Raw genomic sequence first — 91,816 nt, forward strand, 5'->3', positions numbered from 1 at the left:
GTGGCTGCTGCGCAGATGGACGGCGTGGTTATTGTTATGGCGGGGTGCGGCGGGCGGCGTGTATTGCGCATACGAGGTGCGGGGGGCATCGCGTCCACAACCTAATTGATAAGGCGGGCTGCTGAACGTTTTGGTCGGTATTGCGCTGATGTGTTTGTCGGCATGGGGGGGCAGGTTATTGCTAAAACCGTTATCCATCATCGCTGTCATCAGTTGGTAGCGTTGCGGGCTGGTCATGCCGCCCATGATAACGCCGATCAGGCGTTTGCCGTTCTGTTGCGCGGTGGAGATCAGGTTGTAACCGGAACCGCAGGTAAAGCCGGTTTTCATGCCTTCTGCACCTGGATAGCTGGCGGTGAACTTATTAATGGCCGGCCATTCACGACCCCGAAAAAACAGGCTATGGGAGGCAAAATACGGGTAAAAATTAGGGAAGTCCTGCATTGTCCGATAGGCCAGCAAGCCTAAGTCGCGGGGGGTAGTTACTTGCCATTGGTGGGGCAGTCCGGTCGCGTTCATGAAATGGGTGTCGTACATGCCTAAAGAGTGGGCTTTGGCGGTCATGCGGGTGGCAAAATTTTCTTCGTTACCGCCCAAATGTTCCGCCAGCACCACGGCGGCATCGTTAGCGGAACGGGTAATCAACGCTAAGATAGCCTCTTCGACGGTAATGTTTTCACCTGGCCTCAAGCCTAATTTGCTGTTCGGCTGCCGCGCCGCATAAACGGAGGCGGTCATCGTGTCGGTAAGCTGGACTTGTCCTTGCGACAACGCGGTAAACGTCATGTATAAGGTCATCACTTTGGTTAGCGAGGCCGGGAACCAAGCGTGGTTTGCGTCTTGCTCATAGACAATAGTGCCGTTGTCGGCATCGATCAGAATGGCGGCATGGTCGCTGTAACTGGCAGGTGACACCAAGGACAGGCACAGTGACATTAAAAGAAGCAGGGTCAGTTTTACATTCGTCATGTTGGAAAAGTTCAATTAAGCTGATAGCCCAACTCCGCCGTGCCTGCCGGGTGTGCTAAGCCCGTTATTGGCAGTGGCGGCGGATGTGGGCTGTCAGAGAATAGGCGGATGGGTGAAGGTCGGCTAATTTAAGATTGTACGATGGGAGGTAATTTCGCACAATTTTGCCATTCTACCAAACGAAACCCAATCATAAAATGCTAATATTTTTTAAAGCCGCCATCCGGTCAGGGATGGGCTAGTTTTTTGCTGCATGCAAACGGCGGCTCGCCTTGGCAGATTCCCCAGTATTTACCAAAATCGCCTTCATTACTGGGTTTCCAGTTTTCCGAAAAAGCTTCGAACACGGTGCCGGACAGGTGTTCCTGGGCGAGTTTTTTAAACGTCGATTGCACCACTAAGGCTTGGTTTTCGGCACTGGCGACACCGCAGCGCTGGCCGGTTTTGACATTGACCGACTCGGCTTTAGCGGGGCCGTTAGGCCAACCGAATTCGGTGATCATGACGGCTTTGTTAGGATTGGCGGTGTGGACTTCATGCAGTCTGGCAAGGTGGAAATCGGCGGCTTGCCCAGCAGGGGTGCAGGAATGCAAGGGGGAAAAGGTATTTTCCCACCAAGGGAAGATGTTGATGCCTATCCAGTCGACTTGGTCTGAAAACAAGGTCTTTTCGCAGTGTAAGGAGCGGTTGCACCATTCCCACCAAGTATCAATAGTCGTGATAGGTTGTGTTACTTTGGCCTCGCGCAGGGCTTGCAGGCAGCGGCTAATTTCGCCGTCAAACTGATAGCCGTGGCGGGTGCGCACTTCCGAACCGCAACTGAGCTTAATGATGGTATCGGCAAAGGTTTTGGCCAGGTGAATGCCCGTGGAGATGGATTGCGAATTGACTTTGCTGTCCTTATCTAGCCATAAAATGGCAATAACCTTAAGATGCCGGGCTTGTGCGGCGGTAAAGGTATAGTCTAAGCCGTTCAGTACGCCATAGGTCATAATACAGCGGAACGGTGTCTCTTTGACGATTTTGTCGAGTAGGGTGTCAATCAGCTCTTTAGGGGGCGACGGGCCATAATCTGGGTTGATCGTGCCGACATAAGGGCTGAACGCCACGCATTGTAATGGCGGTGGCGCATGGTGGGCGGTTTTTTTGTCGGCGGCATCGGCTGTGCCTACCGTCATTAACAGCAAAGATAGCAACAGTAAAAAGAATCTTATCATGATAATGCCCTGCGGCAGGCCAAAGTAAACCAATATAATAGGGGATTTTTCGCCCGTGTAGGAATTTATTGCTTGGCCTTGCCGGAAGTGCCGAGTTTTTAATCTTGGGGGCATTGCCATCATCTTACACAATCATTGCATATTGCTTTCTTAATATGGGGTTATAGTATGCAGTAAGAACGGCATTAAGCCGCTTCTGTTTCCAATCTAACTAGGAGATGATTATGAAGAAAACGTTGATTAGCCTGTTATTTGCGCTGGGCTTACCGCTGGTGGCCGTGGCTGGCGGCATGGGAGGGCCAGGAAGTCCTGAAGGCGATCAGAATTTTAAACAACACCACGCCGAAAAAATAGCGGCGATGGCGAAAGAGCTAGGCTTGACTACCGAGCAACAAAGTAAAGTCGATGCGATTTTTGAGCAACAACATACCAAGTTCCAAGCTATCCACGAAGAGACCAAAACCCGTTTGCAAGCGGTGCTGACCCCTGAGCAACTGAAAAAGTTTGACAACATGCACCCGCCCCGCCACATGATGCCCCCACCACCGCCACCTAAGCCTGAATAAGCGCTAAACGCTTAGCGTGTCACCCATCTGCCGTGCAACGCGGCAGGTGGGGTTAGACCGAATTATAGGGGCCTAAAAATCGCACACCGTTAAAATGGATTAAATGGGATGGAGCATCTGCTACCCATACTTCTGTTTCCCATGCGATTTCACCAAGATACCTCCCCATGACGGCACGGTTTGGGAAGGCTGTCACATAGACCAGTCCTGCGCTTGCGGTAGCAAAAAGGCTGGCGAGTTCATTATGCCGTTTGCCGTCCACGGGGCCGTGGCTGGTGACGGATTCAACGAGCAGTAACCAGTTTTTCGCACTAAAATACAGCACGACATCGGGCATTTTGCCATGCGAATCGACATTGACACCCAACTTGGACAGTAAAGCCGCGTTAAAGTAACGCCATTTGTCACCTGTATCCCCGACATACACTAACAGGCTGTCCGGTGCGAAACGCGGGGCAAATTCTTCAATAATGGCCCGAATCAGTTCACTGTGCCCACCTGGGCTTAAATTTATGCTCTTCCCTGGGGCAATGTTTACCGGAATGCGGTTTTGCATCCGCTCTTGCGTGTAACGGGCGAGTAGCGTTTCGGTTTCGGACAAGTAAGCCGCTAATTTGTCAGGCCATGCTGGTGTTCCGAAAGTGCGTAGCAATGCCAGCGCATTAGGTTCGATTTGATAGACGGCCTTCGGACTGTTGACGGGACGGTCAGGCCGGTCTGGGTTGTAAAGCGCGATACCAGCATCACAGAATTGGTGCATTGTTTGGCGGCGGAACGTTTCCCGTGTGTTCGGCGCATAGTCTTTGTGATAATGTTCCCGCACCCAATCCATTATTGGGGTAATGCCTAGCAACGGGTTTTCTGCTTCGTGCCATGATGTGTTTGGGGTCATATTCAGCAAAGCCAACAAGCAAAGTGCGGAACGCTCATTGTGTTGCTTGCGCGACAACCCCAGCGTGATAATGATTTGCCGGGCGGATTCGATAAGAGGATGGGCATTACTCATGAATTTAGCTCCCTTAGTTTTTCATCTATCATCATCTGCGTAAGAGTGCCGCCGGCAGCCATAGCCCATTTGCCCATTTCTATGAGCATACTGCGGCTTGGATACTTCATTATCTTTAGGTCGGTTGCGTTAACCTGTGTGTGTCCGCTAAAGCGCCGGAAACTTTCATCAAACGCGGTCGTGTTGAGAAATAAGCATAAACCGTGTGCCAATGTTGCCGATAATCCCTGTTTGTTTTCATGAAATAGATTTAAGTGGTTCTCAAAGCCCAATAATGGGGCATCCTGAAATGCCGTTGGTTCAACGACACTGGCGACGATGCGGCGGCGCTCTTCTTTAGCTGAGAAACGGCGCACTACACAATAAAAGCTATTGGGATAAAGCCACTTTTCTGTTTCAAGGTTACGGTGGATCGCATTGGGTTTTTTACTGCCCACTTTTGGCCATTCGAGGCCCCCGCGACTAAAATGGCCTGGATACAATAACGGTGCTGTACCGGACTCCGGCATAGCGCATAAATGTTTTTTTAACCGAAAATCTACTACTGGGCCGGTTGAAACAGTGATACCTAAATCCGCTAACGAATAGCGGATAGCGGGCGACAATTCTATGGTGTTTTTTTCACATGATGTAGGTATATGGATAAATTGGTTGGGGTCATCAGCAAAGACAATATTATCGAATGGGTGTTCGTAGCTGGCAAAATCGCTAAAGCTGTCATCGGTAGAGGTTGACACCGTCACCGACTCTTGTGGTCGGCCTCGTTCTAGCCTGATGATAATGTTCTCTTGTAGCACAGCATCGGCTTTGAAGGCTTTACGGCGCGATGCGAAAAGATGTATGTGGCGAATGGCCGCGTGTTTTAGTACGAAGTCACGGAAAGGCCGATAATAAGAGCCGTTGCAGAAGCTGCGGGGGATGATGGCGACGACTTGCCCTTCCGGTGCCATTAATAAAAGCGTTAGTGCAACAAAAGCCGAATAAAGGTTGACTGTCTCAATGCCTACTTGGCGAAGCAACAAACGGTGGCGGGAATTGCTGCTTATTTTTTTATAGGGTGGGTTGAGGATGGCGTGGGTGAAAACCTGTTGGCCGGATTGAATAGTGTTAACGGCGGCCTCAATGAAATCGCCGCCGATAATGGTAAACAAAAGCGGCGTTTTATTTTTATGCTGGGATAGGGAGCGGTGCAATTGCGCATGAACGGAGTTATCCAATTCAAATGCGCTTAGCCGAATATTTTGGGCATTCAACTGGCCGGATGCGCATCTTTCTAAAAATGCGCTGGCAAGGGAGCCGGTGCCTGCACCTGCATCAAGTAAGGTGCAGGTGTCGCTTAAGGGGGCGGGAAATAAGCTAGCCATGAATTTTGCTATGTTTGCAGGGGTGAAAAACTGCCCTAACAGCGATTTTTTGTCCGCACTGGTTGGTTCTGATAGCTGTAACGTAGTCTGTTCAAGAGCCGTTAACACGGTTGATATTCCTTGGTTAAGTCCCAATAAAGAAAACGATATAAGTCTTAGGCGATTTAAAGGGCGATTTAAAGCCTATGATTCATCATTGGATAGGAGTGGAAGTAGGCGGTATATGTCGTCACAATAATTAACACCCCCATCATCACCGCTGCAATGACGCGTATCCGCACTGATGCACATTGGGTAGCCACACGGTGGCAACGTTCACTGGCGGATAAAGTGCCTAAGCAGGTCAAAATAATGCCGGCAATGCGCCAATCGAACCAAAAGCAACAGGTTGCAGGTAGCCAAAACACTAACAGCACAGCGGCAAGCATACGGAATTCCTGTTTAGGGTTTACTGGCATGACAGGCCTTCTATTCTAAGCAGTATCCGTCGCATCCACCCATTTTTGCAACAAATCTTCCGGTTGGGCGGTAAAAAAGCCCTCAGGCGGCTCGCCGCAGTCGGGGACGTGTTTTTGTGTCCACTTGACCAATTGCTGTAATACCGGCAACAAATCTGCGCCTTTGGGCGTTAAAAAATATTCATAACGCACAGGTTTGGCCTGATAGGGGCGTTTGATCAACAGGCCGTTTTCTTCCAATTCGCGCAGGCGGCTGGCGAGGATATTGGTGGGTATGCCTTCCGGTGAGGCCTGAAAATCACAGTATTTGCTTTTTCCCAAACACATGTCGCGGATCACGATAAGGCTCCATTTATCGCCGATAAATTCCAAGGCGATAGAAAGAGGGCATTTTGAGCGGTAGTTGGGTGTTTCTGTTTTCATGGCCGGTCTTAAGACATCAGATATAAATAGATACTTGCAAAAAGCAAGTTTGTGTGTCAGAATCTTATCACTTGCAAAAGGCAAGTGACAAAAATATTTTTCTTCTTTTAGGGGTAGCCGCATGAAACTGTATCATTTTCCAATTTCACCCAACTCTCGCCGTGTCATTGCCGTTTTACATCATTTAGGATTGGCTTGCGACTTACACGCTTTGGATTTGGTTAAAGGTGAGCATTTGCAAGCAGATTTTCTGGCTCTTAACCCTAACCACATGATCCCGACGCTTGTCGACGGCGATTTTGTCCTGTGGGAATCTAATGCCATTATGCAGTACCTGTGTTCTAAAGTGCCAGATAATTCGTTGCTGCCCGCTGACCCTAAGGTACATGCCGACATCACCCGTTGGCAGTTTTGGCAAACCGCCCATTTTGGCCGTGCTTGCGGCGTTTTTATTTTTGAAAATATTCTCAGAAACGCCTTCAACCTGGGCGAACCCGATGCCCAAGAATTGGCGAAAGCCACCGAAAACTTCCATCGCTTCGCTAAGGTGTTGGATGGGCATTTGGCGGGCCGTGCTTGGCTGGTTGGCGATACGTTTACCTTGGCGGATTTCTCCATCGCCTCCTTCTTGGAGTTGACGGCATTGGCTAAATATCCTGTCGAAGGGTATACGGAAATTGCCCGCTGGTACAGTGCCATTGAGCAAATCCCGGCTTGGCAAAGTTCCGCTCCGGCAAAAATTTCTTAACAAACGCCGCTAAAGCCAGTCCGTCACGAAGGCCTTTCGGGTTGCTAAAACCTGAAAGGCCAGGCGGCTGACGCTGATGCCGTTAAGTTCCGCCCCTCTGCATTACCTCTCCTAAGCGATAGTTTGAGAAAAAGCCTTGCCACGGCGTTATAATGGTGTGATCAACATCCCGGTCGCCTGGCAAAAGTATCAAACCATGAAAATACTTTCACTCTATTTTAAAAACATCAATTCCTTAATGGGCGAAAGCCGTATCAGTTTCAGTAAAGGCCCGATAGCCAATACGGGCGTTTTTGCAATTACTGGCGCGAACGGTTCGGGAAAATCCAGCATTTTAGATGCCATCACCTTAGCCCTGTATGGGGAAACCGCCCGTTTTGACCGCCCGGCTGCGACGGTCATTAGCCAAAACGCGAATGAAGCTTATGCTGAGGTCGAGTTTAAACTGGGGGATGACAAGTATCAGTCCACTTGGCAAGCCCAACGTGCACCCCATGACGGTGAAGAGCAAACTGTTGCTATGCAGTTGACCCGTTTGTCTGACGGTGCGGTACTGGCGGATGGCTCTGTTGCGGTATGCTCGGCTATCAGGGATTTGACGGGGATGAGTTTCCGCGGCTTTACCCGCTCCATGCTGTTGGCACAAAATGAGTTTACGGCTTTTTTACACGCGCTCGACAACGAACGCATGGATATTTTAGAGACGTTAATCGGCACCGACATTTATGCCGATTACCGTAATGAAATCATCGGCAACGCCGACAAGGCGCAACAGGCCGTCGATGCCCTGAAACAAGAATTGGCTGGCTTAAAACCGCTCACCTCCGCCGAGCAAGAAGCATCGGAACAGGATCTGCAAGATTATCAGGAACAAATCCAAGAGCTTAAAGAAGCCCAAAAACAGCTGGAGCAGCAACAGCACGCTTTGAAGAACACCGCCAATCTGCAAACCCAAGTCGTCGAACAGAAAAAACGCCTGAAAGACCTGCAAACCCAATTGGCGGCCAACGGGCAAACCTTAGCCGAGATTGCGGTCGCCAAACAGGCGTTAAACTTTCAGGATGACCTAAAGGCGCTGGAGAGCCAACAACAGACTTTACAACAACATAAAGCCGCTTGGGAAGCCCTGCAAAACGAGCAGCACTTTCTGCGCGAGCAAGTGGGCGATAATTCCGACTTGGCCGCCAAAGCTGCTGGCCTGTCTTTTGCCGAGCAGCATCAGACCCTAGACGGGATTAAGTTCGCTATTAACCAAGCCCGTTTGGATAAGCAAGAGGCGTCGGCGCAATTACAGGCTTTAGAAACTCAATTGGGCGAAAAAAACGCCGCTTTAGCCGAGGTGCAGGCTTGGCTGGCTGACCATGCAGGTGATGGGATATTGCTGGATAACTTTCCCGAAACCGCGCCACTGAAAATACTCCGTGCCGAACTGAATGTGCTGAGCGATGCGTATAAGCAATCAGGGAATGCGGTCAAAGCCCACTCTACGGCAATAAAAAACACCCAAACTGCCCTGAGCCAAACCCAAGCGGATATTGCCGCACTCCAGCAAGAACTTGCCGATGAAGAGCAAGCCCGTGCCGCCTTGCTGCAAGGCCATCATGCTGATGAAATTGACAGCCTGAAAGCCGAACAAGAAGGACGGCTGAAACAATTTCAGCAAGTGTTGGACGTGGCAAACCAGTATCAAAAAATCAGCCAACCGGGCGGTGGTCTGTTAAGCCTGTTTGGCCGCAAACCGCCGTTAATCGAAGACCCGGATGCTTTAAAAGCCGAATTGGCACAATTGCGCGATATTATAAAACGCGAAGAGAATATTAAATTGGCGCTTGAAAGTGCCGTCAGCCGCGAAGCCTTGGTGAAAAAGCTGCTGGGCGAGCGTGTCCATTTGGTCGACGGCAAGCCGTGCCCCTTATGCGGGGCGAAAGAACACCCTTATTTGAAACATGCTCCGGTCTTGGGCAATTCGGTACAGGCGTTGACCGACCAGCAAATGAAGTTGCGCCAACTGGCGGCACAAACCGACCAGCTCAATAAGCGCATTGTCGCCGCGCAAAAGTATGCCGAGCAGAACCGCGCCACCCAAGCACAATTGCAAAGCATTAAAGATGCTTGGTTAAGCCAGTGCAACCGCCTGAACAAGGCCACTGCCGATGCCGATATCGGGCAATTGGCGGTGATGGAACAATGGTTGAAAGAAGAGCGTGATGAATTAAAAAACATCATCGCTTTAGGAGAGCAGTACCGCAAAAAAACCGCTACTATTGATAAGATCAATGCGGCAATTGCCAAAAATGAAGCCACGTTGAGCCAATTGCACAGCGAGGCCGAGCAACTGGCGGCGGCTACCGCCGACATTAACGAAGCCCATCTGGTCAACGAAGCCGCTTTAATTCCCTGCCGCGAACAAGAACAGGCTTTAGCCGTACAGGTGCAGGCGCAATTGACCGCTTTGGGCGAAACCATGCCCGGCAAAGGCAAAGAAGACGCGTTTTTTGACCGACTTAACAGCCGCCGCCAAGATTACCAGACCCATCAATTCCACAGCAGCCATTTTATTGAGGAGGTGGCCGGACTGGAGAGCCGATACGCGGCTAACCAAGCCACGCTCCAGCAAGCCGATGCCGACATCGACCGCTTGATGGCTAGCCTGCAAAGTGAAGAACTGATCGGCGTACACCTTGCTTTGATCGAAAAGCAACAGTTGATCGCCGAAAAAGAGCGCGTCCTGAGCGAGCAGGAGGGCGTAGTGGGCGCTTGCCTGCAAGCGTTGCAAATCCGCTTGCAAAGTTCACCGTTCGCCGGCTTGGCCGAATTGCGCCAAGCCCTGCAATTTGCCGCCCAAGAACCGGTATACCTGAAACACCAGGGCGATATTGAAGTTCAGCTTACCGCCAAGCAACAGCAATTGGAGAATCTGTCCGCCGAACTGGATACGGATTTTATGCTGGCGGAAACCGCACCGGACCCGGACGACATTTATCGGCAATTGACCCAACTGGCGGAAAAGACCGACATTGCCCAACTGGAGATTCAACGGTTGCAAAAACGTTTGGCACAACACCAACAAACCCAGCAACGTTACACACAACTGACCGCCCAACTACAACAGCGCGAACAGGAGGCGCAACCGGCTTTGGCAGAACGCGCCATTCTCGACAATGAAAACGGTATGGCCTTCCGCCGCCGGGTGCAAATCCGCATCGCCGCGCAATTGCTGGAAAAGACTAACCGTATTTTAGAGAAAATCAGCCACCGTTATTATCTGCGCCACAATACCGAGCAGCCGGGCTTATCTTTAGAAGTGGAAGACACCGCCCAAAATAACCGCCGACGTGCCCCCAAAACCCTGTCCGGTGGAGAAAGCTTTGTGGTCAGCCTCGCCTTGGCGTTAAGCCTGTCGGAACTTGCCAATAACAATAAATCGGTCGAATCGTTATTTATTGATGAAGGTTTTGGCTGTCTTGATGGCGACTCGCTTACTGTCGTGCTGAGCGCTTTGGAGAAACTCCCTGCTTACGGTAAAACTGTCGGCGTTATCTCGCATCTGGAAGGGGTGCGCAAACGCATAAAGACCCAAGTGCAGGTGGTGAAAAAATCCAATGGCGTGGGGGTTTTGAAAGTGGCTTGAGGGTAGGGCGTGACAACAGTAGCCCAACATGCAGAAGAGCCTTGCAGGTTTTAATGACCCGCAAGGCAGCAAGCATACGATTACACTGTATTTATTTCAAACAAAATAGCTTGTGTTTTTCCAAGATGTGGCGGAAATCGCCTTTATTACGCAAATTTGCCAAATCGGGATCCTTACGCAAGACATCGCAGTCACTGAAGCCTAGTTCCAGTGCCTTATCTAGGGGTTCCAGCGCCAAATCGAGCTTTTTTATGGTGGCGTAGTAAGTGGCCAAATTATAAAAAGCCACCGCATTTTCTTCATCACATTCCGTGGCTTTTATCAGGTCTTTTTCGGCAAGGTTCATTTTGTTGTCTTGCCAATAAGTAATGCCGCGGTTCATGTAGCCCGTGGCGAAGCAACGGCCCGCATCGTCTTCTTGTTTAATCGCCAAATTAAATTCGACTAGCGCATTTTGCAGGTTTTCGCCGCGTGTTTTAGGGGAACCTTTCGCCAAGGCCACAAACATCATGCCCTGTTTGATATGCTGCTGGGTTTCTAAAGTAGGTTCGGTTGATGTCGGCTCGGCAGGTGTGGGTGTGGCGGCAACGGGCTCGGCAGGTGCCGGCTCTGTAATGGTTGCTGTGGTCGGCAAAGGTTCTGGCCCCGTTTTAGGCTGGCTATTCAATGCCCATAGCAAAGCGCCCGTCAGTGACAGCGCTCCTAGGCCACCGCCTGCCATCAGCAAGTTTTTCCGACGTTTACGCGCGTCGTCAATAGCGCTGCTATTGTTCGCTTGCGTTTGCAGCGTTGTCCCACATTCTGGACAACGGCCATCTTCAGGTATCTCTATCCATTCATCCTGCATTGCCAGATCGCAACTGGCCCGATTTCTACATTTCGCGCTTGCCATGATTAGTTTCTCCAAAAGTTATTATAAAGTTATAGGGGATTATCGATAAAAGCCATGGCAGTTTTTGTGCTATCCCGCAATTTACCGTAAAAAATATCTTCAACATTATGGGCGCGATGGCTTAAAGCTGTGCTTAGCTGTAAGCGCAAGATGGCTTTTAAGGCTTCCCGATTAGTGGCTATTTTGTAGTGATCAGACTTCAGTAAGGGGTGAAGCGCTTTTTCCAGATAAAAAACCTGCTCTTCTGTGGCACTGTTCAACACGTCTTGCAAATTGGCGGCTGATAATGTTTCAACTTCCGGGCCGCTATCCAGTAAGGCCACTATCTCGTTAGGATAGAAGTGATATTCGGGTAAGTTGTCGGCATCGCGGGTTTCCAAGCGCCAACGCCGTTTATTGGTGGCAGTATCTTCTTGGGGTTGCAGCAACTCCAAGGCCTTGGCCAATTGATATAACGGCAAGATCGTGTTACCCATTTGATCGGGACGGGGGCGGAATAATTCCGGTAACCGGGTAGCCGGGTGGTCTTCAATATGCACTTCCAAGCGTGCCCTAGCGGGATTTTGCTGTAAGCGCAAATCGTATTTTTCTTTGAGAAATTGCAGCGGCTGTAAAAAACGCATGGGAAAGCCATACTTAAAGCAAATCAGGGAAATTTGGTTAAGGTTACGGCTGCTGTCAACAATGCACAGCGTAATGCCGGGGGTTTGGTTGCTCATAAAGAGGCTGGCAAGCTCATCGCGAAAACTTTTGACTTCATCGCAACGCGGTAAAATAACCGCCATGACGGCATTAGGGGCAGATGTGATTTCGCTTTGGTTAAAACGCATAAAGGTTTGGGTGCTGGCAACAATATCGCGGACATAAGAACGTAACTTTTCTTGGTCTTGAAACTGTCCGGCTAGCCGTGACACAATATTGGCCCCTATCAGGCGGGTACTTATACTGGTGGCCTCGTCATGTGCTTGTTGGGAGTTATCACGCGCCACCTGCTCAATAATATTTTTTAAGCTGCCGTGATAAAGCAAGGCACCAAAATATTTTTCTTTACTACGCACATCCACTTTATTGGTTTCGGCGGCGTTGATAAAGTCGGAGCGTGAGCGTTGCGCCCATTGCTGCTGTTTGTTTTCCGAGCCTAACAAGCTACGGCTAAAATCCCGCACTTTCTCAGGCTCGTAAAATTTCAGCAAATTTTGCTTAATATCCGTCGTCTCTTGCAGCCGACAGGTGGCGGCTCGGCGTTGCTCAAAAAAAACTTGGCCGTCTTCGAGAGTCCTTCTAAGGTCGACAAAAATCGGTTGTAGCTTATCACGCAGCTCAATAACACAGCGTTGCAACAATTGCTCGGCAAAGCCCCAGGCAATATGCCACGTTTTTAGCTCATAATATTCTTTTAAACATTCGCTTTGCGTGTCAAATAAGGCTTCCCGTTTGCCCGCCATTTTGCCGAAAATGCCGACATTGCCCCAAGTTTCTTTGTTTTTGGAAATAATTGTCAGGAGTTCGGTACGGCGGGCTTCCATGCCTTTTAAGCGGTCGGCAATTTTTACGCTACGGCTACGCAAATCTTCGACCAGTTCGCTTAACAAGGTTTGCAAATCGATAAAGCCATAGTCGCCTTCTTGCCATTTGTAGAACATCCAAGCCTGTATGGATTGGGTGACTTCGGCAATATGGGTGTTCTCGCGCCCTAAATCATCTTGCTTGGATTTATAAAAAACTTCCACGCCGATTTTTCTAAAGCGCTTGTCGTAATAGTCCTGAAAAGACTTTTGCAGATTATCCAGCCTGTCATCACGCCCTTTGCTGACGGGTGACAGCCATGCCGTACTTTTTAAATCGTTAGCCGTTTGCGCCCAATCGCCGCTAATATCAGGCCAGTGATTTTCACGCTCCCCTTCCAATAAGCCTTCAGATAACGTAATTTGGTTATTGGTCAGTTTCCAAGGACGGCGGTTAGCGTCTTTTTGGACAAACTCGCCCCATGACAGGTTTTTTATTTCTGCCCGGTAGCGGGTGTCACCTGGCATCCAGTTGTTATACAGCATTTGTAAAAGAGATTGTTCGGCAAAACAAGCCGCCAAATGCTCGCGGATCTCTTCATCTGGAATGACGATTTTTTTAACACCAAATGTTTGTAGGCGCACAGTGCGTAATTTAAACTGCGCGTCACTGGCCTTCGCTTCATCAGGGATATTAAAGTTTTCCAGCGAAATGGCGGACTTAACATTTTGCGGGATTTGTGCGCCGGTATCATCCAGCAGAAAAACGCGCTGATAAATCAGTTGGGCAAATAATTGGGTGACTTCCTGTACGGGAATTTTAATATTGGCTTCGTTGACGTTATCTAAGACAAAGCAGCCTTGTACGCGGTCTTTTAAGGCGGAAACATTATTCTCGCTGACTTTTTCAAAACGTTGTGTTTGTCCCGTCAGGTCAATTGGCGCAAATAGCGGGCCACCTTTATGGCTGGATTCGCTGGCATCGGAGACCAGATAGGCGTTTAACTCTTGCAGTGCCGCGTAGCCATTGGCGTAATAATTGGTTTTTTCGCCATTGCTCGCCCAAGGTGAGTTTTCTTCGGGCAAGAGCACATAGAGATAAATAGGATACGCACTAGAGCTGGCAAATCTGGCGCGCAGTTGCGCCAGTACATGTAAAAAGGCACCGCTTCCCGTGCCGCCCGCCAATCCGCAACAGATATGGAACTGCACCCCTTTTTGTGTGCTGGCGTTTTCCAGTTGGTCGACCAGCGTCAGCACATGGGTGATAAAGTTGTTACATTCCGGTTCAAATAAAGACACACCTAAACGGCGGATTTGCCCGCCTGCGGTTTCATTGATATTCATGGAGGAAAAAATTTCCGACCAATCTTCTTTTCTGCCGATATAACGGTGGGTTATCGGATAATTTTGCGGATCGTTCAGGCGTACGGCCAGATTATTCTGCGAAATAGGTAACAGACTTTCTTTATTTAAGCCAATGTCGCTGCCAATTTCCTCTTGGGTGCGCCATTGTTCACTGGCGGCCAAATCAGGTTTGCTGGAATCGACATAAAGGTATTTGATATAAATCGGCTTTTCGGGCTTTAATTTAGATTGGTTCGGCTCATTGCAACGAAATTCTTCGTAAATGGCCTTCCGCATATTTTTTATGGTCTTACCGCCGGTTCCGCCCAGGCCGATAATTAAATGGTTGTTAGTCATTAGGGTTCCTTATTTATTTAAAATGTGCCGAGTGAATGCGGATTTGTTTTAATGCCGAGAGGCCTATCCATAGCAGGCATAGTAGGTAATTCAGCACAATGAAGCCGGTTATGCCGATGCGCGTAAGCCAAATGAGGCGGATTATTTGCGGAGCCAATTGCGTATACAATTGGGCAGCGGCAAGCTGGATGCCTTGTGCATGCGGATAAATGCCATTTGGGTGTTCTTTGAAATACGCTTGGACATCCTTGCTGACCGCCTCGGCTGACAGGTCGGCAGAGGTATTGATAATGATCGCCAGTAACGGAAAGTTTTGCCGGAAATTTTCTAGCGCGGCTTCGGCAGTCATTTTTGAGGTGCTGACGATGGTTTCCGGGTGAGTGAGCGGCATACTTTTGCCGCCCTGTTCAGGTGGTGGGGAATGGCTGAAATCTTCATGTCCCTGCTTTTTGACCGCATAATATTGGCGGTTAAATTGCTCGTATTGCCAAGTGCGGTCGTTACTTAGCTGATCCCGCCAAACCGAAATAATCGCCTCAAAACTCGGTTTCAGATAAGTGGATGCGGCAAACAGGGGTATGCACAACGTCATCATCATGGCTAATACGCCACAGAGGCAGTGTTGTCCCCACGTCAGGCGATAAGGTTTATAAAATAACTGCCCGAAGACATTGCTGGCAAACCATAACGCCGCGCCAGACACTAAGCCGACGGCGGATAACAGTAGGTACAACCGAGCATTGTTGGCCGCCAGCAAGTGCGTCGCATTGGCTAAGACAGTAAGGAAGTTAATGAAGTAATTCATATTGGCTGCCGCTTAGTAAAACAGACCCAAATTCTCGTAGCGGTGTGGCAAGCTCTCCATTTGCGGTGTTTGGCGCTTATTGCCAAAATAACGCGGATGGGTCAGTACATGATAGGAAGTTCTTTCTTTGGCATAATCGAAGGCCTTGGCGACTTGCCCGTCTTCCCGCTTAAGGCCATCTACCAGATAATAAGTGAATATGGAGTTTTTCATCCGCGACTTCTTTTGGAAGTTGGAGGTTTCATTTCCCGATGTCGCGGTCAAAAAAACCCGACCAAGGTGCTGGGCGGCGACATTTTTCGGTTCGGTCGGCGGTATCGGCAGTTGGGTATAATCAAAGTCTTCCTCGGAACCTTCAACTAAGCCAGTGGGACGGGAGGCCGGAAATGGTCCTGCATTAAGTGGAGGATCAACAATTAAGTCTTTGCTGCCCGCACCAATAAGATTGCCGATTTGTTGGTCCGATAAGCTGTAGGTATATTGGCTTTCACGTTGGACATATTGGTCGCCGCCTAGCGGTTTCATAAACGTGCCCATGGCCGCACCACTGTAACAGGTATCGACAATGGCGATAAACTTGCCCGCATGATTTTCTTTTAGGAAACTTTGCAATTCTTCTTGGGAAATGGCCGTTTGCATAACGTGGTAACGGGAATTGGCTTCGTCGATAATCTCTTGGTCGGACGGCTGCGGATTTGTTGTTGCTAACGGTTTGGCCATATCGTAAGGCACGATTTCTAGCTGCCCCAATTTATCGGGCGGCAAACCATGAGTACTGATATAAAACAACACGGTATCTTGGGCAGAAGCGACCGCCTTGATTTTATTCATGGCGGCAATAATGTTTTGTTTGGTCGCCGCGCTATCGATCAGTTGCTCGGTTTCAAAGCCTTTGTTCCGCAACAGCTTATCCAATGCCAAAACATCATCGTCAGCGGTTTCTATGCCTTTGTCGGGGAAATTCCTAAAAATAGACACCCCTACCAGTAAGGCATATTTATGCCCGGATTGGCTGAGTGAAGCTTGGTCGGCTGGTGGCGTATAAATTTTTTCTAAGGTGATTTCCCGGACATTTCTGGGTGTTATCGGCGAAACGGCCAAGCTGCTTGCACCTACCAAGGTTTGCACTACCAAAAACGCCCGGTCAACTTCCGTTTCGTCCTGATAATCGCCGCGTAACTGCAAGCGTCCGGTGCTGTCATAGCCCACATAGCCGCCCGCCATGCCCGCTTGCTTAATTAATTTGGAGGCACGCTCGCAATCCCCGATTTTAATGTTGCTATTGGCAATATGGGATGCTTGGCAACCTTGGGCTTCTTCCTCGGCGGTGATATTGTAGAGCATTTTAGAGCCAACGGTCGCACAGCCGCTTAACAATAATAGGCTGGCAACTGCAACTAGTCGCCCAGTGCGGATGCAAAAACGGAATTTGACGGTTTGGGACATAATTATTGCCTGGCAGTTACAAATAACGTTTGTGGATAGTACATGCTGTTCGGATAATATCCACAAACGTATAGGTTAATGGGTTAAGGTTACTGGCATCGGTTCACGCCGTCACTGGCGACGGTGTAACAGACATTTAACGTGCCGCCGGCAATTTCTGTATTATCCTGCGCGTTCAGCAATTTGACTTGGCTGTAATGGGGGCCTTGTTCAGTGCTGCTATCGAGCGAGACAGGAAGGTTATAATCGCCGCCACAGCTTTTGGTGTTGGCTTTACTTAGCTGGTTATCAATGCTGATTTTGACGGGGATAGCTTGGGGAGCGCCGTTAATGGTTGGGGTGGCTAAATCCATTTTAAACGTGATTTTGGGTTTTTCACCTGGCTTAACCAACAGCAACGAATTGGCTGCGTCCAGCCGCATAACCGCTTTAGGTTGGGTTGCGTTAGCAGGATAAGCCATGCGTTTTTTTACCGAAGCGCAATCCATAACAGGGACGGATTTTTCTGCCGCTTCATCTAAAGAGGCGGCCAAATAGCCCGCTAATGCCCCGGCCGCCAAACCGGCGGCGATACATTCCATGCTGTTCTTGCCGTTTGTCAGTTTGTCGCATAACACTCCCGCGCCTGCGCCTACTGCCACACCGGCCAGCACACCCGTACCGGTAGAGCCCATTGCCGAACTGGCTTGCTGGATGCTGTTGCAACCGCTGAGTAATAAGGCGCCGGTAACAGCCGTGGCAATAAGTTTACAATGCATTTTTTTCATAATTTTCCTGTGAGTGATAGTTAACGGTGAATCAAATTAAAGTCGACGGATAAAATTCTGCCCGTATCGAGGGTATTGGCGGGAATAACGGCATAACTTGCCGGTTGCGCTGAAACCGGGTCTTCTTCGGCAAATAAATCTTTAGAGCCGCTGCCATAGTTATTTTTGACGCAATCAATGGCCGCTCCGGCATTTTCCTCGTTAAATAAGTCCTTAGAGCCGGAACTGGAACACGCGCTATAAGAGGTTTGGTTGACGTAACTGACAGGTGCTGCCGCTGAACCATTATCTGTTGGTTCATCATAGATAGGCATTTTAGTCAGTAATATGCTGACTTTTTCACTGCCGGGGGTGTTATCAAAACGGATGGCGCTGTTATTGGGGATGGTTTGGACGATGCCGGGCTGAATAAGTTGGCTTAATTGCCCACGGGCCGGATACAGCTTATTGAAACGCCCTGAGCTGCCTGCATTCATCACATAAAGATAGCCTGGGGTATTGCTTTTTACTTTGAGTTGGATGCGGTCACCGCTTTGGAAGGTATGGTTGGTGGTAACCCGTTGGCTAGCACCGCTCTCAGTTTGTAGATCAATCCAATATTGCAAGCCTGCATAGCTTTGTGCGACTTTTGTGGTGTGCTGTTTTACGGTTGGTTTGGTGATAGGTGCTGTTTCCGTATCGCTAGGCGTGTCGCTGCGCATGATGGTTGTGCCTTCGCTTTCAAACAGGGATTTGGCTCCCGCTTCCGCCCATACCGATACCGGAGCTGCTAATGTTACCAATAAGAAGGCGAGAGAAACATTCTCGCTGCTATTAAAATGTTTTTTCATGATTTAAGATCCTGTCAAAATAAATGCCTATAAGAAGAAAAAGGCAGGCGAGCATAAGCTTGCACTGTGGTGCGGTCAGGTAGAAAGTGTACAAATCGGATAAATCCGCTTATTAAGAGGTCAGGGCTATGAGGGTTAGACGGCTGGCTAGGTCGGCAAGCCCTATTAGTGAAGGATAACGGCGGTTGCCAGTGTTGATGGCGTGAAAAAGTCGGCTTTCCAAGCGGATAGCCGCTCATGGCCCGTGCTGTTGAAGCGGGCTTGCCAGAGACGTTCTGCCTAATAAGCTTAAGATGTTTCACGTTACAAATACTTAATATAATGTTGTGCGCTGACGGTGTTTATGAACTTAAAAGCGTGTTATTTAGTCGATATAATATTGACTTATTATTAAGGTTTTCGCAAGAAAAACTAATAATATTTTATAAAGTGAAATAGTGCCTATTTATAGGTTAAATAATACCTTTTGTAGAAATAAAAGCATTTTTTATTTTTATGCAATAAATTGATTTTATTGATTTATATTGTTTTTTTGCGGATTAGAGGTATTTCGCCGTTATTTGGGCTACAAGCCTGTCTGATGGCGGCGACATTGATGATATTGCTATTTATTGCGGAGTAATGATGGGCATTGGGAGTGTGTGTAAACGGCTGAGGCTAAGGCATCAGGTGGTGGTATTGAACAGGCGGTATTTGTCCGCCGCGATTATCATCGGGTGCTGCCTGAGCGCTTCGGCAGGGTTTGCCCGTGATGGCGCTAACCAGGCCGGACTGACGGCTTATCCTGATTTTGCCCAAGCGTGCTTGGCTTTTACGACAGGCTATGGCTTGGCGGCGGGCGATAACACGCCGCGTCCGCCAACGTTGGGGCGGCAGCGGGGGCAATGCGGGTCACAGCACAAGCCGCTGGTTTTTTCGGTGACGCATGAAAATAGCGCCAATAATCACAAGGATTCGGCGAATTACGACCAAAAAATCCGGTCTTACATGGCAGATTACGACTATGATGCCGATATGGGCCGCTGGGTTAGCGCCGATCTGGTCGGCAACCCCAATGCCCCGACACTGGTGCTGGCATTAGATACAGTTAACTTCCGCAAGCAAAATGTCACAGGTTGGCCTTTACAATACGGGCATTTGTTTGCCGGCATTAATGACCCGTCAGTCAGCGCCCCGTTGGCGCAGCCAATAACCGTTGAGTTTGATTTGCGTATCAGTGCCGACGTGAAACCGCGCTTATATAAGGGCTACAGCGGCCAACGTATCCTCTTAGGGGTCTTGGCGGATTGGGCGGAAGCGCCGCCGCGCAGTAACCGCGCCCACTTTATCGAATTTGATTTTAGCCAAGCGGCAGGTTACTCACAATCCTATGGCGACCCTGTGCGCCCGCTCTGCCAAGACATAGCCTACGACCGTTGTTTTTACGACGTTGACGGCAAGTATGCCGAAGGCCGGGAACTGAGTTTTGCCGCCCAACCCTACGCCACGCGGCTAAAAAAACGGGGGTGGACGCATATCCGCATTCCCCTTAGCCAAGCCATCCAAGCTTTACATTGGGTTTCTCCTCCCAAAACGTGGGATGAAGCCGCTCTTAAAGGGCTTTATCTGGCGATTGAATCCGAAGGCGCGACCCGCACCAAGCTTGAAATTAAGGGCTATCGCGTTTATGGTGGCGGGTTGTAAGGCAATAGTGGGGCGGGGGTATTTTGTTCGTGCCAACTCTCCGCTAAAGCCAAGTAGGATAAACAGTTCGTCCTTAACCCTTCAGCAAGGCTTTCTTGGGCTTGTTGTAAACGGATTGTCTAACTTACAGAAAATTTCCCAAACATAATAATCCACGCTTTAATTGCATTTTAGTACGAGGAAAATACGGTGATCCTTTCCCGACAAGAAGCCGAGTTGTTCTATGATTTAACGTCATCATTGCAATATTATATAAACCAAAAACTGAATATTGTTCCTGCAATTGGTTCGCTTGATGAATATAGGGCGTTAACAATGCAGGAGAAGTTTCCGGTCAGAAATGCGTTGTATGAGCATATTGGCTTGATTGATGAATTTGTCCGCGATAACCCCCAGCAATTTTCTCAAGAAGAATTGGCAAATGTGTTAAGTTGGAAAACTTTCGTACGCGGTAAGTTTTATATCGAACGCTATTTAAAAAAATATGCCATTTTTATTGGTCCTGAAGATAAGGTTTATGCTGTCCACGGCTTGATGGAACCCTTAGATAATATTATAGACAGAAGCCATTTACCCCAAATAATCGACACGGTGTTATTGCCTTTTGCCGATAAGGTTATTTATGACGGCATTGTGATAAGGCATCAGGTGTTTTTTGGTCGTGGTCTTAGCGAGGATTTGAAAGAAATATATCTGGCCGCCAAAAGCAGGGGGGAGATTATTGAATCTTTTAGGGCAACGCAAAAAACCACAATTCCGCCTAAAATGCCGAAAAATTGGCAACCTAAATTGCAAAATTTACAGGCGATTGCGGAAACATTGCAAGGTGGGCGCGGACAACCTGCATTGTATAGTCCGGTATTTAGTTTGATTAAGGCGGCAATCGCATTAGGCAATTTAGCTACCGCAGCACCGTCTGATACGGAAGCGTTATGGCAAGCTTTTGATAGGGCTTCAAGGGCGTTGGATAAAACCGCAGAAACTTTGCAACGCAGGGAGTGAAGGGCAGGGGATAACGGGGTTTTGCCGCAACATAAAAAAACCGCCCGGATTTTTACAAGTCCGGGCGGTCTGGTGAAAACTAACAGGGTGCGCGGTAAGCTGCGTCCGGTTAAGTTAACGGCGGATGGTTACATTTTAAAATTAAACAAGCCCATCAAGTCGGTAATGGCGGGTTGGTTGGCAGGGATGTACGCGCCGTTTGAGCCGACAACCGGGTTAGGCAAGTTGTCGCGGCTGCGGTAAGACAGCGGGTTTAGCCCCCAGTTTTTCTCGATGAATTTCAAGATGGACGCATGGTCGCCGTAGCTGTGGTCGATATGGCCTTTTTTCGCCCAAGACGATACGACCAGTAGCGGGATACGGCTACCGTCGCCAAAGAAGTCGATAGGTTGGATGTAGTTGGAGTCATAATAGCCGCCGCCTTCATCAACCGTAACGAAAATGGCGGTGTTTTTCCAGAGCTTTTTATTGGCTTTGACTTGGTTTACCACGCTTAAGACGTACTGCTCAAAGTCAGGTAAAGTCGCATTGGCGGGATGGCCGGCTTTGCTTTCGTAAGGGCGCAAATAGGCAACGGCAGGTAAGCTGCCTTTGCTGATGTCGCTGTCAAAGTTGGCGATAGGTTGCAGATTGTATTTTTGCTCTGTGGTCATAATAGAGGCGAAGCCGGTCAACGGGTCGCAAATGCCGCAATATTCGTTAGGATCGGGATCGCCGTTGCGACCACCGCTGTAATACTTCCAAGAAATGCCGTTGGCCGCCAATTTGTCGGCGATGGTGGGGATAGTTTGCGGTGGCAGGATAGTTTCTGGCGTGGTGGCTTTAGGATGAAAAGGTTTTAGGTTGCCGTATTGGTCGTAAGCCAAGCCGTAGTTGTTGACTAAATAATAGGTGTTGGCCGCGCAGTTGCCGCCGTTAAAAATGTTTTTCTTCCAGATAAACTCAAAAATGGCTTTTACGCCTGGTTGGTTGATGTCACTGCAATTGACATAAGAACCGCCGCTGTAACCGTCTTGCGAATACCAGTTGTTGTTGACGCTGAAAATGGCCGGATTAGTGGTCGGGTTAGGGTTTTCGATTTGTAGGGCGGGCGGTACGGCAGCTTGGCCGTTTTGGGTGTAAAAGCCCACGTCGCCTGTGACCAAGCCGATAAAGTTAGCGCCTGTACCACCCATGATGAATTGGTGGTAGTTGTCGCTTAACGCGTATTGGTCAGCCAAGGCTTTTAAGATGGGGGCATCGCCTTGGCTCATGTTGTAAAAGCCCATGGCTTCGCCGCCTTGTTGGACATCGGTTGGCGTGCTGTGGCCGCCCCAGTTGCTTTGGTTGCCGATGCCTGTAGTGGTGCCTACCCAGGTGAACAGGTCATTTTTACCCATACTGGTCATTTGCCACATTTGGAAAAAACGGTGGACGGGGTCGCCATAATAGGTTTTTGCCGGAGCCGGATCGTAAGGGGCGTTGGCGTTGGTCATTTGGAAAGGGCCGTTGGGCAGATTGGCAGGATAACGGGTATCTTCTTGGTCAAACGGCAAATCGGTTGCGTAAGTGGTGTTCGGTGCAGGTAAGTAGGCGTAAGGTTTTTTATTGCCAAAGCCGATAGCGTAATTGGCGCCAAAAACGTTTCTGGCCGTTTTTTGTGCAGCCATGGCAAAGTTGGGGCCTGGTGTGCCGTCGGCATTAATAATGCCCTTGGACAGCAAGTTAGCCACTTTTTTGCCTGTTGGCGATTGGTACGCGCCGTAAACATTGTCAAACGTGTGGTTCTCGCCAACGATAACAATAACGTGCTCGATGGGGGTAGTTGTCGTCGCCAGTGCGGCAGGGGCGCAAAGTACGCTCGCCACAGCCATTACAGAATGTCTTAATTTAAACATCGAAACCTCGCAATTAACCAAGTTGAATGGAAGAGTGGGTTGTCCGCAGAGCCGGACACCCGCCACATTACCACAAGGAATATGTGAATTTTATGACCGTTAGGTTAGATGTTTATGACAGTTTGAAATCGGCAGGGATGTATTGATAAGTTAAAATACGCAGGATTTTGTTAATTTCTAATTTTATAGCCGGTTTTAAACACCCACCAGACAAAAGTCAGGCAGATAATAAGAAAACCAAACGTCATGCCAATACTTGTGGCGACATTCACATCGGCAATGCCATAGAAGCTCCAGCGGAAGCCGCTGATCAGGTACACCACCGGATTGAATAGGGTAATTTTCTGCCATAAGGGAGGCAACATATTGATCGAATAGAATGCGCCGCCCAAGAAGGTTAGCGGGGTGACAACCAGCATCGGTATCACCTGTAATTTCTGAAAACTATCAGCCCACAGGCCGATAATAAAGCCGAATAGGCTAAAGGTAACAGCGGTCAGTAAAAGAAAAGCGATCATCCACCAGGGATGGGCGATTTCGTAGGGCACGAACAGGCGGGCTGTGCCCAGAATCAGCAGACCCAGCATCACTGATTTGGTCGCCGCTGCACCCACATAACCGAGCAGCGCTTCCGCCCACGAAACCGGCGCCGATAGCAACTCATAAATGGTGCCCGCCCACTTGGGCATGTAAATTCCGAAAGAGGCATTGGAGATGCTTTCGTTCAGTAAACTTAGCATCACCAACCCTGGGATGATGAAGGCGCCGTAACTGACGCTGTCAATGTCGCCCATACGCGAACCGATGGCTTTGCCGAAGACGATGAAGTACAGCGACGTGGTCAGCACGGGTGCGGCGATGCTTTCCCATATAGTGCGGAAGGTGCGTGCCATTTCAAAGCGGTAAATGGCGCGAATGCCATAGATATTCATTCTTGTGTCTCCGTAGGTTTGTGTACCAGGCTGACGAATATGTCTTCCAACGAACTCTCAGTTGAGCGTAAATCTTTGAAATCAATGCCGTGTTCACTCAGTGTGCGCAGCAGTTCGGCAATGCCGGATTCTTCTTTCTGGCTATCGAAGCTATAAATCAGGGTGTGCCCGTTGTCGGAGAGCGTTAACGGCCAAGCGTTTAAACCGGCCGGGAGGCTGGTCATGGGTTTGCGCAATACTAAGGTGAGCTGCTTTTTGCCCAGCTTGCGCATCAGCCGTGCTTTATCTTCAACAACGATCAGTTCACCTTTGTCGATGACCCCGATGCGGTCAGCCATCTCTTCGGCTTCCTCAATATAATGGGTGGTCAGGATGATGGTGGTGCCTTGTGCGCGAAGCTCGCGCACCATGCGCCACATGTCGTGCCGTAACTCCACGTCCACCCCGGCGCTCGGCTCATCAAGGAACAATATCGTCGGCTCATGTGCGAGTGCTTTGGCGATCAGCACCCGACGCTTCATACCACCTGACAGATCCTTGATTTTCTGGTTACGTTTGTCCCAAAGCGACAGATCCCGCAGCACTTTTTCGAGATAGGCGGCGTTGGGGGCTTTGCCGAACAGCCCCCGACTGAATTTGACCGTGGCCCAGACCGACTCGAACGCGTCCGTATGCAGTTCCTGCGGCACTAAACCGATGCTTGCCCGCGCCGCGCGGTAGTCCCGCACGGTATCATGGCCATCGGCGGTAATGGTGCCAGAGGTCGCGTTGACAATACCACAGATGATGCTGATCAGCGTCGTCTTGCCCGCCCCATTGGGGCCAAGCAAGGCGAATATTTCACCGCGTTTGATGTCCAGGTTGATGTTTTTCAGTGCTTGGAAGCCGCCGCTATACGTCTTGTTAATGCCGCGCACGAAGATGATAGGGTTGGTGTTATCGGAGGTCATAGCCGTAGGTGTGCATTTTTAGGGATGAATGTAGGCTCATATTGGGTTTTGGGGGCTTTTTTAAAGTACACAGTTTATATCCTAAATTCTGCCGAACCGGTAACCAACCACTTTGCAAGCGTCGCGTCAAACGCCTGTTTCGGTTGGGGACGGCTATATTTGCCAATCTAAGTCTGCAAGGTATTGATGTTGATCCCCAACTGGCTGTCTCGGCGACTGGTTTTTCGGATTCGGTTGCCATCTTGACAGCAGATACCCTAAATTCTGCCGCATAGGTTTTCGGTTTTTCTTGGCTCATTTTCGGCTCACACTTTTTAAGATATTTTAAAGTGTGTGTCCGGTTTAGTGTAGCCACATCAGGGGAGGTTAGGCGCTGTGCTACAGTCCTCAAAACACAATTTGAGACGTTGTTTTTTTGCTAAGGGTGACGGTGTTCCTATATTTTACTTTTCAAACCAGTTTTCAATATGAATGCCTGAAAAGTTTTTGAAGTCATCTGTGTTGCGCGTGACTAAAATTAGGTTGTGCGTATAGGCAATAGCGGCAATCATTGCGTCTATAAAAGCAGGGGGTTGCCCCATTTTTGTCAGCCTGGCGCGTTCGGAGGCGTGCCACTCGGCAGCCGCTTGGGTGTAGGGTAATAGGGTTAAGCCTGAGAGCAACAAATCTTGCAAATAGTTTTCCAATTGCTCCCGTTTACGGGAAACGGGTAAGCGTTGGCAGCCGAACAGTAGTTCATGCCACACGATAGTGGCACTGGCAATGCGGTGCCGATGCTGCTGTAGGCTTTGCATGACGTGCGAATGAGGATGCGCTCGCGTTGGTTCTGATAGGATATTGGTGTCGAGTAAATAAATGACGCTCAAAGTTCAACCTCGCGCCCCATGGAGCGGTCACGCACATCTGCAAAAATATCCTCATCTTCAGGAAAATCAGCCGGATTCATTTGCTGCCGGAAACGCTGGATGGCCTGCCAGATGTCATTCTGTTCATTTACGGGATCGGCTTCGCGTACCGATATTTCGACAGTTTTACCGCTAAATAATAATTTTAGGGCTTGCAAGAAGTTTTCATTCAACTCATCTGGCTCCAGCTTATAACGTGTTTGCATAACGGTTTTCTCCTGTGCTATTGAATGTAGTGCTTTTATCTGTAAGTGGGTGTGCAAAAATTTTTTAACCACATTTTTTGCACACCCACTTATAGCGTAGCATTCATCAGGTCAGCTATCTTCAACAGAATCGCCAATTTACCACTATCAAGAGTTTAAACTAATTTCTTGGACACACAAAATAAAGTCCAGTTAAAAGGACGGGGTGAAAAACGGCTAAGTTAATGATGCGATAATCACCCGCACCGGAGGCCGGACGCAAGGCAAAAAAAAGCCCTGCATATTTATGCAAGGCCTTCATTTACTTGGCTCCCCCAGACGGGTCCGAACCGCCGACTTATAAATTTTAATCTCTTGTAATGTCTGTCTTAATCTAGTTAAATAATTGATATTTAATATTAATTTATTGTTGTACATTTCTCTGGCATTCTCTAAAATACCCTAATCGAAGGATGGCGTATGGCGTAATGGACATACCCCGCAAACCCACATAACCAAGACAAACCGGACGCATAGCAATCCAAAAATAGGCCAATACCATGAGCATCATCGCTGAAAAAATTTTTGCCGCCGTCAAAACCCTACCCGAACAACAGGCGGCGGAAGTGTTGGATTTTGCCGAATTCTTACAAGCCAAAATGGCGCAACAGCCACACGGGAATAGGGAGAAGGCCTTGGCGACCTTGGATAGGTATCAGGGGCTTTACGATGGCGTGCCGTTTAATCGGGAAGAACTGCATGAACGCCCTTGAGTTTGCCGACACCAATATCGTGGTGTACGCCGTAGGCCACCCTTCTGAGCGACAGGCCAAAGCTAGGGCAATCCTTGCCGAAGGCCTGACCGTCAGTTCGCAAGTCATTAACGAAACCGTGAGCGTATTATCCCGTGAACGGGCAAACCATCCGTAAGGCCATTGGCCTGACACGCCGCCATCAGCTTTCCCATTGGGATTCGCTGATCGTGGCGGCGGCCTTGTTGGCAGGCTGTGAAATCCTGTATTCGCAGGATATGCAGCACGGGCAAGTCTTTGATGGGCAGCTTAAAGTGGTCAATCCATTTGTTTGAACGCCACCACTGATGTTAGGTTAGGACTATTGCTTATAACGTAGCATTCATCAGGTCGGCTGTATTCAACAGTATAGCCCATTTGCTGCTATCAAGAGTTTAAATGATCTTCTTGGGCGCACAAAATAAAGGACGGGGTGAAAAACGGCTAAGTTAATGATGCGATAATCACTCGCACCGGAGGCCGGACGCAAGGCAAAAAAAAAGCCCTGCATAATTCATGCAGGGCCTTCATTTACTTGGCTCCCCCGGACGGGCTCGAACCGCCGACCTAGTGATTAACAGTCTAATGAAGTCAAAAAACCACCATAAACCGCAACAACACATAACAATTAAATCAAAGGGTTATTAAAATTTGTTATTGCCGTTTACTGCCATTTATTGCCTGTTTTTATAGCCAACTGCGACAAAATTGCGACAAAGAATTATAATGCAAGCCTAGAAAAAACGCGGGCTTGAGGGTGCTACCAACACCGACAAGCCCTAACCAAAACTTAACAGACAGGGTTAAGCATGGCTGGCTTGATTATATCAAACGCCACTGCTCCCTATGGAGTAATTGCATGGCAACCATCAAAGAACGTACCGCTAAAGACGGAACCCCCCGCTATACGGCTGAGGTTCGCTTAAAAGGCTATCCGGCACAAACGGCAACCTTTAAACATAAGACCAAGGCTAAAAAATGGATTCAAGACACTGAGTCTGCAATCAGGGAAGGGCGGCATTTTAAAACCACCGAAGCAAAAAAACACACCTTGGCGGATTTAGCAGACAGGTACATCAAAGACGTTTTGCCAAAAAAGCCTAAGCAAGCTGTTAGACAAAAACAGCAGATGGAATGGTGGAAGGAACAAATAGGCGTTTATCTGTTATCTGATGTAACCCCTGCTTTAATCGGGCAATGCCGCGATGAATTAGCCGCTGGTACAACATGCCGTGGCACACAGCGAAGCCCTGCCACTGTAGTTCGCTACATGGCGGCGTTAAGCAGTGCGTTTACGGAGGCGGTAAAGGAATGGGGGTGGCTGGAAGATTCACCTATGCGGAAAGTTACCAAGCCCACCGAATCAGATGGACGAGTCCGCTGTCTGGACGATGACGAACGCGCCAGATTATTGGCCGCTTGCCAAGCTTCCAGCAACAAACAGCTTTACCTATGCGTGATATTGGCCTTATCCACCGGAATGCGGCAAGCTGAACTGATGGGTTTGAAATGGCCGGATGTGAACCTTAAAGACGGTTTTCTCATTTTGCACAAAACCAAAAACGGTACACGGCGGCGGGTTCCTTTGGCAGGGCATGGGCTGGAACTGTTGCGTGAATACGGCAAAGTTAGGCGGCTAGATACCTCGCTATTATTCCCAAGCAATATAGACCCGCTGAAACCATTGGATTTACGCACCCCTTGGGAAACGGCTCTAAGACGCGCCGAAATAGAGGATTTTAAATGGCATGACCTACGCCATTGCACCGCGTCTTATCTTGCCATGAACGGCGCGAGCTTGGCCGAAATAGCCGAAGTGTTGGGGCATAAGACCCTTGCGATGGTGAAACGGTACGCCCATTTGTCGGATGGGCATGTAAGCAATGTGGTTGCCTCAATGAACGCCAAAATATTCGGGGGCGTGTGATGGCTATCAGTATGTTACCGCCACAATTGACGCTTGAAGAAAAGGCATTGCGTAAAAAACTGGATGATAGGTTAAGCATCAAAGATATTGCCACCTTGCGCTACAGGGGCAACCAAAAATTGATCGACGACTACGCTTTTGAGATAGCGGAGGCTTGTTTGAAGCCGATGGGTATTGATTATTTTCACGAGGTGCGCCATTTTGATTGGCGGTGGCTGTGCGAACACCCCGAACACAAGTTGCAGTTATTGTGTCCACTTGTAGGCTGTGATGATATTAAACATTTTTCTTTTAATCCTGAACGCGAACTGGACGAATTGCAGTTATTGTTACCGCTTGTTGGCCGTGATGAGCTAAAACATCTTGTCTCTGAGAGTGACCTCTGTTCACCATTTGCCTTGGAAAGCGAATGGGAGGGAGACACGCACCCCATGCCTGCCTTTAAATACAATGACACCTTATCGAGATATAAAAGGTTTTACTGTAACAATCGTGGGGAAAATGGCCGTGATTCAGACGCTTTTACTAAATATCGGTGGGCTTATGCCAATGACGGACGGTGCAAGGTTTCAGCAAAAGAGTTTAAAAAATGGCTGGTTTCAAAACATGGCTGGCCTTTGCCACCCGATTGCTTGCTTAACAATTGGTTTGGGGCGGAGGCAATCCCTAAAGCTGATTTGATGCGGGTTAGTTATTACGGAGCCGGAACGTTAGTTTATACGGAATACTGGATAGGAAGTCCTGAAGGAATCCGCACCGAAATGAGGCAAGGGGTGCGGAATGCCATTTATACATTATCACTTTCTGATGAGAAAATGTTAAGGGATGCTGGCAGAGTCAAAACAGCCCGTATTTTTCCAGAACACGGGGGCGGCCAATTATCGGAAAAAACTTTTGTTCACTTTGAATTAGACGAGCCGCATACTTTTACTGTTGCTGATATTGTTCAAGAAAACAATGGGTCGATAACAGAAGCAGTGAGGAATGGTGTTGCGATAACTCAAACCGTTAGCGACACAGGTAAAACTAAAAAGCCTAAATACCTAATTCCAAAAAAGCGTGACACTAACGAGCTATTAATCCTTATTTATAATATGTTTGAGTCTTATGGCCTAAAAGATGGAGACGAACGCGGAAAACACTCTGCCAAAACAGCTTGGGGCGAATTGGTTGCCAGTAAATTTAAAGATGGTTTGATAAGAAATATTGAAGGAGAACGAAAGTCGGCAATCATTACGCTTAACGGCGGTACGGAAGTGGATTTTGACACGTTTTTACGGACATATAATCGGCGATTCAAGGCTTAAACTCTAAACACAAAAAAACCGACTTAATGTCGGTTTTTTTATGCCAAAAAGAACGCTAAGCGACACTAATAACGCACTAATGGCAACTAACAGGCACTAAGAACATATTAAAAATCATCTATTTATACTGGCAACATCATTGGCGACAACAGCTAATGACAAACCTTATCAGTCAATAAATGATGGTGAACTTATGAACGAACAAAGCAATTTATCAACTGAACAGCAAGCGACCTTATACAGTTACTTAACGGTCAATCAGTTTTGTGAAAAACACAAAGCTTTCAAGATTGGCGGGGTTAGGAGCCAGATATTCAACCAAGAAACCAACGGCCTAAAAAAATCTGGCGCGATTGTCCGCAATGGGCGGCGTGTCCTTATCAATGAGCCAAAATATTTCACTTGGCTGGAATTAGGCAATCAAGGAGGCAAATAATGATTGTCTCTCAAGTTATCCGCGATAACCGCCGCCATATCACCCGCGCCGATTACAACGACACCAAACCCCTGTTAGGTTCGGAAAACGCGCTTCTTCCTAAGGTTTGCAGCCTTCAAGCAAGGGCGTTAAGGCGAATGCTACCGACTGGCTTAACGCTATCCCACCGTGAATTTGATTCTGCATCTTGCAGCTACCGCTTGGGCGGTTATATCGACAAGTTACGCGATAAGGGGTGGCCGATTGTAAATCATGACGAAACGGCATTAACACAAGATATTGTACGCCGCACCGCAACCTTTACCCGTTACGAACTGTTTGCAGAATTCACGCCGGAATTGGCGGAGAGGGTGGCGGCATTTTGTAAGGCCGTTGATAGTCTTGAAGCGAGGGCGGCGGCAACCGCCCAAGCAAAGAGGGGTAAGCAATGAAACTTAGACAGCAGGGCTATATTAAACGTATGGCCCTTAATTTAAAAGCGGATTTTATCCGCCTAACCGTTTGGCTATTGATGGCTAAGGGGTAATTATGGACAGCAAACTTGCCGCGTTATGCGCGGCGGGTTTGTCGCTGGTGGCAATCCCACCGATTAACGGCAAGCCCACCAAAGCCCCCCGAAAAGGCTGGAACAGGCCGCGTAGCCCTGAAAACCCGAATGGCTACTCTAGCAGCCCCGATGCTTTTATTGGTTGTGACGACTATAATTTTGGCCTATATCACAGCGCAAGCGGCACGTTAGCCCTTGACTTGGATGATGTGGAACTGACACTTAAGGGGTTTAATGAACTGACCGACAACCAACCCCAAGACTGGTTAGAAAATGAAAACCGCCTCGAAATCAAAAGCTCCAAGGCCAACAGGGGCAAACTGATTTTTAAGCTTCCCCAAGGCTTTGCATGGCCGAATTTACAGCAATTTAAATCCCAAGGCGTGATGGTGTTTGAATTGCGTTGTGGCAATTGCCAAGACGTGATTTTAGGGCGACACCCCGAAGGCGGCAATTATGAGCTGATAGGCGACCCCGCGAATATCCCGCCGGCCCCTGATGTGTTGCTGGACATACTACAGCACCCGGCAGACTGGAAAAAGTGCTTTGATTCTGTCCTAGGTATCGGCACGAAACCGCCCAAAGCCGCGCCACGACAGCCAAGGCAAGGCGAAAATATAGCGGGTATGCGTGACCCCATAAGGGGATTTAACCAAGCTTTTAGCGTGGATGCCGTGCTTGTCCGCAACGGTTACAAGCCCGCCGGAAAAGACCGATACATCAGGCCGGGCAGCGGATCGAAAGCACCCGGCGCGGTGATTATGCGCAATTGTGCCGATGGCGTGGAACGCGTCTATTCCCACAGCGGCGATGACCTTAACGATGGTTTTGCCCATGACGCTTTCGATTGTTCCCGTTTGCTGGAACACGGCGGCGATTGGGCGGCGGCGTTAAGGTGGAATGCTGACATAACCAAACACAACCAACGGCTCTTTATGCAAGAACAGGCCAAAGACGCGCCACAATCACAAGGGGAAGGAAGCCCAAAGCCACCCTTTACCCTTGCCCAATTTTCCCTAAAAGGTCGTTCCAACGAAATGGAGAAAAAAATGTTAGCCGATAAATTTGTCTTAGGCCATATTGCCATTTATGGGCAGGCCACCGCCATTTACGCCAAACCCAACACGGGTAAAACCTTGCTTACCCTTTGGTTGCTTATCCAAGCTATCGGGGAGGGGGCCATTGAAGGCGCGGATATTTTTTATATTAACGCCGATGACGATTACAAGGGCTTGGTTGAAAAGCTAAAGCTGGCTGAACGGCATGGTTTCCACATGCTTGCGCCGGGGCATGGCGGCTTTGACACCAAGGCGTTTTTGCTCTATGTCCAAACGATGATTAAGGAAGACACCGCCCACGGGCAAATTATCATCCTCGACACGCTGAAAAAATTCACCGATTTGATGGACAAAAAAACCTCCACCGAATTTATGCGCGTAGGTAGGGCGTTTGTCGCCAACGGCGGCACGTTGATTTTATTGGCGCATACCAATAAGAACCGTGACGGAGAGGGCAAGGTGGTTTTTGGCGGCACGTCCGATATTGTGGACGACGTTGATTGCGCCTATACGCTGGACGAGGTGGGCAGCGCACAGGGCAAAAAAAGCGTGTTGTTTGAGAATATCAAGGCGCGGGGCGATGTTGACAGCGAGGCGGGTTACACCTACTCGACCGCACAGGGGCAAACCTATGAACAGCGGTTAAACTCAATCGAATCGCTGGACAAGACCACGGCGGAACAGGCCAAACAGGAACGCCGGACAAATGAGCAAATGGAAAAAGACCGGCCCGTTATCAGTGCCATACTGGAAGCCCTCGAACAGGGCGACACCCTCAAAACCGACTTGGTGGACGACGCGCACCGGAACGGCGGCTTTAGCAAGGCACAGGTTAACAAGGTGCTTGCCGCCTACACGGGCAGCGATTACGGCAAAGGCCACCGCTGGTATATCGTGCCGGGTAACAGAAACGCCAAAACCTATTCGGCCTTGGATCAGGGGCGGGGCGGACAAACAACGGCGGACGAATACCGCGCCGCCACACAGGGCGGACACTGAAAAATAGGGGGGGTGTCTGAAAAACTGAAAAATTGGAAAACTGAAAACGGGATTTACTGATTTTAGCCAGTCTTGGGGCGTGTTCATGCCCTACAGGCCGCGCCGTTGCTTAAACCGTCTAAACTTTCTAAAAATGCTAATTATCCTAAACTTTCTAATTTTTTAACTTTCAGACACACCCCCCCTATTTTGCAAGACAGCTAAAAAACCACTTTTTTAACCCGCCTATAGGGAATGACAGGCGGCTTTCGGAGATATAAAAAATGGGCAACGATGCCGCCTTATGCGGGGCGAAAAAAGCCAACGGGGAACCGTGCAGGTCAAAAGCGGTTTACCGGAACGGGCGTTGTAAATTTCATGGCGGATTAAGTACAGGCCCCAAGACGGCGGAGGGCAAGGCCAAATCGGCACTAAACGGCCTTTGCCCGAAGCAAAGACATGTAACGGCAAGATAAGCCCAAGATTTTGCGAATTACGGCGCGTTTTTAACAGAACCAAGACACGCACATTTAAGGCATGGTTCAAGGCGCACACCCAGACTGGCTAAACGCTTGCCCAACAGGCGACAATGTGAGGATTTGTTAGCAGGAAATGCCCTGCCCGTGGAGATAAGAAGCGGAAACCCTAAGGGGGAGGGGGGGGCAGTGTGATAATGTAACAACTAGGCTGGATAAGACTGAAAAACCGCTTTTATGAGGCCATTTACGGCCATTTGTGAACATACCCCATGCAAGGCAACGTCAAGCGTTTTTTTAGCCCAAAAGGCCACGGAAAACTTGAAGCCCCAGAATGGAAAAGTCCGGCATTTTAGGCCATTTGTGAATATACCTCATGGCTCATAGATGCCGATGATTAGCGATACCCTGAGAAAACCCTAAGGATTCTTTTAACCCACTCCAGATAAACGCCGCTTTCGGGCGGCTTTTTTGTGCCTGAATTAGGCAAGGGGTGCGGCCTTATTGTGGATTGTTGCCGTGTTTTATTTTGAACTGCGACAAAATTGCGACATTTTTTATTTTAGGGCAAAAAAAAGGCTTAGATTTTACTCTAAGCCTTTGGTTTACTTGGCTCCCCCGGACGGGCTCGAACCGCCGACCTAGTGATTAACAGTCACCCGCTCTACCGACTGAGCTACAGGGGATTAAACTTTTATGAGTGGCGCGCCCGGAGAGATTCGAACTCCCGACCGATCGGTTCGTAGCCGATTACTCTATCCAGCTGAGCTACGGGCGCGTTGTGTTGAGCTAGTTATTATCTTGTAAGTTAATTTTGATGTCAAGAAATTTTTAAAAAAATTTTGAATTTTGGCGGAGAGAGAGGGATTCGAACCCTCGATGGGAGTTAAAGCCCATACTCCCTTAGCAGGGGAGCGCCTTCAGCCTCTCGGCCATCCCTCCTGAAACTGTTTTACTCAGAACCAGCTGACTCTGCTTGTTCTTTTTTTATTCTTTCGTAAATTTCTTCTCTGTGTACAGAGACGTCTTTCGGTGCATTGACACCTATGCGAACCTGGTTCCCTTTGACTCCAAGGACAGTAACCGTCACTTCGTCACCAATCATTAAAGTTTCCCCTACTCGGCGAGTCAGTATAAGCATGGCTTCTCCCTAATGTAATTAAAAACTCACTGTTTCTTACACAGCATCCAACTTACGGGGATCATGATACCAGTTTTTTGGCTAAATAAGAAACAAAACCTGTGCAAAATTGTTTTGGCAGGGGTCTGAAGACGGCATGATTTATGCGATTTTGTTTCATATTCATGAAATTGAGGCAATTTGGCGCGGGCAAAAAAATGTGCGCCAGTTATCAAATTTTGCCGCATTCAGGCTACAATGGTCGCTTTTAAACTGTAGAAAAAGCGAAAAGATGGATGTGATTGCCCGTATTGCCGAAGAATTAGCCGTAAACCCCAGACAAGTCAGTGCGGCGGTGAAGCTGCTGGACGAAGGGGCGACCGTGCCTTTTATTGCCCGTTACCGTAAGGAGGTGACAGGGGGCTTGGATGATACCCAGTTGCGGATGCTGGAGGAGCGGCTGGGGTATTTGCGTGAGTTGAACGAGCGCCGCGCCAGTATTTTGGCGAGTATCCGTAGCCAGGATAAGCTGACTCCTGAGCTGGAGAAGGCGATTAATGCAGCGGAGACAAAAACCTTGCTGGAGGACTTATATCTGCCGTTTAAGCCCAAACGCCGCACGAAGGCGCAAATTGCGCGTGAGGCGGGTCTGGAGCCGCTTGCTGACGGTTTGCTGGCAGACCGTAGCCTGATACCTGAGCAGGTGGCGGCGGCGTATGTCGATGCCGATAAGGGGGTGGCGGATGTGGCGGCGGCTTTGGAGGGGGCGCGGCAAATTCTGATGGAGCGGATTTCTGAGGAGGCCCAACTGTTGTCGGAGTTGCGGGAGCGGGTTTGGCATAAGGGGGTTATCCAGGCGACGGTGGTGGCGGGCAAGGAGCAGCAGGCGGAGAAGTTTAAGGATTATTTTGATTATAGCGAGGCGATTAATAAAATCCCGTCGCATCGGGCGTTGGCGTTGTTGCGCGGGCGGAACGAGGATGTGCTGGCGCTGCATTTGCTTCCGGCGGCGGATGAGAAGGCGGAGCATGATATTTGCACCCAGTTTGTCGCCCAATACCTTAAGGTGTCGGATATGGCGCGTCCGGCGGATGCGTGGTTGGCGGAGACGGCGCGGTATGGTTGGAAGGTTAAGCTGTTTACGCGCATTGATGTGGACTTGAAGCTGCGCTTGCGGGAGGCGGCGGAGCAGGAGGCGATTAAGGTGTTTGCCAGTAATTTGCGGGCGTTGTTGTTGGCGGCTCCGGCGGGCAGTAAGACGACGATGGGGCTGGATCCGGGCATCCGCACGGGGGTGAAGGTGGCGGTGGTGGATGCGACGGGTAAGCTGCTGGCGACTAAGACGATTTATCCGCACCCGCCGCGCAAGCAGTGGGATGAGTCTATTGCGGCGTTGGCGCAATTGGCGGCGGACTATGGGGTGGATTTGGTGAGCATCGGTAATGGTACGGGGTCTAGGGAAACCGACCAGTTGGTTGCGGAGGTGATGAAGCTGCACCCTGAGCTGAAAATGACCAAGATGGTGGTGTCGGAGGCGGGCGCTTCGGTGTATTCGGCTTCGGAATTTGCCGCTAAGGAGTTTCCTGAGTTGGATGTGTCGTTGCGCGGGGCGGTGTCGATTGCCCGGCGTTTGCAAGACCCTTTGGCGGAGTTGGTGAAGATTGACCCTAAGTCGATAGGGGTGGGCCAGTACCAGCATGATGTCAATCCGGTGCAGTTGGCGCGTAGTTTGGATGCGGTGGTTGAGGATTGTGTGAATGCGGTGGGGGTGGATGTCAATACGGCTTCGGTGCCGTTGCTTAAGCAGGTGTCGGGGTTGTCGGCGAGTGTCAGCGAGAATATTGTCGCGTACCGGGATGAGCACGGGCCTTTTACCAGCCGCGAGCAGTTGAAGAAAATCCCCCGTTTGGGTGATAAGACTTATGAGCAGGCGGCGGGGTTTTTGCGCATTATGAACGGCGATAATCCGTTAGACGCGTCGGCGGTACATCCTGAGGCTTATCCGGTGGTTGAGGCGATTATCAGGGATACAGGCAGGTCTATCCGCGATATAATCGGGCAAGGGGCGTTTTTGCGTAATTTGGATGCCAGCCGTTATGCGGATGCGCATTTTGGTTTGCCGACGGTGACGGATATTTTACAGGAGTTGGAAAAGCCGGGTCGTGACCCTAGGCCGGAGTTTAAGAGTTTGGCTTTTATGGCGGGTATTGAAAAAATCACTGATTTGGAAGTGGGGATGAAGCTGGAGGGGGTGGTCAGTAATGTCGCCAATTTTGGTGCGTTTGTCGATATTGGGGTGCATCAGGACGGTTTGGTGCATGTTTCCCATTTGTCGGACACGTTTGTGAAAGACCCTAAGGAGGCGGTCAAGGTCGGCGATATTGTCAAGGTGACGGTGCTGGAGGTGGATGTGGCGCGTAAACGTATTTCTTTGAGTATGAAATCGGCTCCTGATGCGCGTCCGGCCCGCCCTGCTAAAGCGGAGCCGCCGCGCGTTAAGCAAACGGCGGCTCCCGCCAAAAAACCGGAGCCTCAGCGCGGCACTATGGCTGATGTTTTTGCTAAGGCATTGGGAAAATAAAATCCCAAGCTCTGCTATACTTGTTCTATCATTAAAAATAACTTACAGGATTTGCCATGATTAAATCTAACCGTTTCTTCGTATCTTTTGTATGCGCCGGACTTATAACGCTTTATCTGCCCCAAGGCCATGCGGATGTGTATGATGATAAAACCACTAATGCCGCTATGTTGGATGAAATCCAAAGCCAAGCACCGTGCAGTTATGGGCAAAGAATTAATGAAAAAGCCTTGCGTACAGTCGCCAATTTAACGTTCGCACCCGCTGAGATACCTAAAAATATCATTAACACAACGAATGATGGCAATATCTTTTATGGCGTGGTCGGCGGTTTTCTCAAAGGGACGATAAATACGATTGGCCGGATAGGTACGGGGGTTGTCGATTTGATCACCTTGCCCATTCCTACCAAGCCGGTTGCCTATCCGCTGTATGTTTGGGAGGATTTTGAAAAAGATACCAGTTACGGTTCTATGCTCCGTTCTGATTCTTGCCCGTATAAAGATGATATGGTTATCGCTTCTCCTGATCCTGCCGCAGCGGCAAAAAAAGCCCCGGCTGGGGGTGTGATAGTGCCTTCCAGACAAGTAATCGATGGTGGCCCTACTTATAATAATCAAACCAATCGTAAATTGGATGGTGTTTTTAAACAGCAAATGATGAAGTAAGCGCACGGGGCGGGCTTTGTTATCATTTTTAATTTATTTTTAAGGATCCTTTATGTTGTTGCAGAAAAATAGCGTTATTGCCTTAGCTTTTGGTTTGTTATCGGGTTGTGCCAGTATCGTTAACCACGCGCCTAATCCGGTCACGATTACCAGTGTCCCTGAACGTGCGAACTTTGTTGTGACAAATCATGACGGTAAGGTCGTGCATAGCGGCATTACCCCTAGCACAGTGACGCTAAAGCCGGATGCGGGCTATTTTAGGGGTGAGAAATATACCCTGAAATTCCAAAAAGAAGGCTTTAATTCACAAGGTACGCCGTTACATGCTCAGTTGAACAATTGGTATTGGGGCAATATCTTGCTTGGCAGTCCGATTGGTATGTTTATTGTTGACCCTTTAACGGGTTCTATGTGGGCGATGCCGGAAACTAAATCGGTGGTGCTGGTGCCTAACCAATAAACAGATTGGCAGGGGGGGGAAGGGGCAAGTTTTTTTTTCCGCCGTACAGGTGTAAATGCTAAGGTAAAAAAGCTCCTGTCCCCTTGGCAAGGAGGAGGTTGGTGGGGGTTAATAAGCGTCTGGATCTGGCAAGCGGCTGCTCAGCTCATCCCAGTGGATGATAATGTCGGGCAACACGCCGACTTGGCTGGCTCCCGTCAATTCGGACAGTTCCGGCTTGCCGTATTCGGCTCCGTTTAGGCGGTAGACGGTCAATAGACGGTCGGTGGGGTGGACTAGCCAATATTCTTTCACTCCGCTCCGCTCGTACAATAGCCGTTTGCGGATCTGGTCATGGCTGGCGGTGCCGGGTGAGAGCACTTCGACTATCCAATCGGGTGCGCCGCGTACCCCGCGTCTGTCCAGTTTGCTGCTGTCGCAAACGACTAAGACATCGGGCTGGACGACGGTGTCAATTTGCTGGTCGGCTTCGTTATGTTTGGGCAGGCGGACATCAACGGGGGCGATGAAGGCGCGGCAGGGTTTGTTCTTTAAAGCTAACCGTGCTTGCAGGTAAATTTCCCCCGCTATATCTTGGTGCGCCAAGTCGGGTGCGGGCGACATGGCGTAAGCTTGGCCGTCGATCAGTTCATAGCGGCTATCATCCGGCCAGGTCAGATAATCGCCGTAGCAGTAGTATTGGGTGTCTTTGAGTGCCTGTCCCATGTCGGTGTCCTTTGGGGGTGGAAGATGCCGAAAGCCATAGCATAACATGCCGGGAAAATACGGTTAAGTATCGCTTTGATTGCTGCGCCTAAGTGGTTTCAAATGGGGCATAAAAAAAGCCGCCCGGCATTGCGCCGGGCGGCTTTTTTCGCTTTAGGGGCTTAGGCCTAACTCAGTGCGGCTTCTTGATATTTTTCCATCAAGTTAAAGTTTAAGTACCGATAGGTGTCATCGGCGGTGGCGTTAATCTGAGCGGCGTAGTGCATGTATTCTTCAACGGTCGGGATTTTGCCCAAGATGGAGCAAACGGCGGCCAGTTCGGCGGATGACAGGAACACGTTCGCCCCGTTGCCTAAGCGGTTCGGGAAGTTGCGGGTGGAGGTGGAGACAACGGTGGCGTTTTCCGCTACCCGCGCTTGGTTGCCCATGCACAGCGAGCAGCCGGGCATTTCGGTGCGGGCGCCGACTTTGCCGAACGTGCCGTAGTAGCCTTCTTCGACCAATTGGTTTTGGTCCATTTTGGTCGGTGGGGCAACCCATAAGCGGGTCGGTAAAGAACTCTTATGTTGTTCCAGCAATTTTCCGGCGGCGCGGAAATGGCCGATATTGGTCATGCACGAGCCTAAGAACACTTCGTCTATTTTGGTGCCGGCGACTTCTGACAACGGTTTGATGTCGTCGGGGTCGTTCGGGCAGGCCAACAGCGGTTCTTTGATGTCGTCCATGTTAATGTCGATGATCTCAAAGTATTCGGCATCGGCATCGGCTTCCAGTAATACGGGGGTCGCCAACCATGCTTCCATGTCTTTGATGCGCCGCTCAATGGTACGGACATCGCCGTAACCTTGGGCAATCATCCATTTTAACAGGGTGATGTTGGAGTTGAGGTATTCGCGGATTGGGGCTTCGTTAAGCTTGATGGTGCAGCCGCCCGCCGAGCGTTCGGCGGATGCGTCGGACAATTCAAACGCTTGTTCGACTTTTAAGTCCGGCAAGCCTTCAATTTCTAAGATACGGCCTGAGAAGACGTTTTTCTTGCCTTGTTTGGCGACGGTCAACAAGCCTTTTTGTAAGGCGGCGTAGGGGATGGCGTTGACCAAGTCGCGTAAGGTGATGCCGGGCTGCATGGTACCAGTGAAGCGCACTAAGACCGATTCGGGCATGTCCAGCGGCATAACGCCTGTGGCGGCGGCGAAGGCGACCAGGCCGGAACCGGCCGGGAAGGAGATGCCGATAGGGAAGCGGGTGTGCGAGTCGCCGCCAGTGCCGACGCTGTCAGGCAATAGGGTGCGGTTTAGCCAGGAATGGATAATGCCGTCGCCCGGACGTAAGGACACGCCGCCCCGGTTCATGATGAAGTCGGGCAGGGTGTGCTGCATGGTCACGTCTACGGGTTTGGGGTAGGCGGCGGTATGGCAGAACGATTGCAGCACCAAGTCGGCGGAGAAGCCTAAGCAAGCCAAGTCTTTCAGCTCGTCACGGGTCATGGGGCCGGTGGTGTCTTGGGAGCCGACCGTGGTCATGTGCGGTTCGCAATAGGTGTTAGGACGCACACCCGCCACGCCGCAGGCTTTGCCGACGATTTTTTGCGCTAAGGTGTAGCCTTTGCCGCTGTCGGCTTCGTCGCTGGGGCGGATAAAGACTTCGGAGGCGGGCAAGCCTAAGGCTTTACGCGCCCTATCGGTGAGGCCGCGGCCAATAATCAGCGGAATACGCCCCCCGGCGCGGACTTCGTCCATCAGGACATCGGTTTTTAGGCTGAAGTGGCACACCACTTCGTCGCTGTCATGGCGTTTGACGATACCTTGGTAAGGGAATATGTCGATGACATCGCCCATTAGTAAGCGGCTCACGTCGCACTCGAACGGCAACGCGCCGGAATCTTCCATGGTGTTGAAGAAAATGGGGGCGATTTTGCCGCCGATACAAACCCCACCGTCGCGTTTGTTAGGGATAAAAGGAATGTCGTTGCCCATATACCATAACACGGAGTTAGTCGCGGATTTGCGCGAGGAACCTGTGCCGACCACGTCGCCGACGTAAGCGACCGGGAAGCCTTTTTGTTTCAGTTCGGTAATCTGTTGCTCGGCGTTGGTGATGCCTTCGCGCGGCATTTTCAGCATGGCTTTGGCGTGGAGCGGGATGTCGGGACGTGACCATGCGTCGGGGGCGGGTGACAGGTCGTCGGTGTTGGTTTCGCCTGTGACTTTAAAAACGGTGACGGTGAGCTTTTCGGGTACGGCGGGTTTGCTGGTGAACCATTCGGCATCCGCCCAGGCTTGCAGGACTTGTTTGGCGTAAGCATTGCCCGCATCGGCTTTGCTTTGCACGTCATGGAAAGCGTCAAACACTAAGAGGGTGTGCGTCAGGGCTTTAGCGGCGATGGGCGCCAGCGCGGCCACGTCTAATAGGTCGATTAACGGGGCAATGTTATAACCGCCGAGCATGGTGCCGAGCAGTTCGGTGGCATCTTCGGGGGTTAAGATCGGTGATGTGGCTTCGCTTTTGGCGATGGCGGTCAAAAAGGCCGCTTTGACAAACGCCGCTTCGTCAACCCCGGCGGGGATACGGTTGGCCAGCAAATCGAGGATAAAGGCTTCTTCGCCAGCGGGCGGTTGTTTGATGAGTTCGCACAGGGCGGCGGTTTGCGCGGCATCCAGCGGTTTGGGGACAACACCTTCGGCGGCGCGTTCGGCGACATGTTTACGGTAGGTTTCTAGCATGGGGGGAGCCTCAATTGTATTTAAAAGGTACTAAAATAAATTATGCGTTTCTAATGGGGAAGTTAAGTTTGATACCTGAGTTTGTTATTAAACGTAAGTCCAGTGTATATTCATTAACGGAGCGTTCTCTCCAAGTCTCGAACGCTCTATCTATATGCTCTTGAAGTTGTTTGTTGTTGAAACCTGTTACTTTCTGTAAATGTTGCACTGCGTACTCCCCCAAGCCTTTGATTTGGGCGTATCCTAAGTGGGTCGATGTATGACAGTCTTTACACAATGCAATAAGTCTTTCTAATTTTTGAATTTTGTTTTTGTCGTCATAGCTCCACCTTTCGTGAGCTTCTAACCATTTTCCATTCAATTCACCACAGCATTCACATACATTATTGGCACGTTGATAAATTATTTTTCTAAGCCTATTCCAATCATCTTCGGCAATACAATATCTCACATTGGTAAACCAACAAGACTTAGGGATTAAATCAACAAATAACTGGTTACCACCAAAAGTTCTGTCTTCACCAATTAATATAATATCTGGAAATAATAGTGTTAATTTATCAAAATTTCTATTGTTTTCAAGCATATACCAAGACTTGAAGTCAGGATCCCATTTTGCTCCCATATTTTTTGCTTCATCTTTCCTTGAATAAGGAACGTTTAAATAAACTTTTGTGCTGACTGTTTTGTTATTTATGTTGGTGTTCATTTTTTAATATCGTATCGTCCTTATTTTGCGTTTGACCAAATTCTAATGGTCATTTTTACCATGAGTGGTTTAATGATGAAAGGCTTGATGCGCTTGAAACAACAATATTTTAAAAAAAGGTGTATGGTAATCTCGTTTCAAAATAATTTAATCCTGTCAAATGTAATTCAACTGATTTTTTATAAGGATATTCAGAATCATGCATATCATTATCCCGCACTCCAATCAAAATTTTCAGTGCAATGCATCCCGATGCTGAAAAGCCCCTTAATACTTGGTATCACTTAGTCAGTAAAAATGAATTCGCCAATTTCAACGAATCAAAAGCCATTTTTCCGAGTGCGGATGCGGTTAAAAATAAAAACGGTGACAGTTTGACTGTTTTTAATATCCACGGCAACAATGTCCGTTTAATCGCCGCCATCTACTACAACCGGAAAACATTATTTGTCAGGCATATACTGACTCATGCCGAGTACGACAAAGGCAAATGGAAACTATAACACTATAAGGTGTCTGTTATGAATAGCAATTTACAAGCCATGATGACAAGCTGGCAACCTCTTGCGCCGTTAGTTTCGGTGCCTTACACGGAAACGCAATACCAAGAGCGTATTGCCTTGCTTAATGAGTTAATCGACGAAGTTGGCGAAAATGAAGACCATCCCTTGGCAACTTTATTGGATATAGTGGGGATGGCGGTCGCCAATTACGAGCAGGCCCATTATCCGATTCCTGCCGCACCGCCACAAGACGTTTTGGCTTATTTGATGGCGGAGCATCAGTTAAAGCAAAGTGATTTGCCGGAAATGGGTAGCCAAGGCGTGGTGTCGGAAATTTTGCGCGGTAAGCGGCAACTGAATGTCCGGCAAATCCAAGCCCTGAGCCAGCGTTTTAGGGTCTCGGCTGAGGTGTTTTTAGCGGTTAGGGCAGGGATAGTGCTTTTCTGGTGCGAAAGCGCTATCCCTTTAAACGTGGCGGTTGGTTTAAGCAATCGCCAAGGCCTGTTCAGGGAACTGCATGGTCATGCAGTGCAGGCTGCCGTATTGATGCACCAAGGGGCGGCATGGGGTGGCGATGATGGTGTGGTCGGGGAAGCAGGCACTTAAGCGTTGTAGGGCGACGGCATCGTTGGGGTCGTCGTAGACGGGTACCATGACCGCGCCGTTGATGATGAGGAAGTTGGCGTAGTTGGCGGGCAGTTGTTGGCCTTCTTCGTCATAAATCGCTTGCGGCATCGGCAGCGGGATGAGCTGGTAAGGCTGTCCGGTTGCTGTGCGGAAGGCTTGCAGTTGCCCTTCCATATTTTTCAGGCTGGCATAATGCGGGTCGGCGGCATCGTCGCAGCTGGTGTAGGCGATGGTGTCGGCGGTGCAAAAGCGTGCCAGGGTGTCGATATGCGCGTCGGTATCGTCGCCGGACAGGTTGGGCTGGTCTACCCATAAAATCCGTTCCGCACCGAATTGCGCTTGCAATTGCCGTTCTATGTCTTGTTGGCTGAGGCTGGGGTTACGGTTGGGGTTTAACAGGCATTGGCGGGTGGTCATGATCGTGCCGCAACCGTCGCTCTCGACACTGCCGCCTTCTAATACGAAGCTAACGTCCTGATGGGGGGCGGCTTGAAACAGCGGGTGGTTTAATAGGGTGTGGTTGAGGGCATTGTCGGCATCGTGCGGGTATTTTTCGCCCCAGCCGTTAAAGGTGAAGTTGAGCAAAGTGGCTTGGCCGTCGTGTTCGGCGGTTAAAAAAGCGCTGTCGCGCACCCAAATGTCGTTGGTGCGGGCGTGGTGGAAGCGGATGTTATGGGTGTCGGCCAGCAAGCTTTCGATGTGCTGTTGGTGGACGCTATCCCGGCACACAATGATCAGGGTTTGGTAACGGCTGATGGTGTTGGCGATAAAGGAATAGGAATGTTCGACGGTCGCTAAGCGGTTGCTGAAATCGCCGGTTTCATGAGGCCAGGCGATTAAGACGGCGGATTGTTTTTCCCATTCGGCAGGAAAGCGTTTCATTGATGATCCTTATAAGTTAGGTGGGTGAGGCCCGTTTTGGGGCGTTTGCTAGGAATTTTGGCTAAACTCAGCCCGTTACTGCCGCTTGTTGGAGCATTTCTTCGGCATGGGCGAGGGTGTTGGCGGTGATGTTAACTCCGCCGAGCATTCTGGCGACTTCGTGGACGCGTTCGCTATTGTCTAATAGTCTGACGGTGGACGCGGTAATATCAGTCTGGTTGGTTTTGGCGACGAATAGGTGGAAGTGTGCTTGGGAGGCGACTTGCGGCAAGTGGGTGACGCACAGCACTTGGCGGTTATGGCTGAGGCGGCGCAGTTTTTGGCCGACGATTTCGGCGATACCGCCGCCGATGCCGGCGTCGACTTCGTCAAAAATCATAGTCGGCGTAGTTTTATCATTAGCCGTAGTCACTTGGATGGCCAGGCTGATACGCGACAATTCGCCGCCGGAAGCGACTTTGCTGAGGGCTTTGGGCGGCAGGCCGGGATTGGAGGCGACCAGAAACTCGATTTTGTCGTTGCCGTTGAGTTTGGGTGTGCTGTTAGCCTGTGGATTGACGGCGACCAAAAACTCGCCTTGGGGCATACCGAGTTCTTTGATAACGGCGGAAATGTGCGTTTGCAGTTGGCTGCCGCCTTGTTGGCGGCGTTCGGACAATTGCGCGGCCAACGCTTGGTAGCGGGCGGACAGTTGCCCGGTTTGCAGGGTCAGCGCTTCGATGCGTTCGCTGCTATGGGTCAGCCTGTCCAGTTCTTGCTCCAGTTTGGTGAGTTGGGCGGGCAGTTCATCGGCGGGGATATGGTGTTTGCGGCTGAGCTGGTGGATGACGCCGAGCTGGCTTTCTATGGCGTTCAGGCGTAGCGGGTCGGCTTCTTGCGCCTCTAAAAACCGCCGCAATTGTAGGGCGGCTTCTTCGGTCTGGATTTTCGCTTCCGCTAATAGGTTGCTGATTTCGGTTAATTCGGGGGCGTAGCGGGCGATATGGCCCAGTTCCGACAGGCTATGCCCAAGCAGGGCAATGACTGCCAGTTGGTCGTTTTCGTACAGGCTATCGACCACGCTTTGCCCGGTGCTGAGGATTTCCCCCAGGTTGGCGAGTTTTTCATGCTCTTCGTTGATGGCGGCGTAACTGAAGTTAGCCATGTCCAGCTCTTGCAACTCGGCGATTTGGTAAACCAGCAAGGCTTCGCGCTCGGTTTGGTCGGCGGCGGCTTTTTGTAAGGCCAGCAGTTCTTTGTTGGCCTGTTGCCACTGCTTAAAGCAGGTGTTCAGCTCATCCAAGAGCGGTTGGTTTTTCGCGTACACATCTAACAGGCGGCGCTGTTCGTCGCTGTTGAGCAAGGTCAGGTGGGCGTGCTGGCCGTGGATTTCCACGAGCTTTTCGCTGAGTTCCTGCAAGGCCTGTAAGGTGGCCGGGCGGTTGTTGATATAGGCTTTAGAGCGCCCGTCATGGTTAATGACGCGCCTGACCAAGCATTGCAGGCCGTTATCTAGATCCTGCTCTTGTAACCATTGCTGGGCCAGCGGCGCGTCGCTTAAATCAAATTCCAGGTTGATTTCGGCGCGTTTGCAATCGGGGCGGACGTAGCCGGCATCGGCCCTGTCCCCTAAAGCCAAGCCTAAGGCGGTCAATAAAATAGATTTGCCCGCGCCGGTTTCGCCTGTCAGTACCGACATGCCTTTATCCAGATCCAGGTCGAGCATTTTGACGACCGCGAGGTCGATAATGGTAAGGTTTACTAACATGGCGGGGATGTGTGGTAGCCACTGCTCCAGTTTAATTTGTTTCTGAGGATGTAGAAGTAGTCGTGACCTTCTGGGTGTAAGATTCTAATCGGTTTAGGTTCCTGTTTTATTAAAATCTTGTCACTGATGAAAACTTTAGGTATCTCAATGTGGTCGCAGGTCACTAAGGCATTGATTTGCTTGGTTTGGCAAAAGCTGATTTCAATCTCCGAACTGGCGGCAATGACGATAGGGCGGTTGGATAAGGTATGCGGGTTTAACGGCACCAGTACCAGTGCGTTGAGTGACGGCGACAAAATCGGTCCGCCCGCCGACAGGGAGTAGGCGGTGGAGCCGGTCGGCGTGGAAATGATCAGGCCGTCAGAACGCTGTGAGTTTAGAAACACACCGTCAATTTTGGTGATGATTTCAATCATGCTGGGCGTGACCCAGCGATGTATGACCACTTCATTGACGGCGGTTTCTTCATGGATGATGTGCCCGTCGCGGATAATTTTGGTGCGCAATAGATAGCGTTTTTCTTCGGTGTAATGGCCTTGCAGGATGTCTTGCAGGCGACCCGGCAATTCGTTGGGGGAAATGTCCACCAAAAAGCCCAGCCGCCCCAGATTGATGCCGATAATCGGGATGTTGTACGCCACCACCGCCCGCGCCGCCGCCAAAAAAGTGCCGTCACCGCCAACCGCAATCACCAAGTCGCAATACAGGCCGATGGTCTCAATCGGACAGGACTGTACATCGCTATCGTTGATAAAGCCTGCACTATCCTGGGCAATCATCACCGTGTAGTGGGCGGCCTTCAGATAGTCATAAAGCAAGGTCAGCGTCGCGCCAATGCGCGGGTCGCTGGGCTTGCCGATAATGCCAATACTCTTGAAAGGAATCTGCATACAAAGTAACAAGGGTTAAAAAGGCTGATTATACAGAAAACTTAGGCGGTAGGGTTTTATCGTGCCGGAAACGGCCTTAAATGGCTTAGGGATAATCATAATCCATAAGCAACGGCGCGTGGTCGGAAAAGCGTTGGTCTTTGTAGATGCTGGCGGCTTGCACCTTGTCTTTTAAGGAGCCGCTGACGATTTGGTAGTCAATGCGCCAACCGACATTCTTTGCCCAGGCTTGGCCGCGGTTAGACCACCAAGTATATTGTTCCGCTTCGGGGTTGACCAAGCGGAACGCGTCCCACCATTGCCCGTCGGCGAAGAGCTGGCTGAGCCAGGCACGTTCTTTGGGCAGGAAGCCGGAGTTTTTGACATTGCCGCGCCAGTTTTTCAGGTCAATTTCTTTATGGGCGATGTTCCAGTCGCCGCAGATGATGAGGTCGCGGCCTTCCTGGATGCGGGCTTGCAGGTAAGGGGCGAAGCGTTCCATAACGTTAAATTTGACCGCTTGGCGCTCTTCGCTGGAGGAACCTGAGGGCAAATACAGGGAGATGACGCTGAGCTTGCCGAATTGGGCTTCGATAAAACGGCCTTCGCGGTCAAAATCCGCCCAACCGATGCCGCTGATGACCTTGTCGGGGGCTTTTTTGCAGTACAGGGCAACGCCGCTGTAGCCTTTTTTTTCGGCATCGTGGTAGAAGCAGTGATAGTTTGCCGGGTGGAAAGGGTCGGCGGGGAGTTGGTGCAATTGGGCTTTAGTTTCTTGGATACAGACCACATCAGCGTCTTGTTGCTGCATCCAAGCAAAGAAGCCTTTGCGTTCGGCTGAGCGGATGCCGTTAGTATTTAAGGTGATGATGCGCATAATGTTATTTGTAGGTTGCGGTTTCTGCCATAAAACCGTATTATAGATGGTTCTTTAATAAGTATGTAGCCCGTTTGCGGGTAATGTGAAAGTGATATGAAACCAGATATTCATCCAAACTATAAACAAATTACCGTAACTTGCGGTTGTGGTAATTCTTTTGTCACTGGCTCGGTAATAGCAAAAGACCTGCAAATTGAGGTTTGCTCATCATGCCATCCTTTTTATACAGGTAAACAGCGTGTGGTTGATACCGCAGGCCGCGTCGATAAGTTCCGCAAAAAATACGGCAAATAAACCCGCCGTGTATTCTGGCGGGAAGCTGTTCCGCCGGAAACCGCCCCATGACAGACACGAACAAAAAAAGCCCGCCAACCCGCCGCTTGCGAACGGGGTGGCGGGCTTTTTTGTGGGTGCGGGTTTGGGTTATTTTAGCTTTAGGATAAAAAACGGCACGGCGATGCCCGCTAAGGCGCACAGTAGCAGGATACCGACATTGGTGCGCGTCCAGTCCACGGGGTAGCTGTCGGCTTTAACGGCGGCGCTGATGCCGGGGATGCTGGGCAAGTCGCCGTCGCCGCCGTCCACTTTCAGTTGTGCTTTCATGCCTTTTTCCGCATGTTGTGGCAGTTCGCAATGCACCAGATAGGTTTTTTTCTGGCTGGGCATAATCAGCGAGGCTTTCAACTCGCCCGCGCCGTTGAGTTCCAGGTGGAACATGCCTTCGGGGTATAAGTAGCCGGGCAGGCCGTGGATCATCAGTTGGTGGCGGATTTGGTCGTCATTAATGAAGGTGATGTTGATTTTCGCACAAGGCTTGACATGCCATTCCTGTTGGTCGAAAGCGAACATTTTGCCGTTGAAGCGGGTGGCGTGTTGTTGTCCGGCATGGATGGTGATGTCGACGGTTTCCGATAGCTTTTGGCAGTCACGCGGCAAGGTGTCGGGGTTGTCGTTCATGATCATGCCTTTTTCGTCCATCACCATGCCGGCATGGTGGTGCATGGCGGCAGGGGCCGGATGGGTGGCTAACAGCAACAGGCTTAAGATAAGGGCGGTTTTCATCGTTTTGGGGGGCGTTAAGTCAGTCATTGTGGGTGTGTTCCAGGCTTATTTGCGTTTGATGGCAAACACCAGCACCAGGCCGACCAACAGGCCGGCGGCTAAGCCAAAGGCGATGATTTGCCAGTAGGGCGGGGCGATCAGTCCGGCATCACCGAGCAGGTGTTTAAAGTCGCCTTGGTTCCAAGGGGCTTGTTTTTTGGCGTAGTAATCTTTGCTGAACACTTCGCCGAGCATTTCGTCGTGCATTTTCGGCATCCCTTGTTCGTCGACCAATTGCTTATAAGCCAGCAGCGCCATATTGCCGCCCGGTTCCATGCCGTCGCTGGTCGTGCCAGTCGGGACGTGGTCATGAAACATCCATAAGCCGGGGCCGTAGCTGTTCACGCCGTTATTTTGGGTCAGCAATTTCAGGTCGATGCGTTGCGCGGGGGCAATGTCGAACACGTCGCGGGTCAGGCGCAGGCCTTCGGGTTGGTCGACCCCGTCGTAGGCGGTAATGGTGGCTTTATGGCCGTGGAAATGGATGGCGACGGCGGTGCGTTGGGTGTTGGCAATGCGCAGTTTAATGGCTTCGTTATCGCCGACATTAATGATGCTGTCACGCAGGGTGTAGGGAAAGGAATGCCCGTTGAGCATGAAGTAGTTCTCAAATGACTCGGTCATATTGTAGTCGCGGCTCATGCGCTGGGCGATCAGGCGCGGGTCGCTGGCATTTTGGATGATTTGCGCGAGTTTTTTGTCGATGGACTGGTAAAGCAGGTCATATTCTTGGCTGTAATCGGCTTTGACGGCCACGGACGGGTGGCGGACTTGCCCGGCGCCAACGTTAAAGGTTTGTACCCAGTTATTGGGGCGGTTTTCTTCGACAACAAACATGCCGTTCAGACCCATCATAAAGTGTTGGGCGGTTTGGACATGGCAATGGTAGAGCATCGTACCTGCGTGGCGGGGTTGGATTTCGTAGGTGTGGCTTTTGCCGGGGAAAACCGGATGCTCTTCAACGCCGTCGTTGTCTTCGCCCGCTGCGTTATGCCACGCATGGTCAACGCCATGCAGGTGGATGGTGTGCGGCAGGTAATGGGTGTTTTCTAAGGTGATGTAGACTTTATCGCCTTGCTCGACACGGATGGTCGGCGAGGGGGCTCGCAGCAGGCGGTTGGCGACTTGGGACTGGAAGTTTTTCACCGCCATGCCGCGTGATTTGGGCGCGTACACCCATAAGCCGGGTTGGATGCCGGGGGCGATAGGATAGGTGTCAATTAAAAATTCGCCGTCTGGGCTAGCGCCGTTCAACTCCACCACTTCCAGTTTGATATGGATAATGTCGGGGTCGCCGTCTTGGTCGGTATCTTCGCCCATAATCAGCGCATCTTGCGCCAGATCGGTCTGCATTAACGTCCCCATGGAGATATTGTTGGTGCCTTTGACGGAGGCGGCGACTTCGTAGGGGTTATCGGGTTCGCAGGCGGGGGCGGGGGCTATCTCTACGCCTTCAATGGTTTGGGCCTCGCGCCATTCGGGATGCTCGTTGGAGCAGGGCTTTTCGACACTGCTGGTCTCTTCCGAACGGTTGTAAACCGTTGCGGGCGGAATAACCCCGGCGGTTTGTTGGGTTTGCGGCACCAACAGCACAATGGCGGTTATCAATAAGGCAAATAAGACAAATAAAGCAAGGTGTTTTTTAGTCATAACGTAACGTTGGCTAAAGAAAGGTAAGTGCGGGAAGGGCGTTCATGGGCAATGGGTTGGGTGTGCCGCCGTTACGCCTTTATCCCCCTATGATACACCAGTTACACGGGTAAGCCGTAAGGGCTGTTGGTAATGCGGCGTAATTGCTTGGGCGGCCAGTGCCGCCTTGGCGTTTTTCCGTCAGTTTGTCTGGGTGGGTTTTTTGAGGGTCGGGTATATGGAATCATCTTGTTTAGATAAGGGTTTTGCCGGCTTGCAGGAAGGTTTATGGAAGCGGCTAGCCTTAGGCTGCGCAGAAATTTGCCGATAGTGCTTGTGTTTCGGTTAAAGCTGACGCATAATAGCCAGCCTTAAGCCGATAAGGCTCAAGCATTATGGTTGTCGTGCCGGTCCTCCCGCAACGATACGCTGTGAACCCCGCCAGGTCCGGAAGGGAGCAACGGTAACAGCAGATTCGTGTGCCGGGATGTGGCTGGTACGACTTCCGCCCAATCCAGCCTAATCAATTTCGAGCCTGCAATGAATTACCAGGTTCTCGCCAGAAAATGGCGTCCCGCTAATTTCACAGAAGTTGTCGGACAAGAGCATGTCGTCAAGTCGTTAACTAACGCACTCGCCCACAATCGCTTACATCACGCCTATTTATTTACCGGAACCCGCGGTGTCGGCAAGACCACACTGGCACGGATCTTGGCTAAAGCCATCAATTGCGAAAATCTCCAAAACTTTAATCCCTGCGGCGTTTGCCCCATTTGCGTTGCCGTCGATGAAGGCCGTTTTTTAGACCTGATCGAAGTCGATGCCGCGTCCCGCACCAAAGTTGAAGATACCCGCGATTTACTTGATAATGCCCAGTATGCCCCCAATCAAGGCCGCTATAAGGTCTATTTGATTGACGAGGTGCACATGTTATCGGGGCATAGCTTTAATGCCTTATTAAAGACCTTGGAAGAGCCGCCGCCGCATGTCAAGTTTCTGCTGGCGACCACCGACCCGCAAAAAATCCCTGTCACCGTCCTGTCCCGTTGTCTGCAATTTAACCTTAAACGCTTATTGCCGGAGCAAATCCTTGCGCAAATGCGTTTCATTTTGGCGCAGGAAGCCATTGCCTGTGAAACCCCCGCCTTAAAATTGCTTGCCCGTGCCGCCGATGGCAGTATGCGCGACGGCCTGAGTTTGCTCGACCAAGCGATTGTCTATGGCGCGGGTACGGTGATGCTGACGGAGGTGCAGGCGATGCTGGGGACGGTGGCGCAACAGCCGGTCGCGGATATTTTACAGGCGTTGGCCAGCCAAGATGTAGCCGCCATTTTCCAAACCATTCATGAAATGGCCGATTTGACCAGCGACTTTAGCGATGTGCTGGCGCAAGTGCTGCAAGTCTTGCATCGGGTGGCTTTGGCTCAGTATGTGCCGGGGCTGCTTAGCCAAGATTTTGATGCCGAGATGCTCGCCGATTTGGCGGCCAAGCTGGCACCGGAAGATGTGCAGTTGTACTACCAGATCGGCCTGTTAGGGCAGCGGGATTTGGAATTGGCGCCTGATCCGCGCAGCGGTTTTGAAATGGTCATATTGCGGATGTTGGCTTTTAAGCCCGTAGCTTTGGCTACCGCTACCGCCAAACCTGTTGCCCGGCCTGCCGCCGTGCCACCTGTGCCGCCGCCTGTTGCCGTTGCGCCTTCACTGTCCGCACCGCCGTCCCAGCCTGCTATGCCAACGTCTGCCATAACCGTGGCGAGTCCGGTCGCTGAAGCGGTAATGACAAGCCCGTCCGGCGATCAATGGGTGGATATGATTGCCGCGATGCGTTTGGGCGGTATGACCCGTGAGCTGGCGAATAATTGTGTGCTGGAGCGTCTGGATGACACGAGCTGTGTATTAAGGCTGGATCCGGGGCATGTGCAGTTGCGCGGGGCGGTCGCCGAAGAAAAACTGCAAAAGGCCTTACATGCCTATTGCGGGAAGCCCGTCAAGTTGGTCTTCAATGCCGAAAAAATGACCGTCGCCACGCCCGCTATGCAGTTGCTTAAGGAGCGGGAAGACCGCCAGCAAGCGGCAGTCGGGGCGATTAATGCCGATTCTAACGTGCAGGCTTTAAAAGATCAGATGGATGCCAGGATTCTGTCCGGCTCCATTGAGCCTGTGTAGCCATTATACAAGGAGAAAAAATGAAGAACCCTTTAGGAAATCTCATGCAGCAAGCGCAAAAAATGCAGGAAGATTTTAAAAAAGCGCAGGAAGAAATTGCTGCCATGCAGGTGCAGGGCGAATCCGGCGGCGGCTTGGTCGCCATTATCATGAACGGCAAGCGTGAAGCTTTAAAAGTGACGATTGACCCGTCTTTAGTCGGTGATGATAGGGATATGTTGGAAGATTTGGTGGCGGCGGCGATTAATGACGCGGTGAATAAAGTGGCAAAAATGAAAAAAGAAAAAATGTCCGCGTTAACGGCGGGTATGCCGTTGCCACCCGGTTTTCAAATGCCGTTTTAAGCATCGCTTAATATGTCCAAAAAAGGCCTGTTAGGGCAGTTGATACAAAGCTTTTGCTGTTTGCCTGGGGTCGGGGCAAAAACCGCGCAGCGTATGGTGTTTTACCTGTTGCAGCGTGACCGTCAGGGAGCCAGGCGGCTGGCCGAATTGCTGTTGTTGGCTATCGATAACATTAACCACTGCCCGCAATGCCGGACGCTGACCGAAGACGCGCTCTGTGTGATTTGCGCCGACCCTGCGCGTGATAGGGGCTTGGTCTGCATTGTCGAAAATCCCGCCGATGTTTGGGTGGTGGAGCAGACTGCCGTGTTCAAAGGCGGGTATTTTGTCCTGCATGGGCGGCTGTCGCCGCTAGACGGTATCGGCCCTGATGAATTGGGGCTGGATTTGTTGCGCCAACAATTGGCGGCGGGGCAGGTCAAGGAATTGATCTTAGCGACCAATTCCACTGTCGAGGGTGAAGCCACGGCGTTTTTTATTGGCGAACTGGCGCGTAAGCACCAAGTCAAGGCTACCCGTATCGCCCATGGTGTACCGATGGGCGGCGAATTGGAGTTTACCGACAGCGGCACGCTGTCCCATGCGTTTAATGACCGGAAGGTTTTTTAACTAGAGAAGGTATCTATCATGTCGGATTGTCTGTTTTGTAAAATGGTTGCTGGTGTCATCAAGCCGGATGTCGTGTTTGAAGATGATAATGTCTTGGCGTTCCGGGATATTAACCCGCGTGCGCCTGTGCATGTGCTGGTTATCCCTAAGCAGCATGTGCCGACCTTAAACGAATTGGCTAACCCAGAACTAGCCGGGCAGCTTTTGCAAGCGGCGGCGGCGGTCGCCAAGCAGGAAGGTTTGGCCGACAACGGCTACCGCGTCAATATCAACTGCAATAAGCACGGTGGGCAGGAAGTCTATCATCTGCACCTGCATGTTTTGGGTGGCCGGCAAATGGCTTGGCCGCCCGGTTAAAAGCCTGTATCTGAATTTTTTAGGGCAATCGCCCCCTGCCTTCAAATCCACAGTTTAAACAGCTTTCGCCACGGAGCTCGCAGCGTTTTTCAGGCGGCTGCTCCGTGTCCTGTGGGTTCTTCCTAGTGAAATAGTCGGTTAAACCTTACTACAGCTTTCAATGTGGCTGGGGTTTATTATGACCATAATGCACTGAATTAATAATGCTTTTTTACAGTAAAAAGAGTGTCTTACCGACGGCATAAGGACTGTGTACCGCTTTTGTGGAGTTGAGAAAACCCTGTTTTTATGATGTAATGAAAGTGTTACACATCTTAATGCGCCCCTTTATTTTTGCAGTTTTTAAAATAACGGGATGGTTTCGCCGCAACTTGTTGGGAGAGTAGGCTTCAACTATGCAATTTACTATTAAAAAAGGTTTAGATATACCGATTACAGGGGAGCCTAAGCAAGTGATTGATAATGGCAACGCCATTAAATCGGTCGCTGTTCTGGGTATGGATTATGTAGGCATGAAACCTACCATGTTAGTCAGTGAAGGGGATAAGGTGCAATTAGGCCAGATCCTGTTCAGTGACAAAAAAAATCCTGGGGTCAATTTTACGTCTCCAGGCGCCGGTATTGTTAAGGCTATTAACCGTGGTGAGAAACGGGTCTTACAATCGGTCGTTATTGAGTTACAGGGTGATGACGAAATCACTTTCGCCAAATATCACGAAGCAGAACTGAACGCCTTAAGCGTTGGGCAAATCAAAGAAAGTTTGCTTGCCTCAGGTTTATGGACGGCTTTCCGTACCCGCCCTTATGGCAAAACGCCTGCCGTTGATAGCCAGCCCAGTTCCGTTTTTGTGACGGCCATCGATACCAGCCCTTTAGCGGCGGATCCGGCGGTCATCATTAAAGAACGCGCCGCTGATTTCATCAACGGTTTGACGGTTATCGCCAAATTGACCGAGGGCAAGACGTACGTCTGTAAAGCCACGGGCAGCGATATTCCTACCGGCAATGCGGCGGTGCTGACTGCCGATTTTTCCGGCCCGCATCCGGCCGGTTTGCCCAGCACCCATATCCATTTGCTCGATCCGGTCAATATCGACAAGTTTGTCTGGCATTTGGATTACCAAGCCGTTATGGCGATTGGGGCGTTGTTCACGACAGGCCGCTTAAATGTTGAGCGCGTGGTGTCCTTAGCGGGGCCTACCGCAAAAAATCCGCGTTTGCTGCGCACCCGTGTCGGCGCTAATGCCGATGATCTGGTCGCTGGCGAATTGGCTGACGGTGTTGAAAGCCGCGTTATTGCCGGTTCGGTCTTGTACGGTCATGAAGCCAGCGGTTGGGCGGCTTATCTGGGTTTCTACAGCAACCAAGTGTCGGTCTTGCAAGAAGGCCGGGCGCGTGAATTGTTTGGCTGGATTGTCCCGGGTAAGGATAAGTATTCTGCCCTTAACGTTTACACCTCCAGCGTTGACCGTAAAGATAACCGTAAATTCCCTTTAACAACCGACAAAAACGGCAGTAACCGTGCGGTCGTTCCTGTGGGGATTTATGAAACGGTCATGCCTATGGATATTTTGCCTACCCCGTTGTTGAAATCGTTGCTGGTGGGCGATTCGGACCAAGCGCAATTATTGGGTTGTTTGGAAGTTATCGAAGAAGATATGGCTTTATTTACCTTCGTCGATCCGGGCAAACATGATTTCGCGCCTGTGCTGAGAGCGAATTTAACTAAAATTGAGAAGGAAGGATAATGTCGGCTAGAGATTTTTTAGATAGCATAGAGCCGCATTTTACAAAAGGCGGTAAGTTAGAAAAGTATTACGGTCTCTATGAGATGGTCGATACCTTTATCTATACGCCCGCTTCTGTAACACGCGGCACTACCCATGTTCGTGACGGTAACGACCTGAAACGGACAATGACGTTTGTGGTGATTGCTACCTTGTTTTGCGTTTTGATGGCTGTGTATAACACGGGCTATCAGGCCAATTTGGCAATGGAAGCAATGGGTTTGGAAAAAATCGGCAATTGGCGCAGTTTGCCGATGATGATTTTCGGCTATAACCCGTCTAACCCACTGTCTTGCATCGCCCATGGCGCGTTGTACTTTTTCCCTATTTATTTCGTCACCTTAGCGGTGGGCGGGGTTTGGGAAGTGTTGTTCGCCACGGTGCGCGGCCATGAAGTCAATGAAGGCTTCTTGGTGTCATCCATGTTGTACACCTTAATTATGCCGCCTGACATGCCGTTATGGCAGGTCGCGTTAGGCATTTCTTTCGGTATCGTTATCGGTAAGGAAGTGTTCGGCGGAACCGGCAAAAACTTTTTAAACCCTGCTTTAACAGGTCGGGCGTTTTTGTATTTTGCTTATCCGGCTTCCATTTCCGGCGACTCCGTCTGGGTGGCTGTTGACGGTTATACGGCGGCAACCCCACTGGGCTTGGCGGCAAACGGTGGCTTGGAAGCGGTTTATAACGCCCATTACACTTGGTTCCAAACCCTGTTCGGTTTTGAGCCGGGCTGTTTGGGAGAAACCTCCACTATCGCTATCTTAATCGGTGCGGCGTTTCTGTTATATACCCGTGTGGCTTCGTACCGGATTATGGCGGGTGTGTTTTTAGGCATGGTGGCAACGTCATTGTTGTTTAATATGATCGGTAGCGACACCAACCCGATGTTTGCCTTGCCTTGGTACTGGCATTTGACTATCGGCGGTTTTGCTTTCGGTATGGTGTATATGGCGACTGACCCCGTCAGTGCCGCGATGACTGACACAGGCCGCTGGATATTCGGCGCTTTAGTCGGCGGTATGACCGTCTTAATCAGAGTCGTGAATCCTGCATTCCCAGAAGGTATTATGTTGGCAATTCTGTTCTCTAACATGTTCGCGCCTACCATTGACTACTTCGTCATTCAGGCCAATATCAGAAGAAGGATGAAACGCCATGCTTAATAAAGAAACGCTGTGCCACTATTATGGAAAATTTACTGTCTACCGCGATAAGGTTTTGGCCTTAGGCAATGACAGCTTAGAAAAGACGTTCGCTATCGCTTTGTCTTTGTGCTTGGTTTGTGCGGTGTTTGTCGCTATGGCGGCGGTTGCTTTAAAGCCTCTGCAAGTCATGAACAAAGAAATGGACATGAAGAAGAATATTCTTGATGTGGCGGGTCTTTTAGAACAAGGCAGCGATATTGACGCCGCTTTTGCCGAAAAGATCGAAGCGAAAATTGTTGATTTGGAAAGCGGCGAATACATTGACAGCATTAATGCCGCCGACTATGACCAACGTAAGGCGGCGAAAGACCCCGCCCAAAACGTTGCTATTCCAAAAGACAAAGATATTGCCCATATCAGAATCAAAGCCAAATATGCGAAAGTGTTTTTGGTGAAGGAAAAAGGTACTATCAAATCCATTATCTTACCGATTAACGGTTATGGTTTGTGGTCTACGCTCTATGGCTTCTTATCGTTAGATGCCGATGGTCAGACCGTACAAAGCATCAACTTTTATGACCAAGCAGAAACTCCGGGGCTGGGTGGCGAAGTCGTTAACCCTAACTGGCGGGCGCTGTGGAAAGGTAAAAAAGTCTATGCCGAAACCGATCAGCCTTCGCTTGATAAAGGCCTGATTACTGAAGCCGATATCGGCGAACCGGCTTTGACCTTGATCAAAGGCGTGGTGGACAACAGCAAGCCGGGTTCGCAATACCAAGTGGACGGCCTTGCCGGTGCAACTTTAACCAGTACGGGGGTTTCTAACTTAGTCAGATACTGGATGGGTAAAGAAGGTTTTGCCCCGTATTTGAGCAAAGTCAGAACCGTCAAAGGAGGTGCCTAATGAGCGCTGTATTGAATGACGAAACAAAAAAAGTATTAATAGAGCCGCTGGTCAGCAATAACCCTATCACCTTACAGGTCTTAGGTATTTGTTCGGCGTTGGCGGTCACCTCGCAAATGTCCACGTCATTGATTATGGCGTTGGCATTGACCTTGGTCACGGCGTTTTCTAGCGCCGCGATCAGCGCGATCAGAAACCACATCCCCAGCAGCATCCGTATTATCGTGCAAATGACGATCATCGCGTCGCTGGTTATTGTGGTTGACCAGATCTTGAAAGCCTTCGCTTACGATGTCAGCAAGCAATTGTCGGTGTTTGTCGGTTTGATCATCACCAACTGTATCGTTATGGGCCGCGCCGAAGGCTATGCCATGAAAAATCCTCCGCTGGAGAGCTTCATGGACGGTATCGGTAACGGTTTGGGCTATAGCTTGATTTTGGTTATCGTCGCTTTTTTCAGGGAATTGTTCGGCTCAGGCAAGTTATTGGGCAATGAAATTTTCCACCTGACCAAAGACGGCGGCTGGTATGACCCTAATGGCTTGATGTTATTGCCGCCTAGTGCGTTTTTCATCATCGGTTTGATTATTTGGAGTGTCCGTCAATGGAAGCCCGAACAAGCCGAAAAAGTCGAATTTAAAATTATGCCGATTGCGCATGGTGAAGGAGGGCATCACTAATGGAAGCCTATATTAGTTTATTTGTAAAAGCCGTTTTTATCGAAAACCTAGCCTTGTCCTTCTTTTTGGGCATGTGTACGTTTATTGCGGTCTCCAAGAAAATTTCCACGGCGATGGGCTTAGGGGTTGCGGTTATGGTGGTGCAAGCCATTACCGTTCCTGCCAATAACTTGGTTTATCACACCCTGCTGAAAGAAGACGCTTTGTCTTGGATTGGCATTAAAGGCGTGGATTTGAGCTTTTTGGCGTTGTTAAGCTGTATCGGTATGATTGCCGCTTTGGTACAAATTTTGGAAATGATCTTAGATAAGTTCTTTCCGGCTTTGTATTCTGCCTTAGGTATCTTCTTGCCGTTAATCACCGTAAACTGCGCCATTTTGGGCGGTAGTCTGTTCATGATTGAGCGTGACTACAACTTCGGCGAAAGCGTCACTTACGGTATCGGTAGCGGCTTAGGCTGGGCTTTGGCGATTACCGTTATGGCGGGTGTGCGCGAAAAGCTCAAATACAGTGACATTCCGGCTGGTCTGCAAGGCTTGGGTATCACCTTTATTACTGCGGGTCTGATGTCGCTTGGCTTCATGGCTTTCTCTGGAATCCAACTATAGGAAGGTGTCGTAATGTTGGAAATTATTTTAGGCATTATTATTTTCACGGGTTTCGTGATTGCATTGGTATTTCTCATTATCGGTGCCAAAAGTAAGTTGGTGGCTGCCGGTGATGTGGAAATTCTGATCAATGACGAGAAGAAAATCCATGTGCCGGTCGGATCAAAACTGTTAGGCGCGTTAGCCGATAACGGTTTGTTTGTGTCATCAGCGTGCGGCGGCGGCGGTACTTGCGCACAATGCCGCGTGAAAGTCCATTCAGGCGGCGGCGATATTCTGCCGACTGAAACCTCGCACATCACCAAACGTGAAGCGGCGGAAGGCGAACGCCTTTCTTGCCAAGTCACGGTCAGAAACAATATGTCGATTGAAGTGGAAGACAGTGTTTTTGGGGTGAAAAAATGGGAATGTACGGTTAAGTCTAACCATAACGTTGCCACGTTTATTAAAGAGTTGGTGTTGGATTTGCCGGAAGGCGAAGCTATTAACTACCGTGCGGGCGGTTATATCCAAATCGAATGTCCGCCGCATGTCGTTAAATATAGCGATTATTTGGTGGAAGAGCGTTTCCGTGACGATTGGGATAAATTCAATCTGTGGCGTTATGTCTCCGACGTGAAAGAACCCGCGTTACGCGCCTACTCTATGGCTTCATACCCTGAAGAAAAAGAGATTATGCTGAACGTGCGTATTGCCACGCCGCCGCCACGCGCCGCTGAAAATGTCCCGCCTGGGATTATGTCATCGTACATTTTTGGCCTGAAACCTGGCGATAAATGTATCGTGTCCGGCCCTTACGGTGAATTTTTCGCTAAAGAAACCGAAGCGGAAATGGTCTTCATCGGTGGTGGTGCAGGTATGGCGCCGATGCGTTCGCACATTTTCGACCAGTTACGCCGTTTGAAATCCAAACGTAAGATTACCTTCTGGTACGGTGCGCGGAGCAAGCGCGAAATGTTCTATGTTGAAGATTTCGATATGCTGGCCCGTGAAAATGACAATTTTGAATGGCATGTGGCGTTATCTGACCCGCTGCCGGACGATAATTGGGACGGTTATACCGGATTTATCCATAACGTGGTTTATGAACATTATCTGAAAAACCATCCGGCACCAGAAGATTGTGAGTTTTACATGTGCGGTCCGCCAATCATGAACAGCTCAGTGATCAAAATGCTGTTAGATAACGGTGTCGAACCCGAAAACATTATGTTGGACGATTTCGGCGGCTAAGTCGCTTACGGCAAAACAATCCTCTTCCGCTTTGGTCTGTCCTTGCGGAAGGGGATTTTTTTTATAAATTCAGTACCCATTCATTTTGTATAGGTTACAATCGTCAGTATTGGCAGCGTTGTTTATCATCGGATAAGGCCGCTGTGCGCTGACTGTTTTGGAGCTTCCTATGCGACCATCAAGATTATTGCTACTATTTTTCTGTCTGCTCATTTCCCAGTCTGTGCTTGCCTTACGTTGCGGCCATGAGTTGGTCGAATTGGGCAACAGTAAGAACGATGTCGTTTATAAGTGCGGCGACCCTGATTCTATTGATACCCATCTCGAAAGGCGTAGCGTCAGCCATTATGCCAGTGAGTCGAATTATTTTGGTGACGGCGCGACGGTTTACCCGAATACCGCCACCAATATAGGTTTGCAGCAATACGCCGAAGTGGATGTGGTGGTTGAGGAATGGGTTTATGATTTTGGCCGCAGACGTTTGCAGCAGTATTTACGTTTTGAAAATGGCCGCTTAAAGGAACTGAAAACCTTAGACCGTGGCCATTGAGGTAAGCAGTGATGTTATGTAGTCATTTTTTCGATATTGAAAAATGTAGAGAGGAGTCGCTGTCGCGACGTTTTTTTTAATCGGGTTCTCGCACCCGAAGGCGAGATACTTTCTTTTGCTCCGCCAAAAGAAAGTATCCAAAGAAAAGGCGGCCCGGTTGCCGCTTGATCCTGCGCTTCTCGGTTTTGTCGGGGGTCGGCAGAGTGGGCTCCTGCCCACCTGCCGACGCGCGGCATCCCTGCCGCGCCCCTTCGGGCTGATCCCGACAAACCCTGCGATGCTCGGCGCGGCAAACGGGGGTAAAGCACGTTACTGCGTAACGTCAGTTAAGAAGTGATTTTTTAGACATGTTGAGGATAAGATAATGACCTATTTTTTAGTGACCTTTGCGGTCATGCTGGCGGTAGTCGGCTTAATGGCAATTGGGGTGATCTTTGGCAGAAAAGCCATTAAAGGCTCTTGTGGCGGGGTTAATAGCGACTGTGTCTGTGTAGAGAAATGCGATAAACGTAAAAAACTTGAAGCAGAAGGGCGTGCTTGAGTTCACCGACCCTGTACTGGCATGATTATGAGACGTTTGGCGCCGACCCGCAACGGGATCGGCCCGCGCAATTTGCCGGTGTCCGTACCGACAACGATTTTACTATTATTGACGAGCCGCTGGTGGTGTATTGCCAGCTTGCTGCCGATAGCCTCCCGCATCCTGACGCTTGCCTGATTACCGGCATTACCCCCCAAATAGCGGCCAAAAACGGTGTGTGCGAGGCGGAATTTATCCGCCTCATCCATGCCCAATTGGCGCGTCCGCATACTTGTGCCTTAGGCTATAACAGCATCCGTTTTGACGATGAAGTAACGCGCAATAGCCTGTATCGGCATTTTTACGACCCTTATGCACGGGAATGGCAGCATGGCAATTCGCGCTGGGATTTGCTGGATGTGGTCAGGGCGGCTAAGGCCTTGCGTCCTGACGGTATCCAATGGCCTGTTGACGGGCTGGGCAAGCCCAGTTTCCGGCTCGAGCACTTGACCGCCGCCAACGGTATCGGCCATGCCAATGCCCATGACGCGCTGGCCGATGTTTATGCCACTATTGCCGTCGCTAAACTGCTTAAGACGAAACAGCCGAAGCTGTACCAGTTTTTTTGGCAGCACCGTAGCAAGTATGAGGCGTTAAACTTGTTGCAGTTGGGGCGGTTTGTGCCGTTGTTGCATGTTTCGGGTATGTATCCGGCCTTACGGCATTGTTTGGCAGTGATTGTGCCGTTATGCCAGCATCCGGGCAATACCAATGGTGTGGTGGTTTATGATTTGGCGGTTGATCCTACGCCGCTGTTAAGCTTGTCGGTGGAGGAGATTCGCCAGCGGCTGTTCACGGCGACCGAGGCTTTGCCCGAAGGTACGGCGCGGATACCGCTAAAAACGGTGCATATCAATAAATGTCCGGTTTTAGCGCCAATGTCGGTACTGCGGCCTGCCGATAGGGAGCGTTTGGGCGTGGATTTGCCCCAGTGCCAAGCGCATTTGGCGGCCTTACAGGCGGCACCTGATATTGCCGCGAAAGTGGCGGCGGTGTTCGCGGCGGTCGGCGATGCGCCGGGCGTTCCCGCCGATCCTGATCTGGCTTTGTATAGCGGCGGATTTTTTAGTGATGCCGATAAGCGGCAAATGGCGAAAATCCCCACGCTGCCCGCTGAGACGTTGGCGGCGGCGCGGTTTCCGTTTGCCGACCCGCGCTTGCCGGAAATGCTCTTTAGGTATCGGGCGCGTAATTATCCGCACACTTTGTCGGCAACCGAGGCGCAAGCGTGGCGGCAAAGCTGTGTTGACCGTTTGACGGGCAGGGCAGGGGCGGGGAGCTTGACGTTTAGTGCGTTTTTTCGCCAATTGGAGAGCTTACGCGCCCTGCCGGACACGAATGCCGACGTGTTGGAGGCTTTAGCGGCTTATGCGGCGGATAAAATGCAGGCTTTGGGGTTGGCGGCGGATTGACGGTTCTGGGCTTAGGCGGCGTAGGGGCTTATTTGTCCCTACGCCGGGCTTGGCTAGTAGTAGCGGTCTTTAATGGCTTGGGCGAGTTGGTGTACGGCCATGGCGTATTTGTTGCTGTTGTTGTAGCGCTTGATCACCTTGAAGTTTTTCTGGATAAACCAATATTCGCTGCCTTCGTAGGTGCTCAGCTCAATGACTGCCGGGTCAGTGGAGGGGCTGGTCTGGTAGGTGACGGGTTGGTTAAGTTGCCAACCGTTTTTGGAGAAATAGTGGGCGACACTGCCTATCGCGTCTTCGGGATGCCAAATGTCGCGGCGGCCATCGCTGTTAAAGTCCACCGCCAAATGCCGGAAGCTGCTGGGCATGAATTGCCCCAACCCCATTGCCCCCGCCCAAGAACCGACGGGTTGGCGCGGCTCATAACCTTCTTCGCGGGTCATCAACAGATAGTGCTCCAGTTCCGACGTAAAATACTTCGATCGCCTTTCGGTATAAAAGCTTAGGGTGGCGAGGGCATCAAAAATGCGGGTTTTGCCGACATTTTTGCCGAAGTAGGTTTCTACGCCAATAATGGCGACAATGTATTCGGGGTCAACGTGGTACTGGAGGCTGGCCCGCTCGACGGCATCGGCATGGCTGCGCCAAAATTCCACGCCATTGCTGATGTGGGCTTCGGTCAAAAATTTATTGCGGTAACGCGTCCAACTGCCCAAATGCGGTTTGGTGGGCGTGGTAGGTGCGGCGACCGGGCTTTCCAGTTTGATCACCGAATCCAGACGCTGGGCTTGCGAAAACAGGCCGTTAAGGTAGTTTTGCGAAAAACCATGCTTTCTGACCATAAAATTGATAAAGTTTTGCACCGAATAGAGGCCGGCATAATCGCCGGTGATCCCCATAGCGGAATAGTCGCCCCCGTTCATATCAGCTTCGGACGGGCTGTTGTAGTTTTCTAGCTTTTGTGGTCGGGCTTCGGGTATGGGGGTGATGGCGATAGTTTTGGGGGTAGGATTGGTCGGTTGCAGCGGTTCGCTGGCACAGCCTGCCAGAAATATGACGACGAGGGAGGGGGCAATAAGTTTATGGGTCATGGCTGTTACGGGAACCTCTTGAGTTACTTAACTGGTGTTACGCAATCATTTTTCGATATTGAAAAATGTAGCGATGAGTCGCTGTCGCGACGGTTTTTAATCGGGTTCTCGCACCCGAAGGCGAGATACTTTCTTTTGCTCCGCCAAAAGAAAGTATCCAAAGAAAAGGCGGCCCGGTTGCCGCTTGATCCTGCGCTTCTCGGTTTTGTCGGGGGTCGGCAGAGTGGGCTTCGTGCCTTTATGCCCTTTGGGTGCACCTGCCGACGCGCGGCATCCCTGCCGCGCCCCTTTATGCCCTATGGGTATTCGGGCTGATCCCGAAAAAACCTGCGATGTTCGGCGCGGCAAACGGGGGTAAAGCACGTTACTGCGTAACGTCAGTTACTTAAAAATAGCGGCATCGGCACTGGCCGTGTAAATAAGCCCGCCTGATTAGATGAACGTTACAATTTTACTAAGAACCTAGTAGAATACCTAAGATTATGTTGTGGAAAAGTGACAGCATTAAATAAAAAATTATTGAGCCGTTTTCTGGCGGAAAATTCCCCTCATTGGGCGATTTTTTGGAGGGGCGGATATAACTCGATATCCATCGACAAAACATGTTTATTTTGAGGTGAGCGTGGAGCTAAGTGGTGCACAAATTCTCGTCCAAAGTCTGAAAGACGAAGGCGTAGAGTATATTTTTGGTTATCCTGGCGGGGCGGTTTTGCATCTGTATGATGCCATTTTCCAGCAAGATGCTGTTAAACACATTCTTGTCCGTCATGAGCAAGGGGCAACCCATGCGGCGGACGGCTATGCCCGTGCCACGGGTAAGCCTGGCGTGGTGTTGGTCACATCAGGGCCTGGGGCGACCAATGCCGTGACGGGGATTGCCACGGCGTATATGGACTCTATCCCTATGGTCATCATTTCCGGGCAGGTGCCGTCTCCGGTCATCGGCAGCGATGCCTTCCAAGAAGTCGATATGGTGGGGATTACCCGCCCGTGCGTAAAGCATAATTTCTTGGTGAAGGATGTCACGAAATTGGCCGAGACCGTCAAGAAGGCGTTTTATGTGGCGACGACAGGCCGTCCGGGGCCAGTTGTGGTCGATATTCCTAAGGACATTACCGACCCTAACATTAAAGTCCCTTACAAATACCCGAAAAAAGTCGTGATGCGCTCTTACCAACCTGCCGTGAGCGGTGATAAGGAGCAAATCAAAAAGGCCGTCGAGCTGTTGTTGGGGGCCCGCAAGCCAGTCATTTATTCGGGCGGCGGCGTGGTGTTGGGCGAAGCCAGCGCAGAACTGATCGACTTTAGCAAGCTGTTGGGCTTTCCGGTGACTAATACCCTGATGGGCTTAGGGGCGTATCCGGCGACCGATAAGCAATTTATCGGTATGTTGGGGATGCACGGCACTTATGAGGCCAATATGGCGATGCACGAAAGCGATGTGATTATCGCGGTCGGGGCGCGTTTTGATGATCGGGTGACGGGCAAGCTGGATATGTTCTGTCCTTATGCGAAAATCATCCATATTGATATTGACCCGGCATCAATTGCCAAGACCGTCAAAGTCGATGTGCCGATTGTCGGCGACGTGAAAAATGTCTTGCAGCACATGATCAGTCTGCTGAAAGACCATAAAGACTATAAAAACAAACCGCAGAAAAAGGCCTTGGAAGCCTGGTGGCAACAGATTGCCGAATGGCAGGCGGTGGATTGTTTGGCGTTTGACCGTGGCAGCGAGCTGATTAAGCCGCAGTATGTGATTGAACAATTGTATGAAGTGACCAAAGGTAACGCTTATGTCACTTCCGATGTCGGCCAGCATCAAATGTGGGCGGCACAATACTATAAATTTGACAAGCCGCGCCGCTGGATCAATTCGGGCGGTTTGGGGACAATGGGCTTTGGTTTGCCGGCGGCGATTGGGGTAAAATTGGCATTTCCCGACGCGGAGGTCGCTTGCGTTACCGGCGAGGCCAGTATCCAGATGTGCATACAAGAACTGTCCACCGCTTTACAATATAAAACGCCGATTAAGATCATCAACTTAAATAACCGTTATATGGGCATGGTCAGGCAATGGCAGGAATTCTCTTATGAGAGCCGCTATTCGCATTCTTATATGGATACCATCCCTGAATTTGTCAAATTGGCCGAGGCTTATGGGCATGTCGGGATGCGTATTGACAAGCCGGAACAGGTGCGCGGGGCATTGGAAGAGGCGTTTGCCTTAAAAGACCGTACTGTGTTCTTGGACATTATGACCGACCGGACAGAAAACGTTTATCCGATGATTGAAGCGGGTAAAGGCCACCATGATATGAAATTACGGGTTGCCACCGGCACCACAACGGACAGGGAGTTGGCATAATGCGGCATATCATTTCCTTATTGATTGAAAATGAGTCCGGTGCTTTATCACGGGTAGCCGGGTTGTTTTCGGCGCGGGGCTATAATATTGAATCGCTGAACGTGGCGATGACCGAAGATGCCAGCTTGTCGCGCATGACCTTGGTGACGAACGGCAGCGAACAGGTGGTCGAGCAAATCGTCAAACAGCTGAATAAGCTGATTGATGTGGTTAAGCTGATTGAGTTTGCCGAAACCACCCATATCGAGCGCGAACTGATGATGGTCAAGGTAAAAACCAGTAGCTCGACCCGCCATGAAATCCGCAGCCTTGCGGAGATATTCCGTGGCAAAATCCTGGATGTGACGGCGACGACCTACGTCATTGAGGTGACGGGGCCGTCCGAGAAGCTGGATGCGTTTGTCGCCGCAATTGAGCCTTCGACCATTATTGAGGTCGTCCGGTCCGGACCTACGGGTATCTCCAGAGGCGAGAAGGGCTTAAGCGTTTAACCCCCTATTTATTTTTAACAAACTGATAACTAAAAAACAGGAACAACAATGCAAGTTTATTACGACAAAGACGCCGATTTATCTATCATCAAAGCCAAAAAAGTCGCCATTATCGGTTACGGCTCGCAAGGCCACGCCCACGCGCTTAACCTGAAAGATTCCGGCGTTGAAGTGATCGTCGGTTTACGCGCAGGCTCACCTTCAGTTGCCAAAGCCCAAGCCTGCGGTTTGGCGGTGATGGATGTCGCCGAAGCCGTTGCGGCCGCCGATATCGTTATGATTTTGACCCCTGATGAATTCCAGGCGCAGTTGTATAAAAACGAAATCCTGCCTAACATTAAACAAGGTGCGGCATTGGCTTTTGCCCACGGCTTCTCTATTTTGTATAACCAAGTCGTGCCGCGCGCCGATTTGGATGTCATTATGATTGCCCCTAAAGCACCGGGTCATACCGTGCGTTCTGAATTTGTGCGTGGCGGCGGCGTGCCTGATTTGATCGCTGTCCACCAAGATGCTTCAGGTACGGCTAAAGCGATTTGTTTGTCGTATGCGTCAGCAATTGGCGGTGGCCGTTCAGGCGTTATCGAAACGACTTTCCGTGACGAAGCCGAAACCGATTTGTTCGGCGAACAGGCGGTATTGTGCGGCGGTGCCGTTGAGCTGATCAAAGCGGGTTTTGAAACCTTGGTTGAAGCCGGTTACGCGCCGGAAATGGCTTATTTCGAATGTCTGCATGAGTTGAAGCTGATTGTGGATTTGATGTATGAAGGCGGTATCGCTAACATGAACTACTCCATTTCCAACAATGCCGAATACGGTGAATATGTCACCGGCCCTAAAGTTATCAACGAAGAAAGCCGTTGGGCGATGCGTGAAGCGTTAAAGAACATCAGAAACGGTGAATACGCGAAACAATTTATCGTCGAAGGTATGACCAATTATCCTGAAATGACCGCTAAACGCCGTTTGAATGCCGAGCATCCTATTGAAGTGGTCGGTGCGCAATTACGCAGCATGATGCCTTGGATTAAAGCTAACCAAATCGTTGACAAAAGCAAGAACTAAGTAGGTTGCGCCGCCCCGCCGCCCCTCCGGTGGCGGGCGGCTAAGAGCATCCCTTAAAACCGTCAGACATTTCTTGTAAAAGGGGTGCGGCGGTTTTTTTATGCCGTCTGGCTATTAAAAAGACCCTATTTTAAGCGAAATTGCCCTATAAGATGTTAGTATCTGATAATATAGTCACTGGGTAGGGTTGGGCTAGCATCGGGGAGTGTGTCATCGGCAAATACAAAAAACTGTCGGGCATTGCTTATCTGAAAGTGGTGGTGCCGGGTTTTTTTAACGGTATCTGAAGACGGCATGTTTTGCTTGTTCTGTTCCCTCCTGTTTTTCTGAGTCCGGCGTTTATATGAAACTTGTTGTCACTGTTATATTGATTATTTTGTTGGCCGCGACAGGCGGTTGGCTGGCGAACCAGCCCCAAGATGTTGGGGCCGATGTGCCGCAGGGTAAGCTCAATAGCCTATCTTTTGCGCCGTTTTGGGAAGGCCAAGGGCCGATGGATGGGGTGTTTCCTAATGTGGCGCAACTGGATACGGATTTGCGCCTAATGAGCGAAAAAACCCGTTCTATCCGTACTTATGCCAGTGCTGAAGGTACAATGCCGGAAATCCCTGCTTTGGCGCGTAAATACGGTCTGGCGATGATCCAAGGAGCCTGGCTAGGGGGTATCAAAAAAGGCAACCAATTGGAGATTGACGGGCTGATCCGCTCCGCCAACGCCAACCCCGATGTGGTCAAGCGCGTGATTGTCGGTAACGAGGTGTTGTTGCGTGGCGATTTAGAGATAAACGAGCTGATCGGCTATATTCGGGCTGTCAAGCAGGCGGTTAAGCAGCCCGTTTCTTATGCGGATGTTTGGTCGATGTATATGAAGTACCCTGAGCTGATTAAGGAAGTGGATTTTATCACTATCCATATTCTGCCCTATTGGGAGGACGAACCGATTCCGGTTGATGAGGCCCCTGCACATATCGAACGCATTTATAAGCATGTCCAGCAGCAAGCGCGGGCAATGGGGGCAGACAAGGCGATTTTGATCGGTGAATCGGGCTGGCCCAGCGAAGGCCGCCAACGGGGTTGGGCGGTGCCCAGTGTCGCTAACGAGGCGAAATTTATTAGGGGGCTGATTAGCGTCGCCAGTGCCAATGGCTTTGACTACAACATCGTCGAGGCGATTAACCAGTCTTGGAAAAGCGAGTTGGAAGGCGTGGTGGGCGCTAATTGGGGGCTGTTTTCGGTCGATAGGGAAGAGGTGTTTCCGTTGACGGGTAAGGTGTATGAAGACCCGCAATGGTATAAAGGGTGGCTGGCGGCGTTAGCCCTATTTCTGGCGGCTGTTTTGGTGTTCCGTAAGCCTTTGCAGGCCTTGCCGATAGTGCCGATGGCCGCGTTGCTGTTGGCGGTGCAAATCATGGCTTTGCTATGGACACAGCAAATAGAGTGGCTATGGTATACCAGCTATACGGTGTGGCAACGGTTGCTGACCTTAGCGGTGGTCGGCGTTAATGCGGCTTTGGCAGGATTGATGTTGCAATACGCCTATACGCTATTGGCGGGGCAAACCATGAATGTCCGGCTGGCTGATTGGCTGCATCGGCTGTATTGGCTGTTGGGCGGTTTTATGGCGTTTAAAGGCTTGTGTTTGGCGGTCAATGGCCGTTATATTAGCTTTCCTGTGTTAACGGCAAGCATGGCGGTGGCCGGTGTCTTAGGTTTAATGCTGATAGCAACTGGCCAGCGGCGGGATGTGCTGAAAACCGGGCTGTTGCCGTGTGGCCGCTATTACGCCCAAGCGCATTGGTTGGGGTATGCCTTATTGGCGACGGGCTTAGGCTTGATTGTGGGCGAGACGTGGGAGTTTTGGCGAAGCCGCGATTTGATTTTGGCCTATCCGGGCGGGGGCGGACGTTTGTTGCTGTCGTTACGGTTTACTTTGACCAACCAACAGTTAGTGCGGTGGCTGATGTGTTTGCTGGTGCTGGCCGCGCCTTTATGTGTGGGCGGGTACAAAAGCGTGGCAAACACGGCCAAGTAACCCTGCCGCCGCCATCTTGCCACAGGATCGGCAGTGATGGCGGCGGTTCCCCGTTACGCGCTGACCTGGGCGATCCAGTCTTGCAGGTTATAATAATTGGTGATGCGGGCGACTTTGTTGTCACGGATATCAAAAAATGCCCCGGCGGGTAAGCGATATTTTTGCCCTTGTGCGACGGGCAGGCCTTCGTCAGTTTGCAAATATTCGCCCAGCACCGTAAATTCGGCGGCGGCACGGCTACCGTCGGCAGTCGCCATGATGACCATGTCGACCAGTTGCTCTTTGTAGTTGTGGTTCATGCAGGCCATAAACTGAGTGAAAGCTTCCTTGCCGATTTCCCGCTTGCCTTGGTTAATGTCGTGGATGACATCATCGGTGAGCAAGTTTAAAAAAGTTGCCATGTCGGCGCTATTAAAAGCGGCATAGTATTGTTCTATAAGGTTTATGGTGTTTTGGTTCATAATATGTTCCGTCATCAAAAAACAAGTTTAAAAAAGCCTATTTTATAATTAATTGCCCAATTGGCGCGGATTATTTTGTAGGAAGTGTAAATGTGCAGATTCCGCAACGATTTTGTTGGTCAATGCGCTTGTAAAATGATAATTTAGAGCTATTCTCTAAACCTAACCTTAATCAATAAAGTAATTTATTAATGATTGCTGATGCTGACTTGATCGTTTGCCATGACGAAGATAAAAATGGGCCGCCACCAGAGCGGCACTTTTTTTATTTACAAGATAACAATACCCTGAATTCCTCAGAATTGCTGGCGTATGTCGATATTTTAGAAAAACTGGTTTTCCGGATAGCCAGAAAACCTAAGCATCTCATATCGCATTTGCAACGGATTTACTTTTGTTTCCATAAGGATCTGAACGAACAGCTCTTTGCGGCCATTGTCGATTTTTTGGTCATCTTGAACCGGCACGGACAAGCGATCAGTTGGCGGATGTTAGCCGGCATCAAACCAGGCTTAAGCAATGAGCAATTTATCTTGATTAAAGAGTATCTTAAAGACGAGCAGGCCAGCCCCTTTTTATTGGCAGGTAACCGCTATTGTATCCTGACGCGGGGCATAGTCGGCACCAATGCCTTAGTCAGGCAGGTGGTCGCCGACCAAGCTAAACCCGACCACGATCCTTTGGAGATAGCGCGTGACCATATTGAATACAGCCAGTTGGAAGAAGCCAAGCAGATACTTGAAAACGCGCTCCTTAAGCATCCGGCAAGGGTCGAGCTGCAACACGAATTATTGGCTCTCTATAAATCGACCCGCGATTCAGAAGGGTTTTACACAATGTTAAATGAGTTAAATCGCTCAGATTTCGATATAATTGCTGAATGGGATCAATTGAACAATTTCTTTAAAGGGCGAAATAACAATGGATAAAAATAAAAATCCATTAAAGGTTGCGTTACATGGCATGGACGAACGTAGCTATAAAATGATGGCAATGTATTTGCAAGGCCCTTGCAAAGGCGTTGCGGCGGTGGTGAATCCCCCTAATGCAGAAATTGATATTTTTGATGCCGATTCGGTTACCGGGCAGCGGCTGCTGCGTGAGCGTATCGACGGGCAAGCCGCTAGGCCTTTAATTGTATTATCTTTGAACGCATCGAGTATTGAAGGGGCGTTTCGGATCGGTAAACCGGTTAAGACCGAAGAAATGCTTAACGCTTTGGCAAAAGCTAGGGCGCAGCTTGAGCAAACGGCGAAAGCGGCGCAGCCCCCTAGAAGCAGTTTTACCGCCGGCACGGAAGCGCCGCCAGTCGCCGAAGCGGATAAGCCGGTACTGAAAAATTATGTCATGGAAACCGACGAGCAAAAGAAAACCTCGAAACATCAGGCGGCTATGCAGCTGAATGAAAAAGGTTTTGGGGCTTTTATCGGTAATGTTCCCGGTATTGATGTCAATGATCCCAGGCAATTCGCCAGAGCCAGCTATAACCCGAAAGAATATTTTCAGGGTTATGTCGAATCGGCCTATAAAGTGAGCCGTGAGAAAAATCAGACCCGACAGCTTAATTCCGGTTGGAACCCCCTCATTATCCTGCCCGACAATGATGAGGTATGGCTGGATGTCGATGAAAACCAGCTCCGCGCTTTTGCAGGGTTGGCGATTAACAGCACCTTAGGCTCAAAAATGTCGGTTACGCCATTAAGCCCTGATTTGGCCGATGCGGAACGGGCTTTGGACAGGTTCCACAGCATGGACGCTTTTTTATGGAAGGTGGCCTGCTGGGCATCAAAAGGCCGTTACCCTTCGACGATTGATATTAAACAGCCCGTTTACCTGAAAAGTTGGCCTAATTTTACCCGTTTGTTAGTCACCCCCCACGCATTGCGTATTGCCGCCTTATTGGTACAAGGGCCTAGAACCCTTCCCGATGTTGCTGAAGTGCTGAATATCAAGCCGCAGTACGTTTTTGTGTTCATTAGCGCAGCCTGTTCTTTGGGGCTGGCTGCCCAAGTAAGAAGAGAAGCTGACGTATTAGTACAGTCACCTGAAATCAAACCCAACAAAAACCAAGGGTTACTGAAGCGGATCCTCAGTACATTGCTTGGCAAGAAAGCATAGCGGAATAAATATATCAATATGAGTCAGTATAAAATTATTTTTACCGGGCCCGTGGGAGCTGGCAAGACGACAGCTATCAATTCAATCAGTGATATGCCGCCGATAAAAACTGATGCTTCTGCGAGCGATATGACCAAATCGCGTAAAGCATCAACAACCGTTGCGATGGATTATGGTATTATGAACTTGCCGGGCGGGGAGAAACTGCATCTTTATGGCACGCCGGGGCAAGAGCGCTTTGATTTTATGTGGGACATCTTGGTCAATGGCGGTATCGGCCTGGTCTTGTTGCTGGATAACACCCGTGCCGACCCTTTTCAGGACATGAAGTTCTTTTTGGACACGTTTGATAAATTTATATCCACCACAACAGTGGCAATCGGCGTAACGCAAATGGATTTGAGTTCGAAGCCGACTATTGACGATTACCATGTGCAATTGCGTAACATAGGGCTAAAGCCGCCCGTTTTTGCCGTTGATGCCCGAGTGAAGAGCGATGTGTCCTTATTAATCCAATCGTTATTGTATACCCTGGATCCAGGGTTAGAGGAATAGCGATGAGTGACGACTATTCTTTAACGGAAGGCCTCTATTTATATCCTACACCAGCCGGGGCCTATTATGCGGTTTGTTCTATGGAAACGGACAAGCCCCGCCAGTTTTTAAGAAGACTCTTATTGCAGCCGCAAACGCCCGCCCTCACGCTTGATAATTTGCAGGATTTGATGAATCATGATGATCCTGAAAAATGTTTTGAGTTATTGCACCATTGCCAAAAACTGCGTTGGATACAGGGTGTGGCAGAACCTATTGAATATCCCAGCGGCTCCCTTGAAGGCTTGCTGCCGCAATTGTTGAGTAGAATTTCTGAAAATGGCAAGGTATTGTTGGCAGAAAAACAAGGTTTTTATCTTGCAACTCATGGCTTCCCGCACGAGGTTGCCGAAGAGCTGTCCGCGTTGAGCGCGGAAATCGCTACCGTTCATGACCGCCGGGCAGGCCTGTTGGTCAATAATATGGGGCTGATGAGTCAGGCGTGGTCTATTGTTGACGTTTTTGGTAATAGTGAAGTGGGGTTTTGGCCGTTATTTATATCCAATAACCGGTTCGTCATTGCCGTTTATGGCATACCCCATTTTAACCAGCCCGAATTTGTGTCTTTAGTTTGGGCATTGAGCATACGTTATGCAACAAAGGAGAGTTAAATTGAACGTTAACATTACATTTTTAAAAAGTAAAAGAGGAAACTAAATTATGCGTGCAAACATGTTGACTTCTGTATTGACAGAACTTAACGGTACTTCGGCTGATATTGAAGCATCGGGAATCATTTCAACGGATGGCTTAATGATAGCGTCGGTTTTACCTGCATCTATGGATGAAGACAGAGTGGGTGCGATGAGTGCGGCAATGTTGTCATTAGGGGATAGAACGGCGCAGGAATTGGCAAGGGGCACTTTAGAGCAGGTATTGATTAAGGGTGCTAACGGGTATGTGTTAATGACGTATGCAGGTTCAGAATCGGTTTTGACGGTGTTGGCCAAGCCTAATGCGAAATTAGGCCTGATTTTCCTTGATGTTAAACGTGCAGCGGCCAGTATCGCTGATTTCCTGTAGACCTTTAAAAAATGCGCGACTTTAGACCCGAAGATGTGGTAGGTGACTGCAAGGAGGCGGTGCTTAATTTGTACGGCGGTTTGCGGCGGACGGTTTTATATTCAGAAATTGAAGTGCCTTATCCTGACGGTAAGCTGATTGTTTCGACCACGGACAAAAATGGCATCATTACCCACGTTAACAAGGCGTTTGTGGAAATGTCGGGCTATACCGAAGAAGAATTGATTGGTTCGCCGCATTCCATTCTCAGGCATCCTGACATGCCTGCCGTCGCATTTAAAGACTTATGGGATACGGTTAATAAGGGCGTACATTGGCAAGGCATTGTTAAAAATTTGCGTAAAGACGGTTGCTTTTATTGGGTAAAGGCGACGGTGATCCCGAATGTCCGGCAAGGCCAAGTGGTCAGTTATACGTCTGTGCGCCGCAAGCCTTCGCGCACCCGGGTTGAGGAATCCATAAAGCTTTATGCTTCGTTACGTTAGAGACAAACACCATGACTTACCAGTTTACCGTTAGCCCTGATTTTCCCCCCGACCATTTGTCGGGATGGTATATTTTTAATACGTGGCTACAGAAACAGACAGGTGAAGGGATTCATCTGGAAATGTACAACAGCTTTCAAGCCCAGCGGTCAGTCATTGAGAATGACGGCATCGATCTGATTTACGCCAACCCCTTTGATGCCGCCATGTTAGTCCGCGACAAGGGTTTTTTTCCGTTGGTGCGCCCTAGAGGCATTACTGACGAGGCAATTATCGCCGTCAATGCCGATAGCGCGGCCCATGATGTCGCAGATTTGTCGCCTGGCACCACGATTGCCATGACTGATGACCCGGATGTCCGCATGATGGGTATGATCTTGCTGGAAGCAGGCGACATTTACGCAAATAATTCCCAGACCATCCCTTGCGATGCCTATATTTTAGTCGCTAAGCAGTTATTGCAAGGCCATGCTGATGTCGGGGTGTTTCTTGCCGAGGCTTATGATAATTTGTCCGGCCTGATTAAAAGTAAATTACGGGTGCTGGTCAGAAGCGAAATTAGCGTTATTAACCATTCATTGATGCTAGGCCCTAAATTGGCGCATCGCCAGCACGAGTGGCAGGAACTGCTAGTGGCGATGGGTAGTGACGATAAAAGCACGGCTGTACTGAAAAGCCTGGGCTTTTCGGCATGGGAGAAAATCGAATATGAAGAAATGGAATTTATGATTGATTTAATGGATACCTTAGCGGTATAGGGGCCATTAGCCTGATAGCGGTAAACAAGCCCGTTCCTGCTGATGCAGGAACGGGCTTTTTATTGTATGCGGGCGGCGATTAGCCGCTGCAACAGACCCGCTTCAGCGGGAAGTGACAACTAAAGCAACTGCCTTTACCCAATTCGCTGGTGATTGCTAAGGTCGCTTCATGACGCATCAGAACATGTTTGACAATCGCCAAGCCCAAGCCGGTGCCGGGTATCTTGCTGCGGCGCTTGTTCTCGACCCGATAAAAGCGTTCGGTGACCCTAGGAATATCAGACGCGGCGATGCCTTCGCCAAAATCTTCAATATCTAGGACAATTTCGTCTTTACCTTGATACCAGCGCACTTTCACCACCGAATCGTCAGGCGAATATTTTAGCGCGTTGCCGAGCAGATTGGTAAAGGCGCTGCGCAAGTCTTGTTCTTCGCCGTACAGATGGGCGGCGGTCTCCAAGGTCAACTCAATGCGTCGGGAGGCGTTTTCCATGGTGTCGCCTTCTTTACAGATCTGGCCTAATAGGGCCGGCACATCAATGCACTGGGTTTTTTTCTGTTGCGTCTCCAAACGGGTCAAAAGTAACAAGTCATCGACTAGATGTTGCATCCGCTCGGTTTGCCCGCGCATTTCCTTGAAAGAATTGGTCAGCAGCGGCGAGGTGTCGTCGTCCATATCCTGCAAAGTTTCCAGATAGCCTTTCAGGACGGTCAGCGGGGTGCGCAGCTCATGCGAGACATTGGCGACAAAGTCTTTGCGCATAATTTGCATTTTTTTCAATTGCGTCACGTCTTGCGCCAACAATAAGCGCAGGCCGGAGCCGTAGCAGATAACCCGCACTTCCAAGGTGATGCGGTTATTTAACGGCGACGGCAAGATGACCGGTTCGCTGTAGTTGCCCGATTTCAGATAACGGATAAAATCGGGGAAACGCAGTAAGTTGACGATACGCTGGCCTTTGTCCGATTGCTGCAAACCCAACACCAGCCGTGCCGCCTTATTGGCCCATTCAATCTCATCATTAGCCCGCAACACCACCGCCGCATCGGGTAAGGCTTCGGTGGACTGGCGGAACTGCTCGATCATTTTGCGCAGTTTTTTCTTACGCCGTTTATCGCTTTTTTTAATCCGGTAGATATGATAATAAATTTCTTCCCATATTCCGGTGGTTTTCGGGTAGATGCCTTTACCCCCGGCGCTGATCCAGCGTTCAAAACGGCGGATTTGCAACAGCTGACAGACCCATAAGAATAGCGTGACCAAAAACAGGGCAGGGAACAGCACCCCGGCAATGGCCCCGATAATACAGGCGGATAACAATAGCAGTGAAGCGGTGATTAATTCTTTTCGCCAAACACTCATGCAGGTTATTCCATTAGGGAAAAACGGTAGCCAAAGCCGCGCACGGTCTGCACCAAGTCTTCCCGCCCGTGTTCGCCGAGAATTTTGCGCAGGCGGCGGATATGCACGTCAATCGTGCGCTCTTCAATATAGACGCTACGCCCCCAAACTTGATCGAGCAATTGGGTGCGGCTGTAGACTTTGTCGGGGTGGGTCATAAAAAATTGCATCAGGCGGAATTCGGTCGGGCTGACCTCCAATTGCTTATCGCCGATGCTGAGCCGGTGTTGCTCGGTATCCAGCACTAAATCGCCCAAGGCTATTTGCGCCAAGCCTTGGATTTTGCCGCTACGGCGCAGCACCGCGCGGACTCTGGCCACCAATTCTTTCGGTGAGAAAGGCTTGGTGATGTAGTCGTCAGCGCCGATCTCCAGGCCTCTGACCTTATCTTCCTCTTCGCCGCGGGCGGTCAGTAAAATAATCGGCAAATCCCGGTAAACAGGCTCTTTTTTTAAGCGTCTCGCCCATTCGACACCGCTAATGCCGGGCAACATCCAGTCTAATAAGATCAAATCGGGTGAAATATCATTTAAGGCCTTCTGGGCATCTTCAGCATCTACGGCGGCAATGGATTTAAAACCCGCTTGCTCAAGCACCATCATCAGCATACCCCGGATGGCATCTTCATCTTCAACAACAAGAATATTCAATCTCGACATAAGTTATACAGCTAAAAAATAAATGATTATATCGTAACAAGCCCAGCATTGCTTTTTGATGACAACGCCGCCGCTGCTTGCCACGCGTTTATTTGATGGTGATGGTATGCAATGCTTCCAAGGCAGCGCTGCTATATTCATTGAAGCTGTTATCTTGATTTTCGATAAACAAGGCGGCAATTCCGGCTTTATTGGCGGCGGCAAGGCCAGCCTCACGGCCCAGGCATAATAAGGCGGTGGACCACGCGTCGGCTTGGGTGGGGTCGTTATGGAGGACAGTGACCGAAACGGTGTTATGTTCTACGGGTACGCCTAAGCGGGCATCTAAGATATGGCTGTAGCGTTTGCCGTTGACATCAAAATAGTGCCGATAAGTGCCTGAAGTCATCACCGATAACGGCTCAGATTGGTTGATGGTGATGATTTTTTGCATGGTGCGCTCCTCCGACAAGGGTTTTTCCAACGCGATGCGCCAGGCTTCACCACTGGGCTTTTTGCCGCGTGTCTGCAATTCTCCGCCGATTTCCACCAGATAATTGTTAATGCCTTGCTGTTCCAATAACGCCGAGATACGCGCCACGCTGTAGCCTTGGGCGATGGATGACAGGTCTATGCGTAAATGGGGGTTGAGCTTGCGTAAATGGGTTTTGTCCAGCACTTCGATTTTGGCAAACCCGACTTCTTTTAAGGTGGCCTGTAAGGCCGCTGGGGTAGGGGCGGAAAATTTGTCGGCCTTAAAGCCCCATAGGTCAAACAGCGGCTTAATGGTCAAATCATAACAGCCTGCGCTGGCGGCACTGACGGTACGCGCGTGTTCAATTAGGCCGATGATTTCCTCATTGACGGTTTGCGGTTCGCTGCTGATGGTGGCGTTGAGTTGTTCAATCTCCGAATCGGGGCGGTAATTCGACAATAGCTTATCAAGGCGGCTAAATTCGGCATCCGCCAAGACCTTAATAGTGTTGGTGTCCAACGGCTGGGTTGTCCAAAAACTGACATGATACGTCGTGCCTTGCGCTGCGCCGGCGAATTTTTGTAGCGGCGGCTCCGAACAGCCGGACAATATGGCGGTTAACAAGAACAGTAGGGCGAGGGCGGCGTTGCGGTAGGGATAATGGCTCATGGGGATAGGGGGTTAATTTAACGGTAAGGGGGCATTATACCAAGCTGGCGGGGCTTCTAGGTAAAAGGCTGTCGCCATTTCATCAGGTGGCTGACGTATCTATCACCTTAATATATTCCCCTTTAGCCTCTCTGGTCGCCCCCACCACTAGCCGTTGCTGGCCGTCTGCCGTTTGTTCCAGCATTCCGGCGGCTTCGACGTTTTCTCCGGTTAGGGCTTGGCCGCTATAAGTGGCGGTGAAGCAGATAATGGTGGGGATGGTCGGGTGGTCGGTGCTGAACCGTGCCGGATAATCAAAGCTGTATGTATCGTCGGTAATCCGACAGTGCAGGGTCGCCGGGCCTAGTTTGCTACAATTGCCGTCTTCGGCTACGCTGTCATGCACGAGGCTGAGGTCAAATTTACGCCCGTTAATCAGGCCTTTGTTATACTTACGCCGTTCATGCCAGAGGTATTCCGGGTAGCTTAACGCCGCTTCGCGGCGTTGGTAGGCATCTTGCCAGTCTTCTTCCGCCAATTCCGCCAACAGGCCTTGCAGGGTCAGTTCGCCGACCAACAAACGGCAGTGCTTGAAAACGGCGCGGTCGTAGCATACCAAGTCAATATCCGAGGCAGGGTTATGGGTGTCGACCAGTACCGAGCCGGTAATGCCGACCTCGGCTAAATTCACCCCGTGGCTTTGCAATAAATTGCCCAGTTGATAAGCGTCTTCTAACACGGCATCTGTCCGGGGGCTATGCAGCAGGGTTTGCAGGCGTTGGCGCGGGGTGTGGTGGCGGATGATCTGGGGCAGGGGGACAGCGTGCAGATGGGCGGCGAGGTGCGGCGAAAAATGCAGATACTGGGGATGGTGGGCGTGTAAAAACGCATTGGCGGCGGCAGTGGGGTATTTTTTCCAGCCGGACGCTTCCAAGACATAGCGCAGAAAGCACAGCACCTTACCGTTTTCTAGGCCTTGGCTGACGACGGCAAATAATAGCCCTTCAGCAGTGGCAATAAAATCTTTCGGGTAAAATAGCGGTGGTTTATTCATAAAATGGCAAGCACAGTAAGCACGGGTTTGCTGTTATTATGCCAGTTTCGGCTTGGGCGGGGGCTAAAATCTGCCCAGCTTGGCTTTTTTTATCGTTTTCTTATTAGTTTTCATGCAGATACTTTCACGCTATTTGACCCGCGCCGTTTGGCTTAAAATTCATCTCTATCTGGCGTTGGGCGGCGGCTTTTTTTTCGCTTTGATCGGCCTGACGGGTAGCCTGAATGTTTATCGGACTGAGCTGGATACTTGGTTGAACCCGCAGTTGCAGATTGGGCAGCCACACGGGCCATACCAGTCTTTAGATAAAATGCTCGCCGCCGTTAAGGCCGCGCACCCGCAACGCTATGGGAGTTGGACGCTGGAGTTGCCGGAGTCACCGGACAGGATGGTCATTGCGTGGTATGAAAAGCCTCAAGAGACTTATTTTGCCTATTACGCGCCGCTGATGGTGGCGGTCAACCCTTACACCGCTGAGGTGGTCGAAAGCCGTTTCTGGGGGCAAACGGCTATGACGTGGCTGCTGGATGTCCATACCCAGCTTAAGTTGGATAGTTTCGGCTGGCAATGTGTAGGGGTGTTGGGCGCGTTGCTGATGGTGTCGGTAATGACGGGCTTGTATTTATGGTGGCCGGTGGGCGGCGATTGGCGGCGGGTGTTTGCCTTGCGCCTGACCCAAGGCATGATGCGCTTGCTGATGGATGTGCACCGTTGGCTGGGGCTGTTAAGTGCCGGGGCTTTATTGGTGTTGGCGTTTACCGGGCTGCAATTAAGTTATCCGCAGATTTTGGAGGCGTTGACCGGGGCTGAGGACATGGGGCATGGCAATAATGGCAAGCCCGTATTGAGTACCGCCCGAACTAACTCGCGTCCGGTGCGTTTGGAGGAGGCCGAATTTATCGCCCGTGGGCCGTTCCCCCGCGCCACCCTCAGGCGGGTGACTACGCCCTTGGGCGAAGACGGCACTTACCGGGTTAATGTCCGTCAAGCGGGCGAGGTGAACCAAAAGCATCCCTTTACGATGGTTTGGATAGACCGTTGGAGCGGGCATATTAAAACCGTCCGTGACCCTAACCGTTTTACGCGTGGAGAAACCTTGATGACGTGGATGTGGCCGTTACATACGGGCGAGGCCTTAGGGGCGGCGGGGCGGTTCGCTTGGTTTTTAGCGGGGCTGTGTCCGGGATATTTTTATGTCAGTGGTTTGCTGCATTGGCTGCACCGCCGTGGCAAAGTCCAAGATAGGCCGGTGCCTTGGCATAAGCTGCGGCAAGCGGGGGTAATGGGGTTGGCGGCGGCGCAAGGGCTTTGGCGGTTCGCTTTGCCGTACGCGCAAGCGGCAGTGCAACGGGCTAGGCCTTTAGTCCAAGCACTGTGGCTAAAAGGTCGGCAGTGGTGGGCGGCGCGGCGATGAGCGAATCTGATACCGCTATGGTTGAGTTGGCGCAACAGATCAAGCAATGGGGGCTAGCGTTAGGGTTTCAGCAAGTCGGTATCAGCGACACGGATTTAGCGGAGGCTGAAGGCCATTTGCAGGGCTGGTTAGCCCAGGATTTTCATGGCGATATGGATTATATGCAGCGCCACGGCCTAAAACGCAGCCGCCCGGCCTTATTGCAAGAAGGTACCCGCAGTATCATTTCGGTGCGCATGGACTATTTGCCGGAAGCGGCCGCCGCCATGCACTCGATTTTGGCGGACCGGGCGGCGGCGTATATTTCCCGCTACGCTTTGGGGCGGGATTACCATAAGGTGTTGCGGAACCGCTTGCAAAAACTGGCCGATAGAATCCAAGCCCAATGCGCCGACTTAGGCTATCGGGTGTTTGTCGACAGCGCCCCGGTGTTGGAAAAAGCCATTGCCGAAAAAGCGGGTTTAGGCTGGATAGGCAAGCATTCTAATCTACTGAACCGCAAAGCGGGCTCGTGGTTTTTTTTAGGGGAAATTTATACCGATTTGCCACTGCCCGCTGATACGCCCACAGCTAACCATTGCGGGGTGTGTACGGCCTGTTTGGCCATTTGCCCGACCCAGGCGATTGTCGCCCCTTATCAAGTCGATGCCCGCCGCTGTGTGTCGTATTTGACGATTGAACTGCATGGCCCTATCCCGGAAGACTTGAGGCCCTTGCTGGGTAACCGCATTTACGGTTGCGACGATTGCCAGTTAGTCTGCCCGTGGAACCGTTTTGCCCATTTCAGTAACGAAAGCGATTTCCACCCTAGGCACAAGCTTAACAGCCAGCAATTGCTGGCGGTGTTTGCTTGGGATGAGGCCGAATTTTTACGCAAAACCGAAGGCTCGGCGATACGCCGGATCGGCCATGAGCGTTGGCTGCGCAATATTGCTGTGGCTTTGGGTAATGCCCAGCCCAGTCCGGCCATTATTGCCGCCTTAACGGCACGTTTGGCGCATCCCTCGGCATTGGTCAGGGAACATGTGCAATGGGCTTTACAGTGCCAGACAGGCCTTAATGATGGGTGATGCTAAACTTGCGGGCAAGATGCCCGCGCTCCAAGGCTTGCTTAAGGCAATGGCTGTACCGGGTAAACTGTCCATTGCGCTCCATTAGCGGATTTTACGCCACCCGCAGTGGTATGGACAACCATGAAGTTATTGGTGACGGAACTGACCAATGCGGATGAAATGCCGTAGCAGCGGACAACGCGTCCCCATGAGGATTTGTTATTGACTTTCATAATGGCTTGTTGGGTGCTACAGCTAGAGGTCAGGTCATCCTTGTTGAGCTTAACTTTCAATGTGCCGCCAGTCAGTAGGGTCGGATCGGTTGCGGTTAAAATAATGTCAACATCAAAACTGCTGTAAATCGGTAGTTGCCCCGAAGCGGGGAATATGGCGAGGTCTACGACGTTGCGTTGATAAATGACGCGTTCAAAGGCATCGCTTTGCTCTAATCCGGTATTGGCACCGCAACGTCCGCCATTAGTGATAGCGCCGTTAGCGGTTTGCCAGCATAAGCGGGTGCTTTGTCCGGTTGCGGAGGGGGCGTTGTCGCAAGCGTTACGGGTTAACAGATCCCCTTGATTGGCGAAGCCCCAAGAATAGTTGTTATTGAAGTACCAGCTTGTGCCGTTGGCGTTGTGCGGGGTGTTGCTGGTGCCGGTGTCAAACAATACGTCAGCGCGTAACGCTTCCGACAATAATTGTACGGTATCGCTACCCGTCGGACGGCAAGCCAGCATCAAGTTGGAACCTGGGCATTGGTTTTGGATGGTAGCCAAGCCTGTTCCGGTAGTTTTATAGGTTTCACGGTAGCACTCATGCCAGCGGCTATTGGCGAGGGTGGCAACAGGGACATTGGTTTGTGGGCCGATAGGGTCGTAAGCATAGGTCGTGGTACTGGCGAAAGCCGATAATGCCAGTACCATAGCAATGTAATGTTTGTTTGTGTTCATGAAAACCTCATCCGATTAGTTAAAGTAGCTTATGTTTAAGCATAGAAGCTAAGTGCCCGCTATTCAACCTAGGCGAACGTTTTTGTGAAAAACTACCCAAAGGCAAGGTATCAGGATAATCTGACCCTAGGGTCAACCAGCGTATAAGAGATGTCGGTCAGCAACAGCCCCAGCACATACAGCAAAGAGCCTAAGAACACCATCGCCCGGACAGTGGCAAAATCTTGGTTGTTGATGGCATCAATCGTGTAGCTGCCTAGGCCGGGGATACTGAAAAACGACTCCATCACCAAACTGCCCAGAAATAAGCTTGGCAACACCACGACCACCCCGGTCAGGATCGGGATCATTGCATTGGGTAAGACGTGCCGGAACAGGGTCGCCGTTTCGCTCAGGCCTTTGGCGCGGGCGGTGCGCACATAATCCTTGCCGACCTCTTCCAAAAACAGCGTCCGGTACCAGCGCACCCCCGAACCGATACCCGAAAACACGCCGATGATAATCGGCAAGATCAGAAACTTAACCGCTGCCCAGCCGTCGTCATAACCGGAAATAGGCACTAGCCTTAACAGCTTGCCGGCAAAAAATTGCCCGCCGATAATATAAAACAGCGACGACACCGACATCAGCAACACGCACAGCACCAGCCCCGCCTGTTCTAAATAGCTGTTACGGAACAGCACGATCAGTAATGCCAGACAGACATTGAGCAATAAACCCACGGCTAAGGTCGGCAAGGCCAAGGCCAAGCTAGGCAGCGCCCGTTCTTGAATATCCGCGCCGATATTCCGGCCACTGTCGGACGTGCCGAAACGGAACACAAATAGGCTGGCCGACTTTTGGAAGAAAATGGTCTGGGTCAGTTTTTCACCCCCTGGCGCGTGGCTATCCCATAGCAACGGCAAATCATAACCGTGCTGGTGTTTCCAGTTGTCGATGGCTTGCTGGGTGACATGTTTTTGCCCCAGTTGCAGCCGTGCCATATCGTCGGGGCTATTGACGATAAAAAACAGCACAAACGTCAGGATGTTAACCCCTAGCAAAATAGGGAAGGCGTATAAAATGCGGCGGATGATGTATTGGATCATGGGAGGTTGGGTGTCCTGGGGGAAGCTAAGGGCGGTTCGCCGCTATCATATCAACGGCAGGTGTCTAAAACGCTATTCATGCCCATTCATCGCGAATAGTTTGTTGAAACTCTAAGGGATCTTGCGTTAAGGCCAGCTTTCCGGCATGGCGGTTTATGGAATGGGGGGCAGCGAGCCGGGCATTTTCTTCCGTGGCTTCATCCACCAGCACAATGACTTTAACGGACTTGCCTTCTTGCCAATGTTGGTAAGCCATGGGAAGCTGGATTAGGCCGTTATGTAAATGGGTTTCAAATTCTATGGCTTGCATAATTTTTCCTTCAAAATCTACATTAAATATCTGGGCATCAATTGCCCCGCAGCTTGCGCCGATAAGCCCTGGCCGCAGGTAAGGCCAGCAACACCAGTCCTGCCGCCAGCACCCCTAAAGGCCAGAAAATAGGGCGGTTCCATTGCGCCCGTTTTTGTGCCCGCTCTTGGGCATCAATGCGCGTGTATTTAAGCTGGTTATTCGCCATTAAATTGGGTTTCAGGTTTTTAAACCAGCTATGGTATAGCCCGAAGCTTTTCGGGTGGAGGCCGAACAGCCAGGGGGCATCATGGCGCACTTGCACTTCCAGTTGCTGGATCAGTTGGTAACGTTCTTCACTGTTGTCCATATTGCGCATTTTCTCAAACAGGCGGTCGAAGTTGTCGTTTTGATAATTGCTGGCATTTTCGCCGCCGAATTTTACCTTGGCATTGGCGCTGTAGAACAGGAACAAAAAATTCTCCGGGTCAGGATAGTCGGCATTCCAACCCCAGACAAAAATTTGCGCATTGCCGGTGCGGACTTTTTCTTGAAAACGGTTGTAATCCGTGACCCGGAGGACTAAATCGATACCCAGCTTGGCAAATTGTTTCCGATACCAGTTCAGCAGCGGGCGGTCATCGACCCCAGCCGCCATAGTATCAAAATATAAAATCAACGCCCGGCCAGTTTTCGGATCGACACCGTGGGCATAACCCGCCTCCGTCATTAATTGCTGGGCGACGGCGAGGGGTTTGCGGCGCGGCTTGCCGTCGCGCCATTCGTAAACGTTAGGGTTAATGCCTTGCTCGCCCTCGGCAAAACCAAAAATGCCCGGAGGAACGGCCCCTTGCGCCGGTACGCCCCGGCCATTGCGGAAAATCGAGATCATTTCTTCATAATCCACGGCAATGGCGATGGCTTGACGTAACTTGCGGGCATTTTCGCTGCTCCCGCCTATGGTCGCGTCCAGCATATTAAAGCCCATATAATAGGTCGACGTTTCGACGCTGGTCTGCAACTGCATCCCTTTAGCTTGCATGGCCGGCGTTAACGCCGCTTCGCCGCCGCCAGTAAATTGCACGGCTTGGTCGAAGTTATCCGAAGCAATGCCCGATAAATCAAAATAGCCTTGCTGGAACTTACTCCAATAGGGGATGGTTTCCTTTTCCAGCATAAACACCGCCTTGTCGATAAACGGCAAAGGTTTGCCTGCATCGTTTAACAGGCCTTTGGCCTTGTCGTCTGGTTCGCCCTCAGTCGGGTAGGTTTCGGGATGGAAGTTAGGGTTCTTCTGCAACACCATGCGCCGGTTCGGATTGTTTTCCGCCAGATAATAGGCTCCCGTACCGATAGGGAACCAATCTAAGGTGATGTTTTTATCTTTTAAGCCCGCTTGCCCATAAAACACATCGGCCTCCCAAGGCATCGGCGCGAAAAACAGCATCGCCAACCAATAACTGAACTGCGGATATTTGCCCTTAATACGGATACGGTATTGCGTCGGGCTGGTGGCCTGTACGCCCGCCATTGCTATATCTTTAATGGCAGTTTTGGGCTTGTCGGCGACTTGCTGGGCAAAGTCGGCAAAACCGACAATATAATTCTTCATAATCTCGGCAATCGGCGACTGGTTTTTCGGGTGCGCCAAGCGTTTGATCTGGTAAACATAATCTTCGGCCAGCAACGCCCGCGTTCCCGTTTGCGGCAAATCGGCCAAAGTTTTTAGCGGCGCAATCTCATCAGGGCTTAGCTGATGGTACAGATAAGTGCCGTCGGCCTTTTTCGCCAGGGCAGGGTGGGGCTGGTAACGCACCCCGTCTTGCAGGGTGATGACATAATCGGTAAAGGCAATGTCCTGCTCGGCAGCTGTGGGCGGCAAGGGTTGGCCTTGGGCGTTGATATAGTCTATTTGCGGTAAGCTCTTGGCGGTCAGCGGCGTTAGCTGATAAGGCCGTTTTAAATAATGGTATTGCAGGGGTGGCTCATAAATCTGCGCGATAAACGTGTATTCGTTAGACGCGTACGACATTGCCGGATCCAGATGCTTCGGGCGTTCCGAGAAGGATTGATATAAAATGTTCTGCTGATCGTCAGCATCACTATAAGGATTATTCAATTGTGAGGGCTGGCAAGCCGCCAAGACAAGGGCGGCGGTCAGCAAAACGGCACAGCTTGATATTTTCATCACGGTTCGGTAGGTCTAAAGCCTCCCCAAGCGGGGATTGATTAACATTGACAACGATAGCTTGGCATCGTTATCCTTCGCAATTGATTTTCCGCTTAAGGGCCGCCTGCTACAAGTGGTGGCTAAAAAGCAGTTACACAAGCCTCTTTATATAGCGGCTGTGCCAATAGAACAAACTTATTTTAACAATAAAAAGACGAGGCGATGATATGGGATTCATGCAAGGTAAACGAGTGTTGATAGTAGGCTTGGCGAGCAATCGCTCAATTGCCTGGGGGATTGCCAAAGCCATGCACCGCGAAGGTGCCGAACTGGCGTTTACCTTTCAAAATGAAAAATTAGAAAGCCGGGTGCAGGAAATGGCCACCGAATGCGAATCGTCCATCGTGCTGGAATGCGATGTCAGCTATGACGAGCATATCGACAACGTTTTTAAAGCCCTGGGCGAACATTGGGATGGCCTGGACTGCATCGTCCACTCGGTCGCTTACGCTCCGCGTGACGCACTGGACGGCGATTATGTCAACGCCACCACCCGCGACAACTTCCGCGTCGCCCACGACATCAGCTCGTACAGCTTCACCGCTTTGGCGAAAGCCGGACGAGCCATGATGGCTGGCCGCAACGGCTCGTTAATGACGTTGACCTATCTGGGCGCAGAACGTGCCATCCCTAACTATAACGTCATGGGGGTCGCCAAAGCCAGCTTAGAAGCCAACGTCCGTTACATGGCGATGGCCTTAGGTCCCGAAGGCACCCGCGTCAACGCCATTTCCGCCGGCCCTATCAGAACCTTAGCCGCTTCCGGTATCAACAACTTTAAAGCCATGCTCAGCAAAGCCGCCGACACCGCGCCGTTAAAACGCAACGTCAGCATCGAAGAAGTCGGCAACGTCGCCGCCTTTATGTGTTCTGATTTGGCCTCCGGCGTTACTGGCGAAATCACTTATGTGGACTGCGGCTACAATATCGCAGGCTTAGCGGCATCGTAAAAACGCCGTGAATTAAAAAAAGATTGAAAACAGGCTATGCAGACGCAAAAAATTGTGTATAATAGCCGCTCTTTGCTGGTGTAGCTCAGTTGGTAGAGCAGCTGATTTGTAATCAGCCGGTCGCGGGTTCGAGTCCCATCTCCAGCTCCAAAGAATTCAAAGGCTTAGGCGGTTTCCGTCTAGGCCTTTTTTATTGCTTGTCTAAAACTTTTTCATTTTGGCCGATTTTTCCCCTGATGATTTCCGGTTTTGGACTTTTGGTTATGTCAGTTTGCTTGATTTTATCTGATATTTTTCAATGTATTTTCGCTATTATTTAGTCGGCTTGATGATGAAAATATCATTAATTTATCCAAGTTGACTACTAGGCACAGAGCTTGCCTGCCTTTACTTTTTTAGTAAGAAGTATAGACTTTTAGTGTAACTAACAATTGCCAACTTAAATTAACGGCTATTAACTCAGCTAACAACTAATCGGAGACGGGAAATGATAACAAAAATTAAACCGCAACCTGAAACTCCATCGAAAATTAACGTGGATTGTTTGGGTAATAAAGAAAATCAGGCTTCTGTTTTATGTTTTGCTACAATACAGAAAAACAAAAAACTTTCCGACGCTAAAAAAAGAGTTTATCAAGCATCTGCAAATTTGAATTGGTAGTTTGTGGCGTATCGGGATTCGTATACTAAAATTGGATACAAAGGGACTTAGTATGGCTAATTCTGCTGTAAAATTAAAAACATCATCTACTCCGTCTTCTAAAAAAAGCACATCACTTGATACAACTGAGATTATTAAAAGCAGACGTTCTCAGGAACTTGTCATTGCTCTTTGTGGTGCAGTAGGGTCTGGTATTAAAAACCTTCAAAAAAATCTCCTAGATCAATTAGATAAAAATGATTACCATGTTGAGCATATTAGGCTTAGTGACCTAATAGCGGATTACTCATCTGAAAACGAAAGTGAAAAAGAACGCATAAAAAATCTTGTCGGCTTCGCACGCTATAAAGAGTTGCAAGATTTAGGTGACAGTTTACGCAATCAATATGGAAATGGCATTGTTTCTGAATTTGCGATAGGAAGAATAGCTTTGCTTAGGGAAAGCAATTTTGGGAGTGATCTTAATACTCCTCCTAGAGCCTTAAAGGTAACAAAAAAAGTTGCATATATTATTGATCAGGTAAAACATCCTGATGAAATTGAGCTTCTAAGAGAAGTTTATAGAAATAATTTTTATTTAATTGGCTTGCTCAGAACTGAAAATGAACGCAGAAAAAATCTGAAAGAAAATGATAGGATGACAGAGACCGAAATCGTTTCTCTGATCGAAAGGGATAGAAAGGCAACTGAAAAATATGGACAGCAAGTTGAAGAATCTCTCCATAAATCTGATTATTTTATTCGTAATATTGATGTTGCTGAAAAAATAAGTAAATCGGTTGATAGATTTATAAAACTGGTTCATGGCACAAATCATATTACACCAACGAAAGATGAGACAGGCATTTATGCGGCTTATTCTGCGTCACTAAGATCAGCATGTTTATCGCGACAAGTTGGAGCAGCTATTACGGATGATATTGGTGTTGTCATTTCAACAGGTTGTAATGATGTGCCTAAATTTGGCGGCGGATTGTATGATTCAGAAACTAGCCGAGATAATAGATGTTTTAATCTTGATCAGGGATTATGCCACAACGATAAACATAAAAGCATTCTTAGGTCTGAAATCGAGTCAATCTTAAATGTTTATAATATAGTTAATTCAAAAGATATTGCAGATAAAATACTTAAAAACTCGAAAGCAAAGTCTTTAATTGAATATTCTCGAGCGATACATGCTGAGATGGATGCTATTATCGCATTGGCAAGAAGTAGTAATAATACTTTAGGTAGGACTCTTTATTGTACAACTTATCCTTGCCATATTTGTGCTAGGCATATAGTTGCTTCCGGTATAAAACGTGTCGTTTATATTGAGCCATATGAAAAAAGCTTGGCTATTGAGCTTCACAGTGATGCAATTTATCAGCCGGAAAATAGGACGCAAGAAGAAAAAGTCCTGTTTGAAAATTTTGAAGGAGTTTCTCCAAAACGGTATGCCAAATTTTTTGGTATTAGTAAGGTAAGAAAAGACAATAATGGGCGGGCAATGCCTTACGCAATAAAAGATTCTGGTCATGTTGACCCGCAATATTTAGATAGTTATTTTGATTATGAATTAAAGATAATAGGTATTTTACGGGAGAAATTTCCAGAATCTTAATCGCGTAAAATTTATAAAATCCTTAATGTCAAAAATAACTAATATTACGAATCTTATTGTTTCTCCAACATCATCCCCCCGTCAGTTTAACCTCCAATAATTTCCGGTCATAGGTATCGACCACCTGTGATAAATTAGTGTCTATTCACAGCCGAACAAGCGGCCTCAATCCAAACATCTGATAAATAATAGCCAGCCTGTTTTAGCGTAATCAAACTGGCGCGTGAATCGCTTATTTCGCCGTGCCACCTCAATCAACAAGCCGCCCGTGCTTTTCATCGATAATTGCCATGCACGGATAATGCTTGCGGGCTAATGCGATGACCGAGGCTTCGCCAACATCCAATTCAGCAATCAATAACGGGTCTAGTTCCGGTGCTGGAGCAAGATGCCGCTGCCAGATTGGGTTGCGTAAATCATCGGCCCCTGTCCGGCCAATTCCCGCGATTGCGACTTCTTGATACACCGCATCGGGTATCCAAAATTCTTTGAATACCAGCGGCAAAATATCCAAACGGCCCAGTAACGACAAGGCAATCAACGGCCCGGAATTGATCACGGCCCGATCCGGCATCATGGCGCGAACTCGTCGATCATTTCCTCGGCGCTTAAATCGACGACTGGCACACCCGCTTTACCAACGGCCATTAGAAATTCAACGCGTGACTGGTTACAGAGTTTGCCTGCTTTACCCGAAGAGATGCGCCCTTGTTCAAATAATTTCAAAGCCAAAATAAAACGGGCTTCATCAGCAAAGTTACCAGGAATACAGGCATCTAGCGGCAAACCGTCCACGGGTAATTCGAGTGCGATGGTTTTCATATTTGACCTCGGTGAGTGAATGGATTAACGCTTATAAGTAGATGTGCATATATCTTTTAACATTCGCGAATTCAACCCCACCCCACCCCACCCCAGCCCTCCCCTTCGCAGGGGAGGGAGCATCTTCCCCGTCGAACAGGCGAAAATCAGGGGAAAAAGCCCCTCCCCCTGGCAAGGGGGAGGTTGGGAGGGGGTTACAGAGATACCAATGTTAAATGTTAAAAGACATATGGCACACCCACTTATAAGTCATCCCTAGTCCACGATTGAATTTCAGGCGCTTGGATAGGGTATCTAAAAAGCGTTTGAACGCTGTTTGTGGTTCAGGGGCTTTCTCATTGAGAAGGTATTTTTGGATAAGAAATCCGTAAAAATCAATTAACTCAAGTTGCAATTGCGAGGGCAATCCGGTCAGGTTGATTTGGGCCAACTGGGGTTGGCTGACTGCGGTTTTTTCATTATTCAACATAAATCACCTGATAGTCCAATAGTTTTTCCGTGGCTTAGTTTTCATGGCACACACCTCCAAAGTTCTGGGGTGAAATTACGCCACTTGGGCAACAAAATCAACAAAATTCCCGATTTATACGCACCCCATAATCCGGTGCAAGCAGAAAATCCTAAGAAAAATGGTAAATAAAACAGTTGTTTTTATAGGTTAGTGGAAAATGCACTATTTTTTAGGTACTAGTTAATATCTTTCATGGGGGCTTAAATGCTATTGTTCGAACCGTTTTTGGGAAGTCAAAAAGGGAATGGCGATGATTGCCCTGCAAAGGATAAAAACCGCCAAGATCAATTGGCGAATTCTAGTCACCTTTAGAGGATATTATGAGAAAAATAATATTGTATTTTTTGTTAACACTAACAAGCTTTTCCGTCATAGCAGAAGAAATTCCTAGTATTAAAGGCGTTTATGGTGTTGCTTGGCGGGTTGGGTTCATAACTTATCGGGGTCTTTTAGCTATGGAGGGCAGTAAAGGTGAAATGTGGGTTAGCTTTTTTGATACATCCCTTAATCAAACCCGAAAAATTAAAATGAACATGCGGTTTATTAGTTCGTCATCGGGTCATATTTTAGCCGGAT

The 91,816-nt window shown here is 49.9% G+C and carries 89 protein-coding genes, 4 tRNA genes, 1 other RNA gene and 1 pseudogene; 51 read left to right on the top strand and 44 right to left on the bottom strand.

Going from position 1 to position 91,816, the window contains the following annotated elements; genetic code table 11:
- Both AADEFJLK_RS15485 and AADEFJLK_RS15490 read right to left on the bottom strand, forming a co-directional pair.
- On the bottom strand, positions 1-969 hold a 969-nt coding region (locus AADEFJLK_RS15485), incomplete at its 3' end, for a D-alanyl-D-alanine carboxypeptidase family protein (RefSeq protein WP_103974936.1).
- A gap of 227 nt (positions 970-1,196) precedes the next feature.
- Positions 1,197-2,186 (bottom strand): glycoside hydrolase family 17 protein, encoded by a 990-nt coding sequence (locus AADEFJLK_RS15490; RefSeq protein WP_249028062.1) that lies wholly within the window; start codon positions 2,184-2,186, stop codon positions 1,197-1,199.
- A gap of 224 nt (positions 2,187-2,410) precedes the next feature.
- On the opposite strand from AADEFJLK_RS15490, the gene AADEFJLK_RS15495 reads away from it, so the two are divergent.
- Positions 2,411-2,752, top strand: coding sequence for a hypothetical protein (locus AADEFJLK_RS15495; RefSeq protein WP_146054622.1), 342 nt, complete (start codon positions 2,411-2,413; stop codon positions 2,750-2,752).
- Positions 2,753-2,804: 52 nt separating this feature from the next.
- On the opposite strand, the gene AADEFJLK_RS15500 is transcribed toward AADEFJLK_RS15495, so the two are convergent.
- From AADEFJLK_RS15500 to AADEFJLK_RS15515, 4 genes are all read right to left on the bottom strand, one after another.
- Positions 2,805-3,758: a BsuBI/PstI family type II restriction endonuclease gene (locus tag AADEFJLK_RS15500; protein ID WP_103974880.1), complete on the bottom strand. Its 954-nt coding sequence runs from the start codon at positions 3,756-3,758 to the stop codon at positions 2,805-2,807.
- The gene (locus tag AADEFJLK_RS15505; RefSeq protein WP_103974881.1) at positions 3,755-5,122 is read right to left on the bottom strand and encodes an Eco57I restriction-modification methylase domain-containing protein; all 1,368 of its coding nucleotides are present in this window, start codon (positions 5,120-5,122) and stop codon (positions 3,755-3,757) included. The genes AADEFJLK_RS15500 and AADEFJLK_RS15505 overlap by 4 nt, the downstream gene beginning before the upstream one ends.
- Positions 5,123-5,298: 176 nt before the next feature.
- A complete protein-coding gene (locus AADEFJLK_RS15510) occupies positions 5,299-5,580 on the bottom strand; it encodes a hypothetical protein (RefSeq protein WP_146054624.1) in 282 nt (93 codons plus the stop codon).
- A 15-nt stretch (positions 5,581-5,595) separates the two neighbouring features.
- Positions 5,596-6,003, bottom strand: coding sequence for a winged helix-turn-helix transcriptional regulator (locus AADEFJLK_RS15515; protein ID WP_088621473.1), 408 nt, complete (start codon positions 6,001-6,003; stop codon positions 5,596-5,598).
- A gap of 121 nt (positions 6,004-6,124) precedes the next feature.
- On the opposite strand from AADEFJLK_RS15515, the gene AADEFJLK_RS15520 reads away from it, so the two are divergent.
- Positions 6,125-6,751, top strand: coding sequence for a glutathione S-transferase family protein (locus AADEFJLK_RS15520; RefSeq protein ID WP_088617887.1), 627 nt, complete (start codon positions 6,125-6,127; stop codon positions 6,749-6,751).
- A gap of 196 nt (positions 6,752-6,947) precedes the next feature.
- Positions 6,948-10,382, top strand: coding sequence for an AAA family ATPase (locus AADEFJLK_RS15525; protein ID WP_146054625.1), 3,435 nt, complete (start codon positions 6,948-6,950; stop codon positions 10,380-10,382).
- A gap of 91 nt (positions 10,383-10,473) precedes the next feature.
- On the opposite strand, the gene AADEFJLK_RS15530 is transcribed toward AADEFJLK_RS15525, so the two are convergent.
- The 6 genes from AADEFJLK_RS15530 to AADEFJLK_RS15555 form a co-directional block, all read right to left on the bottom strand.
- A complete protein-coding gene (locus AADEFJLK_RS15530; RefSeq protein WP_103974884.1) occupies positions 10,474-11,274 on the bottom strand; it encodes a TPR end-of-group domain-containing protein in 801 nt (266 codons plus the stop codon).
- Positions 11,275-11,303: 29 nt separating this feature from the next.
- Complete coding sequence (locus AADEFJLK_RS15535; protein ID WP_103974885.1) at positions 11,304-14,483, bottom strand: tubulin-like doman-containing protein; 3,180 nt, start codon at positions 14,481-14,483, stop codon at positions 11,304-11,306.
- A 13-nt stretch (positions 14,484-14,496) separates the two neighbouring features.
- On the bottom strand, positions 14,497-15,288 hold the full coding sequence (locus AADEFJLK_RS15540; protein WP_103974886.1) for a hypothetical protein: 792 nt from the start codon (positions 15,286-15,288) through the stop codon (positions 14,497-14,499).
- Positions 15,289-15,300: 12 nt separating this feature from the next.
- A complete protein-coding gene (locus tag AADEFJLK_RS15545) occupies positions 15,301-16,734 on the bottom strand; it encodes a caspase family protein (protein ID WP_103974887.1) in 1,434 nt (477 codons plus the stop codon).
- A gap of 89 nt (positions 16,735-16,823) precedes the next feature.
- Complete coding sequence (locus AADEFJLK_RS15550; protein WP_103974888.1) at positions 16,824-17,501, bottom strand: hypothetical protein; 678 nt, start codon at positions 17,499-17,501, stop codon at positions 16,824-16,826.
- Positions 17,502-17,521: 20 nt separating this feature from the next.
- A complete protein-coding gene (locus tag AADEFJLK_RS15555) occupies positions 17,522-18,331 on the bottom strand; it encodes a DUF4384 domain-containing protein (RefSeq protein ID WP_088617880.1) in 810 nt (269 codons plus the stop codon).
- A gap of 678 nt (positions 18,332-19,009) precedes the next feature.
- Between AADEFJLK_RS15555 and AADEFJLK_RS15560 the strand changes: the two genes are divergently transcribed.
- Together AADEFJLK_RS15560 and AADEFJLK_RS15565 are read left to right on the top strand one after the other, a co-directional pair.
- A complete protein-coding gene (locus tag AADEFJLK_RS15560; RefSeq protein WP_146054626.1) occupies positions 19,010-20,014 on the top strand; it encodes a hypothetical protein in 1,005 nt (334 codons plus the stop codon).
- A gap of 216 nt (positions 20,015-20,230) precedes the next feature.
- A complete protein-coding gene (locus AADEFJLK_RS15565; RefSeq protein WP_146054627.1) occupies positions 20,231-21,016 on the top strand; it encodes a hypothetical protein in 786 nt (261 codons plus the stop codon).
- 128 nt (positions 21,017-21,144) lie between these two features.
- Here AADEFJLK_RS15565 and AADEFJLK_RS15570 read toward each other — a convergent pair whose 3' ends face one another.
- The 6 genes and pseudogenes from AADEFJLK_RS15570 to AADEFJLK_RS15590 all read right to left on the bottom strand — a co-directional run bounded on the left by AADEFJLK_RS15570 (position 21,145) and on the right by AADEFJLK_RS15590 (position 25,886).
- Entirely contained in the window at positions 21,145-22,869 is a 1,725-nt protein-coding gene (locus tag AADEFJLK_RS15570) for a phospholipase C (protein WP_211299233.1), read from the bottom strand.
- Positions 22,870-23,063: 194 nt separating this feature from the next.
- Entirely contained in the window at positions 23,064-23,825 is a 762-nt protein-coding gene (locus AADEFJLK_RS15575) for an ABC transporter permease (RefSeq protein ID WP_088617876.1), read from the bottom strand.
- Positions 23,822-24,775 carry an ABC transporter ATP-binding protein gene (locus tag AADEFJLK_RS15580; protein WP_103974891.1) on the bottom strand — a complete coding sequence of 318 codons (954 nt, stop codon included), beginning with the start codon at positions 24,773-24,775 and terminating at the stop codon, positions 23,822-23,824. Before AADEFJLK_RS15580 ends, AADEFJLK_RS15575 begins: the two co-directional genes overlap by 4 nt.
- 170 nt (positions 24,776-24,945) lie before the next feature.
- Positions 24,946-25,073 (bottom strand): annotated as a pseudogene (locus AADEFJLK_RS26110) (transposase); the annotation flags it as partial.
- A gap of 145 nt (positions 25,074-25,218) precedes the next feature.
- Positions 25,219-25,641 carry a type II toxin-antitoxin system VapC family toxin gene (locus AADEFJLK_RS15585; protein ID WP_103974892.1) on the bottom strand — a complete coding sequence of 141 codons (423 nt, stop codon included), beginning with the start codon at positions 25,639-25,641 and terminating at the stop codon, positions 25,219-25,221.
- Positions 25,638-25,886, bottom strand: coding sequence for a hypothetical protein (locus AADEFJLK_RS15590; protein ID WP_103974893.1), 249 nt, complete (start codon positions 25,884-25,886; stop codon positions 25,638-25,640). The genes AADEFJLK_RS15585 and AADEFJLK_RS15590 overlap by 4 nt, the downstream gene beginning before the upstream one ends.
- Before the next feature lie 539 nt (positions 25,887-26,425).
- On the opposite strand from AADEFJLK_RS15590, the gene AADEFJLK_RS15595 reads away from it, so the two are divergent.
- The 9 genes from AADEFJLK_RS15595 to AADEFJLK_RS26115 all read left to right on the top strand — a co-directional run bounded on the left by AADEFJLK_RS15595 (position 26,426) and on the right by AADEFJLK_RS26115 (position 33,385).
- A complete protein-coding gene (locus AADEFJLK_RS15595) occupies positions 26,426-26,638 on the top strand; it encodes a DUF2281 domain-containing protein (RefSeq protein WP_103974894.1) in 213 nt (70 codons plus the stop codon).
- Complete coding sequence (locus AADEFJLK_RS25630; protein ID WP_249028063.1) at positions 26,625-26,795, top strand: PIN domain-containing protein; 171 nt, start codon at positions 26,625-26,627, stop codon at positions 26,793-26,795. The genes AADEFJLK_RS15595 and AADEFJLK_RS25630 overlap by 14 nt, the downstream gene beginning before the upstream one ends.
- Positions 26,773-26,952 carry a PIN domain-containing protein gene (locus tag AADEFJLK_RS25635; RefSeq protein ID WP_249028064.1) on the top strand — a complete coding sequence of 60 codons (180 nt, stop codon included), beginning with the start codon at positions 26,773-26,775 and terminating at the stop codon, positions 26,950-26,952. The genes AADEFJLK_RS25630 and AADEFJLK_RS25635 overlap by 23 nt, the downstream gene beginning before the upstream one ends.
- Before the next feature lie 563 nt (positions 26,953-27,515).
- Positions 27,516-28,583, top strand: coding sequence for a tyrosine-type recombinase/integrase (locus tag AADEFJLK_RS15605; RefSeq protein ID WP_103974895.1), 1,068 nt, complete (start codon positions 27,516-27,518; stop codon positions 28,581-28,583).
- Positions 28,583-29,890: a hypothetical protein gene (locus AADEFJLK_RS15610; RefSeq protein WP_103974896.1), complete on the top strand. Its 1,308-nt coding sequence runs from the start codon at positions 28,583-28,585 to the stop codon at positions 29,888-29,890. The genes AADEFJLK_RS15605 and AADEFJLK_RS15610 overlap by 1 nt, the downstream gene beginning before the upstream one ends.
- Positions 29,891-30,083: 193 nt before the next feature.
- Entirely contained in the window at positions 30,084-30,326 is a 243-nt protein-coding gene (locus AADEFJLK_RS15615; RefSeq protein WP_103974897.1) for a hypothetical protein, read from the top strand.
- Entirely contained in the window at positions 30,326-30,757 is a 432-nt protein-coding gene (locus AADEFJLK_RS15620; protein WP_103974898.1) for a hypothetical protein, read from the top strand. The genes AADEFJLK_RS15615 and AADEFJLK_RS15620 overlap by 1 nt, the downstream gene beginning before the upstream one ends.
- Before the next feature lie 97 nt (positions 30,758-30,854).
- Positions 30,855-32,930, top strand: a complete 2,076-nt coding sequence (locus AADEFJLK_RS15625) for a bifunctional DNA primase/polymerase (protein WP_103974899.1) — start codon at positions 30,855-30,857, stop codon at positions 32,928-32,930.
- A gap of 263 nt (positions 32,931-33,193) precedes the next feature.
- Positions 33,194-33,385 carry an HGGxSTG domain-containing protein gene (locus AADEFJLK_RS26115; protein WP_103974900.1) on the top strand — a complete coding sequence of 64 codons (192 nt, stop codon included), beginning with the start codon at positions 33,194-33,196 and terminating at the stop codon, positions 33,383-33,385.
- Positions 33,386-33,995: 610 nt separating this feature from the next.
- Here the strand turns inward: AADEFJLK_RS26115 and AADEFJLK_RS15635 are convergent.
- The 4 genes from AADEFJLK_RS15635 to csrA form a co-directional block, all read right to left on the bottom strand.
- Positions 33,996-34,071 (bottom strand) — tRNA-Asn (locus AADEFJLK_RS15635).
- Positions 34,072-34,086: 15 nt separating this feature from the next.
- A tRNA-Arg gene (locus AADEFJLK_RS15640) sits at positions 34,087-34,163 on the bottom strand.
- A gap of 72 nt (positions 34,164-34,235) precedes the next feature.
- Positions 34,236-34,327 (bottom strand) — tRNA-Ser (locus tag AADEFJLK_RS15645).
- A gap of 10 nt (positions 34,328-34,337) precedes the next feature.
- Entirely contained in the window at positions 34,338-34,526 is a 189-nt protein-coding gene (csrA, locus tag AADEFJLK_RS15650) for a carbon storage regulator CsrA (protein WP_088619106.1), read from the bottom strand.
- Between the two features lie 271 nt (positions 34,527-34,797).
- Here csrA and AADEFJLK_RS15655 point away from each other — a divergent pair, with 271 nt between their 5' ends.
- From AADEFJLK_RS15655 to AADEFJLK_RS15665, 3 genes are read left to right on the top strand one after another with little or no spacing between them, the layout of a single operon-like run.
- A complete protein-coding gene (locus AADEFJLK_RS15655) occupies positions 34,798-37,086 on the top strand; it encodes a Tex family protein (protein ID WP_103974938.1) in 2,289 nt (762 codons plus the stop codon).
- Between the two features lie 56 nt (positions 37,087-37,142).
- Positions 37,143-37,754 (top strand): exosortase system-associated protein, TIGR04073 family, encoded by a 612-nt coding sequence (locus tag AADEFJLK_RS15660; RefSeq protein WP_088619107.1) that lies wholly within the window; start codon positions 37,143-37,145, stop codon positions 37,752-37,754.
- A gap of 52 nt (positions 37,755-37,806) precedes the next feature.
- Positions 37,807-38,214 carry a hypothetical protein gene (locus tag AADEFJLK_RS15665; RefSeq protein WP_088619108.1) on the top strand — a complete coding sequence of 136 codons (408 nt, stop codon included), beginning with the start codon at positions 37,807-37,809 and terminating at the stop codon, positions 38,212-38,214.
- A gap of 108 nt (positions 38,215-38,322) precedes the next feature.
- Here the strand turns inward: AADEFJLK_RS15665 and AADEFJLK_RS15670 are convergent, their stop codons facing one another.
- The 3 genes from AADEFJLK_RS15670 to AADEFJLK_RS15680 form a co-directional block, all read right to left on the bottom strand.
- The gene (locus AADEFJLK_RS15670; protein WP_103974901.1) at positions 38,323-38,919 is read right to left on the bottom strand and encodes a Uma2 family endonuclease; all 597 of its coding nucleotides are present in this window, start codon (positions 38,917-38,919) and stop codon (positions 38,323-38,325) included.
- 167 nt (positions 38,920-39,086) lie between these two features.
- Positions 39,087-41,642, bottom strand: coding sequence for a bifunctional aconitate hydratase 2/2-methylisocitrate dehydratase (gene acnB, locus AADEFJLK_RS15675; protein WP_088619110.1), 2,556 nt, complete (start codon positions 41,640-41,642; stop codon positions 39,087-39,089).
- 40 nt (positions 41,643-41,682) lie between these two features.
- A complete protein-coding gene (locus tag AADEFJLK_RS15680) occupies positions 41,683-42,351 on the bottom strand; it encodes a DUF5710 domain-containing protein (RefSeq protein ID WP_103974902.1) in 669 nt (222 codons plus the stop codon).
- Between the two features lie 242 nt (positions 42,352-42,593).
- Between AADEFJLK_RS15680 and AADEFJLK_RS15685 the strand changes: the two genes are divergently transcribed.
- A complete protein-coding gene (locus AADEFJLK_RS15685) occupies positions 42,594-42,854 on the top strand; it encodes a type II toxin-antitoxin system HigB family toxin (RefSeq protein ID WP_103974903.1) in 261 nt (86 codons plus the stop codon).
- Between the two features lie 483 nt (positions 42,855-43,337).
- On the opposite strand, the gene AADEFJLK_RS15695 is transcribed toward AADEFJLK_RS15685, so the two are convergent.
- From AADEFJLK_RS15695 to AADEFJLK_RS15710, 4 genes are all read right to left on the bottom strand, one after another.
- Positions 43,338-44,363 (bottom strand): agmatine deiminase family protein, encoded by a 1,026-nt coding sequence (locus AADEFJLK_RS15695; protein ID WP_103974904.1) that lies wholly within the window; start codon positions 44,361-44,363, stop codon positions 43,338-43,340.
- A 67-nt stretch (positions 44,364-44,430) separates the two neighbouring features.
- Positions 44,431-46,110, bottom strand: coding sequence for a DNA repair protein RecN (recN, locus tag AADEFJLK_RS15700; protein WP_103974905.1), 1,680 nt, complete (start codon positions 46,108-46,110; stop codon positions 44,431-44,433).
- Positions 46,104-47,000, bottom strand: coding sequence for an NAD(+) kinase (locus AADEFJLK_RS15705; RefSeq protein ID WP_103974906.1), 897 nt, complete (start codon positions 46,998-47,000; stop codon positions 46,104-46,106). The genes recN and AADEFJLK_RS15705 overlap by 7 nt, the downstream gene beginning before the upstream one ends.
- Before the next feature lie 85 nt (positions 47,001-47,085).
- Positions 47,086-47,856, bottom strand: coding sequence for an exodeoxyribonuclease III (locus tag AADEFJLK_RS15710; protein WP_103974907.1), 771 nt, complete (start codon positions 47,854-47,856; stop codon positions 47,086-47,088).
- Between the two features lie 96 nt (positions 47,857-47,952).
- Here AADEFJLK_RS15710 and rpmE point away from each other — a divergent pair, with 96 nt between their 5' ends.
- Positions 47,953-48,153, top strand: coding sequence for a 50S ribosomal protein L31 (gene rpmE / locus AADEFJLK_RS15715; RefSeq protein WP_088619118.1), 201 nt, complete (start codon positions 47,953-47,955; stop codon positions 48,151-48,153).
- Positions 48,154-48,282: 129 nt separating this feature from the next.
- Here rpmE and AADEFJLK_RS15720 read toward each other — a convergent pair whose 3' ends face one another.
- Both AADEFJLK_RS15720 and AADEFJLK_RS15725 read right to left on the bottom strand, forming a co-directional pair.
- Positions 48,283-48,921: a plastocyanin/azurin family copper-binding protein gene (locus AADEFJLK_RS15720; RefSeq protein WP_103974908.1), complete on the bottom strand. Its 639-nt coding sequence runs from the start codon at positions 48,919-48,921 to the stop codon at positions 48,283-48,285.
- Positions 48,922-48,966: 45 nt separating this feature from the next.
- On the bottom strand, positions 48,967-50,610 hold the full coding sequence (locus AADEFJLK_RS15725; protein WP_103974909.1) for a multicopper oxidase domain-containing protein: 1,644 nt from the start codon (positions 50,608-50,610) through the stop codon (positions 48,967-48,969).
- A 384-nt stretch (positions 50,611-50,994) separates the two neighbouring features.
- Here AADEFJLK_RS15725 and ffs point away from each other — a divergent pair.
- From ffs to sbcB, 14 genes are all read left to right on the top strand, one after another.
- An RNA gene (gene ffs / locus AADEFJLK_RS15730) (signal recognition particle sRNA small type) lies at positions 50,995-51,091 on the top strand.
- A gap of 38 nt (positions 51,092-51,129) precedes the next feature.
- Positions 51,130-52,758, top strand: a complete 1,629-nt coding sequence (dnaX, locus tag AADEFJLK_RS15735) for a DNA polymerase III subunit gamma/tau (RefSeq protein WP_103974939.1) — start codon at positions 51,130-51,132, stop codon at positions 52,756-52,758.
- A 20-nt stretch (positions 52,759-52,778) separates the two neighbouring features.
- The gene (locus tag AADEFJLK_RS15740; RefSeq protein ID WP_088619121.1) at positions 52,779-53,102 is read left to right on the top strand and encodes a YbaB/EbfC family nucleoid-associated protein; all 324 of its coding nucleotides are present in this window, start codon (positions 52,779-52,781) and stop codon (positions 53,100-53,102) included.
- Between the two features lie 12 nt (positions 53,103-53,114).
- Positions 53,115-53,711, top strand: coding sequence for a recombination mediator RecR (gene recR, locus AADEFJLK_RS15745; RefSeq protein ID WP_088619122.1), 597 nt, complete (start codon positions 53,115-53,117; stop codon positions 53,709-53,711).
- Between the two features lie 18 nt (positions 53,712-53,729).
- On the top strand, positions 53,730-54,068 hold the full coding sequence (locus AADEFJLK_RS15750; RefSeq protein WP_103974910.1) for a histidine triad nucleotide-binding protein: 339 nt from the start codon (positions 53,730-53,732) through the stop codon (positions 54,066-54,068).
- Positions 54,069-54,463: 395 nt separating this feature from the next.
- Positions 54,464-55,816: a Na(+)-translocating NADH-quinone reductase subunit A gene (locus tag AADEFJLK_RS15755; protein ID WP_088619124.1), complete on the top strand. Its 1,353-nt coding sequence runs from the start codon at positions 54,464-54,466 to the stop codon at positions 55,814-55,816.
- Complete coding sequence (locus tag AADEFJLK_RS15760; RefSeq protein ID WP_088619125.1) at positions 55,816-57,018, top strand: NADH:ubiquinone reductase (Na(+)-transporting) subunit B; 1,203 nt, start codon at positions 55,816-55,818, stop codon at positions 57,016-57,018. Before AADEFJLK_RS15755 ends, AADEFJLK_RS15760 begins: the two co-directional genes overlap by 1 nt.
- Complete coding sequence (locus tag AADEFJLK_RS15765) at positions 57,011-57,904, top strand: Na(+)-translocating NADH-quinone reductase subunit C (RefSeq protein WP_088619126.1); 894 nt, start codon at positions 57,011-57,013, stop codon at positions 57,902-57,904. The genes AADEFJLK_RS15760 and AADEFJLK_RS15765 overlap by 8 nt, the downstream gene beginning before the upstream one ends.
- Positions 57,904-58,584, top strand: a complete 681-nt coding sequence (locus AADEFJLK_RS15770; protein ID WP_088619127.1) for an NADH:ubiquinone reductase (Na(+)-transporting) subunit D — start codon at positions 57,904-57,906, stop codon at positions 58,582-58,584. Before AADEFJLK_RS15765 ends, AADEFJLK_RS15770 begins: the two co-directional genes overlap by 1 nt.
- Positions 58,584-59,192 (top strand): NADH:ubiquinone reductase (Na(+)-transporting) subunit E, encoded by a 609-nt coding sequence (gene nqrE / locus AADEFJLK_RS15775; protein ID WP_019867002.1) that lies wholly within the window; start codon positions 58,584-58,586, stop codon positions 59,190-59,192. Before AADEFJLK_RS15770 ends, nqrE begins: the two co-directional genes overlap by 1 nt.
- 12 nt (positions 59,193-59,204) lie before the next feature.
- Complete coding sequence (nqrF, locus tag AADEFJLK_RS15780; RefSeq protein WP_088619128.1) at positions 59,205-60,425, top strand: NADH:ubiquinone reductase (Na(+)-transporting) subunit F; 1,221 nt, start codon at positions 59,205-59,207, stop codon at positions 60,423-60,425.
- Positions 60,426-60,594: 169 nt separating this feature from the next.
- A complete protein-coding gene (locus AADEFJLK_RS15785) occupies positions 60,595-60,975 on the top strand; it encodes a DUF2845 domain-containing protein (RefSeq protein WP_103974911.1) in 381 nt (126 codons plus the stop codon).
- Positions 60,976-61,339: 364 nt separating this feature from the next.
- Entirely contained in the window at positions 61,340-61,516 is a 177-nt protein-coding gene (nqrM, locus tag AADEFJLK_RS15795; RefSeq protein ID WP_103974912.1) for a (Na+)-NQR maturation NqrM, read from the top strand.
- Positions 61,513-62,967: an exodeoxyribonuclease I gene (gene sbcB, locus AADEFJLK_RS15800; protein ID WP_103974913.1), complete on the top strand. Its 1,455-nt coding sequence runs from the start codon at positions 61,513-61,515 to the stop codon at positions 62,965-62,967. The genes nqrM and sbcB overlap by 4 nt, the downstream gene beginning before the upstream one ends.
- A 53-nt stretch (positions 62,968-63,020) precedes the next feature.
- On the opposite strand, the gene AADEFJLK_RS15805 is transcribed toward sbcB, so the two are convergent.
- A complete protein-coding gene (locus tag AADEFJLK_RS15805; protein ID WP_103974914.1) occupies positions 63,021-64,055 on the bottom strand; it encodes a lytic murein transglycosylase in 1,035 nt (344 codons plus the stop codon).
- Between the two features lie 622 nt (positions 64,056-64,677).
- On the opposite strand from AADEFJLK_RS15805, the gene AADEFJLK_RS15815 reads away from it, so the two are divergent.
- The 4 genes from AADEFJLK_RS15815 (at position 64,678) to AADEFJLK_RS15830 (ending at position 70,011) form a co-directional block, all read left to right on the top strand.
- Positions 64,678-66,423, top strand: coding sequence for an acetolactate synthase 3 large subunit (locus tag AADEFJLK_RS15815; RefSeq protein WP_088619133.1), 1,746 nt, complete (start codon positions 64,678-64,680; stop codon positions 66,421-66,423).
- Positions 66,423-66,914: an acetolactate synthase small subunit gene (gene ilvN, locus AADEFJLK_RS15820; RefSeq protein WP_088619134.1), complete on the top strand. Its 492-nt coding sequence runs from the start codon at positions 66,423-66,425 to the stop codon at positions 66,912-66,914. The genes AADEFJLK_RS15815 and ilvN overlap by 1 nt, the downstream gene beginning before the upstream one ends.
- A gap of 48 nt (positions 66,915-66,962) precedes the next feature.
- A complete protein-coding gene (ilvC, locus tag AADEFJLK_RS15825) occupies positions 66,963-67,979 on the top strand; it encodes a ketol-acid reductoisomerase (RefSeq protein WP_103974915.1) in 1,017 nt (338 codons plus the stop codon).
- A gap of 343 nt (positions 67,980-68,322) precedes the next feature.
- On the top strand, positions 68,323-70,011 hold the full coding sequence (locus AADEFJLK_RS15830) for a glycoside hydrolase family 17 protein (RefSeq protein WP_103974916.1): 1,689 nt from the start codon (positions 68,323-68,325) through the stop codon (positions 70,009-70,011).
- A 53-nt stretch (positions 70,012-70,064) separates the two neighbouring features.
- Here AADEFJLK_RS15830 and AADEFJLK_RS15835 read toward each other — a convergent pair whose 3' ends face one another.
- Positions 70,065-70,472 (bottom strand): ketosteroid isomerase-related protein, encoded by a 408-nt coding sequence (locus AADEFJLK_RS15835; protein ID WP_088621561.1) that lies wholly within the window; start codon positions 70,470-70,472, stop codon positions 70,065-70,067.
- Positions 70,473-70,663: 191 nt separating this feature from the next.
- On the opposite strand from AADEFJLK_RS15835, the gene AADEFJLK_RS15840 reads away from it, so the two are divergent.
- Genes AADEFJLK_RS15840 through AADEFJLK_RS15870 form a run of 7 tightly spaced genes read left to right on the top strand, consistent with a single transcriptional unit; the run spans position 70,664 to position 75,450 of the window.
- Positions 70,664-71,401, top strand: a complete 738-nt coding sequence (locus AADEFJLK_RS15840) for a type IV pilus assembly protein FimV (RefSeq protein ID WP_103974917.1) — start codon at positions 70,664-70,666, stop codon at positions 71,399-71,401.
- Positions 71,394-72,590 (top strand): hypothetical protein, encoded by a 1,197-nt coding sequence (locus AADEFJLK_RS15845; RefSeq protein WP_088619138.1) that lies wholly within the window; start codon positions 71,394-71,396, stop codon positions 72,588-72,590. The genes AADEFJLK_RS15840 and AADEFJLK_RS15845 overlap by 8 nt, the downstream gene beginning before the upstream one ends.
- Positions 72,591-72,608: 18 nt before the next feature.
- Complete coding sequence (locus AADEFJLK_RS15850; protein ID WP_103974918.1) at positions 72,609-73,145, top strand: GTP-binding protein; 537 nt, start codon at positions 72,609-72,611, stop codon at positions 73,143-73,145.
- 2 nt (positions 73,146-73,147) lie between these two features.
- Entirely contained in the window at positions 73,148-73,795 is a 648-nt protein-coding gene (locus AADEFJLK_RS15855) for a hypothetical protein (protein WP_103974919.1), read from the top strand.
- A 49-nt stretch (positions 73,796-73,844) separates the two neighbouring features.
- A complete protein-coding gene (locus AADEFJLK_RS15860; protein ID WP_019867017.1) occupies positions 73,845-74,207 on the top strand; it encodes a roadblock/LC7 domain-containing protein in 363 nt (120 codons plus the stop codon).
- 11 nt (positions 74,208-74,218) lie between these two features.
- Positions 74,219-74,692 carry a PAS domain-containing protein gene (locus AADEFJLK_RS15865; protein ID WP_088619141.1) on the top strand — a complete coding sequence of 158 codons (474 nt, stop codon included), beginning with the start codon at positions 74,219-74,221 and terminating at the stop codon, positions 74,690-74,692.
- 11 nt (positions 74,693-74,703) lie between these two features.
- Positions 74,704-75,450 carry a phosphate/phosphite/phosphonate ABC transporter substrate-binding protein gene (locus AADEFJLK_RS15870; RefSeq protein ID WP_088619142.1) on the top strand — a complete coding sequence of 249 codons (747 nt, stop codon included), beginning with the start codon at positions 74,704-74,706 and terminating at the stop codon, positions 75,448-75,450.
- A 79-nt stretch (positions 75,451-75,529) separates the two neighbouring features.
- On the opposite strand, the gene phoR is transcribed toward AADEFJLK_RS15870, so the two are convergent.
- The 4 genes from phoR to AADEFJLK_RS15890 form a co-directional block, all read right to left on the bottom strand.
- A complete protein-coding gene (gene phoR / locus AADEFJLK_RS15875) occupies positions 75,530-76,813 on the bottom strand; it encodes a phosphate regulon sensor histidine kinase PhoR (RefSeq protein ID WP_103974920.1) in 1,284 nt (427 codons plus the stop codon).
- Positions 76,814-76,818: 5 nt separating this feature from the next.
- Entirely contained in the window at positions 76,819-77,511 is a 693-nt protein-coding gene (gene phoB / locus AADEFJLK_RS15880) for a phosphate regulon transcriptional regulator PhoB (RefSeq protein WP_088619144.1), read from the bottom strand.
- 88 nt (positions 77,512-77,599) lie between these two features.
- On the bottom strand, positions 77,600-78,634 hold the full coding sequence (locus tag AADEFJLK_RS15885) for an FAD:protein FMN transferase (protein ID WP_103974921.1): 1,035 nt from the start codon (positions 78,632-78,634) through the stop codon (positions 77,600-77,602).
- 82 nt (positions 78,635-78,716) lie between these two features.
- The gene (locus AADEFJLK_RS15890) at positions 78,717-79,667 is read right to left on the bottom strand and encodes a hypothetical protein (protein ID WP_103974922.1); all 951 of its coding nucleotides are present in this window, start codon (positions 79,665-79,667) and stop codon (positions 78,717-78,719) included.
- Positions 79,668-79,779: 112 nt separating this feature from the next.
- On the opposite strand from AADEFJLK_RS15890, the gene AADEFJLK_RS15895 reads away from it, so the two are divergent.
- Together AADEFJLK_RS15895 and queG are read left to right on the top strand one after the other, a co-directional pair.
- Positions 79,780-81,081: a PepSY-associated TM helix domain-containing protein gene (locus tag AADEFJLK_RS15895; protein ID WP_103974923.1), complete on the top strand. Its 1,302-nt coding sequence runs from the start codon at positions 79,780-79,782 to the stop codon at positions 81,079-81,081.
- The gene (gene queG / locus AADEFJLK_RS15900) at positions 81,078-82,151 is read left to right on the top strand and encodes a tRNA epoxyqueuosine(34) reductase QueG (protein ID WP_103974940.1); all 1,074 of its coding nucleotides are present in this window, start codon (positions 81,078-81,080) and stop codon (positions 82,149-82,151) included. Before AADEFJLK_RS15895 ends, queG begins: the two co-directional genes overlap by 4 nt.
- Before the next feature lie 41 nt (positions 82,152-82,192).
- On the opposite strand, the gene AADEFJLK_RS15905 is transcribed toward queG, so the two are convergent.
- The 4 genes from AADEFJLK_RS15905 to AADEFJLK_RS15920 all read right to left on the bottom strand — a co-directional run bounded on the left by AADEFJLK_RS15905 (position 82,193) and on the right by AADEFJLK_RS15920 (position 86,648).
- Positions 82,193-83,083 (bottom strand): hypothetical protein, encoded by an 891-nt coding sequence (locus tag AADEFJLK_RS15905; protein ID WP_103974924.1) that lies wholly within the window; start codon positions 83,081-83,083, stop codon positions 82,193-82,195.
- Positions 83,084-83,193: 110 nt separating this feature from the next.
- A complete protein-coding gene (locus AADEFJLK_RS15910) occupies positions 83,194-84,171 on the bottom strand; it encodes an ABC transporter permease (RefSeq protein ID WP_088619150.1) in 978 nt (325 codons plus the stop codon).
- A 76-nt stretch (positions 84,172-84,247) separates the two neighbouring features.
- Complete coding sequence (locus tag AADEFJLK_RS15915) at positions 84,248-84,481, bottom strand: hypothetical protein (protein WP_103974925.1); 234 nt, start codon at positions 84,479-84,481, stop codon at positions 84,248-84,250.
- A 37-nt stretch (positions 84,482-84,518) separates the two neighbouring features.
- Positions 84,519-86,648, bottom strand: a complete 2,130-nt coding sequence (locus tag AADEFJLK_RS15920; RefSeq protein ID WP_103974926.1) for an ABC transporter substrate-binding protein — start codon at positions 86,646-86,648, stop codon at positions 84,519-84,521.
- 209 nt (positions 86,649-86,857) lie between these two features.
- Here AADEFJLK_RS15920 and AADEFJLK_RS15925 point away from each other — a divergent pair, with 209 nt between their 5' ends.
- From AADEFJLK_RS15925 to AADEFJLK_RS15935, 4 genes are all read left to right on the top strand, one after another.
- Positions 86,858-87,640, top strand: coding sequence for an enoyl-ACP reductase FabI (locus tag AADEFJLK_RS15925; RefSeq protein WP_088619153.1), 783 nt, complete (start codon positions 86,858-86,860; stop codon positions 87,638-87,640).
- A gap of 74 nt (positions 87,641-87,714) precedes the next feature.
- Positions 87,715-87,790 (top strand) — tRNA-Thr (locus AADEFJLK_RS15930).
- A 337-nt stretch (positions 87,791-88,127) separates the two neighbouring features.
- Positions 88,128-88,301 carry a hypothetical protein gene (locus AADEFJLK_RS24610; RefSeq protein ID WP_170065134.1) on the top strand — a complete coding sequence of 58 codons (174 nt, stop codon included), beginning with the start codon at positions 88,128-88,130 and terminating at the stop codon, positions 88,299-88,301.
- A 52-nt stretch (positions 88,302-88,353) separates the two neighbouring features.
- Positions 88,354-89,907, top strand: coding sequence for an anti-phage dCTP deaminase (locus AADEFJLK_RS15935; protein ID WP_103974927.1), 1,554 nt, complete (start codon positions 88,354-88,356; stop codon positions 89,905-89,907).
- Positions 89,908-90,157: 250 nt separating this feature from the next.
- On the opposite strand, the gene AADEFJLK_RS15940 is transcribed toward AADEFJLK_RS15935, so the two are convergent.
- The 3 genes from AADEFJLK_RS15940 to AADEFJLK_RS15950 form a co-directional block, all read right to left on the bottom strand.
- Positions 90,158-90,484, bottom strand: coding sequence for a PIN domain-containing protein (locus tag AADEFJLK_RS15940; protein ID WP_103974928.1), 327 nt, complete (start codon positions 90,482-90,484; stop codon positions 90,158-90,160).
- On the bottom strand, positions 90,481-90,729 hold the full coding sequence (locus AADEFJLK_RS15945; protein ID WP_088619158.1) for a UPF0175 family protein: 249 nt from the start codon (positions 90,727-90,729) through the stop codon (positions 90,481-90,483). The genes AADEFJLK_RS15940 and AADEFJLK_RS15945 overlap by 4 nt, the downstream gene beginning before the upstream one ends.
- 211 nt (positions 90,730-90,940) lie before the next feature.
- Complete coding sequence (locus tag AADEFJLK_RS15950) at positions 90,941-91,198, bottom strand: hypothetical protein (protein ID WP_103974929.1); 258 nt, start codon at positions 91,196-91,198, stop codon at positions 90,941-90,943.
- A gap of 362 nt (positions 91,199-91,560) precedes the next feature.
- Between AADEFJLK_RS15950 and AADEFJLK_RS25200 the strand changes: the two genes are divergently transcribed.
- Positions 91,561-91,816, top strand: a 256-nt coding sequence (locus tag AADEFJLK_RS25200) for a hypothetical protein (RefSeq protein ID WP_211299234.1), incomplete at its 3' end; no start/stop codon positions are given.

It is taken from the genome of Methylovulum psychrotolerans, from assembly GCF_002923755.1.
GTDB classification, from domain to species: domain Bacteria; phylum Pseudomonadota; class Gammaproteobacteria; order Methylococcales; family Methylomonadaceae; genus Methylovulum; species Methylovulum psychrotolerans.

What these genes read in the sequence shown, in the direction of transcription:
- AADEFJLK_RS15750 (WP_103974910.1), top strand. Translation starts at nt 53,730, where the DNA reads ATGTCGGATTGTCTGTTTTGTAAAATGGTTGCTGGTGTCATCAAGCCG.
- AADEFJLK_RS15550 (WP_103974888.1), bottom strand. Translation starts at nt 17,501, where the DNA reads ATGAAAAAAATGCATTGTAAACTTATTGCCACGGCTGTTACCGGCGCC.
- recR (WP_088619122.1), top strand. Translation starts at nt 53,115, where the DNA reads ATGTCCAAAAAAGGCCTGTTAGGGCAGTTGATACAAAGCTTTTGCTGT.
- AADEFJLK_RS15830 (WP_103974916.1), top strand. Translation starts at nt 68,323, where the DNA reads ATGAAACTTGTTGTCACTGTTATATTGATTATTTTGTTGGCCGCGACA.
- AADEFJLK_RS15555 (WP_088617880.1), bottom strand. Translation starts at nt 18,331, where the DNA reads ATGAAAAAACATTTTAATAGCAGCGAGAATGTTTCTCTCGCCTTCTTA.
- AADEFJLK_RS15540 (WP_103974886.1), bottom strand. Translation starts at nt 15,288, where the DNA reads ATGAATTACTTCATTAACTTCCTTACTGTCTTAGCCAATGCGACGCAC.
- AADEFJLK_RS15840 (WP_103974917.1), top strand. Translation starts at nt 70,664, where the DNA reads ATGATTGCTGATGCTGACTTGATCGTTTGCCATGACGAAGATAAAAAT.
- ilvN (WP_088619134.1), top strand. Translation starts at nt 66,423, where the DNA reads ATGCGGCATATCATTTCCTTATTGATTGAAAATGAGTCCGGTGCTTTA.
- AADEFJLK_RS15615 (WP_103974897.1), top strand. Translation starts at nt 30,084, where the DNA reads ATGAACGAACAAAGCAATTTATCAACTGAACAGCAAGCGACCTTATAC.
- AADEFJLK_RS25630 (WP_249028063.1), top strand. Translation starts at nt 26,625, where the DNA reads ATGAACGCCCTTGAGTTTGCCGACACCAATATCGTGGTGTACGCCGTA.
- AADEFJLK_RS15905 (WP_103974924.1), bottom strand. Translation starts at nt 83,083, where the DNA reads ATGAACACAAACAAACATTACATTGCTATGGTACTGGCATTATCGGCT.
- AADEFJLK_RS15620 (WP_103974898.1), top strand. Translation starts at nt 30,326, where the DNA reads ATGATTGTCTCTCAAGTTATCCGCGATAACCGCCGCCATATCACCCGC.
- AADEFJLK_RS15845 (WP_088619138.1), top strand. Translation starts at nt 71,394, where the DNA reads ATGGATAAAAATAAAAATCCATTAAAGGTTGCGTTACATGGCATGGAC.
- AADEFJLK_RS15710 (WP_103974907.1), bottom strand. Translation starts at nt 47,856, where the DNA reads ATGCGCATCATCACCTTAAATACTAACGGCATCCGCTCAGCCGAACGC.
- AADEFJLK_RS15740 (WP_088619121.1), top strand. Translation starts at nt 52,779, where the DNA reads ATGAAGAACCCTTTAGGAAATCTCATGCAGCAAGCGCAAAAAATGCAG.
- AADEFJLK_RS15545 (WP_103974887.1), bottom strand. Translation starts at nt 16,734, where the DNA reads ATGTCCCAAACCGTCAAATTCCGTTTTTGCATCCGCACTGGGCGACTA.
- rpmE (WP_088619118.1), top strand. Translation starts at nt 47,953, where the DNA reads ATGAAACCAGATATTCATCCAAACTATAAACAAATTACCGTAACTTGC.
- AADEFJLK_RS15910 (WP_088619150.1), bottom strand. Translation starts at nt 84,171, where the DNA reads ATGATCCAATACATCATCCGCCGCATTTTATACGCCTTCCCTATTTTG.
- nqrM (WP_103974912.1), top strand. Translation starts at nt 61,340, where the DNA reads ATGACCTATTTTTTAGTGACCTTTGCGGTCATGCTGGCGGTAGTCGGC.
- nqrF (WP_088619128.1), top strand. Translation starts at nt 59,205, where the DNA reads ATGTTGGAAATTATTTTAGGCATTATTATTTTCACGGGTTTCGTGATT.
- AADEFJLK_RS15570 (WP_211299233.1), bottom strand. Translation starts at nt 22,869, where the DNA reads ATGGCTGTGGCGAGCGTACTTTGCGCCCCTGCCGCACTGGCGACGACA.
- AADEFJLK_RS15770 (WP_088619127.1), top strand. Translation starts at nt 57,904, where the DNA reads ATGAGCGCTGTATTGAATGACGAAACAAAAAAAGTATTAATAGAGCCG.
- AADEFJLK_RS15580 (WP_103974891.1), bottom strand. Translation starts at nt 24,775, where the DNA reads ATGACCTCCGATAACACCAACCCTATCATCTTCGTGCGCGGCATTAAC.
- phoR (WP_103974920.1), bottom strand. Translation starts at nt 76,813, where the DNA reads ATGAGTGTTTGGCGAAAAGAATTAATCACCGCTTCACTGCTATTGTTA.
- AADEFJLK_RS15915 (WP_103974925.1), bottom strand. Translation starts at nt 84,481, where the DNA reads ATGCAAGCCATAGAATTTGAAACCCATTTACATAACGGCCTAATCCAG.
- AADEFJLK_RS15725 (WP_103974909.1), bottom strand. Translation starts at nt 50,610, where the DNA reads ATGACTAAAAAACACCTTGCTTTATTTGTCTTATTTGCCTTATTGATA.
- AADEFJLK_RS15870 (WP_088619142.1), top strand. Translation starts at nt 74,704, where the DNA reads ATGACTTACCAGTTTACCGTTAGCCCTGATTTTCCCCCCGACCATTTG.
- AADEFJLK_RS15610 (WP_103974896.1), top strand. Translation starts at nt 28,583, where the DNA reads ATGGCTATCAGTATGTTACCGCCACAATTGACGCTTGAAGAAAAGGCA.
- AADEFJLK_RS15510 (WP_146054624.1), bottom strand. Translation starts at nt 5,580, where the DNA reads ATGCCAGTAAACCCTAAACAGGAATTCCGTATGCTTGCCGCTGTGCTG.
- AADEFJLK_RS15575 (WP_088617876.1), bottom strand. Translation starts at nt 23,825, where the DNA reads ATGAATATCTATGGCATTCGCGCCATTTACCGCTTTGAAATGGCACGC.
- AADEFJLK_RS15760 (WP_088619125.1), top strand. Translation starts at nt 55,816, where the DNA reads ATGTCGGCTAGAGATTTTTTAGATAGCATAGAGCCGCATTTTACAAAA.
- AADEFJLK_RS15695 (WP_103974904.1), bottom strand. Translation starts at nt 44,363, where the DNA reads ATGAAACGCTTTCCTGCCGAATGGGAAAAACAATCCGCCGTCTTAATC.
- AADEFJLK_RS15940 (WP_103974928.1), bottom strand. Translation starts at nt 90,484, where the DNA reads ATGATGCCGGATCGGGCCGTGATCAATTCCGGGCCGTTGATTGCCTTG.
- AADEFJLK_RS15950 (WP_103974929.1), bottom strand. Translation starts at nt 91,198, where the DNA reads ATGTTGAATAATGAAAAAACCGCAGTCAGCCAACCCCAGTTGGCCCAA.
- AADEFJLK_RS15865 (WP_088619141.1), top strand. Translation starts at nt 74,219, where the DNA reads ATGCGCGACTTTAGACCCGAAGATGTGGTAGGTGACTGCAAGGAGGCG.
- AADEFJLK_RS15890 (WP_103974922.1), bottom strand. Translation starts at nt 79,667, where the DNA reads ATGAATAAACCACCGCTATTTTACCCGAAAGATTTTATTGCCACTGCT.
- AADEFJLK_RS15605 (WP_103974895.1), top strand. Translation starts at nt 27,516, where the DNA reads ATGGCAACCATCAAAGAACGTACCGCTAAAGACGGAACCCCCCGCTAT.
- ilvC (WP_103974915.1), top strand. Translation starts at nt 66,963, where the DNA reads ATGCAAGTTTATTACGACAAAGACGCCGATTTATCTATCATCAAAGCC.
- AADEFJLK_RS15535 (WP_103974885.1), bottom strand. Translation starts at nt 14,483, where the DNA reads ATGACTAACAACCATTTAATTATCGGCCTGGGCGGAACCGGCGGTAAG.
- AADEFJLK_RS15720 (WP_103974908.1), bottom strand. Translation starts at nt 48,921, where the DNA reads ATGAAAACCGCCCTTATCTTAAGCCTGTTGCTGTTAGCCACCCATCCG.
- recN (WP_103974905.1), bottom strand. Translation starts at nt 46,110, where the DNA reads ATGTTAGTAAACCTTACCATTATCGACCTCGCGGTCGTCAAAATGCTC.
- AADEFJLK_RS15680 (WP_103974902.1), bottom strand. Translation starts at nt 42,351, where the DNA reads ATGAACACCAACATAAATAACAAAACAGTCAGCACAAAAGTTTATTTA.
- AADEFJLK_RS15490 (WP_249028062.1), bottom strand. Translation starts at nt 2,186, where the DNA reads ATGATAAGATTCTTTTTACTGTTGCTATCTTTGCTGTTAATGACGGTA.
- AADEFJLK_RS15920 (WP_103974926.1), bottom strand. Translation starts at nt 86,648, where the DNA reads ATGAAAATATCAAGCTGTGCCGTTTTGCTGACCGCCGCCCTTGTCTTG.
- AADEFJLK_RS15705 (WP_103974906.1), bottom strand. Translation starts at nt 47,000, where the DNA reads ATGCAGATTCCTTTCAAGAGTATTGGCATTATCGGCAAGCCCAGCGAC.
- AADEFJLK_RS15515 (WP_088621473.1), bottom strand. Translation starts at nt 6,003, where the DNA reads ATGAAAACAGAAACACCCAACTACCGCTCAAAATGCCCTCTTTCTATC.
- AADEFJLK_RS15850 (WP_103974918.1), top strand. Translation starts at nt 72,609, where the DNA reads ATGAGTCAGTATAAAATTATTTTTACCGGGCCCGTGGGAGCTGGCAAG.
- phoB (WP_088619144.1), bottom strand. Translation starts at nt 77,511, where the DNA reads ATGTCGAGATTGAATATTCTTGTTGTTGAAGATGAAGATGCCATCCGG.
- AADEFJLK_RS24610 (WP_170065134.1), top strand. Translation starts at nt 88,128, where the DNA reads ATGATAACAAAAATTAAACCGCAACCTGAAACTCCATCGAAAATTAAC.
- queG (WP_103974940.1), top strand. Translation starts at nt 81,078, where the DNA reads ATGAGCGAATCTGATACCGCTATGGTTGAGTTGGCGCAACAGATCAAG.
- AADEFJLK_RS15670 (WP_103974901.1), bottom strand. Translation starts at nt 38,919, where the DNA reads ATGGGACAGGCACTCAAAGACACCCAATACTACTGCTACGGCGATTAT.
- AADEFJLK_RS15495 (WP_146054622.1), top strand. Translation starts at nt 2,411, where the DNA reads ATGAAGAAAACGTTGATTAGCCTGTTATTTGCGCTGGGCTTACCGCTG.
- csrA (WP_088619106.1), bottom strand. Translation starts at nt 34,526, where the DNA reads ATGCTTATACTGACTCGCCGAGTAGGGGAAACTTTAATGATTGGTGAC.
- AADEFJLK_RS15855 (WP_103974919.1), top strand. Translation starts at nt 73,148, where the DNA reads ATGAGTGACGACTATTCTTTAACGGAAGGCCTCTATTTATATCCTACA.
- AADEFJLK_RS15590 (WP_103974893.1), bottom strand. Translation starts at nt 25,886, where the DNA reads ATGCAAACACGTTATAAGCTGGAGCCAGATGAGTTGAATGAAAACTTC.
- dnaX (WP_103974939.1), top strand. Translation starts at nt 51,130, where the DNA reads ATGAATTACCAGGTTCTCGCCAGAAAATGGCGTCCCGCTAATTTCACA.
- AADEFJLK_RS15935 (WP_103974927.1), top strand. Translation starts at nt 88,354, where the DNA reads ATGGCTAATTCTGCTGTAAAATTAAAAACATCATCTACTCCGTCTTCT.
- AADEFJLK_RS15665 (WP_088619108.1), top strand. Translation starts at nt 37,807, where the DNA reads ATGTTGTTGCAGAAAAATAGCGTTATTGCCTTAGCTTTTGGTTTGTTA.
- AADEFJLK_RS15660 (WP_088619107.1), top strand. Translation starts at nt 37,143, where the DNA reads ATGATTAAATCTAACCGTTTCTTCGTATCTTTTGTATGCGCCGGACTT.
- AADEFJLK_RS15785 (WP_103974911.1), top strand. Translation starts at nt 60,595, where the DNA reads ATGCGACCATCAAGATTATTGCTACTATTTTTCTGTCTGCTCATTTCC.
- AADEFJLK_RS15595 (WP_103974894.1), top strand. Translation starts at nt 26,426, where the DNA reads ATGAGCATCATCGCTGAAAAAATTTTTGCCGCCGTCAAAACCCTACCC.
- AADEFJLK_RS15835 (WP_088621561.1), bottom strand. Translation starts at nt 70,472, where the DNA reads ATGAACCAAAACACCATAAACCTTATAGAACAATACTATGCCGCTTTT.
- AADEFJLK_RS15755 (WP_088619124.1), top strand. Translation starts at nt 54,464, where the DNA reads ATGCAATTTACTATTAAAAAAGGTTTAGATATACCGATTACAGGGGAG.
- AADEFJLK_RS15895 (WP_103974923.1), top strand. Translation starts at nt 79,780, where the DNA reads ATGCAGATACTTTCACGCTATTTGACCCGCGCCGTTTGGCTTAAAATT.
- nqrE (WP_019867002.1), top strand. Translation starts at nt 58,584, where the DNA reads ATGGAAGCCTATATTAGTTTATTTGTAAAAGCCGTTTTTATCGAAAAC.
- AADEFJLK_RS15860 (WP_019867017.1), top strand. Translation starts at nt 73,845, where the DNA reads ATGCGTGCAAACATGTTGACTTCTGTATTGACAGAACTTAACGGTACT.
- AADEFJLK_RS15625 (WP_103974899.1), top strand. Translation starts at nt 30,855, where the DNA reads ATGGACAGCAAACTTGCCGCGTTATGCGCGGCGGGTTTGTCGCTGGTG.
- AADEFJLK_RS15805 (WP_103974914.1), bottom strand. Translation starts at nt 64,055, where the DNA reads ATGACCCATAAACTTATTGCCCCCTCCCTCGTCGTCATATTTCTGGCA.
- AADEFJLK_RS26115 (WP_103974900.1), top strand. Translation starts at nt 33,194, where the DNA reads ATGGGCAACGATGCCGCCTTATGCGGGGCGAAAAAAGCCAACGGGGAA.
- AADEFJLK_RS15685 (WP_103974903.1), top strand. Translation starts at nt 42,594, where the DNA reads ATGCATCCCGATGCTGAAAAGCCCCTTAATACTTGGTATCACTTAGTC.
- AADEFJLK_RS15885 (WP_103974921.1), bottom strand. Translation starts at nt 78,634, where the DNA reads ATGAGCCATTATCCCTACCGCAACGCCGCCCTCGCCCTACTGTTCTTG.
- AADEFJLK_RS15500 (WP_103974880.1), bottom strand. Translation starts at nt 3,758, where the DNA reads ATGAGTAATGCCCATCCTCTTATCGAATCCGCCCGGCAAATCATTATC.
- AADEFJLK_RS15520 (WP_088617887.1), top strand. Translation starts at nt 6,125, where the DNA reads ATGAAACTGTATCATTTTCCAATTTCACCCAACTCTCGCCGTGTCATT.
- AADEFJLK_RS15525 (WP_146054625.1), top strand. Translation starts at nt 6,948, where the DNA reads ATGAAAATACTTTCACTCTATTTTAAAAACATCAATTCCTTAATGGGC.
- AADEFJLK_RS15765 (WP_088619126.1), top strand. Translation starts at nt 57,011, where the DNA reads ATGCTTAATAAAGAAACGCTGTGCCACTATTATGGAAAATTTACTGTC.
- AADEFJLK_RS15945 (WP_088619158.1), bottom strand. Translation starts at nt 90,729, where the DNA reads ATGAAAACCATCGCACTCGAATTACCCGTGGACGGTTTGCCGCTAGAT.
- AADEFJLK_RS15505 (WP_103974881.1), bottom strand. Translation starts at nt 5,122, where the DNA reads ATGGCTAGCTTATTTCCCGCCCCCTTAAGCGACACCTGCACCTTACTT.
- AADEFJLK_RS15925 (WP_088619153.1), top strand. Translation starts at nt 86,858, where the DNA reads ATGGGATTCATGCAAGGTAAACGAGTGTTGATAGTAGGCTTGGCGAGC.
- acnB (WP_088619110.1), bottom strand. Translation starts at nt 41,642, where the DNA reads ATGCTAGAAACCTACCGTAAACATGTCGCCGAACGCGCCGCCGAAGGT.
- AADEFJLK_RS15655 (WP_103974938.1), top strand. Translation starts at nt 34,798, where the DNA reads ATGGATGTGATTGCCCGTATTGCCGAAGAATTAGCCGTAAACCCCAGA.
- AADEFJLK_RS15530 (WP_103974884.1), bottom strand. Translation starts at nt 11,274, where the DNA reads ATGGCAAGCGCGAAATGTAGAAATCGGGCCAGTTGCGATCTGGCAATG.